Source organism: Streptomyces sp. NPDC048643, from assembly GCF_040650615.1.
Taxonomy (GTDB): Bacteria; Actinomycetota; Actinomycetes; order Streptomycetales; family Streptomycetaceae; genus Streptomyces.
Map to the genome: position 1 here is coordinate 57,672 of NZ_JBEZHO010000012.1, position 115,343 is coordinate 173,014.

At 72.1% G+C, this 115,343-nt stretch carries 94 protein-coding genes and 3 tRNA genes (2 of these 97 cut by a window edge); 41 read left to right on the plus strand and 56 right to left on the minus strand.

The genetic code is table 11. The features are described 5' to 3' along the window. The 4 genes from fxsB to fxsT form a co-directional block, all read left to right on the plus strand. Window positions 1–1,693: the 3' portion of a radical SAM/SPASM protein FxsB, inactivated metallohydrolase extension form gene (gene fxsB, locus AB0C62_RS14655; RefSeq protein ID WP_362972984.1), read on the plus strand. The gene continues 500 nt to the left of window position 1, outside the view; only the last 1,693 of its 2,193 coding nucleotides appear in the window; its start codon lies off the left edge, out of view; its stop codon occupies window positions 1,691–1,693. After that, window positions 1,686–2,459: an AAC(3) family N-acetyltransferase gene (locus AB0C62_RS14660; protein WP_362972986.1), complete on the plus strand. Its 774-nt coding sequence runs from the start codon at window positions 1,686–1,688 to the stop codon at window positions 2,457–2,459. The genes fxsB and AB0C62_RS14660 overlap by 8 nt, the downstream gene beginning before the upstream one ends. 94 nt (window positions 2,460–2,553) lie before the next feature. Further along, entirely contained in the window at window positions 2,554–3,867 is a 1,314-nt protein-coding gene (locus AB0C62_RS14665) for a TIR-like protein FxsC (protein ID WP_362972988.1), read from the plus strand. Then, on the plus strand, window positions 3,864–7,811 hold the full coding sequence (gene fxsT, locus AB0C62_RS14670; RefSeq protein WP_362972990.1) for an FxSxx-COOH system tetratricopeptide repeat protein: 3,948 nt from the start codon (window positions 3,864–3,866) through the stop codon (window positions 7,809–7,811). The genes AB0C62_RS14665 and fxsT overlap by 4 nt, the downstream gene beginning before the upstream one ends. Before the next feature lie 227 nt (window positions 7,812–8,038). On the opposite strand, the gene AB0C62_RS14675 is transcribed toward fxsT, so the two are convergent. From AB0C62_RS14675 to AB0C62_RS14690, 4 genes are all read right to left on the minus strand, one after another. Continuing rightward, window positions 8,039–9,010, minus strand: a complete 972-nt coding sequence (locus AB0C62_RS14675) for an alpha/beta hydrolase (RefSeq protein WP_362972992.1) — start codon at window positions 9,008–9,010, stop codon at window positions 8,039–8,041. An 846-nt stretch (window positions 9,011–9,856) separates the two neighbouring features. Then, a tRNA-Ile gene (locus AB0C62_RS14680) sits at window positions 9,857–9,933 on the minus strand. Between the two features lie 166 nt (window positions 9,934–10,099). Next, window positions 10,100–10,172 (minus strand) — tRNA-Asn (locus tag AB0C62_RS14685). Between the two features lie 5 nt (window positions 10,173–10,177). After that, window positions 10,178–10,250, minus strand: a tRNA-Asn gene (locus AB0C62_RS14690). A 145-nt stretch (window positions 10,251–10,395) separates the two neighbouring features. Between AB0C62_RS14690 and AB0C62_RS14695 the strand changes: the two genes are divergently transcribed. The 4 genes from AB0C62_RS14695 to AB0C62_RS14710 all read left to right on the plus strand — a co-directional run bounded on the left by AB0C62_RS14695 (window position 10,396) and on the right by AB0C62_RS14710 (window position 16,100). Then, the gene (locus tag AB0C62_RS14695) at window positions 10,396–10,701 is read left to right on the plus strand and encodes a YtxH domain-containing protein (protein ID WP_164370735.1); all 306 of its coding nucleotides are present in this window, start codon (window positions 10,396–10,398) and stop codon (window positions 10,699–10,701) included. A gap of 97 nt (window positions 10,702–10,798) precedes the next feature. Next, window positions 10,799–12,253, plus strand: a complete 1,455-nt coding sequence (locus AB0C62_RS14700) for an FGGY family carbohydrate kinase (protein WP_362972994.1) — start codon at window positions 10,799–10,801, stop codon at window positions 12,251–12,253. Between the two features lie 185 nt (window positions 12,254–12,438). Beyond that, window positions 12,439–14,172, plus strand: coding sequence for an ABC transporter ATP-binding protein (locus AB0C62_RS14705; protein WP_362972996.1), 1,734 nt, complete (start codon window positions 12,439–12,441; stop codon window positions 14,170–14,172). Next, window positions 14,172–16,100, plus strand: coding sequence for an ABC transporter ATP-binding protein (locus AB0C62_RS14710; protein WP_362972998.1), 1,929 nt, complete (start codon window positions 14,172–14,174; stop codon window positions 16,098–16,100). Before AB0C62_RS14705 ends, AB0C62_RS14710 begins: the two co-directional genes overlap by 1 nt. Window positions 16,101–16,212: 112 nt before the next feature. Here AB0C62_RS14710 and AB0C62_RS14715 read toward each other — a convergent pair whose 3' ends face one another. The 5 genes from AB0C62_RS14715 to AB0C62_RS14735 all read right to left on the minus strand — a co-directional run bounded on the left by AB0C62_RS14715 (window position 16,213) and on the right by AB0C62_RS14735 (window position 23,459). Next, on the minus strand, window positions 16,213–17,499 hold the full coding sequence (locus AB0C62_RS14715) for an RNA polymerase sigma factor (RefSeq protein ID WP_362973000.1): 1,287 nt from the start codon (window positions 17,497–17,499) through the stop codon (window positions 16,213–16,215). A gap of 248 nt (window positions 17,500–17,747) precedes the next feature. Continuing rightward, window positions 17,748–19,652: a DNA primase gene (gene dnaG, locus AB0C62_RS14720; RefSeq protein WP_362973002.1), complete on the minus strand. Its 1,905-nt coding sequence runs from the start codon at window positions 19,650–19,652 to the stop codon at window positions 17,748–17,750. Window positions 19,653–19,775: 123 nt separating this feature from the next. After that, the gene (locus AB0C62_RS14725; RefSeq protein ID WP_362973004.1) at window positions 19,776–21,041 is read right to left on the minus strand and encodes an FAD-dependent oxidoreductase; all 1,266 of its coding nucleotides are present in this window, start codon (window positions 21,039–21,041) and stop codon (window positions 19,776–19,778) included. Between the two features lie 93 nt (window positions 21,042–21,134). Then, window positions 21,135–22,553: a deoxyguanosinetriphosphate triphosphohydrolase gene (locus AB0C62_RS14730; RefSeq protein ID WP_362973006.1), complete on the minus strand. Its 1,419-nt coding sequence runs from the start codon at window positions 22,551–22,553 to the stop codon at window positions 21,135–21,137. Window positions 22,554–22,637: 84 nt separating this feature from the next. Then, window positions 22,638–23,459: a sirohydrochlorin chelatase gene (locus AB0C62_RS14735; protein ID WP_362973191.1), complete on the minus strand. Its 822-nt coding sequence runs from the start codon at window positions 23,457–23,459 to the stop codon at window positions 22,638–22,640. A gap of 418 nt (window positions 23,460–23,877) precedes the next feature. Here AB0C62_RS14735 and AB0C62_RS14740 point away from each other — a divergent pair, with 418 nt between their 5' ends. Then, entirely contained in the window at window positions 23,878–24,588 is a 711-nt protein-coding gene (locus AB0C62_RS14740) for an ElyC/SanA/YdcF family protein (RefSeq protein ID WP_362973193.1), read from the plus strand. 73 nt (window positions 24,589–24,661) lie between these two features. On the opposite strand, the gene AB0C62_RS14745 is transcribed toward AB0C62_RS14740, so the two are convergent. The 3 genes from AB0C62_RS14745 to cutA form a co-directional block, all read right to left on the minus strand. After that, a complete protein-coding gene (locus AB0C62_RS14745) occupies window positions 24,662–24,862 on the minus strand; it encodes a twin-arginine translocation signal domain-containing protein (RefSeq protein WP_362973008.1) in 201 nt (66 codons plus the stop codon). Between the two features lie 91 nt (window positions 24,863–24,953). Then, entirely contained in the window at window positions 24,954–25,400 is a 447-nt protein-coding gene (locus AB0C62_RS14750) for a gamma-glutamylcyclotransferase family protein (RefSeq protein ID WP_362973010.1), read from the minus strand. Next, a complete protein-coding gene (gene cutA, locus AB0C62_RS14755) occupies window positions 25,397–25,723 on the minus strand; it encodes a divalent-cation tolerance protein CutA (RefSeq protein WP_362973012.1) in 327 nt (108 codons plus the stop codon). The genes AB0C62_RS14750 and cutA overlap by 4 nt, the downstream gene beginning before the upstream one ends. 182 nt (window positions 25,724–25,905) lie before the next feature. On the opposite strand from cutA, the gene AB0C62_RS14760 reads away from it, so the two are divergent. Further along, window positions 25,906–27,549 carry a M4 family metallopeptidase gene (locus AB0C62_RS14760; protein WP_362973014.1) on the plus strand — a complete coding sequence of 548 codons (1,644 nt, stop codon included), beginning with the start codon at window positions 25,906–25,908 and terminating at the stop codon, window positions 27,547–27,549. Between the two features lie 252 nt (window positions 27,550–27,801). On the opposite strand, the gene AB0C62_RS14765 is transcribed toward AB0C62_RS14760, so the two are convergent. Continuing rightward, window positions 27,802–28,476 (minus strand): NAD(P)H-dependent oxidoreductase, encoded by a 675-nt coding sequence (locus AB0C62_RS14765; RefSeq protein ID WP_362973016.1) that lies wholly within the window; start codon window positions 28,474–28,476, stop codon window positions 27,802–27,804. A 386-nt stretch (window positions 28,477–28,862) separates the two neighbouring features. On the opposite strand from AB0C62_RS14765, the gene AB0C62_RS14770 reads away from it, so the two are divergent. Both AB0C62_RS14770 and AB0C62_RS14775 read left to right on the plus strand, forming a co-directional pair. Then, a complete protein-coding gene (locus AB0C62_RS14770) occupies window positions 28,863–29,381 on the plus strand; it encodes a hypothetical protein (RefSeq protein ID WP_362973018.1) in 519 nt (172 codons plus the stop codon). A gap of 162 nt (window positions 29,382–29,543) precedes the next feature. Continuing rightward, window positions 29,544–30,164 carry a class F sortase gene (locus AB0C62_RS14775; protein ID WP_362973020.1) on the plus strand — a complete coding sequence of 207 codons (621 nt, stop codon included), beginning with the start codon at window positions 29,544–29,546 and terminating at the stop codon, window positions 30,162–30,164. Window positions 30,165–30,196: 32 nt separating this feature from the next. Here AB0C62_RS14775 and AB0C62_RS14780 read toward each other — a convergent pair whose 3' ends face one another. The 4 genes from AB0C62_RS14780 to AB0C62_RS14795 form a co-directional block, all read right to left on the minus strand. Further along, on the minus strand, window positions 30,197–30,979 hold the full coding sequence (locus AB0C62_RS14780; RefSeq protein ID WP_362973022.1) for a TSUP family transporter: 783 nt from the start codon (window positions 30,977–30,979) through the stop codon (window positions 30,197–30,199). A gap of 109 nt (window positions 30,980–31,088) precedes the next feature. Next, on the minus strand, window positions 31,089–32,024 hold the full coding sequence (locus AB0C62_RS14785; protein WP_362973024.1) for an oxidoreductase: 936 nt from the start codon (window positions 32,022–32,024) through the stop codon (window positions 31,089–31,091). A gap of 168 nt (window positions 32,025–32,192) precedes the next feature. Beyond that, window positions 32,193–34,943, minus strand: coding sequence for a pyruvate, phosphate dikinase (ppdK, locus tag AB0C62_RS14790; protein WP_362973026.1), 2,751 nt, complete (start codon window positions 34,941–34,943; stop codon window positions 32,193–32,195). A gap of 406 nt (window positions 34,944–35,349) precedes the next feature. Continuing rightward, entirely contained in the window at window positions 35,350–36,570 is a 1,221-nt protein-coding gene (locus AB0C62_RS14795; RefSeq protein WP_362973028.1) for an ROK family protein, read from the minus strand. Between the two features lie 233 nt (window positions 36,571–36,803). On the opposite strand from AB0C62_RS14795, the gene AB0C62_RS14800 reads away from it, so the two are divergent. Then, window positions 36,804–38,276: a hypothetical protein gene (locus tag AB0C62_RS14800; RefSeq protein ID WP_362973195.1), complete on the plus strand. Its 1,473-nt coding sequence runs from the start codon at window positions 36,804–36,806 to the stop codon at window positions 38,274–38,276. After that, window positions 38,273–40,210: a glycogen debranching N-terminal domain-containing protein gene (locus tag AB0C62_RS14805; RefSeq protein ID WP_362973030.1), complete on the plus strand. Its 1,938-nt coding sequence runs from the start codon at window positions 38,273–38,275 to the stop codon at window positions 40,208–40,210. Before AB0C62_RS14800 ends, AB0C62_RS14805 begins: the two co-directional genes overlap by 4 nt. Before the next feature lie 213 nt (window positions 40,211–40,423). Here the strand turns inward: AB0C62_RS14805 and dusB are convergent, their stop codons facing one another. Then, a complete protein-coding gene (dusB, locus tag AB0C62_RS14810) occupies window positions 40,424–41,575 on the minus strand; it encodes a tRNA dihydrouridine synthase DusB (protein WP_362973032.1) in 1,152 nt (383 codons plus the stop codon). A gap of 95 nt (window positions 41,576–41,670) precedes the next feature. Between dusB and AB0C62_RS14815 the strand changes: the two genes are divergently transcribed. Further along, on the plus strand, window positions 41,671–43,134 hold the full coding sequence (locus AB0C62_RS14815; RefSeq protein ID WP_362973034.1) for an MFS transporter: 1,464 nt from the start codon (window positions 41,671–41,673) through the stop codon (window positions 43,132–43,134). Window positions 43,135–43,214: 80 nt separating this feature from the next. Here the strand turns inward: AB0C62_RS14815 and AB0C62_RS14820 are convergent, their stop codons facing one another. After that, complete coding sequence (locus AB0C62_RS14820) at window positions 43,215–44,279, minus strand: helix-turn-helix transcriptional regulator (protein WP_362973036.1); 1,065 nt, start codon at window positions 44,277–44,279, stop codon at window positions 43,215–43,217. Between the two features lie 101 nt (window positions 44,280–44,380). Between AB0C62_RS14820 and AB0C62_RS14825 the strand changes: the two genes are divergently transcribed. The 3 genes from AB0C62_RS14825 (at window position 44,381) to AB0C62_RS14835 (ending at window position 47,691) form a co-directional block, all read left to right on the plus strand. Beyond that, window positions 44,381–45,811 carry an MFS transporter gene (locus tag AB0C62_RS14825; protein WP_362973038.1) on the plus strand — a complete coding sequence of 477 codons (1,431 nt, stop codon included), beginning with the start codon at window positions 44,381–44,383 and terminating at the stop codon, window positions 45,809–45,811. A gap of 298 nt (window positions 45,812–46,109) precedes the next feature. Next, the gene (locus AB0C62_RS14830) at window positions 46,110–47,384 is read left to right on the plus strand and encodes a M14 family zinc carboxypeptidase (RefSeq protein ID WP_362973197.1); all 1,275 of its coding nucleotides are present in this window, start codon (window positions 46,110–46,112) and stop codon (window positions 47,382–47,384) included. A gap of 100 nt (window positions 47,385–47,484) precedes the next feature. After that, window positions 47,485–47,691 carry a hypothetical protein gene (locus tag AB0C62_RS14835; RefSeq protein WP_362973040.1) on the plus strand — a complete coding sequence of 69 codons (207 nt, stop codon included), beginning with the start codon at window positions 47,485–47,487 and terminating at the stop codon, window positions 47,689–47,691. A 66-nt stretch (window positions 47,692–47,757) separates the two neighbouring features. Here AB0C62_RS14835 and AB0C62_RS14840 read toward each other — a convergent pair whose 3' ends face one another. Continuing rightward, complete coding sequence (locus tag AB0C62_RS14840; RefSeq protein ID WP_362973042.1) at window positions 47,758–48,363, minus strand: TetR family transcriptional regulator; 606 nt, start codon at window positions 48,361–48,363, stop codon at window positions 47,758–47,760. A 26-nt stretch (window positions 48,364–48,389) separates the two neighbouring features. After that, on the minus strand, window positions 48,390–49,394 hold the full coding sequence (locus AB0C62_RS14845) for an aldo/keto reductase (RefSeq protein WP_362973044.1): 1,005 nt from the start codon (window positions 49,392–49,394) through the stop codon (window positions 48,390–48,392). Between the two features lie 216 nt (window positions 49,395–49,610). Here AB0C62_RS14845 and AB0C62_RS14850 point away from each other — a divergent pair, with 216 nt between their 5' ends. Then, complete coding sequence (locus AB0C62_RS14850) at window positions 49,611–50,663, plus strand: chitinase (protein ID WP_362973046.1); 1,053 nt, start codon at window positions 49,611–49,613, stop codon at window positions 50,661–50,663. Between the two features lie 110 nt (window positions 50,664–50,773). Here AB0C62_RS14850 and AB0C62_RS14855 read toward each other — a convergent pair whose 3' ends face one another. After that, complete coding sequence (locus tag AB0C62_RS14855; RefSeq protein ID WP_362973048.1) at window positions 50,774–52,156, minus strand: glycine--tRNA ligase; 1,383 nt, start codon at window positions 52,154–52,156, stop codon at window positions 50,774–50,776. Window positions 52,157–52,375: 219 nt separating this feature from the next. Here AB0C62_RS14855 and AB0C62_RS14860 point away from each other — a divergent pair, with 219 nt between their 5' ends. From AB0C62_RS14860 to AB0C62_RS14875, 4 genes are read left to right on the plus strand one after another with little or no spacing between them, the layout of a single operon-like run. Further along, window positions 52,376–53,338 carry a metal ABC transporter substrate-binding protein gene (locus AB0C62_RS14860; protein ID WP_362973050.1) on the plus strand — a complete coding sequence of 321 codons (963 nt, stop codon included), beginning with the start codon at window positions 52,376–52,378 and terminating at the stop codon, window positions 53,336–53,338. A gap of 44 nt (window positions 53,339–53,382) precedes the next feature. Then, window positions 53,383–54,150: a metal ABC transporter ATP-binding protein gene (locus AB0C62_RS14865; protein ID WP_362973052.1), complete on the plus strand. Its 768-nt coding sequence runs from the start codon at window positions 53,383–53,385 to the stop codon at window positions 54,148–54,150. Continuing rightward, entirely contained in the window at window positions 54,150–55,052 is a 903-nt protein-coding gene (locus tag AB0C62_RS14870; protein ID WP_362973054.1) for a metal ABC transporter permease, read from the plus strand. The genes AB0C62_RS14865 and AB0C62_RS14870 overlap by 1 nt, the downstream gene beginning before the upstream one ends. Window positions 55,053–55,110: 58 nt before the next feature. Then, entirely contained in the window at window positions 55,111–55,527 is a 417-nt protein-coding gene (locus AB0C62_RS14875) for a transcriptional repressor (protein WP_362973056.1), read from the plus strand. 91 nt (window positions 55,528–55,618) lie between these two features. Here AB0C62_RS14875 and AB0C62_RS14880 read toward each other — a convergent pair whose 3' ends face one another. The 3 genes from AB0C62_RS14880 to AB0C62_RS14890 form a co-directional block, all read right to left on the minus strand. Beyond that, window positions 55,619–56,464, minus strand: a complete 846-nt coding sequence (locus AB0C62_RS14880) for an isoprenyl transferase (RefSeq protein WP_362973058.1) — start codon at window positions 56,462–56,464, stop codon at window positions 55,619–55,621. 101 nt (window positions 56,465–56,565) lie between these two features. Further along, window positions 56,566–57,312, minus strand: coding sequence for a DNA repair protein RecO (gene recO, locus AB0C62_RS14885; RefSeq protein WP_362973060.1), 747 nt, complete (start codon window positions 57,310–57,312; stop codon window positions 56,566–56,568). A 200-nt stretch (window positions 57,313–57,512) separates the two neighbouring features. Next, the gene (locus AB0C62_RS14890) at window positions 57,513–57,743 is read right to left on the minus strand and encodes a hypothetical protein (protein ID WP_362973062.1); all 231 of its coding nucleotides are present in this window, start codon (window positions 57,741–57,743) and stop codon (window positions 57,513–57,515) included. Between the two features lie 591 nt (window positions 57,744–58,334). Here AB0C62_RS14890 and AB0C62_RS14895 point away from each other — a divergent pair. After that, complete coding sequence (locus AB0C62_RS14895) at window positions 58,335–59,096, plus strand: PIG-L deacetylase family protein (RefSeq protein ID WP_362973064.1); 762 nt, start codon at window positions 58,335–58,337, stop codon at window positions 59,094–59,096. Between the two features lie 44 nt (window positions 59,097–59,140). Here the strand turns inward: AB0C62_RS14895 and AB0C62_RS14900 are convergent, their stop codons facing one another. Both AB0C62_RS14900 and AB0C62_RS14905 read right to left on the minus strand, forming a co-directional pair. Beyond that, window positions 59,141–59,638, minus strand: coding sequence for a protein phosphatase (locus tag AB0C62_RS14900; protein WP_362973066.1), 498 nt, complete (start codon window positions 59,636–59,638; stop codon window positions 59,141–59,143). Window positions 59,639–59,846: 208 nt separating this feature from the next. Then, on the minus strand, window positions 59,847–60,587 hold the full coding sequence (locus tag AB0C62_RS14905; protein ID WP_362973199.1) for a FadR/GntR family transcriptional regulator: 741 nt from the start codon (window positions 60,585–60,587) through the stop codon (window positions 59,847–59,849). Window positions 60,588–60,892: 305 nt separating this feature from the next. Between AB0C62_RS14905 and AB0C62_RS14910 the strand changes: the two genes are divergently transcribed. The 5 genes from AB0C62_RS14910 to AB0C62_RS14930 are packed head-to-tail and all read left to right on the plus strand — an operon-like array spanning window position 60,893 to window position 67,543. Then, the gene (locus AB0C62_RS14910) at window positions 60,893–62,521 is read left to right on the plus strand and encodes an ABC transporter substrate-binding protein (RefSeq protein WP_362973068.1); all 1,629 of its coding nucleotides are present in this window, start codon (window positions 60,893–60,895) and stop codon (window positions 62,519–62,521) included. Window positions 62,522–62,540: 19 nt separating this feature from the next. Then, window positions 62,541–63,500, plus strand: coding sequence for an ABC transporter permease (locus AB0C62_RS14915; protein WP_362973070.1), 960 nt, complete (start codon window positions 62,541–62,543; stop codon window positions 63,498–63,500). After that, window positions 63,500–65,476: a dipeptide/oligopeptide/nickel ABC transporter permease/ATP-binding protein gene (locus tag AB0C62_RS14920; protein WP_362973072.1), complete on the plus strand. Its 1,977-nt coding sequence runs from the start codon at window positions 63,500–63,502 to the stop codon at window positions 65,474–65,476. The genes AB0C62_RS14915 and AB0C62_RS14920 overlap by 1 nt, the downstream gene beginning before the upstream one ends. Window positions 65,477–65,507: 31 nt before the next feature. Continuing rightward, entirely contained in the window at window positions 65,508–66,611 is a 1,104-nt protein-coding gene (locus AB0C62_RS14925; protein ID WP_362973074.1) for an ABC transporter ATP-binding protein, read from the plus strand. Continuing rightward, entirely contained in the window at window positions 66,608–67,543 is a 936-nt protein-coding gene (locus AB0C62_RS14930; RefSeq protein ID WP_362973076.1) for a dihydrodipicolinate synthase family protein, read from the plus strand. The genes AB0C62_RS14925 and AB0C62_RS14930 overlap by 4 nt, the downstream gene beginning before the upstream one ends. Window positions 67,544–67,657: 114 nt before the next feature. Here the strand turns inward: AB0C62_RS14930 and AB0C62_RS14935 are convergent, their stop codons facing one another. From AB0C62_RS14935 to leuA, 3 genes are all read right to left on the minus strand, one after another. Continuing rightward, a complete protein-coding gene (locus AB0C62_RS14935; RefSeq protein WP_362973078.1) occupies window positions 67,658–68,872 on the minus strand; it encodes a sialidase family protein in 1,215 nt (404 codons plus the stop codon). Between the two features lie 215 nt (window positions 68,873–69,087). After that, complete coding sequence (locus AB0C62_RS14940) at window positions 69,088–69,783, minus strand: TerB family tellurite resistance protein (protein WP_362973080.1); 696 nt, start codon at window positions 69,781–69,783, stop codon at window positions 69,088–69,090. Between the two features lie 186 nt (window positions 69,784–69,969). Beyond that, window positions 69,970–71,721 carry a 2-isopropylmalate synthase gene (leuA, locus tag AB0C62_RS14945; RefSeq protein WP_362973082.1) on the minus strand — a complete coding sequence of 584 codons (1,752 nt, stop codon included), beginning with the start codon at window positions 71,719–71,721 and terminating at the stop codon, window positions 69,970–69,972. 320 nt (window positions 71,722–72,041) lie between these two features. Between leuA and AB0C62_RS14950 the strand changes: the two genes are divergently transcribed. The 4 genes from AB0C62_RS14950 (at window position 72,042) to AB0C62_RS14965 (ending at window position 76,101) form a co-directional block, all read left to right on the plus strand. After that, window positions 72,042–73,112, plus strand: coding sequence for a M4 family metallopeptidase (locus AB0C62_RS14950; RefSeq protein WP_362973084.1), 1,071 nt, complete (start codon window positions 72,042–72,044; stop codon window positions 73,110–73,112). Between the two features lie 59 nt (window positions 73,113–73,171). Continuing rightward, window positions 73,172–73,438, plus strand: coding sequence for a protealysin inhibitor emfourin (locus tag AB0C62_RS14955; protein ID WP_362973086.1), 267 nt, complete (start codon window positions 73,172–73,174; stop codon window positions 73,436–73,438). Window positions 73,439–73,537: 99 nt separating this feature from the next. Further along, window positions 73,538–74,842, plus strand: a complete 1,305-nt coding sequence (locus AB0C62_RS14960) for a GH1 family beta-glucosidase (RefSeq protein WP_362973088.1) — start codon at window positions 73,538–73,540, stop codon at window positions 74,840–74,842. Further along, window positions 74,839–76,101, plus strand: coding sequence for an MFS transporter (locus tag AB0C62_RS14965; RefSeq protein ID WP_362973090.1), 1,263 nt, complete (start codon window positions 74,839–74,841; stop codon window positions 76,099–76,101). The genes AB0C62_RS14960 and AB0C62_RS14965 overlap by 4 nt, the downstream gene beginning before the upstream one ends. Before the next feature lie 40 nt (window positions 76,102–76,141). Here AB0C62_RS14965 and AB0C62_RS14970 read toward each other — a convergent pair whose 3' ends face one another. Continuing rightward, the gene (locus tag AB0C62_RS14970; RefSeq protein WP_362973092.1) at window positions 76,142–76,384 is read right to left on the minus strand and encodes a hypothetical protein; all 243 of its coding nucleotides are present in this window, start codon (window positions 76,382–76,384) and stop codon (window positions 76,142–76,144) included. A 125-nt stretch (window positions 76,385–76,509) separates the two neighbouring features. Beyond that, the gene (locus tag AB0C62_RS14975) at window positions 76,510–76,848 is read right to left on the minus strand and encodes a P-II family nitrogen regulator (protein ID WP_362973094.1); all 339 of its coding nucleotides are present in this window, start codon (window positions 76,846–76,848) and stop codon (window positions 76,510–76,512) included. A gap of 206 nt (window positions 76,849–77,054) precedes the next feature. Here AB0C62_RS14975 and era point away from each other — a divergent pair, with 206 nt between their 5' ends. Next, a complete protein-coding gene (era, locus tag AB0C62_RS14980; protein ID WP_362973096.1) occupies window positions 77,055–78,047 on the plus strand; it encodes a GTPase Era in 993 nt (330 codons plus the stop codon). Between the two features lie 63 nt (window positions 78,048–78,110). On the opposite strand, the gene AB0C62_RS14985 is transcribed toward era, so the two are convergent. After that, the gene (locus AB0C62_RS14985; protein ID WP_362973098.1) at window positions 78,111–78,464 is read right to left on the minus strand and encodes a cytidine deaminase; all 354 of its coding nucleotides are present in this window, start codon (window positions 78,462–78,464) and stop codon (window positions 78,111–78,113) included. A gap of 77 nt (window positions 78,465–78,541) precedes the next feature. After that, the gene (locus AB0C62_RS14990; RefSeq protein ID WP_362973201.1) at window positions 78,542–79,363 is read right to left on the minus strand and encodes a helix-turn-helix transcriptional regulator; all 822 of its coding nucleotides are present in this window, start codon (window positions 79,361–79,363) and stop codon (window positions 78,542–78,544) included. Between the two features lie 171 nt (window positions 79,364–79,534). On the opposite strand from AB0C62_RS14990, the gene AB0C62_RS14995 reads away from it, so the two are divergent. Continuing rightward, window positions 79,535–81,040 carry an MFS transporter gene (locus AB0C62_RS14995; RefSeq protein ID WP_362973100.1) on the plus strand — a complete coding sequence of 502 codons (1,506 nt, stop codon included), beginning with the start codon at window positions 79,535–79,537 and terminating at the stop codon, window positions 81,038–81,040. A 34-nt stretch (window positions 81,041–81,074) separates the two neighbouring features. Here the strand turns inward: AB0C62_RS14995 and AB0C62_RS15000 are convergent, their stop codons facing one another. The 5 genes from AB0C62_RS15000 to AB0C62_RS15020 all read right to left on the minus strand — a co-directional run bounded on the left by AB0C62_RS15000 (window position 81,075) and on the right by AB0C62_RS15020 (window position 85,551). Then, window positions 81,075–81,434 carry an MmcQ/YjbR family DNA-binding protein gene (locus AB0C62_RS15000; RefSeq protein WP_362973102.1) on the minus strand — a complete coding sequence of 120 codons (360 nt, stop codon included), beginning with the start codon at window positions 81,432–81,434 and terminating at the stop codon, window positions 81,075–81,077. After that, window positions 81,431–82,735, minus strand: coding sequence for a hemolysin family protein (locus tag AB0C62_RS15005; RefSeq protein ID WP_362973103.1), 1,305 nt, complete (start codon window positions 82,733–82,735; stop codon window positions 81,431–81,433). The genes AB0C62_RS15000 and AB0C62_RS15005 overlap by 4 nt, the downstream gene beginning before the upstream one ends. Further along, window positions 82,732–83,229, minus strand: coding sequence for an rRNA maturation RNase YbeY (gene ybeY, locus AB0C62_RS15010; protein WP_356001697.1), 498 nt, complete (start codon window positions 83,227–83,229; stop codon window positions 82,732–82,734). The genes AB0C62_RS15005 and ybeY overlap by 4 nt, the downstream gene beginning before the upstream one ends. A 12-nt stretch (window positions 83,230–83,241) precedes the next feature. After that, complete coding sequence (locus tag AB0C62_RS15015) at window positions 83,242–84,309, minus strand: PhoH family protein (RefSeq protein ID WP_362973105.1); 1,068 nt, start codon at window positions 84,307–84,309, stop codon at window positions 83,242–83,244. 132 nt (window positions 84,310–84,441) lie between these two features. Next, window positions 84,442–85,551, minus strand: a complete 1,110-nt coding sequence (locus tag AB0C62_RS15020; protein ID WP_362973107.1) for a PfkB family carbohydrate kinase — start codon at window positions 85,549–85,551, stop codon at window positions 84,442–84,444. Window positions 85,552–86,099: 548 nt separating this feature from the next. Here AB0C62_RS15020 and AB0C62_RS15025 point away from each other — a divergent pair. Beyond that, complete coding sequence (locus tag AB0C62_RS15025; RefSeq protein ID WP_362973109.1) at window positions 86,100–87,545, plus strand: MFS transporter; 1,446 nt, start codon at window positions 86,100–86,102, stop codon at window positions 87,543–87,545. Between the two features lie 40 nt (window positions 87,546–87,585). Here the strand turns inward: AB0C62_RS15025 and AB0C62_RS15030 are convergent, their stop codons facing one another. From AB0C62_RS15030 to hrcA, 10 genes are all read right to left on the minus strand, one after another. Continuing rightward, window positions 87,586–88,578: an adenosine deaminase gene (locus AB0C62_RS15030; protein WP_362973111.1), complete on the minus strand. Its 993-nt coding sequence runs from the start codon at window positions 88,576–88,578 to the stop codon at window positions 87,586–87,588. Between the two features lie 108 nt (window positions 88,579–88,686). Further along, the gene (locus AB0C62_RS15035; protein WP_362973113.1) at window positions 88,687–89,592 is read right to left on the minus strand and encodes a ribonuclease Z; all 906 of its coding nucleotides are present in this window, start codon (window positions 89,590–89,592) and stop codon (window positions 88,687–88,689) included. A 6-nt stretch (window positions 89,593–89,598) separates the two neighbouring features. Beyond that, the gene (locus AB0C62_RS15040) at window positions 89,599–89,952 is read right to left on the minus strand and encodes a histidine triad nucleotide-binding protein (RefSeq protein WP_362973115.1); all 354 of its coding nucleotides are present in this window, start codon (window positions 89,950–89,952) and stop codon (window positions 89,599–89,601) included. 88 nt (window positions 89,953–90,040) lie between these two features. Then, window positions 90,041–93,253 (minus strand): S41 family peptidase, encoded by a 3,213-nt coding sequence (locus AB0C62_RS15045; protein WP_362973117.1) that lies wholly within the window; start codon window positions 93,251–93,253, stop codon window positions 90,041–90,043. 73 nt (window positions 93,254–93,326) lie between these two features. Then, entirely contained in the window at window positions 93,327–93,842 is a 516-nt protein-coding gene (locus AB0C62_RS15050; protein WP_362973203.1) for a hypothetical protein, read from the minus strand. Between the two features lie 150 nt (window positions 93,843–93,992). Beyond that, the gene (locus AB0C62_RS15055; RefSeq protein ID WP_362973119.1) at window positions 93,993–94,385 is read right to left on the minus strand and encodes a VOC family protein; all 393 of its coding nucleotides are present in this window, start codon (window positions 94,383–94,385) and stop codon (window positions 93,993–93,995) included. 32 nt (window positions 94,386–94,417) lie between these two features. Further along, window positions 94,418–95,167, minus strand: coding sequence for a 16S rRNA (uracil(1498)-N(3))-methyltransferase (locus AB0C62_RS15060; protein ID WP_362973121.1), 750 nt, complete (start codon window positions 95,165–95,167; stop codon window positions 94,418–94,420). Continuing rightward, a complete protein-coding gene (locus AB0C62_RS15065; protein WP_362973123.1) occupies window positions 95,164–96,258 on the minus strand; it encodes a nitronate monooxygenase in 1,095 nt (364 codons plus the stop codon). Before AB0C62_RS15065 ends, AB0C62_RS15060 begins: the two co-directional genes overlap by 4 nt. Before the next feature lie 112 nt (window positions 96,259–96,370). Further along, a complete protein-coding gene (dnaJ, locus tag AB0C62_RS15070; RefSeq protein WP_362973125.1) occupies window positions 96,371–97,504 on the minus strand; it encodes a molecular chaperone DnaJ in 1,134 nt (377 codons plus the stop codon). Beyond that, window positions 97,505–98,521: a heat-inducible transcriptional repressor HrcA gene (hrcA, locus tag AB0C62_RS15075; protein WP_362973126.1), complete on the minus strand. Its 1,017-nt coding sequence runs from the start codon at window positions 98,519–98,521 to the stop codon at window positions 97,505–97,507. Between the two features lie 179 nt (window positions 98,522–98,700). Between hrcA and AB0C62_RS15080 the strand changes: the two genes are divergently transcribed. After that, window positions 98,701–99,432: an MBL fold metallo-hydrolase gene (locus tag AB0C62_RS15080; protein WP_362973128.1), complete on the plus strand. Its 732-nt coding sequence runs from the start codon at window positions 98,701–98,703 to the stop codon at window positions 99,430–99,432. 31 nt (window positions 99,433–99,463) lie between these two features. After that, on the plus strand, window positions 99,464–100,270 hold the full coding sequence (locus tag AB0C62_RS15085) for a DUF3097 domain-containing protein (protein ID WP_362973130.1): 807 nt from the start codon (window positions 99,464–99,466) through the stop codon (window positions 100,268–100,270). An 80-nt stretch (window positions 100,271–100,350) separates the two neighbouring features. Here the strand turns inward: AB0C62_RS15085 and hemW are convergent, their stop codons facing one another. Together hemW and AB0C62_RS15095 are read right to left on the minus strand one after the other, a co-directional pair. Continuing rightward, complete coding sequence (gene hemW / locus AB0C62_RS15090; RefSeq protein WP_362973132.1) at window positions 100,351–101,583, minus strand: radical SAM family heme chaperone HemW; 1,233 nt, start codon at window positions 101,581–101,583, stop codon at window positions 100,351–100,353. Between the two features lie 99 nt (window positions 101,584–101,682). Then, window positions 101,683–103,842 (minus strand): SpoIIE family protein phosphatase, encoded by a 2,160-nt coding sequence (locus AB0C62_RS15095; protein WP_362973134.1) that lies wholly within the window; start codon window positions 103,840–103,842, stop codon window positions 101,683–101,685. A 103-nt stretch (window positions 103,843–103,945) separates the two neighbouring features. Between AB0C62_RS15095 and AB0C62_RS15100 the strand changes: the two genes are divergently transcribed. Together AB0C62_RS15100 and AB0C62_RS15105 are read left to right on the plus strand one after the other, a co-directional pair. Beyond that, entirely contained in the window at window positions 103,946–108,136 is a 4,191-nt protein-coding gene (locus tag AB0C62_RS15100) for a HAMP domain-containing protein (protein ID WP_362973136.1), read from the plus strand. A gap of 9 nt (window positions 108,137–108,145) precedes the next feature. Further along, window positions 108,146–108,727 carry a response regulator gene (locus AB0C62_RS15105; protein WP_362973205.1) on the plus strand — a complete coding sequence of 194 codons (582 nt, stop codon included), beginning with the start codon at window positions 108,146–108,148 and terminating at the stop codon, window positions 108,725–108,727. 89 nt (window positions 108,728–108,816) lie between these two features. Here the strand turns inward: AB0C62_RS15105 and AB0C62_RS15110 are convergent, their stop codons facing one another. After that, window positions 108,817–110,688 carry an AMP-dependent synthetase/ligase gene (locus tag AB0C62_RS15110; RefSeq protein WP_362973137.1) on the minus strand — a complete coding sequence of 624 codons (1,872 nt, stop codon included), beginning with the start codon at window positions 110,686–110,688 and terminating at the stop codon, window positions 108,817–108,819. A gap of 213 nt (window positions 110,689–110,901) precedes the next feature. Beyond that, window positions 110,902–112,770: a translation elongation factor 4 gene (gene lepA / locus AB0C62_RS15115; RefSeq protein WP_164370777.1), complete on the minus strand. Its 1,869-nt coding sequence runs from the start codon at window positions 112,768–112,770 to the stop codon at window positions 110,902–110,904. 323 nt (window positions 112,771–113,093) lie between these two features. On the opposite strand from lepA, the gene rpsT reads away from it, so the two are divergent. Further along, a complete protein-coding gene (rpsT, locus tag AB0C62_RS15120) occupies window positions 113,094–113,360 on the plus strand; it encodes a 30S ribosomal protein S20 (protein ID WP_362973138.1) in 267 nt (88 codons plus the stop codon). 242 nt (window positions 113,361–113,602) lie between these two features. Here the strand turns inward: rpsT and holA are convergent, their stop codons facing one another. From holA to AB0C62_RS15135, 3 genes are all read right to left on the minus strand, one after another. Beyond that, on the minus strand, window positions 113,603–114,589 hold the full coding sequence (gene holA / locus AB0C62_RS15125; protein ID WP_362973139.1) for a DNA polymerase III subunit delta: 987 nt from the start codon (window positions 114,587–114,589) through the stop codon (window positions 113,603–113,605). 183 nt (window positions 114,590–114,772) lie between these two features. Then, the gene (locus AB0C62_RS15130; protein WP_362973141.1) at window positions 114,773–115,018 is read right to left on the minus strand and encodes a hypothetical protein; all 246 of its coding nucleotides are present in this window, start codon (window positions 115,016–115,018) and stop codon (window positions 114,773–114,775) included. 112 nt (window positions 115,019–115,130) lie between these two features. Beyond that, window positions 115,131–115,343, minus strand: the end of a protein-coding gene (locus AB0C62_RS15135) for an arylamine N-acetyltransferase (protein WP_362973142.1). Its footprint extends 618 nt past the window's final position; the window shows 213 of its 831 coding nt (coding positions 619–831); its start codon lies beyond the right edge, outside the window; the stop codon is at window positions 115,131–115,133.

Below are 115,343 nucleotides of genomic sequence, written 5' to 3' on the forward strand. Positions count from 1 at the left end.
TCTGCTGTGCACGGTGGACGTGGCCAACGATCCCGTCGCGGTGCACGACGCGCTGGTCGCGCTGCGCCCGCCACGCGTCGACTACCTGCTGCCGCACTCCACCTGGGACAGCCCGCCGCCCCGGCCGGACGGCTCCCCCACCGCCTACGCCGACTGGCTGCTGAGGATCTTCGACCGCTGGGAGGCGCAGGGCCGCACCGTCGGGGTGCGGACCTTCGAGTCGGTCCTCAGCACGCTGCGGGGCGGCCCGCCGCTGACGGAGGCGATGGGGCTCGCGCCGAGCGATCTCGCGGTGGTGGAGACCGACGGCAGCTTCGAGCAGGCCGACTCCCTGAAGACCGCGTACGACGGCGCCCCGTCCACCGGCTACGACGTCGACCGGCACACCTTCGCCGAGTTCGCCCGGCACCCCGGGGTGCGCGCCCGGCAACTGGGCCTCGCGGGCGTCGGCGCGACCTGCCGGCGCTGCCCGGTGATCGAGTCGTGCGGCGGAGGCCTCTACGCGCACCGGTACAGCACCGGGCACGGCTTCGCGAACCCGAGCGTCTTCTGCGCCGACCTGAAGGCCTTCGTGGACGGGGTCGCCGAGCGCATCACCGACCACTCCCTGAGCCCCGCCGTGCACGACCGTCACGAACTCGGGTACGCGCAGGGCGAGCTGGTCCGCACCCTGGTCCCCGTGGTGGCCGCCCGGCACGCCGGCGAGCCCGGCTGGGACGCGGTGTGGCGGGCGTTCCTGGCCCTCGACGGCACCCCGTCGACCGCGCCGTACGTCGACGAGATCCTCGCGCACCCCTATCTGCACACCGCGCTGAACAACTGCCTGCACGGCCGGCTCACCGAACCGGCGCCGCTCGCCCGCGCGATCACCGCCGCGGCCGTCCGCGCCGGCGCCGACCTCGCGCTCTCCTGGGACGAGCCGACCGCGGAACTGCACCTGCCCACCCTGGGCACCCTCGGTCTCCCCGGGCCGGGCCGCGTCGACGTCTCCGTGACCGCCGGAGAGCCACGGGTCCGCGCCGGGGCCGGCACCGTGCACTCCCCCGGCGACGGCCGCACCCCCTGGCGGCCCCTGCGCACGGTCCCCGTCGCGGACGGCACCCTGCTGCTCCTGGACGACGCGGACCCGCTCCGCGACTGCTACCCCGTGCCGGTCGCCGAGCCGCTGGGCTCCAGCGACCTCGCCATGTTCGCCAAACGGCTGCGCGGCGCCTACGAGTCGCTGGCGGAGCGGCGCCCCCGGGAGCGCGACGGTGCCCACGAGGCGGCACTGACCACCGTCACCCCGCTCGCCGCCGGAACGGGCGTGCGGCTCGGCGCGCACGGGCTCGGCGCGATCGGTCTGGCGGTGGACTTCGAACCCGAGGACCTGGTCCGGGAACTGCCGCGCGCCGCACGGCTGGCCCGCCTCAGGGCGCTGCGCGAGACGGCCGACCTGAACGTGCCGGGCAACCGGGCCGGCCGGCTGCTCGACGAGGCGAGCGGAGAGCTGGGCAACGCCGCCTACTGGGCCGGTGAGACGTCCGAGCACGCCGCCGCCCTGGAGCGGGCGGGCCGCGCCCTCGACCTGCTGGCGGCCCGCCCCGCCCACGAACTCACGGCCACCGGTGCGGTGTTGGCGGACGAACTGCGCGCCGAACTGAAGCAGGCGGCGAGCACGGCGCCGGCCGGACGGTCCGGCCGGCATGACTGACATCCGCCGACTGAGCGATGCGTTGCGGGAGTTGGGCCTCCCCCGAGGTGGCGTCCTCATGGTGCACGCCTCCCTCGGCGGCAGTGGTCTGCGGGCCGCCGAGGTCCGGGACGCGCTGCTGGACGCCCTCGGACCGGACGGCACCCTCGTCGTGCCCACGTTCTCGCCGGAGAACTCCTTCACCTCGCGGGCCTACAAGGAGCTCACCGCGGGGATGTCCGAGGAGGAGGAGCGGGCGTTCCGCGCGTCGCGGCCGCCGTTCGACGCCGCGGCCACGCCCTGCCCGACCATGGGCGTGCTCGCCGAGTGCGTACGCACCACACCGGGCGCCGCGCGCAGCACCCATCCGCACACCTCGCTCGCCGGACTCGGTCCACGGGCGGCCGAGTTGCTCGGCGTCCACGACCCCGACTGTCACCTCGGTGAACGCTCCCCGATCGGGGCGCTGTACGCCGCGGGCGCCCATGTCCTGCTGTTCCGGGTGGGGTTCGAGGTGTGCAGCGCGTTCCACCTCGCCGAGTACCGGCTGCGGCCCACGCCGCCGCCCCGCTCGTACTTCTACGTGGCCGGCGAGCCCGGCCGCTGGGTCTCGTACGAGGACATCACCCTGTACGACGGGGACTTCGGGGCGATCGGGGCGCGGCTGCCGCGTGATCTCCCGGCGGAACGGGAAATGGCGGGGAGAGCGGTGCGGCTCTTCGGGATGCGGGAGGCCGTCGACCTGGCCGGGGTCCAGATGTCTGGATATCGCCAGGGATTGACGTGAAAGAGGCGACCCGCACGGGGCCTCGGTCGGGAAGATTGTGGGTTCCGGCCAGGTGAACATCCCGTAGGGGTCTCATCCACAGGCAGGGGGGCGCGTGGACATACCTGAACGGGCATCGGACAACCGGCCGTACTTCTTCCTGAGTTACGCCCACACACCGGCCTGGGGGCCCGGTGGCGGGGACCCGGACCACTGGGTGCAGGTCCTCTTCACGGATCTGTGCGACCACATCATGGCCCTGACCGACCTGCCCGCGGGCGTGCCCGCCGGGTTCATGGACCGGGAGATGCGTTCGGGGGACGGCTGGCCGGAGAAACTCAGCGAGAACCTCGCCAACTGCCGTGTGTTCGTGCCGTTGTTCTCGCCGCGCTACTTCACCAGTGAGAGTTGCGGCCGGGAATGGTTCGCCTTCAACGAACGCATTCTGCGGGCCCGGGCCACCAGCAACGGCGCCGTGCAGGCGATCGTCCCGGCCCTGTGGACGCATATCGACTACGCCCAACTCCCGGATTCCGTACGGCACATCCATGTGGACCACGCCCAGTTCGGGGACCGCTACGCCGCCAACGGCATCTACGGTCTGATCAAGCTGAACCGGCTGCGCGACGAGTACGAGGAGACGGTGCTCGGCCTCGCCCAGCGGATCGTGCAGATCGCGCAGGAGTCCCCGCTGCCGTCCAGCAGACCGCGCCCCTACGAGAGCACGCCGAGCGCGTTCAAGCCGCGCGGCGAGGGGCCCCGGCGGATCCACCTGACGGTGGCGGCGCCCACCCGGCACAGCATCCCCGAGCACCGGGACACCCGCCCGTACGGCGAGGACGCCCAGGACTGGAACCCGTACCACTCGGAGTCGACCCGTTCGCTGCCCGCGCTCGCCGAGGAGCTCATCCGCTCCCTCGACTACCGGATCACGGTGTCCTCGTTCGACGACGAGACCACCGACGACGACCTGGGCGCGGACGACGCGGAGAAGGCGGGACCGAGCCACCCGGGCATCCTGCTCGTCGACCGCTGGGCGCTCACCGACGAGGAACGGGCCCGCAGGCTCAAGGCGTTCGACGCCAGCGCCCGGCCCTGGATCAGCGCGGTCGTCCCGTGGAACCGGACCGACATCCAGTGCCACGGCGAGGAGGGCAGGCGACTGGCGGCGGAACTCGAACGGACGCTGCCGCTGATCCTGGACCGGGGGCGCCGCGCGGACTGCCGGGTCGCCGTCAACGGCGTACCGACGCTGAAGGCCTTCACCGACGTACTCCCTGTCGTCGTCGCGCACGCGACCCGGCAGTACCTCAAGCACGCCGAGGCGCATCCGCCCGCGGGCCCGGCCGTCCGCCGGCCCCGCCTGATGGGCCCCACCCACCCGCCGCTGCCCGAAGGCGGATCCGACCACGGAGGAGAAGAAGCATGACGGCCGTGCAGGACGGACGGATCATCACCTTCTACTCGTACAAGGGAGGCACGGGCCGCACCATGGCCCTCGCCAACACCGCCTGGATCCTCGCCGCGAACGGCCGGCGCGTCCTCGCCGTCGACTGGGACCTGGAGGCCCCCGGCCTGCACCGCTTCTTCCACCCCTTCCTCGACCCCAACGCGCTCGCCGCCACCACCGGCGTCATCGACATCATCAACGAGTACGCGTGGGCCGCGACCACCGGAACCCAGCGCTCCGGCGAGTGGCACCGGGACTACGCGCGCGTCGAGCAGCACGCCATCTCCCTGACGCCCGAGCGCCTCGGGCTGCGCTTCCAGGAGGGAGGGTCGCTCGACTTCCTCTCCGCCGGGCGCCAGGACCGCTCGTACTCGGCGAGCGTCTCCTCCTTCGAGTGGGACAACTTCTACGAACGGCTCGGCGGCGGCCTCTTCCTCGACGCCCTGCGCGACGACATGCGGTCCTCCTACGACTACGTGCTGATCGACAGCCGCACCGGGCTCTCCGACAACGCCGACATCTGCACCATCCAGATGCCCGACGTGCTGGTGGACTGCTTCACGCTCAGCGACCAGTCCCTCGACGGCGCGGCGGCCGTCGCCCGCAGCGTCGAGGACGGCTACCGCAAGCGGCCGATCCGGGTCCTGCCGGTGCCGATGCGCATCGACGAGGGCGAGAAGGAGAAGGTGGACGCCGGCCGGGCGCTGGCCCGGCTGAAGTTCGACGGACTGCCCAAGGGGCTCGGCGGCGAGGAGATGGCAGGCGAGGAGCTGACCGCCTACTGGGGCGCCGTCGAGATCCCGTACCGCCCGTACTACGCCTACGAGGAGACCCTCGCGACCGTCGGCGACGAGAGCGGCATCGCCAACTCGCTGCTGTCCGCGTTCGAGCGGCTCACCGCGGTCATCACGGACGGCACGGTGACCGCCCTGCCGCCGGTGCCGGAGCCCGTGCGGCTGCGCTGCCGGGACGCGTTCCTCAGGAGGCGGCCGATCTCCACCGCGGCGGACGTGGTGATCGCGTACACGGCGGAGAACCGCGTCTGGGCCGACTGGATCGAGTCGCTCCTCAAGCGGGCCGGTTGCCGGGTCACCCCGCACGACATCGCGTCCGGCCCCGTCGACCGCCCGGACCCGGCGACCCGCACCCTCGTCCTGCTGTCCAAGGCGTTCCGCAAGTCCCGGCACGCCGACCCCCTGTGGCGAGCCCTGACGGACGCCGAGGACGAGGCCCCGCACGACACCGCGCACGGCAGCGTCGTCCCCGTCCGGGTGGACGAGGTGCATCTGCCGCAGTCCTACCTCGACCGCAATCCGGTGGACCTGCACCGGCTCGACGAGGCCCAGTGCGTCGGCGCGCTCCTCGGCGCCCTGGAACTGCCGGGCCGGCCCGTCGAACCGGGCGCGGCGGGACCCCGGTTCCCGGGCAGCACCCCGGCCATCTGGAGCGCCCCGCAGCGCAACAACACCTTCACCGGCCGCGACGTGATCCTCGACCGGGTCCGCGACCAGCTCGGCGGCGGCATCTCCGTCGTCCTGCCGCAGCCGCAGGCCCTGTACGGGCTCGGCGGCGTCGGCAAGACCCAGGTGGCGCTGGAGTACGTGCACCGGTTCATGGCCGACTACGACCTGGTGTGGTGGATCTCCGCCGAGGACCCCGGCAACGTCGTCTCCTCGCTCGCCGAACTCGCCGCCCGCATCGGCGCGCCCAGCGGCGAGGACATCAACCTGGCCAGCCAGGAAGCCGTGCAGATGCTGGCCCGCGGGGCGCCGACCAAGCGGTGGATCCTGATCTTCGACAACGCCGACGACCCGGCCCGCCTCACCCGCTTCTTCCCGGCCGGGGGCGGCGGCCACATCCTCGTCACCTCCCGCAACCAGGCGTGGGCGCAGCAGGGCGCCTCCCTGCCCATCGACGTGTTCCTGCGCGAGGAGAGCGTCGAGCACCTCACCCGGCGCGCCTCCGGGCTGACCGTGGAGGAGGCCGACCGGGTCGCGACCGCGGTCGGCGACCTGCCGCTGGCCGTCGAGCAGGCTGCGGCCTGGCTCGCGGAGACGGCCACCCCGATCGAGGAGTACCTGCGCCAGCTCGCCGAGCAGACCACCGAGGTCCTGGACCTCAACCAGCCCGCCGACTACCCGCAGACCGTCGCCGCGACCTGGAACATCTCCATCGCCCGGCTGCGCGAACGCTCCCCGGCCTCCGTACGGCTGCTCCAGTTGTGCGCGTTCCTGGCCGCCGAGCCGATCTCCTCGCACCTGCTGTACAGCAAGGAGATGATCGACGCGCTGAGGCCGTACGACCCGGCGCTGCAGGAGAGTCTGCTGCTCGGCCGGGTGATCCGGGAGATCGGCCGGTTCGCGCTGGCCAAGGTCGACCAGGTCAGCAACAGCATCCAGGTCCACCGGCTGGTGCAGGCGGTGATCCGTTCGCAGCTCACCGAGGAGGAGCAGCGGCAGGCCCGGCACGTGGTGCACACGGTCCTCGCGGGCTGCCGGCCCGACGGCGACGAACCGATCGACGACCCGGAGACCTGGCCGCGCTTCGGGGTCATCTGGCCGCACCTGGCGGCCTCGGACGCCCGCAACTGCACCGACTCGGCGACCCGCAGGCTCCTCATCGACCGCGTCCGCTACCTGTGGAAGCGCGGTGAGTTCCCCGGTGCGCAGGCACTCGCCGAGGAACTCCTCGCCCACTGGGAGCCGATCCTCGGCGAGGACGACGTCCAGTTCCTGTACCTGCGCTGCCAGCTCGGCAACGTCCTGCGCTCCCAGGGGCGTTACGTGGAGGCCCGGGACATCAACACGGCGCTCCTGGAACGCCAGCAGCGGGTGCTCGGACCCACGCACCCGCACACGTACGTCACCATGTCCGGCCTCGCCAGCGACCTCGCGGCGCTCGGGGTGTACGAGTCGGCGGTGGAGTTCGCCCGCGAGGCGCACGACGGGTTCCGGCAGATCTTCCACGAGTCGCACCGCCGCACCCTGAGCGCCGCCAACAACCTGGCGCTGGCGCTGCGCATGGTCGGCCGGTACGGCGAGGCCCGCGTCCTCGACCAGGAGACCTTCGACCGCCGCACGGAGGTCCTCGGCCCCGACCACCCGTACACGCTCGCCTCCGCCGCCCGCCTCGGCCGCGACCTGCGCGAGGTCGGCCGCTACGGCGAGTCGGTGTCCCTCCTCTCCCGCGCCTACGACGCCCACAAGCGCATCCTCGGCAAGGATTTCCCGGGCACGCTGAGCTGCGCCAAGTCCCTCGCCGTGTCGCTGCGGCGGGCGGGCGAGTTCGAGGACGCCCGCCGGCTGACGACGGCGACGCGCGCGCAGTACCGGCAGCAGTACGAGGCGCCGACGCCGGACTCGCTGGCCTGCGACCTCAACATGGCGGCGGACCTGTTCGCGGCGGACGAGCGGGAGGCGGCGCGCGAGGTCGCCCGGGAGGCGCTCACGGAGTACATGAAGGTGCCGGGCGAGGCCCACCCGTACACCCAGGCCGCGCTGAACAACCTGGGGATCTTCCACTGGGGCTGCGGCGACGCGGAGGAGGCGGAGAGGGTGTTCCGCAAGGTGCTGCGGCGGATGGGCGAGGTCCTCGGCGAGAAGCACCCGCACACCCTGTTCACGGGCATCAACTACGCCAACGTCCTCGCCGACCAGGGCCGGCTGGCCGAGGCGCGCGAACTGGAGGAGAAGGCCGTCGTGACCCTCCGTACGGTGCTCGGCCCGCACCACCCGGAGACGCTCGCCATAGTCGCGAACGCCGGCCTGACCCTCGCCGCGCTCGGCCGCAGGGACGAGGCCCGCCGGATGCGCGACGAGGCCCTCACGGAACTGCGCGCGCTGCTCGGCGAGGAGAACGGCATGACCCGCGTCGCCGCGGACGACCGCCGCATCTACCGGGACCTGGAACCGCTGGCGGTGTGAGACCCGGGCGTGGGCTGCCCGGAGCGGCCGGTGATCGGCCGCTCCGGGTGCCCACGCCCGTAGAGCCGGGCGGGAGCTCGGACGGCGGGCCGGAACCTCGGCACCACTGCGGGCACCCGGTGTGAGCGACGGCCCGTCTCGTTCGGTGGGCCGGGCGCCCCCAGGCCTTGCCGGGGGCCCGGTGACCGGGTGCGGCGGCCCTGCTGCGGCCGCCGGTCGGACCGGTCTCAGGAGGGGGCGGAGGTCGCCGCGCGCGGGCGGCCCGGGGCGGGGCCGGATGCGGGCGCGCCCGGGGTCGCCGCTCGGGCCCGCCTGCTGCCGGGCCACACCGGGGTGTCGGCGAGCAGCCAGGCCAGCACCTTGGGCAGGGCCCGCAGCGCGGCGAAGTGGGCGGCGGTGGGTTCGAGGACGGCGGTGGCCCGGGGGATCCGGGCGGCCATCCACGAGGAGTGCGACGCCGGGGAGAACACGTCCTTCACCCCGTGCCACAGCAGCACCGGCACCCGGATGTCCGCCGGCTCGAAGCCCCAGTTCCCGGTGAGGGCCAGTGCGTCGTCGATCCAGCCGTACGGGGAGGTCCGCAGCGCCTCGCGGTAGTTGCGCAGCAGCATCGAGCGGATGGTGTTGTCGGAGACGATCTGCCGGTCGTCGGCGGTCAGCTCGGGGCGCAGGTCCTCCAGCAGGCGGACCGGGTCCCGGCGGATGGCGGCGGACCGCGGGATCAGCCGGGCGGTGAAGCGGTCCGGGTCGGTGAACGCGGTCCGGAACTCGTTGACGTTCGACGGTGCCATCCCGGCGAACCAGTCGAGCCCCTCGGCGCCGCGCGGGGCGAGCCCCACGAGCGCGGCGGCCCGGGTCACCCGCTGCGGCATCAGCGCGGCGCAGGCGAGCGCGTGCGGGGCGCCCCCGGACCGGCCGGCCACGGCGAACCGCTCGATGCCGAGAGCGTCCGCGATGGACGTGACGTCCTGCACGACGTCGACGACGCGTCGTCCCGGGAACCGGTCCGATCCCCCGTAACCGGGGCGGTCGTAGCTGATCAGGCGGGTGCCGCGCTGGTACAGGACCATGGACCGGGGCCGCGGTCCGACGCGGCTGCCGGGCATGCCGTGCAGCAGGAACACGGGGCGGCCCCGTGGATCCCCCGAGATCTCGACGCGCAGCAACCGCCCGTCCGCCGAACGCACATGGTCACGCACAGCGCTCCCCCTCCCTCGGTCCGGACGGACCGGGACAAACGCTGCCGAGTGACTGCCCGCCCGGATGTACGACGAAACGAGTTCGCGAGTCAACCTGACCACCAGATCAGGCCACTCGCGGCTCGGCGGGCTCCGGACGGGAGCGGGAGCGGGAGAAGGAGAGCGAAGGAGGGTGAAGGAGGGTGAAGGAGGGTGAAGGAGGGTGAAGGAGGAGGGAGAACAGGGCGGGAGACGGCGGAACCGGCTGGGAGTGACGGCCGGTTCAGTACGGCAGGATGCGCCCCGACGGGGTCCTGCGGTCGATCGGCATCTCGCGCGGCGCGGCGGGCCGGCGGCTGACGCGAATCCGGATCTGACGGTTCATGACCCCTCCTCATGACTGACGATCCCTCGCGTCGTCGCCGACGCGCTTAGACGCATGGTGCCCACGCAGAACCGCTCCTACCCTCCGAGCAGGATGTTCCGTAAAGCGCTCTCGCCTCCCGGGGTGGAGACGGACCCCGCGGACCGCGCGGCCCCGGGGCGGGACCGGTGGGGCACGCGCCCGGGAGGGTGCCGGAGGCTCGGTGGGGGATCCGGTTGCCGCCGGCCGTCCGGAGGGGCCTTCCGGCGTCCCGGCGATCAGTGCCGCGGGCCCCTCGGGGAGGGCCTCGGGGCGGTGTGCGTGTACTCCGTCCGAGGCCCGGTCAGGCCGTTCGGGTGAGGGGCGAGTTGGGCGGAACGGGGGCCTCCGCGAAGGCCCTGCGACCGGGGTTCCACGGTCGGGCGGGGCGCCCTCGCGGGCTCTCAACTCGCCTGATCCGCCAGCGAAGTTGCTGGTCGCATCGATTCTTCACGCGTAGCGTGTGGTGGGGCGGGTGGGACTCGAACCCACGGCCGACGGATTATGAGTCCGCTGCTCTAACCGGCTGAGCTACCGCCCCGTTACGGCGCGCCGCGCACATTTGTGCGCGCCGTCTGCCGCAGCATAGCCGCTCATACGATCTCCTGCTTCGGATGGTCGGCATCGCACGACCATGAGGACTTCGGCGTGCCCCGAGCGGTTCCCCCGGACATGAAAAAGGACCCCTGAGGGGTCCTCTTCCGTTGCTCTCCCGACTGGACTCGAACCAGTAACCTGCCGGTTAACAGCCGGCTGCTCTGCCAATTGAGCTACAGGAGACCGAGCTCCCCCGACTGGACTCGAACCAGTAACCTGCCGGTTAACAGCCGGCTGCTCTGCCAATTGAGCTACAGGGGAATGTCTCGTTGCATCGAACGCACCTACCTGGGTATTCGCCAGGGGGCGTGCGCTTGCTGCGACACATACATTAGCGCAAGCAGGGGGGTGCTCCGCCAATCGGTTCCCTCCGTACCGATGCCGACGCAAGGGAAGGGTGGCTGTCATGCGCTACAAGCTCACATTCGTCGCCGGACTGGCCCTGGGGTACGTGCTCGGCACGCGCGCCGGGCGAGAGCGTTACGAGCAGCTGAGGAAGTCAGCTCGCCAGGTCTCGCAGAACCCGGCGGTGCGCAACACCGCCGAGACCGCGGCCCAGCAGGGCCGCGCGATCGCGGGCAAGGCCTTCCACACGGTGAGCGAGAAGGTGGGCGACCGCGTCCCCGACTCGGTCACCGACCGCGTCCGCTCGCTGCGGCAGCGGAACACGGGCGGGGCCGGACAGGACGACTGGGGCACCAGCAACACCTGACCGGCACACCCGTGACACCAGGGGATTCAAGGGCCGCGCCGGATCTCGTGCACCCACCCGGCGCCGCCACCCCCTCCCGTACGGCAGAATTTCCGCCATGGGGATAGTCGCCGGGTTGGACAGTTCGCCCGATTTCACTCGAATCGTCGTCTGCGACGCGGACACGGGCACCGTGCTGCGGCAGGGCTACGCGCCGCATCCGCTCGACGGTGCCGAGGGCGGCGGACGTCCATCCGACGTGGATCCACAGGCCTGGCTGCTGTCCCTGGGCGAGGCCGCCGGCGGCGGCCTGCTCGAAGGCGTGCAGGCGATCGGCGTGTCCGCGCAGCAGAACGGCCTCGTGCCGCTGGACGTGCAGGGCAACACCGTGCGGCCCGCGCTGGTCGGCGGTGACAAGCGAGCGCAGGTCGCGGCGGCCGATCTGATCGACGCGCTCGGCGGGCGCGAGGCATGGGCGCAGGCCGTGGGCAGCGTCCCGCAGGCCGCACAGCCGGTGACCAAGCTCCGCTGGCTGAACAAGACCGAACCCGACGCGGCGCGGCGGACCGCCATGCTGCTGCAGGCCCACGACTGGCTGGTGTGGCAGCTGCTCGGGCGGCCGGTGCGCAGGACCACGGACCGGGGTGGCGCCTCCGGGACCGGCTACTGGTCCGCGGCGACCGGCGGGTACCGCCCCGACCTCATCGAACTCGCCCTCGGTCACCAGGCCGCGCTCCCCGAGGTGCTCGGCCCGGCCGACGCGGCGGGGACCACGCCCGAAGGGCTGCTGATATCCGCCGGCACCGGCGAGACCATGGCGGCGGCGTTCGGACTCGGCATCGGGCTCGGTGACGCGGTGGTGTCGCTCGGCGCCTCCGGTTCCGTGATGGCCGTGCACACCGAGGCGCTGGTGGACTCCACCGGCATGATCACCTCCCTCGCGGACGCGACCGGCATGCACCTCCCGGTCGTCAGCACCCTCAACGCCGTACGGGCCCTGCGCGGCGCCGCCGAGATGCTCGGCGTGCCGGACCTGGAGGGTCTGTCCGACCTGGCGATGAAGTCGACGCCCGGCTCGCACGGGCTGGTCCTGCTGCCGTACCTGGAGGGCGAGCGCACGCCGAACCTGCCGCACACGGCGGGGACGCTGGCGGGGCTGCGCCGGGAGTCGATGCGGCCCGAGCACCTGGCCCGGGCGGCCTTCGAGGGCATGCTGTGCGGTCTCGCGGACGCGCTCGACGTCCTGCGCGGGCGCGGCGTCGACGTCCGCCGGGTCTTCCTGCTCGGCCAGGCCGCCGAGCTGCCCGCCGTGCAGGCCGTGGCGCCCGCGCTGTTCGGCGCGCCGGTCGTGGTGCCGCAGCCCGCGGACTACGCGGCGCTCGGCGCGGCCCGCCAGGCCGCCTGGGCCCTCGGCGCCTCCCAGGGCACCCTCGACCCGCGGAACCCGCCCGCCTGGCAGGGTCCGGTCGCCCAGGTGCTGGAGCCCGGCGACGAACTCGCCGTGGGCCAGGCCGTACGACAGCAGTACGTGTCCGTACGGGAACAGACGCATCCCGGGGCGTTCCGGGCGTAACGGAATCGGACCGGCTCACGGTGTCCGACCAGGCGTACGTCTCCGGACGGAGCCATGGCCGGTTCTTGGTCCGGGCTTGGGTCAATCGGTTGAGGTAACACCGGTGGAGTGTCCGACGATAGGGGGTGGTGCACCATCCAGCGCCCGCCGAACACCCCGCCGTCGACGATTCCGAGAGACCCCGCGTGCTCATACGACTCCTGCGGACCCACCTCAGTCCGTACAAGAAACCCATCGCCCTGCTGGTCCTGCTGCAGCTCCTGCAGACCTGCGCCACGCTCTACCTGCCCACGCTGAACGCGCACATCATCGACAACGGTGTCGTGAAGGGGGACACGGACTACATCCTGTCCTTCGGTGCCCTGATGATCGGCATCTCGCTGGTGCAGGTCGTCTGCAACATCGGGGCCGTCTACTACGGCGCCCGGACGGCGTCCGCGGTCGGCCGGGACGTCCGGGCCGCCGTCTTCGACCGCGTCCAGTCCTTCTCCGCACGTGAGATGGGTCACTTCGGAGCGCCCTCGCTGATCACCCGCACCACCAATGACGTCCAGCAGGTGCAGATGCTCACCCTGATGACGTTCACCCTCCTGGTGTCGGCCCCGATCATGTGTGTGGGCGGCATCATCCTGGCCCTCGGCCTCGACGTGCCGCTGTCCGCGGTGCTCATCGCCGTGGTGCCCACCCTCGGCATCTGCGTCACGCTCATCGTGCGCCGACTGCGCCCCCTCTTCCGCACCATGCAGGTGCGCCTGGACACCGTGAACCGCGTGCTGCGCGAGCAGATCACCGGCAACCGGGTGATCCGCGCGTTCGTGCGCGACGGCTACGAGAAGGAGCGCTTCAAGGGCGCCAACACCGACCTCACCGAGACCTCGCTGGCCACCGGCCGGATGCTCGCCCTGATGTTCCCGATCGTCATGACGGTGGTGAACCTGTCGTCGATCGCGGTCGTCTGGTTCGGCGCCCACCGCATCGACAGCGGCGGCATGCAGATCGGTGACCTCACCGCGTTCCTCGCCTATCTGATGCAGATCGTCATGTCCGTGATGATGGCCACCTTCATGTTCATGATGGTGCCGCGCGCGGAGGTCTGCGCCGAGCGCATCCAGGAGGTCCTGGGCACGGACAGCAGCGTGGTCCCGCCCCTCGCGCCCGTCCTGGAGCTGCGCCGCCACGGCCACCTGGAGCTCCGCGGGGCGGGCTTCCGCTACCCGGGCGCCGAGGAGCCGGTCCTGAAGTCCGTCGACCTCGTGGCGCGCCCCGGCGAGATCACCGCGGTCATCGGCTCGACGGGCAGCGGCAAGTCGACGCTGCTCGGCCTGGTCCCCCGGCTGTTCGACGCCACCGACGGCGAGGTCCTCGTCGACGGCGTCGACGTGGCGACGATCGGCCCGAAGCTGCTGGCCAGGACGGTCGGACTGGTCCCGCAGAAGCCGTACCTGTTCGCCGGGACGGTCGCCACCAACCTGCGCTACGGCAACCCCGACGCGACCGACGAGGAGCTGTGGCACGCCCTGGAGGTCGCGCAGGCCAAGGGCTTCGTCGAGGCCCTCGAAGGCGGCCTGGACGCGCCGATCGCCCAGGGCGGCACCAACGTGTCGGGCGGCCAGCGCCAGCGCCTGGCCATCGCCCGCACCCTGGTGCAGCGCCCCGAGATCTACCTCTTCGACGACTCCTTCTCGGCCCTCGACTACGCGACCGACGCGGCCCTGCGCGCGGCACTCGCCGAGGAGACCGCCGAGGCCACCGTGGTGATCGTCGCCCAGCGGGTGTCGACCATCCGGGACGCCGACCGGATCGTGGTCCTCGACGAGGGCCGGGTCGTCGGCACGGGACGGCATCACGAACTGATGGCCGACAACGAGACCTACCGGGAGATCGTCCTCTCCCAGCTGACGGAAGCGGAGGCCGCCTGATGGCCGGGCCGATGGGGCGCATGATGGCCGGGAGCGGCCCGGACCAGCGCTCGATGGAATTCAAGGTGTCGGGCCGCAGGCTGCTCACCCAGTTCAAGCCCGAACGCGCCACGCTGTACGTGATGCTGGTCGCCGTCGTCCTCAGCGTCGGCCTGTCGGTGGTCGGCCCGAAGATCCTCGGCCGGGCGACCGACCTGGTCTTCGCGGGCATCGTCGGCCGCCGGATGCCGGCCGGCGCCACCAAGGCCGAGTCCCTGGACTCGCTGCGCGCGCACGGCCAGGGTGCCGTCGCCGACATGCTCAAGAGCACGGACTTCACCCCCGGCGAGGGCATCGACTTCCACGCCGTCGGCAACGTCCTGCTGCTCGCGATCTGTACGTTCCTGCTGGCCGGCCTGCTGATGGCGGTCGCGACGCGACTGGTCAACCGGTCCGTCAACAGGACGGTCTACCGGATGCGCGAGGACCTCCAGGCGAAGCTGTCGCGGCTGCCGCTGTCGTACTTCGACAAGCGCCAGCGCGGTGAGGTCCTCAGCCGGGCCACGAACGACATGGACAACATCCAGCAGACCCTCCAGCAGTCGATGGGCCAGCTCGTCAACTCGCTGCTGACCATCGTGGGTGTGCTCGCGATGATGTTCTGGGTGTCGCCGCTGCTCGCGCTCGTCGCGCTGGTCACGGTGCCGCTGTCGTTCGTCGTCGCCACCCGGATCGGCAAGCGCTCGCAGCCGCACTTCGTGCAGCAGTGGCGCACCACGGGCAAGCTCAACGCCCACATCGAGGAGATGTACACCGGCCACAACCTGGTGAAGGTGTTCGGGCGGGCCGACGAGTCGGCCGCGCAGTTCGCCGAGCAGAACGAGAAGCTCTACCAGGCCGGGTTCAAGGCCCAGTTCAACAGCGGGATCATGCAGCCGCTGATGATGTTCGTCTCGAACCTGAACTACGTGCTGGTCGCGGTGGTCGGCGGACTGCGCGTCGCCTCCGGCACGCTGTCGATCGGTGACGTGCAGGCCTTCATCCAGTACTCCCGCCAGTTCTCGATGCCGCTGACGCAGGTCGCGTCGATGGCGAACCTGGTGCAGTCGGGTGTGGCGTCGGCGGAGCGGGTCTTCGAGATCCTCGACGCGGACGAGCAGGAGGCTGACCCGGCGGTCTCGGCCGGTCCCGCCGAACTGCGCGGGCGCGTGGCGCTGGAGCACGTGTCGTTCCGCTACGACCCGGAGAAGCCGCTCATCGAGGACCTCTCGCTGACGGTGGAGCCGGGCCAGACGGTCGCCATCGTCGGCCCGACCGGGGCCGGCAAGACCACCCTGGTGAACCTGCTGATGCGGTTCTACGACGTCACGGGCGGCCGCATCACCCTCGACGGGGTCGACGTGGCGTCCATCTCCCGTGACGAACTGCGGGCCGCCATCGGCATGGTGCTCCAGGACACCTGGCTGTTCGGGGGCACGATCGCCGACAACATCGCGTACGGCGCCACGCGGGAGGTCACCCGCGGGGAGATCGAGGAGGCGGCGCGCGCCGCGCACGCCGACCGGTTCGTCCGTACGCTGCCCGACGGCTACGACACCGTGATCGACGACGAGGGATCGGGCGTCAGCGCGGGTGAGAAGCAGCTGATCACCATCGCCCGGGCGTTCCTGTCGGACCCGGTCATCCTGGTGCTCGACGAGGCGACCAGCTCCGTGGACACCCGGACCGAGGTGCTGATCCAGAAGGCGATGGCGAAGCTGGCGCACGGCCGGACGTCGTTCGTGATCGCCCACCGCCTGTCGACGATCCGGGACGCCGACACGATCCTCGTGATGGAGGACGGCGCGATCGTCGAGCAGGGCGCGCACGCGGAGCTGCTGGAGTCCGGCGGCGCCTACGCCCGCCTCTACCAGGCCCAGTTCGCCCAGGCGGTCGCCGAGGTCGACTAGGGCACAGCCGCCCCTGGACCCCCTCCCGCCGGTTCACCCTTCCGGCGGGAGATCCAGCTCCTCCGGCGTTCGAGGAGCGGGGGTCCGGGGGCGGCTCCCGTGCCGGGACGGGTCAGTCCAGATACCCCCGCAGCTGGTCCGCGAAGGCGTGGTCCCGCAGCTTGTTGAGGGTCTTGGACTCGATCTGCCGGATGCGCTCGCGCGTGACACCGAAGATGCGGCCTATCTCCTCCAGGGTCCGCGGACGCCCGTCCGCCAGCCCGTACCGCAGCTGCACGACCTTCCGCTCCCGCTCCCCCAGCGTCGACAGCACCGCCTCCAGATGCTGCCTGAGCAGCAGGAACGCGGCGGACTCGACCGGCGAGGCCGCGTCACCGTCCTCGATGAGGTCCCCGAGGGCTACGTCGTCCTCCTCGCCCACGGGCGCGTGCAGGGACACCGGCTCCTGGGCCAGCCGCAGCACTTCGCTGACCCGCTCGCCGGTCAGGTCGAGATGGGCGGCGACCTCTTCGGGACTGGGTTCGTAGCCGCGCTCCTGGAGCATCCGCCGCTGCACGCGGACCACCCGGTTGATCAGCTCGACCACGTGCACGGGGACGCGGATGGTGCGCGCCTGGTCGGCGAGGGCACGGGACATGGCCTGCCGGATCCACCAGGTGGCGTACGTGGAGAACTTGTAGCCGCGGGCGTAGTCGAACTTCTCGACCGCCCGGATGAGCCCGAGATTGCCCTCCTGGACCAGGTCGAGCATGGTCAGCCCGCGCCCCACGTACCGTTTGGCCACGGAGACCACGAGCCGCAGGTTCGCCTCGATGAGCCGGCGCTTGGCCATCCGGCCCATGACGACGATCTTGTCCAGGTCGAGGGCGAGCTGGCTGTCCAGGTCCGGAGCGAGACGGAGCTTCTCCTCCGCGAAGAGCCCGGCCTCGACGCGGCGGGCGAGGTCGACCTCCTCGGCCGCGGTGAGCAGCGGGATCCGCCCGATCTCGCGCAGATACTGGCGGAACAGGTCCGACGAGGGGCCGCCGGTGTCGGCGGCGCGGCCTCGCGGCACTTCGGCGGGCTCCTCGGCCTCGGTCTCCACTTCCGCCTCTGCCCCCGGGGTCTGCGGCGGGCCGTCCGGGTCGGCCTCGGGGTGGTGCGCGGCACGGCTCTGCGCGGGTACCGCAGCGACGACGTCGGCGTCCGTGTCCGTGACGGTGGTGTTGTCGGTCTCGGCGAGGGTCTGGGTCTGCACGGGGGCGACCTCCAGGAATGTCGCTGCTGAGTCGTGCGGCAGCGGTACGTCCGGGATGGGCTCGACGGCCTCGCCGCTGTCCATCCCGTAGTCGTTTGGCGGAACCGCGGGAAAAGGGAACCCGTCGCGTGCGGGTCGGCCGCGCTCCGAGGACTCAGGCACCGGAACCCAGTGTGGAGTACGACACATCGCCGCCACGAGGGGCGTGCGGTGACTTTTTGCGTCCGGTCCGTGACCGGCTGGTTACCGTTTGGGACGAGTGCGCAGTTCAGCGGAGCCGTAAGCGGTGGGAGCGGGTCCGGGATTGGCATGTGCCGGGCCCCCGCGGACGCGTCCCACGGCCCGCGCGCCCCGCCGCGACCCCGCGCGCGGCCGCGCACCACCCCGGCACACCCGGTGCCGGGCCGGGCTCAGAGGGCTTCGACGCCCTTCTCGCGCAGCGCCTGCCCGTACTGCTGGAGGACCCACAACTCGTTCTGCACGGCGGCCAGCTGGGCCGGGTCGCCGCCCGCGCTGAGCCGGGACAGGGAGCCCTGGACGTCTCGGATGCGGCGGTCGACGGCGCGGCGGCGGACCGCGACGAGCTGGTCGCCCGCGTACGTCTCGTCGACGGTCTTGCGCAGGATCGCCTCGACGGCCAGCTCGGTGACCATCGCGCGCACCGCGTCGTCCGGAGCGGCGTCACGCACCCGGATCAGGTACTCCTGGGGGTCCTGGGCGCCGTACTCGGTGCCGCCCGCCTCCATGACGGCCAGGCGCACCGCGGCGTACGGGGATGCGGTGAACTCGTCGATGCCGTACGCGTCGAACGCCGGGGCGACCAGCTCGGGGCGCTGGAGGGCGAGTTTGAGCAGCTCGCGCTCGGTGGCGAAGACGGGGTTGCGCAGGGTGAGGGCGGGCCCGCCGTTCGTGGGGGCCTGGGCGGCGGTGTACGTCTGCTGGGAGCGGTTCCCGGCGGGCGCGGGTCCCCTGCCGCCGCGGTCGCGTGCCCAACGGGCCAGCTGCGCCACCCGCTTGACGACGAACTGGGTGTCGAGGATGCCGAGCATGCCGGCGAGCTGCACGGCCACCTCGTGCTGGGCGCCGCTGTTCTTGATGCGGGCGACGATCGGGGCGGCCTCGTCGAGGGCGGCGGCGCGCCCGGCCGGGGTCTCCAGGTCGTAGCGCAGGACGATCTGACGGAGCGCGAACTCGAAGAGCGGTGTGCGCGGTTCGACGAGGTCGGCGACGGCCTCGTCGCCCTTGGCGAGGCGCAGCTCGCAGGGGTCCATGCCGTCGGGGGCGATGGCGATGTACGTCTCGGCGGCGAACTTCTGGTCGTCCTCGAAGGCGCGCAGGGCCGCCTTCTGGCCGGCCGCGTCGCCGTCGAAGGTGAAGATCACCCGGGCCGAGCCGTTGTCCATGAGGAGGCGGCGGAGGATCTTGATGTGGTCGGTGCCGAACGCGGTGCCGCAGGTCGCGATGGCGGTGGTGATGCCCGCCATGTGGCAGGCCATGACGTCGGTGTAGCCCTCGACGACGACCGCCCGGCTGCTTTTGGCGATGTCCTTCTTGGCGAGGTCGATGCCGTACAGCACCTGGGACTTCCTGTAGATCGCCGTGTCGGGCGTGTTCAGGTACTTCGGGCCGTTGTCGGACTCGTAGAGCTTGCGGGCGCCGAAGCCGACGACCTCGCCGCCGATGTCGCGGATGGGCCACATGAGGCGGCCGCGGAAGCGGTCGATGGGGCCGCGGCGGCCCTCCTGGGAGAGCCCGGAGAGGACCAGCTCCTTGTCGGTGAAGCCCTTGCCGCGCAGATGGCGGGTGAGGTGGTCCCAGCCCTGGGGGCTGTAGCCGACGCCGAAGTGGGCGGCGGCGGCTTGGTCGAAGCCGCGCTCGGCGAGGAACGTGCGGCCGGTGTCGGCCTCGGGGCTGGTGCCGAGCTGCTCGATGTAGAACTGGGCGGCGGCCTTGTGCGCCTCGACCAGGCGGATCCGCTCGCCGCGCTGGTGGGAGGGGTTGTACCCGCCCTCCTCGTAGCGCAGGGTGATGCCGGCCTGGCCTGCGAGGCGCTCCACCGACTCGGAGAAGGTGAGGTGGTCGACCTTCATCACGAACGTGATGGTGTCGCCGCCCTCCTGGCAGCCGAAGCAGTGGAAGAGGCCCTTGCTGGGGCTGACCTGGAACGACGGTGACTTCTCGTCGTGGAAGGGGCACAGGCCCTTCAGGTTCCCGCCGCCCGCGTTGCGCAGCTGGAGGTACTCGGACACCACGGCGTCGATCGGGACCGCGTCCCGAACCGCCTTCACGTCCTCGTCGTTGATCCTGCCGGCCACGTGGTGATTCTACGGGGCCGGACCGACACTCCTGGGGCGAGGTGAGCGACGCCGTGCCGGGGTCCGGGGGAACTGCTCCGGACCCCGGCACGGGAGGGGTGGGGCGGCGGGTGCCGCCGTGCGTCACGGGACCAGGCTGTCCAGGGGGACGTGCGGGTCGGCGAGCGCGTCGGCGTCCACCTGGATCCGGGACCGGACGAGCTGCTGGATCGGGTCCGTGACATCCCACACGTTCACGTTCATCCCGGCGAGCACCCTGCCCTCCTTCAGCCAGAAGGCGATGAACTCCCGCTTGCCGGCGTCACCCCGGATCACCACCTGGTCGTACGTCCCCGGGGGCGCCCAGCCCGAGTACTCCAGGCCGACGTCGTACTGGTCGGAGAAGAAGTACGGCACCCGGTCGTACGGGGTGCCGCGGCCCAGCATGGAGCGGGCGGCGGCCGGTCCGCCGTTCAGGGCGTTGGCCCAGTGCTCGACGCGCAGCCGGGTGCCGAAGAGGGGGTGGTGGAAGGAGGCGACGTCACCGGCGGCGTACACGTCGGGGTCGGAGGTGCGCAGCGTCTCGTCGACCGCGATGCCCCCGCCGTGCTCGCGGCCCGCGAGTTCCAGGCCCGCGGCCTCGGCGAGTCCGGTGCGCGGGGCGGCGCCGATGGCGGCGAGGACGTCGTGCGCGGGGTGCTCCTCGCCGTCGTCGGTGCGGGCGGCCAGCACCATGCCGTCCTGGCCGACGATCTCGGTGAGCCGGGCGCCGAAGTGGAACCGCACGCCGTGTTCGCGGTGCAGCTCGGCGAAGACCTGGCCCAGTTCGGGTCCGAGCACGCTGTGCAGCGGGGTCGCCTCGGGCTCGACGACGGTGACCTCGGCGCCGTACTCGCGGGCCGCCGCGGCGATCTCCAGGCCGATCCAGCCGGCTCCGGCGATGACGATGTGGCCGTTGTCCCGGCCGAGGGCGGCGAGGACGCCCTTCAGCCGCTCGGCGTGGGCGAGGCGGCGCAGGTGGTGCACGCCGGCGAGGTCGGTGCCCGGGATGTCGAGGCGGCGCGGCTCGGAGCCCGTGACGACGAGGAGCTTGTCGTAGTGGACGAGGGTGCCGTCGTCCCCGAAGCGGACGGTCCTGGCCGCACGGTCGATCGCGTCGACGGTCTGGCCGAGGTGCAGCTCGATGTCGTGGCGCGCGTACCAGGCGGGTTCGTGGACGAAGACGCTGTCGCGTTCCTCCTTGCCGAGGAGGTAGCCCTTGGACAGCGGCGGACGTTCGTAGGGGTGGTCGCGCTCGTCGCAGATCAGTATCACGCGTCCGGTGAAGCCCTCCGCTCGGAGCGTCTCGGCCGCCTTGGCGCCTGCCAGGCCTCCTCCGACGATGACGAATGTCTGATCCGCGTCGACCACTTGATGCCTCCTCGTAAGGATGTCGCCATATGCGAGAGTCCCGCACGGAGCGTGATGCGGGAAGGGGGAGTGGCCCGATCAGGCCACGCAGGGTCACACTCCGGCGCCTCCATGGGAACGCGTGGTGAGCCTGAGGTGCAGGGAACGCGCCGAGGCATCCGTGAGGGATGCGATCTGGTCGACGATCACCCGCTTGCGGGCGCGGTCGTCGGCCGCGTGCTCGAACAGGGCGCGGAACTGAGGATCGAGGACCTCGGGCGCGCGGGCGGTGAGGGCCTCGGCGAGTTCGGCGACGACGACCCTCTGGTCGGCGCGGAGCCGCTCCTGCTCGGCGCGCTGCATGACGTACCGGTCGGCGACCGCCTTGAGGACGGCGCACTCGTGCCGGGCGGCGCGGGGGACGACCAGTTCCGCCGCGTACCGGGTGAGGCGGCCGGTGCCGTGGCGGGCGCGGGTGGCGCCCTCCGCCGCCAGGCAGAACCGGCCGATGAGCTGGCTCGTGGCGTCCTTCAGGCGTGCCTGGGCGACGGCCGATCCGTCGTAGCGGTGCGGCCACCACTCCTGGCCCAGGAGCCGGTCGAGGGCTTCGGCCAGCTCGGCCGGGTCGGTGTCCGCGGGCACGTACCGCCCGATGGCGACGGCGAAGATCTCCTCGCGCTCCGGCCCGGACAGGAGGCTGGCGGGGTCGATGTGGCCGGCGTGCAGGCCGTCCTCGACGTCGTGCACCGAGTAGGCCACGTCGTCGGACCAGTCCATCACCTGGGCCTCGAAGCAGGTCCGGGTGCCGGGGGCGCCCTTGCGGATCCAGTCGAAGACCGGCCGGTCGTCCTCGTAGACCCCGAACTTCGGCGACCGGGGGTCCGTGGGGCAGGCGCCTCGGGGCCAGGGGTACTTGGTGGCGGCGTCGAGGGCGGCGCGCGTGAGGTTGAGGCCGACGCTGACGAGGTCCTCGTCGGCGTCGGCGGGCGCGGAGGCCACCATGTCGCTGCGCACGAAGCGCTTGGGTTCGATCCGGGTGAGCAGGCGCAGCGACTGGGCGTTGCCCTCGAACCCGCCGCAGTCCTCGGCGAATTCGTTCAGTGCCTGTTCGCCGTTGTGTCCGAAGGGCGGGTGGCCGAGGTCGTGCGAGAGGCAGGCGGCCTCGACCAGGTCGGGGTCGCAGCCGAGGGCGGCGCCGAGGTCGCGGCCGACCTGCGCGCACTCCAGGGAGTGCGTCAGCCGGGTGCGGGGGCTGGCGTCCCACACCTGGATGGGGATCTCCCCGGTGCGGGCGGAGCCGAGGACCTGGGGGAGGGTGCCGGGGGTGACGACCTGGGTCTTGCCGGCGAGGCGGCGCAGGGCGGCGGAGTGCAGTACACGGGCGCGGTCGCGCTGGAAGGCGGTGCGGCCGGGGTGTTTGTCGGGCTCGACGGCCCGGCGCTCGACGGCGGACACGTCGTACTCGTCGTGTGCTGCGGGGTTCTCGGGGGCCTTCGGTGCGGGTGCTGCTGCGTGCGGTTCCATGCCTTCCATGCACCGACAGTAAACGCAGCCGGTGACAACCGGGATGCCCGGCACCGGCGGCGGCGGGCCCGGGCGGGCGGGGAACCGCCGGGGTCAGGCGGGGGTGAGGGCGCGTTCCGGGGCGGGTTCGGGGGCCGCGAGCGCCTGGTCGTAGCGGTGCAGGACGAGGCGGACCATCGCCGGGTGGTCGCCGAGGGGTTCGGCCCGGATCCACGGGCCGGCCTCCGCGCACCGGGAGGCGAGCCGGCCCGGGGCGGTGAAGTGGGAGGCGACGGCGATCCGGTGGCGGCCCCGGGCGGCGAGGGCGCGCAGGGCGGCCGGGACGGTGGGGGCGGCGCCGGAGGCGTACGCGGGGACGACGGGCACGCCGAGCCGTTCGGCGAGCAGCTGCGCGGTGCGGCGGGTGTCGGCGGCGGACTCCACGAGCCGGGAGCCGGCGGAGGCGAGGACGACGGCGCTGGCGCGGCGGGCCGTGTCGCTCATCCCGGCCGGCCAGCCGGCCTCGACGAGCCGGTCGTGGAGCGTCTCGACGAGCAGCGGGTGCGGACCGAGCGGGGCGGCGACGCGGACGGGCGGGCCGGGGGCGGCGGCCGCCGCCTCGGGCAGGTCGCGCCGGACGTGGTGGCCGCGGCCGAGCAGCAGCGGGACGAGAACGGCGCCGGCGCCCTGCCCGCCGCCGAGCGAGGCGAGCGTGCCGGAGAGCGGGGGGTCGCTCACGTCGATGTGTCCGAGGCGCACGGTCAGGTGCGGGCGCAGCTCGCGGACGCGTTCGGCCAGGGCGCGGACGGTGCTCAGCGCGCGCGGGTCGCGGCTGCCGTGCGCGGCCAGCACGAGCGTGGGCGGCGCGGGACGGCGGGTGCCGTTGAGCGAGACCAGGCTGAGCTGGCTGCCGAGCTGACTGGTGATCCGGTTCATCAGCTGTGCCGTGGTGTCGAGTTGCCCGTCGAACCGGTCGGCGCGCGGCGGCGGTCCCGCGGAGCGGGCGGAGGGCTCGTCTCGGGCTGGGTGCGACGCCGTCATGGGGGCGATCCTCGCGGTAGGAGGTTGCCGGGCCGTTGCACGGGCATGTCGGGCGTTTTCCGGCGGTTCACCGTACGGTACGCCTGCCGGACGAGCGGCTCCCACCTGCGGTTCCCTCGCCACGGGTGACAGCACTCACGACACCCCGGCGAACCGAACGTGCTTGCGCCGCGTCCTCCTGTGTCGAACACGTACGTGAGAATCGGCGTCCGTCGGACCCGACCGCGGGACCCGGCCCGCACCCACGCGTGACGTCACCTGGGGGACATCGACCATGCCGCGTCTGCTGCGTATGCCGCGCCCGAAGCGTCCGATGCGTCCGGTCCCGCGCCGGCCGCGTCCGCTCCGACTGCTGCGCGGAGTGCGCGTGCCGCGGACCCGCCCGGGCCAACGACGGGCGGTGCAGGCGCTGATGGTGCTGTGTGTGCTGGCGCTCCTGCCGATGACGTGGATGTACGTGACGACGGGCGACCGGCTGCGGACGACGGCGGACGCCCCGCGCACCGAGGTGGCGGTCGTCTTCGGCGCGGGTCTGTGGGACGGCGAGCCGTCCCCGTATCTCGCGCACCGGCTGGACGCGGCCGCGAAGCTGTACCGGGCGGGCCGGATCGAAGTCGTCCTCGTCACCGGCGACAACAGCCGCGAGGACTACGACGAGCCGGACGCGATGCGCGCCTACCTCACCGCGCACGGGGTGCCGGACCGCCGGATCGTCAGCGACTACGCGGGCTTCGACACCTGGGACTCGTGCGTCCGGGCACGCAGGATCTTCGGCGTGCACGAGGCGGTCCTGATCAGTCAGGGCTTCCACATCCGCCGGGCCGTCGCCCTGTGCCGGGCCGCGGGCGTCCGCTCGTACGGCATCGGTGTCGACGCCAAGCACGACGCGACCTGGTACTACGGCGGCACCCGGGAGATCTTCGCGGCGGGCAAGGCCGCCCTGGACGCGGTGTTCCGGCCGGACCCGCGGTTCCTCGGCCACAAGGAGCACGGGGTGGCCCGGGCGCTGGCGGCCGGCCGGTAGACGGCGGCACGCGCGGGCGCCGGGACGGGCGGGCGACCCGGGTGCGGTACGCGGACGTGAGCGGCGCGGGACGTCAGTCGCCGCTCACGGTGTCCGCGGCGGGCCCTTCCGGCTGTGCGTCGGGCCGCCCCGGCGTCGTGTTCTTCCTCGGATCCGGGGAGGCGTCCGGCTTCGGGTCGGCGGAGCAGGAGTTGAGGCCGATGCCCAGGGCGGCACCGACGGCCGCGCCGCCGAGCGCGAGGACACGTCGCCTGGTCAGGTCGCGGTCGGTCATGGCCGGACCCTAGGGGGTGCCGGCGCCCGCGCGGGTGGGGCGCACGGACCGGCCACCCGCACGGGTGCACCCCGGCACCGGTGACGGCGGCTCAGCCGGGGCCGTGTGCGGGCGTGTCCGCCGGCCTGCCGTGCCACTCACCGCTCGCGATCGGACGGCCGCCGGCCCGCAGGCGCGCGGCGACGGAGGGCGCCGCGACGTACACCCAGGCGCGGACGACCGTGCCGTCGGCGAGGACGGCGTCGCGTGCGATCCGCTCGTACAGGTTGTGCGGATCGCCCGGCGCGTACTCCTCCAACGCGTCCAGTTCCGCCAGGAGTTCCTCGTACGCCCCGGGCAGCGCGGTCACGAGGTCGCCGGTCACCGTGCCGCCGGGTTCCTCGACGGCGTACGGGTATCCGGGGCCCGGGTAGAGCACGAGCCCCGGCATCCGTCCGGGTTCCTCGGAGCGGGTCCGGCCGCGCAGGAACAGGTCGTGGTTGTGCTCGCCGGGGCGCAGGGTGCCGTAGACGAAGAAGGGCGGTCCCGTTCCGCTCACGGGGTCGTCTCCTCCCCCACCCACCGCAGGTAGTCCGCGCCGCCCGCGACGACCGGGGTCGCGATGATCTCGGGCGTCTCGTAGGTGTGGGCCGCGCGGAGGTACGCCTCCAGGGCGGGGTAGCGGACCACGGTCGTCTTGAAGTGGATCTGCCACTCGGTGGCCGTCTCGACCGCGCCCTGCCACCGGTAGACGGACGTGACCGGCCCCGAGATCTGCGCGCAGGCCGCGACCCGCTCGGCGACCGCGCCACGGGCCAACTCCGCGGCCTTCCGCGCCGAGTCGGTGGTGGTCAGAACGGCCAGGCAGGCCGGCGTCTCCATGATCGTCTCCATTCGTGGGGGTACGGAAACGATTCTCGCCGCATCCCGCGTCCACCGCGGAGGCGCTATGGACATGACATGTCATGAACCTTTAAATCTGAGGCAGCCGTGCAGTGCCTCCGAGGCCGCTGTGCGGCGCCTCCCCCACGCGCCCTCCCCAAGGGGCCTTCCCAAGGAGACCGATGAGTCGGACACGGCACATCCGAGGTTCCTCTCTCGCCACCGCGGGCGCCGCGGCGGCCGCGGCCGCCCTGCTGGCCGCCGCGCTCGCGCCCACCGCGCACGCCGACACCCGGCCCGGCCGGGCCGCCGCCGTCACGAACGCGGCCGCCGCCCTGGTGGACCACGCCACGGGCCTGGGCCTCACCTCCGCGCAGGACACCTCCGTACGGGACGTCGTCGTGGACCAGGACGGCACCCAGCACGTCCGCTACGACCGGACGTACCGTCATCTCCCCGTCCTCGGCGGCGACTTCGTGGTCCACCTCGCGCCGGGTGGCGCGTACCGCGGCGCCGACCGGGCCACCACGAAGGCCGTCTCTCCGAGCAGCGTCACCCCGGCGCTGTCCGCCCCGAAGGCCGCCGACCTCGCGGCGGCCGCGCTGCGCGCCGCCAACCCGGGCGAGTCCCTGCGCAAGGTGACGGCCAAGCCGCAGCTCGTGGTCGACGCGCTGCACGGGGCACCGAAACTCGCCTGGCGGACCACCGTGGTCGCCCAGGACACCCTCGGCAATCCGGTCGCCCGCCTGGTCCTCACCGATGCCCGCACCGGCGCCCGGATCGACGCCTGGGACACCATCGAGACGGCCACCGGCGACGGCAAGTCGCTGTACAGCGGCACGGTTTCGCTGGAGACGACGCCGTCCGGATCGACGAACCAGCTGAAGGACCCGACGCGCGGGAACACGTACACGGGCGACGCGGCGAACAAGACGGACCTGTGCATCTTCGGGATCTGCATCAGCCGGGCGCCCGCGACGCTGTTCACCGACGCGGACAACCACTGGGGCACCGGCGCGGCGGCGGACCGCGCGTCCGCGGCGGTGGACGCGCAGTACGGCACCGACGAGACGTGGGACTACTACAAGAACGTGCACGGCAGGAACGGCATAGCCGGCGACGGCAAGGGCTCCTACAACCGGGTGCACTACGGCAACAACTACAACAACGCCTTCTGGGAAGACAGTTGCTTCTGCATGACGTACGGGGACGGTGACGGCACGACGTTCGGGCCGCTGGTCGCGCTCGACGTCGCGGGGCACGAGATGTCGCACGGCGTCACCTCGAAGACCGCCGCGCTGACCTACTCGGGCGAGTCCGGCGGCCTGAACGAGGCGACCTCCGACATCTTCGGCACCATGGTCGAGTGGTACGCGAACAACGCCACGGACCCCGGTGACTACCTGATCGGCGAGAAGATCGTCCGTTCCGGCTTCGGCAAGCCCGCCCTGCGCTTCATGGACAAGCCCTCCAAGGACGGCAACTCCGCCGACTGCTGGAGCAGTTCGGTCGGCAACCTCGACGTCCACTACTCCTCCGGCGTCGCCAACCACTTCGCGTACCTCCTCGCGGAGGGCAGCGGGGCCAAGTCGGTGGGCGGCGTCAGCTACGACTCCCCCACCTGCAACGGCTCGACGGTGTCCGGCATCGGGCACGACAAGGTGGGCAAGATCTGGTACCGCGCGCTGACGGTCTACATGACGTCGTCGACGAAGTACGCGGGTGCCCGCACCGCCACGCTGAACGCGGCCAAGGACCTCTACGGCGCGGGCAGTACGGAGTACAACGCCGTGGCGGCGGCCTGGTCGGCGGTCTCGGTCGTCTGACCCCCTCCGCCGCTGGGGAACCCGCCCACCGTGGGCAGGCGACGCCGACGCCCGCCTGTCCACGGCCCGTTCCCCAACGGCCGTCCTCACCGGCCGTCGTCACCGGTCCGGTCACGTTCCGGCCCGTTTCCCACCGGTCCGGTCAGGTTCCGGCTGGCGGTCCGCCCGACTCCGGACGCAAGGGCCCCTCCCGGCGCCCCGCGCCTTTCCCACCCTTCGGCGCACATCTCGTCCCGCGCTTCGGCGCACCTTTCATCCCGCGTACGGCCGTCGAACCCGCGCGTCCCTCAACGCCCGCGCCCACCAGCCGAGTTGGTCCAGCATCGCGTTCGCCGCGGCGGCGGGGCCCGCGGCGTCGCGCGGGTGGCCGGCCTCGTCGAAGGCGGCGCCCGCGCCGTGGAAGGACACGGTGTCCCGCACGGTGACGGCGTGCAGCTCCGCGAAGACCTGCCGCAGGTGCTCGACGGCCCGCAGCCCGCCGGAGACGCCCCCGTAGGACACGAGGGCGACGGGCTTGGCCCGCCACTCCCCGTAGTGCCAGTCGACGAGGTTCTTCAGGCCCGCGGGGAAGGAGTGGTTGTACTCGGGGGTGAGGACGACGAAGGCGTCCGCGTCGGCGAGTGCGGGCGTCACCTTCGCCAGTTCGGCGGCCACCTCGGGAGACGGGGAGGAGGACAGGGCCGTGGGGAGGTCGACGGCGGCGACGTCGAGGACCTCGGGGACGAAGTCGTCCCGTTCCGCGATCCGGTCGAGCAGCCAGCCGGCGACGACGGGACCGAACCGGCCCTCGCGGTTGCTGCCGATGACCACGGCGACCCGTACGGGCGGCTCGGTCACCGGTCCCGGGGCGGCGGCCTCGGTCCGGGGTACGGCCGACGACACCGCGTCTGACGAGGGAACGGCTGAGGGTGCTGTGGCTGTCTTCATGCCGCACAGCCTCTTACCTCAACCATTCTTGAGGTCAAGTGGGGACGCCGGCCCGTCGACGGAGACGGGACCGCGCCACGCCGTCACCCCGACCTCGCGCCGGGACGGGCCGACGCCCCGCACCCCCGGTCACCCGTTCACACCCCCGGCGCTCCGCCCTTCGGGTACGCGTCCGCGACACGCCAGGCGGACGCCGGTGACCTGCTGGAACACCGGCGCTTCCGCCCGTGCGGCGGGGCCGCCTGACACCCGTTCACCTCATTTCTGACGATCCATCAGGGAGCGGACCGGTGCCGGTGCCACTTACCTCGGTAGAGCAGGGGCACGACCGACGCAGCGGCACTTGGGGGTGTCGCGGGCCGGGCCCCCTCGGAGGAGCTAGCACGATGCGACGTACCGCCCGGATGCTGACCGGTACCGCGCTCGCCGTTGCCGCCGCGGGTCTGGCCGCCGCGCCCGTGTACGGAGAGGACGGCGGGAGCCTGGAGGTGTTCCCCTCCACCGTCGTCCCGGGCGCCGAGGTCACCGTCGACACGTCGGCCTGCCCCGGGGACGGCACCGCGACGGGAGACGCCGGCGCGGTGGGCGCCGGCACCTTCACGCTCGCGGCGAGCGCGCACGAGGAGGACGCGATCGGTCAGTTCCGGGTGCCGCCGAGCGCGCAGCCGGGAACGTACGAGATCGTCGCGAAATGCGCGGACGGCCGGCGGATCACCGGCGACCTGATCGTGACCCTGACCTCGACGCGCGAGCAGGTCCAGCCGCGCGGCCATGTGAACACCGGTGTCGGCGGCGCGCTGGGCCCCGACCCCGTCCAGACCGCGGCGGGAGTGGCGGCACTGGCCGTCGCCGCCGCGGGCGGTACCTGGCTCCTGCATCGCCGGGCGAGAGGCGACGGGATCTGACGGACACCCTCCGCCGTCCGTCCGCCGGTACCGCCGTCCCCTCCCCCTCCGTGGCCCGACGCCCCTCGCGGCGCGGAGGGGGAAGGGGACCGATCGCGTCCCGTCCCACCCGTCGGGCCCGGCCGGCCCGGCCCCCGGAAAGGACCCTGTGAGGAGGCTCGTGTGCGCCGGGTCAGCAACATCGCCATAGCGTCGGTCACCGTGTTCGCCCTGTGCTCGGGCGCCTGGCTGCTGCGCAGCGGCTCCGAGCCCCATCCGCCGCCCCAGCCGTCGGCGGCCGAGGCGGGGACCGGCGGAGACCGCGCACCGTCCGCCGCGCGGGCGCTGCCGCACTCCCCGCCGGACCGCATCCGGATCCGGGCGATCGGGGTGGACGCCCCGCTCATGGGCCTCGGTCTCACCCCGCAGGGCAGCCTGGACGTGCCGCCCGCCGAGAAGAAGAACCTGGCCGGCTGGTACGAGTCGGGCACCTCTCCCGGCGAGCGCGGCACGGCGATCGTCGCCGGGCACGTCGACAACGCCGAGGGTCCCGCCGTCTTCTACGACCTGGGCGCCGTCCGCAAGGGCAGCACGGTCGAGGTGGACCGGCTCGACGGCAGCACGGCCGTGTTCACGGTCGACGCGGTCGAGGTGTACGACGCGCGGGCCTTCCCCGACGCCAAGGTGTACGGCGCGGCCCGCCGGCCGGAGCTGCGGGTCATCACCTGCGGCGGCGGCTACTCCAGGTCGACGGGCTACCAGGGCAACGTGGTCGTCTTCGCCCATCTCACGGGCAGCCGCTGAGGGGTGGGCCGGACACCGGGCCCCGCCGAGGATCAGGCCAGCCACTGCTCGTACGCGAGGTTCGCGACCAGCGCGAAGACGACGGTCAGGAGCACGACACGGACGAAGCCGCTGCCCTTCTTGAGCGCGGTCCGCGCCCCGACCATGCCGCCGACGAGGTTGAACACGGCCATCAGGGCGGCGAGTTCCCAGAAGACGGTGCCCTTCCACGCGAAGGTGGCGAGGGCGCCCGCGTTGGTGCAGCAGTTGACGATCTTGGCGGTGGCGGAGGCGGTCACCAGGTCGAGGTGGAGCAGCGCGGTCAGGGCGAGTACGAGGAACGTGCCGGTGCCGGGGCCGATGAGACCGTCGTAGAAGCCGATGCCGAGGCCCGCGAGGCCGATCGCGGCGAGGACGCGGCGCGCGGAGGCCGGAGTGGTCGCCGGCGCGGTGCCGAACGCGGGCCGAAGGATCACGAAGGTGCCGACGGCGAGCAGGACGACCATGACGACCGGCTTGAGCACCTCGGTGCTCAGTCCCGCCGCGACGAACGCGCCCGCCGTGGACCCGGCGAGCGCGGCCAGCCCGATGCGGACCGCGAGCCGTACGTCGACGGGTGCCTTGCGCGCGTATGTCACCGCGGCACCCGTCGTACCGACGATCGCGACCGCCTTGTTGGTGCCGAGCGCGTACGCGGCGGAGGTGCCCGCGGGCAGGCCCAGCAGCATGGCGGGGAGCAGGAGCAGGCCCCCGCCGCCGACCACGGCGTCGATCCAGCCGGCCGCCAGGGCGGCGGCGCAGAGTACGAGGACCGTGGTCAGCGATATGTCGGGCATGATCGCGACCCTATGGACGTGGTGCGTGTGCCGTCCATGGATCTCGGCAGGCTTGAGCGAGTTCTGAGGTTCGGACCAGCGGCTTTCGCGGACGGCGCCGGAGAGGGGGTCAGTCCTTGAGGCCCTCGAAGGTGACGCCGGTCAGCTCCTCGGAGGCGGCCCAGAGCAGTTCCCCCGCGCGGTCGTCGCGGGTCCAGGGGGCCCGCCGGGACGGCGCGGGCGAGCCGCGCCACATCGCGAAGGACGGCCCGACGAAGGTGTCGGGTGCCACGTCCGGCGCGGTGGCCGCGTACAGGCTGGGCAGCGCGCCGGCCTCGGCGCTCTGCGCGAAGACGCGGTTGCCGAGCTCCATGAGCCGCTCGGCGCTCCGACGGCCCTCCATGCGGGGCCCGGCGGTCTGCAGGTTGGTGGAGGCGTAGCCGGGGTGCGCGGCGGCCGCGACGACGTCGGACCCGGCGCGCGACAGGCGTCGTGCCAGCTCGTGGGTGAAGAGGAGGTTGGCGGTCTTGGACCGGGCGTAGGCGATCCACTTGCGGTAGGGCTGCCGGTCGTTGTTCAGGTCGTCGAGGTCGATGTTGGAGAGCGCGTGGACCATGCTGGAGACGGTGACGATGCGGGCGCCGGGGGTGTCGGCGACCAGCGGGTGCAGCAGCCCGGTGAGCGCGAAGTGCCCGAGGTGGTTGACGCCGAACTGGGTCTCGAACCCGTCGGCGGTGCGGCCGAGGGGCAGCGCCATCACCCCGGCGTTGTTGACGAGCAGGTCGAGCCGGTCGTAGGTCCGCGAGACCGTGGCGGCGAACTCCCGCACGGAGTCCAGCTCCCCGAGGTCCAGCCGCAGGAACGCGACATCGGCGCCCGGCAGTTCGGCCGCGATCCGGTCCCCCGCCTCGGCCCCCCGCTCCGCGTTCCGGCAGGCCAGCACGACCCGGGCCCCCCGACGGGCCAACTCCCGCGCGGTCACGTACCCGAGCCCACTGTTGGCCCCGGTGACGACGGCGACGCGCCCCCTCTGCTCGGGGACGTCCTGAGCGGTCCAGCGGGGCATGGGGGCTCCTTCGGGGGCGACGAGGGTTCCCACCCTAGGGGGGTCGGGCCGGGGCGCGGTAGGAGCCGAAGGGGCGGCACCCCCGCACAGGGTTGCCGCCCCTTCGTCCTGGACGCCGGGGTCCTCGCCGGCCGGTGAGGGTGAGTGGCCGGCGGGGATCCCGGGGTTCTAGCGGTGGTCGCTGCCCTTCGAGCTGGAGGCCGCTCGGCCCGCTTCCAGGCGGGCGACGGGGATGCGGAAGGGGGAGCAGGAGACGTAGTCGAGTCCGACCTCGTGGAAGAAGTGGACCGACTCGGGGTCGCCGCCGTGTTCGCCGCAGACGCCGAGCTTCAGGTCGGGGCGGGTCGCGCGGCCGGCCTCCACCGCGGACTTCACCAGGGCGCCGACGCCGTCCTTGTCGATGGTCTCGAAGGGGCTGACGCCGAAGATGCCCTTCTCCAGGTACGCCGTGAAGAAGGATGCCTCCACGTCGTCGCGGCTGAAGCCCCACACCGTCTGGGTGAGGTCGTTGGTGCCGAAGGAGAAGAACTCGGCGGCCTCGGCGATCTGGCCGGCCGTCAGCGCGGCCCGCGGCAGTTCGATCATCGTGCCGATCGCCAGCTTCAGCCGGACGCCGGTGGCGGCCTCGACCTCGGCGATGACCTGGTCGGCCTCCTCGCGGACGATCTCCAGTTCCTGGACGGTGCCGACGAGCGGGATCATGATCTCCGCGCGCGGGTCGCCCTTGGCGTTCTTGCGCTCGGCGGCGGCCTCCGCGATCGCCCGTACCTGCATGGTGAACAGGCCGGGGATGACCAGGCCGAGGCGCACACCGCGCAGGCCCAGCATCGGGTTCGCCTCGTGCAGGCGGTGCACCGCCTGGAGCAGGCGCAGGTCGTTCTCGTTGGCGTCCTTGCGGGACTCGGCGAGCGCGACCCGCACCGACAGCTCGGTGATGTCCGGCAGGAACTCGTGCAGCGGCGGGTCCAGGAGACGGACCGTGACCGGGAGGCCGTCCATCGCGGAGAACAGCTCCACGAAGTCCTTCTTCTGGAGCGGCAGGAGCGCCTTCAGCGACTCCTCGCGCTCGGCGTCGGTGTCCGCGAGGATCAGCCGCTCGACGAGCCCGCGGCGGTCGCCGAGGAACATGTGCTCCGTGCGGCACAGACCGATGCCCTGGGCGCCGAAGCGGCGGGCGCGCAGCGCGTCCTCGGCGTTGTCGGCGTTGGCGCGCACGCGCAGGCTGCGCTTGCGGTCGGCGAAGGCCATGATCCGGTGGACGGCCTCGACCAGCTCGTCGGCGTCGTCGGCGCCGGCGTGCATCCGGCCCTCGAAGTACTCGACGACCGGGGACGGGACGACGGGGACCTCGCCCAGGTAGACCTTGCCGCTCGACCCGTCGATCGAGATGAGGTCGCCCTCCTCGACGACGTGCCCGCCGGGCACGGTCATCCGGCGCCGCTTGGTGTCGACCTCCAGCTCCTCGGCGCCGCAGACACAGGTCTTACCCATGCCGCGCGCGACGACGGCCGCGTGGGACGTCTTGCCGCCGCGCGAGGTCAGGATGCCCTCGGCCGCGATCATGCCGTCCAGGTCGTCGGGGTTCGTCTCGCGGCGGACCAGGATGACCTTCTCGCCGGAACGGGACCACTTCACCGCGGTGTACGAGTCGAAGACCGCCTTGCCGACCGCGGCGCCCGGCGACGCGGCGATGCCCCGGCCGACCTGCTGGACCTTCGCGTCCTCGTCGAAGCGGGGGAACATCAGCTGGGCGAGCTGGGCGCCCGTCACCCGCTGGAGGGCCTCGGCCTCGTCGATGAGTCCCTGGTCCACGAGCTGGGTGGCGATGCGGAAGGCCGCGCCCGCGGTGCGCTTGCCGACGCGGGTCTGGAGCATCCACAGCTGGCCGCGCTCGATGGTGAACTCGATGTCGCAGAGATCCTTGTAGTGGTTCTCCAGGGTCTCCATGATCTGCATGAGCTGGTCGTACGACTTCTTGTCGATCGACTCCAGCTCGGCGAGCGCGACCGTGTTGCGGATACCGGCGACGACGTCCTCGCCCTGGGCGTTCTGGAGGTAGTCGCCGTAGACGCCCTGGTGCCCGGAGGCGGGGTCGCGGGTGAAGGCGACGCCGGTGCCGGAGTCGGGGCCGAGGTTGCCGAAGACCATCGAGCAGACGTTCACGGCGGTGCCGAGGTCGTGCGGGATGCGCTCCTGGCGGCGGTAGAGCTTGGCGCGCTCGGTGTTCCAGGAGTCGAAGACCGCGTGGATGGCGAGGTCCATCTGTTCGCGCGGGTCCTGCGGGAAGTCCCGGCCGGCCTCGGTCTTGACGATCCTCTTGAACTTGGTGACGAGCTTCTTCAGGTCGGCCGCTTCGAGGTCCGTGTCGACGGCGACCTTCTTGAGGTGCTTCGCCGCCTCCAGCGCCTCCTCGAAGAGGTCGCCGTCCACGCCGAGGACCGTCTTGCCGAACATCTGGATGAGGCGGCGGTAGGAGTCCCACGCGAAGCGCTCGTCGCCGGCCTGCTTGGCGAGGCCCTGGACCGACTTGTCGGAGAGGCCGATGTTCAGGACGGTGTCCATCATGCCGGGCATGGAGAACTTCGCCCCGGAGCGCACCGACACCAGCAGGGGGTCGTCGGCCTGGCCGAGCTTCTTGGCCATCTTCGCCTCGAGGGCGTCGAGGTGCGCACTCACCTCGTCACGCAGTGCCGCCGGCTCCTCGCCACTGTCGAGGTACGTCTTGCACGCCTCGGTGGTGATGGTGAAGCCGGGCGGGACGGGAAGACCCAGGTTGGTCATCTCGGCGAGGTTGGCACCCTTGCCTCCGAGAAGGTCCTTGAGTTCCTTGTTGCCCTCGGTGAAGTCGTAAACGAACTTCGCTCCGCCGACGCCGCTGTCGCCGCTCTCAGCTACGTGGGGATCTTTGTTTTCCGACACGAGTCTCGACTCCTCGACGTCGCGGTGGCTGCCCTGACGAGGGGGAACATACCCAGATCGAAGGCGCGTGGGTACGTCCACTTGCGCGTCATGCGCCTGTAACCACCCGTCCGCCACCAGATCGAAAGTCAAGGCTTGGCAAGCCATCCGGCGCCGGTGTTTTCACTTCTTGAACGCGTCAACGCCCGTCGATCACCCAAAGCGCTCAGTTGAGCGCCCCTTGACACGTCTGAGTTTAATCGATGAACGATCAGAGGGTGGCACTGAGTGCCACCCCTTAGGGAAGTGCAGTCGCCCGCAATCCGCTCATCTGAGCAATACCCCCCTCAAGGGTGGCGAGAATCACGCCCTGCGGAGCGGCCCGGTTTCATCATCCGGACCACGATGCGGACACGACACACGACCGTCACACGCCGAGCGCCGCGAGCCGCTCCTCGGCGCGCTCCGGGGCATAGAGGTACTCGACGACCAGCGCCCCGGCACCCACCAGGGCGGCCCGCTCGCCGAGCCGCGAGGTCACCACGTCCAGATGAGCGGTGGAGCGGGGCAGCGCCCGCTGGTAGAGCAGCTCGCGCACGCCCGTGAGGAAGGGGGTTCCGGCCAGGTCTCCGGCGATCATCAGGACGCCCGGGTTGAGCAGCGTGACCACGGTGGCCAGGACGTCCCCGACCTGTCGGCCGGCCTCCCGGGCCAGGGCCGTCGCCTCGGGGTGACCGGCCGTCAGCAGGTCCCGCACGTCGGAGCCGGAGGCCGCCCGCACCCCCGCCTCCGCGAGCCGCCGCGCCACCGCGCCACCGCTCGCGACGGCCGCGAGACAGCCGTACGAGCCGCACCGGCAGGGCGCGTCCGCGCCCACCCGGATGTGCCCTATGTCGCCGGCCCCGCCGTCCACGCCCCGGTAGATGGTGCCGCCGACGACCATGCCGGCGCCGATACCGGTGGAGACCTTGACCAGCGCGAACGCGGAGCAGTCGGGGTAACCGGTGCGCTGTTCCCCGTACGCCATCAGGTTGGCGTCGTTGTCGACGAGCACGGGGACGCGGGCGCAGCGGTCGGTGCCCGCGTGCTCGGCGAAGGCGCGGGCCAGCCGGCCCCGGATGTCGTAACCGTCCCAGCCCGGCATGATCGGCGGCTGCACCACGCGCCCGGTGTCGATGTCGACCGGTCCCGGCACCGCGAGCCCTATGCCGCAGACGGCGTCCGCGCCCCGGCCGGACTTCTCCAGCAGTTCGGCGAACCAGCGCCCCAGTTCACCGAGCACCGCCTCGGGCCCCTCGTCGATCACCACGGGGCCCGCGTGCTCGGCGAGGATCTCGCCGGTCAGGGTCACCACGGCGGCCCGGCCGTGCCGGGTGTCGAGGTCGGCGGTCAGGACGACCGCGTGCTCGTCGTCGAACTCCAGCGTGATGGAGGGGCGGCCGCCCAGCGGTGAGTCGACCGGGCCACCGGCGCCCTCGCGGAGCCAGCCGGCGCGGAACAGCCGGTCCAGACGCTGGCCGACCGTGGCCCGGGACAGGCCGGTGGCCTGCTGGAGCGCGCCACGGGTGGTCGCCCGGCCACTGCGCACCAGTTCGAGCAGCTGTCCGGCGCTTGCCTGGTTCACGGTCCTCGCCGCCCTTCCCGTCATGCGCACCCCCTTGCGTTCCTCAACTCTGCATTACATATTGAGTTTTGCGTGTTAAATAGACGTAACCCTACGGTAGCTAGTGCCGAACTGGTCGGACGGACGTCTGCGGGGAGACCTGAGTGGACAGCACAACCCAGCTCACCGCCCTGCGCAGGGGACTCACCGCCCCCTTGCGCCCCTCCGGCACTCCCGTGCACGCCTCCGGCCCGCCCACTCCGCCCGGTCCGGGCGGAATCGCCCGTACCGGACCACTTGTATACGATCCCGCGGGGGCGTCGGGTTCCCTGCACCTCAGGGCGTCCCGGGTGCTGAACGGCAACTGGACGGGAACGTCCACGGTGCCCTCGCGCGGCCTGTACCCGCACCAGTGGTCGTGGGACTCCGCGTTCATCGCGATCGGGCTGCGCCATCTGTCCCCGCTGCGGGCGCAGACGGAGCTGGAGACCCTGCTCGGCGCGCAGTGGGCCGACGGGCGTGTCCCGCACATCGTGTTCAACCCCTCCGTCCCGCTGGACGCGTACTTCCCGAGCCCGGACTTCTGGCGCTCCTCGACCGCTGGCCGAGCGGCGGGCGCCCCGCGCACCGTACAGACGTCTGGCATCGTGCAGCCACCGGTGCACGCGCTCGCCGTGTGGCTGGTGCACCGCGCGGACCCGGGCCTGTCACGGGCCCGGTCGTTCCTCTCCCGGATGTACCCGCGGCTGGCGGCCTGGCACCGCTATCTCCTGCACCGCCGGGACCTGGGCGGCGGCGGTCTCGCCAGCGTGGTCCACCCCTGGGAGCAGGGCATGGACAACAGCCCGTGCTGGGACGCGCCGCTCAGCCGCGTGACCCCGGCGCCGGCCCGGTCCTTCCGGCGCGCGGACCTCGACCACGGCGCCCCCGAGGACCGGCCCACCGACCTCGACTACGGGCGGTACGTGCGGCTGGCCGCCGACTACCGCGACCGCGGATACGCCGACGGGGGCGGCGAGTTCGCCGTCGAGGACCCGGCGTTCAACGCCCTGCTGATCGCCTCCGAGCACGCGCTGGCCGAGATCGCCCAGGAGCTCGGCGCTGCGGGCACCGCACGCCACGCGCGCGCCGAGCGGCTGACGGCGGCCCTGGTGGACCGGCTGTGGGATCCGGCGGAGGGCCTGTTCTTCTGCCGGGACGAGCGCGGCGGCCCGGACGGCCGCGGCAGCGGACTGATCCCCGAGCGCAGCGTCGCCGGACTGCTGCCCCTCATCCTGCCCGCGCTGCCGCGCGAGATCGCCGCCACACTCGTACGGACCGCGGGCGGCCCGCACTTCGCGCTCGGCGGCGCCGCACGCCTCGCGCCCAGCTACGACCTGACCGGCGACGCCTTCGACCCGCACCGGTACTGGCGGGGGCCCGCCTGGTTCAACACCAACTGGCTGCTGGAGCGCGGGCTGCGGCTGCACGGGGAGCACGGCCGGGCGGACGCCCTGCGGACCGCCCTGCTCGACACGGCCGGGGAATCGGCGTTCGCCGAGTACGTGGACCCGTACACCGGCGAGGCCTGCGGAGCACTCGGGTTCAGCTGGACGGCGGCACTGACGCTCGACCTGCTGCACACCACCGCGGGGCCGGAACCGGTCGTGTCCGACGCCGGGCACGAAACGTTGGTGAACACGGCACACAACACTGCGTTACAGAGCGCGTACGACGCCGGGACGGGCGCCAAGGGAGGGGACCGGGGATGACGGAACGGCATCATCTGCTCGTGCACGGTGGGACGTTCGCCGCCGTGAGCGACGGCGGGGACATCAGCGGTGTGCGGGGCGGCAGTTCCCCGGACGGGTTGTTCGTGCGGGACGCACGGCACCTCAGCCGGTGGCAGCTGACGGTGGACGGGGCGGTGCCCGAGGCGCTCACCCCGGTCGCGGACGGCGACACCGCACGCTGCGTGCTGGTGCCGCGAGGCGGTCGCAACGAACCGCCCGCGTACACCCTCTTCCGTGAACAGGCCGTCGCCGAGGGCGCGTTCGTGGAGGCGCTGCGCGTCACCAGCAATCGTCCGACGCCCACCACGGTCCGTATCGCGGTCACCGCGGACGCCGACTTCACGGACCAGTTCGAACTGCGCTCCGACTACCGGACGTACGCCAAGACCGGTGTCGTCCGGCAGCGCCAGGTCCTCGACGACGGCGTTGAGTTCAGCTACCGGCGCGGGGAGTGGCGGTCCTGTACGACGGTCACCTCCGAACCCGCCCCCGACGGCGTCGAGGAGACCGGCACGGGCGCCCGCCGCCTGGTGTGGGCGCTGGATCTCGAACCCCACGGCTCCGCGGAGCTGGCGCTGCGCGTCGCGGCCCGTCCGCACGGCGCCGCGCACGCGCCGAGCGTCCCCGCCTCCCCCGCCGCCGCGAACGAGCGACTCCTCGCCCTGGAGGGCGAGTTCGCGGAAGGGGTGCCCTTCCCCACCGGCTGGCCGGAGCTGGCCGCGGCCTGCGCGCGGGGCCTGTCCGACCTCGCCGTGCTCCAGGTCCCGGCCCGCGGCCCGGACGGCGAGGAGCTGCGGGTACCGGCCGCCGGAGTCCCCTGGTTCCTCACCCTGTTGGGCCGGGACGCCCTGCTCACCTCGCTCTTCGCCCTGCCCTACCGGCCGCAGCTCGCCGCCGCCACCCTGCCCGCGCTCGCCGCGACCCAGGCCGTCGAGGTGGGGGCGGACACGGTCGCGCAGCCCGGCAAGATCGTGCACGAGGTGCGGCACGGCGAGCTCGCCCACTTCGGGCAGGTGCCGTACGGCCGCTACTACGGTTCGGTGGACGCGACTCCGCTGTTCCTGGTGCTGCTCGGCGCGTACACCGAGCAGACCGGCGACGCGGCCCTCGCCCGCCGGCTGGAGCCCAACGCCCGCGCGGCGATCGGCTGGATGCTGGACCACGGCGGGCTGACCTCCCGCGGCTATCTCGTCTACCGCGCGGACGGCGGCGGCCTCGCCAACCAGAACTGGAAGGACTCCCCCGGCGCGATCTGTTCGGCCGACGGCAGCCGTCCGAGCGGTCCGGTGATGGCGGCGGGCGCGCAGGGGTACGCGTACGACGCGCTGCGCCGCACCGCGCATCTCGCCCGGACCGTCTGGGACGACGAGGTGTACGCGGCACTCCTGGAACAGGCCGCCGCCGACCTGCGCGACCGTTTCCAGCGGGACTTCTGGATGAGCGAACACGCCTTCCCCGCGCTGGCGTTGGACGGTGACGGCCGGCACGTCGACGCGCTCGCCTCGGACGCGGGCCATCTGCTGTGGTCGGGGCTGCTCGACAAGGAGTACGGCGAACTGGTGGGCCGCAGGCTGCTGGAGCCGGACTTCTTCTCCGGCTGGGGCGTCCGCACGCTCGCCTCGGGCCAGTCGGCGTACCACCCGTTGTCGTACCACCGCGGTTCGGTCTGGCCGCACGACAACGCGCTCATCACGCTGGGGCTCGCGCGGTACGGCCTGCACGACGAGGCCCGGACGGTGGCCCACGGGCTGGTGGACGCGGCGACGGCCGCCGGCCACCGTCTGCCCGAGGTACTCGCGGGCTACGACCGGGAGACCCACGCCGAGCCGGTGCCCTACCCGCACGCCTGCGTCCGGGAGTCCCGCTCGGCGGCGGCTCCCCTGGCGCTGCTCACGGCGGTCGGCGGCGCCTGAGGTCCAGCGCGGGGGCGAACGCGCGGGCCGGTGGGGGCCGGCCCGCGCACCGCGCCGTCCGCTCGGGGCGGCCGGCTGACGGTCGGCCCGTGGGCGGGGGACGTCGGGGGCGAGGCTCGGCGGGCGGCTCGGCGGGCGGGGAGCCGTGGCTCGGTGAGCGCGGGCCGGGCACCCTGCTGGGACGGTGGACGCCCGTGGCCCGGTGGCCGGGGCTCAGCCGCCGGAGGTGTCGAGTTCCGCGTCCTCGCTGATGCCCGCGCAGTCGTAGGGGTCCTTCAGCCAGCCGTCCGGCAGGACGACACGGTTGTTGCCGGAGGTGCGGCCGCGGGGACCGTCGGCGCCGGCGGGCCACTCCTGGTCGAGGTCCAGTTCGGCCAGCCCGTCGGAGAGTTCGGCGAGGGAGGAGGTGACGGCGAGCCGCCTGCGCATCTCGGAGCCGACGGAGAAGCCCTTCAGGTACCAGGCGACGTGCTTGCGGAAGTCGATGACGCCGCGCGCTTCGTCGCCGATCCACTCGCCGAGCAGGGTGGCGTGCCGGACCATGACGGCCGCGACCTCGCGCAGCGTCGGGCGGGCGTACTCCTCGCGGCCCTCGAACGCGGCGACCAGGTCGCCGAACAGCCAGGGCCGGCCGAGGCAGCCGCGGCCGACGACCACGCCGTCGCAGCCGGTCTCGCGGACCATCCGCAGCGCGTCGTCCGCCGACCAGATGTCGCCGTTGCCGAGCACGGGGATCTCCGGCACGTGCTCCTTCAGCCGGGCGATGGCGTCCCAGTCGGCGGTGCCGCCGTAGTGCTGGGCGGCGGTCCGGCCGTGCAGGGCGATCGCGGTCACGCCCTCCTCGACCGCGATGCGTCCGGCGTCGAGGAAGGTGATGTGGTCGTCGTCGATGCCCTTGCGCATCTTCATGGTGACGGGCAGGTCGCCGGCGCCGCTGACGGCCTCGCGGAGGATCGCGCGCAGCAGGTGGCGCTTGTACGGCAGCGCGGAGCCGCCGCCCTTGCGGGTCACCTTGGGGACCGGGCAGCCGAAGTTGAGGTCGATGTGGTCGGCCAGGTCCTCCTCCGCGATCATGCGGACGGCCTTGCCGACGGTCGCGGGGTCGACGCCGTACAGCTGGATCGAGCGCGGCGTCTCGCTCGCGTCGAAGTGGATCAGCTGCATGGTCTTCTCGTTGCGCTCGACCAGCGCCCGCGTGGTGATCATCTCGCTGACGAAGAGCCCCTTGCCACCGCTGAACTCGCGGCACAGGGTGCGGAACGGCGCGTTCGTGATGCCCGCCATGGGGGCGAGGACGACGGGCGGCTGCACCTGGTGGGGACCGATCGACAGCACGGAGTTCACAGTGGACGTGGGCGTGGACATTCCCCCATTGTGGCGTACGGCGCCGGGTGCCCGCGCAGAGATCGTGTAGAGGTCATTAGTTAGACACACTATCGACGTCGGCGTACCCTGACTTAATGCCTGAGCTCAGCCACCGCCACCGCATGCTGGTGCTCGCGATCTGCTGCATGAGTCTGCTGATCGTGAGCCTCGACGTCACCATCCTGAACGTCGCCCTCCCCTCGATGCAGAGGGAACTGCACGCGAGCGTCGCGGGCATGCAATGGACGATCGACGCGTACACCCTGGTGCTGGCCTCGCTGCTGATGCTCGCGGGCTCCACCGCCGACCGCATCGGCCGCCGCAAGGTCTTCATGGCCGGCCTCGTCCTGTTCACCATCGGCTCGGTGCTCTGCTCACTCGCCCCGAGCCTCGACACCCTCATCGTCTTCCGGATGATCCAGGCCGTCGGCGGCTCGATGCTCAACCCGGTCGCGATGTCGATCATCACGAACACCTTCACCGACCCCCGCGAACGCGCCCGCGCGATCGGCGTGTGGGGTGCCGTCGTCGGCATCTCCATGGCCGCCGGGCCCCTCGTCGGCGGACTGCTCGTCGACACCGTCGGCTGGCGCTCGATCTTCTGGATCAACCTGCCCGTCGGCCTCGCCGCCCTCCTGCTGACCCTGCGCTTCGTCCCCGAGTCCCGCGCCCCCAAGGCCCGCCGCCCCGACCCGGTCGGCCAACTCCTCGTCATCGCGCTCCTCGGCTCCCTCACCTACGCGATCATCGAGGCGCCCACCTCCGGCCTCGCCCACACCCTCGCCTTCGGCGCGATCGCCCTCGCCTCCCTGCTCGGCCTCCTGTGGTACGAGCCCCGCCGCGACGAACCCCTCATCGACCTGCGCTTCTTCCGCTCCGCGCCGTTCAGCGGCGCGACCGTCATCGCGGTCAGCGCGTTCGCCGCCCTCAGCGGTTTCCTGTTCCTGTCGACGCTCTACCTGCAGAACGTCCGCGGCCTCGACGCCCTGCACGCGGGCCTGTGGATGCTCCCGATGGCCGCCCTCTGCTTCGTCTGCGCGCCCATCTCCGGACGTCTCGTCGGCAGCCGCGGCCCCCGCCTGTCCCTGCTGATCGCCGGCGTCGCCATGACCATCAGCGGCGTGCTGTTCGCCGCCTTCGAGGCCGAGACGTCGAACGTCACCCTCGTCATCGGCTACGTCTTCTTCGGCCTCGGCTTCGGCTTCGTCAACGCCCCCATCACCAACACCGCCGTCTCCGGCATGCCCCGCACCCAGGCCGGCGTCGCCGCGGCCGTCGCCTCCACCAGCCGTCAGATCGGCGGCACCCTCGGCGTCGCCGTCATCGGCGCGGCCCTCGCCTCGGGCATCCAGGCCTCCGCCTACCGCGACACCTTCGTCTCCGCCGCTCGCCCCGGCTGGTGGATCATCGCCGCCTGCGGGCTCGCCGTCCTCGTCCTCGGCGCGCTCACCAGCGGACGCTGGGCCCGCGGCACCGCCGACCGCACCGCCCGCCTGCTGGAGGCACCGGAGGTCGCGGAACCGGTGACCGCACGGGCCCAGGACACCACGGCCGCCTGACCCCGGACGGTGGACGGCCCGGGCCGTCCACCGCCCGGAACGGGACCAGGGGCGGCGGCGGTCGGGCCACCCCCGGAGTGTCAGACCGCTCCGGCCTCCTCGGCCTTGGTCTCCGACTCCTTCTCCGCCTCCGCCTCCGCCTCCAGGGCGATCGCGTGCAGCCGCTCCAGCCGCTCACGGCTCTGCTCGTCGGCCGGCGGATACGTCACCATGCGGGCGCCCTGCGCGGGCGCGAGCCACAGATCGGTGTGATCGACCGTGACGAGACCGACGTACGGGCTGACGAACTGCTTCGTCTTGCCGCGCGCGCTCACCACCTCGTAGCGCTCCCAGATCTCACGGAACTCCGCCGACTCCGCGCGCAGCCGCTTCACCAGCATCTTCCAGGCCGGCTCCCCGAGATGCCCGGCCATCGACACCCGCAGCCGCGCCGCCATCAACCGCATCGCCTCGTCCAGGAAGACGATCGACTCACGCCACTCCGCGTTCGTGTACGCGAGCACCAGACAGTTGCGGTCCGCGGGCGGCACCGTGTCGAGGTCACGCATCATCAGCCGGGCGTACGTGCGGTTGTACGCCAAAATGTCGTAGCGGCTGTTCTGGACACAGGCCGGCACGGGCTCCAGCTGGCGCAGCATCAGACGCAGCGCCGGGGTGATCCCCGAGCACTGCGCGGCCGGCGACGGATCCACCGCACCGGCCAGCTGGAAGAGATGCGCGCGCTCACCGGCGTCCAGCAGCAGCGTCCGCGCCAGCGCGTCGAGGACCTGCTCGGAGACCTGGATGTCCCGCGCCTGCTCCAGCCACGTGTACCAGGTCACCCCCACCGCCGAGAGCTGCGCGACCTCCTCGCGGCGCAGCCCCGGAGTACGCCGCCGACGCCCCCGGGGCAGCCCCACCTGCTCGGGCGTGATGCGCTCACGGCGGCTGCGCAGGAACGTCGCCAGCTCGTGCCGCCGGATCTCGCTGCCCCGCCCCGCCGCGGCACCCGACGACACCGCCGGCCCGGGGACGGCCTCGGCACCCCCGGCCGCACCCGCCGCAGCGGAGGCGGGCCCCGGCGGCACCCGGGCCGGTCCCGTCGGCGTCCCGGCGGACCGTGCCCCCGCCGAAGCCGTGGTCGCATCGCGTGCCATCGTCGTCATGCCTCCAGCCTGCCGCTCACCGCAGCCTGTTGCCAGGTACTCCTACTACCAGGATAAGAAGACTCTGGTACCAGCCTGAGACCGGGAGAACCCTGGAGGACGTGACCGAAACCGGAACTCTCACGACCACCGGCCGCGCCCCCGCCGCCCCACCCGCCCTCGGCGGCCTCGGACTCTTCACCGTGCTGCTCGGCGCGGCCCTGCCCCTGATCGACTTCTTCATCGTCAACGTGGCCCTGCCCACCATCGGACACGACCTGCACGCGAGCGAGTCCGTCCTCGAACTCGTCGTCGCCGGCTACGGAGTCGCCTACGCCGTCCTCCTCGTCCTCGGCGGACGCCTCGGCGACCTCTTCGGCCGCCGCCGGTTCTTCCTCGGCGGCATGGCCGCCTTCGGCCTGACCTCCCTCGCCTGCGGGCTCGCCCCCACCGCCTGGACCCTCGTCGCCGCCCGCGTCGCCCAGGGCGCCGCCGCCGCGGCGATGCTGCCCCAGGTCCTCGCCACCATCCAGGCCGCCACCGCCGGACCCCGCCGCGCCAAGGCCATGGGCCTCTACGGCGCCACCGCGGGCCTCTCCATGGTCGCCGGACAGATCCTCGGCGGCGTCCTGGTCGCCGCCGACATCGCCGGCAGCGGCTGGCGCTCCGTCTTCCTCGTGAACGTGCCCGTCGTCGTCCTCGGCCTGTTCCTCGCCGCCCGCGCCGTCCCCGAGACCCGCTCCCCACGCCCCGAACCCGTCGACGCCCCCGGCACCGTCCTGCTCGCCGTGGCCCTGCTGGCCCTGCTCGCCCCCCTCACCGAGGGCCGCGCCGCCGGCTGGCCCCTGTGGACCTGGCTCTCCCTCGCCCTGTTCCCCCTCGCGGCCGCCGCCTTCTACCTCGTCGAACGCCACGCCGACCGCACCGGCCGCACCCCGCTCGTCCCGCCCAGCCTGTTCCGACTGACCTCGCTGCGCCGCGGCCTGATCATGATCGTGCCGTTCTCCATCGGATTCAGCGGCTTCATGTTCGTCATCGCGGTCGCCCTGCAGCAGGGCGAAGGCCTCGGCCCCGTCCCCGCCGGACTCGCCCTCGCCCCGCTCGCCGTGGTCTTCTTCGTCACCTCCCTGTGCGGCCCACGGCTGATCGCCCGCCACGGCACCCGCGTCGTCACCGCCGGCGGCATCCTCCAGGGCATCGGCATCGCCCTCATCGCGCTCGCCGCATGGCGGTCCTGGCCCGACCTCGGCGTCTGGCAGCTCCTCCCCGGAGCAGCCGTCGCCGGCGCCGGACAGGCACTCCAGCTCCCCGTCCTCATCCGGATCGTCCTCTCCGAAGTACCCGCCGCCCGCGCCGGCGTCGGCAGCGGCGTGATGGCCACCACCCAGCAGGCCTCCCTCGCCGTCGGCGTCGCCACCCTCGGCACCCTGTTCCTGTCCCTCGCCCCCACCCACGGCACCCGGGACGCCCTCGTCACCACCCTCCTCGTCCAACTCGCCGGCATCGCCCTCACCACCGCGCTCAGCCTGCGACTCCCCCGCACCATCGCCTGACCACCGACCCCGCCCGACCACCCCGGGCGACACCACCCGCACGCCCCCACCCACCCACCGCGCGGCCACCGGCACATGCACCCGTCATGCCATCAACTACCCATTCCTCAGGGGCTGTTGACACTCCCCGCACACCATGTCGTACTGAGTCGCACTGAAGTCGAACGGACCCGCGCCCGGCGACCGCCCAGCCGCACGCCCCCGTCGACCGCGCCGCGATCCGAGGAGGCCCCGTGGCCCACACCAAGATCCACACACCGGACCAGAGGCCCACCCCGGGCACCGGCGGAACCGGACACTGAACTACCCCACACCCGCCGACGTCACCCGCACCGCCAGGGCCCTCACCACCCGGCACCCCGACAAGTGCCGGCTCACCACGATCGGCCACTCCCGCCGCGGCACCCCCCTCCGGATGCTCAGCGTCGGAAGAGGCCCACGGCACGCCCTCGTGGTCGCAGGCGCCCACCCCAACGAATACGTCGGCGGCGGCACCCTCCTCGCGCTGGCCCACCGGGCACTGGCCGGCGAACACCCCGGAACCGTATGGCACCTCGTGCTGTGCCTCGACCCCGACGGAGCCCGCCTCAACGAAGGCGGCCATCACGCCGACACCCTCCTCGACCAGTACCGCCACTTCTTCCGCCCCGCCCCCGACGAACAACCCGAATGGGCACCCGCACTCCCCCGCCCCCGCTTCCTCCCCGAAAGCCGCGCCCTCCTCGACGTCATCCGCCGCATCCGCCCCTACGTCCAGATCTCCCTCCACAGCACCGACATCGGCGGCACCTTCGCCCAACTCACCCGCGACGTCCCCGGCCTCGACCGCACCCTCGCCACCTCCGCCGAACGCCTCGGCATCCCCGTCGAGAACGCCCCCCTCGACGCCCTCCACTGGCCCGCCACCGCCCCCGGCGTCTTCGTCCTCCCACCCCCCGGAGCCCCCGAACGCCCCACCGCCTTCCCCGAGAACGCCCACCGCTCCACCTGGCTCGCCCCCCACGCCTACGGAGGCGTCACCGCCGTCATCGAAGTCCCCGTCTGGGCCGCCCCCCGATTCGCCGACCTCACCCCCGACCCCGCCCCCGACCAACGCCTGCGCCACTGGGCCGAACGCCTGCGCGCCCACACCCACACCACCCGCGCCCACTACGAACGCGCCCGCCCCCACCTCCCGCCGCCCGGCCCGGACCCCGCCTTCAGCATCCGCCGCGCCGTCGCCGAGACCCTCCGCGTCTGCGGCCCCCTCGCCGACAGCTGGGACCCCGCCCACCCCACCTACACCCCACTGCCCGACCTCACCCGCGCCCGCACCGCCAGCATCGAGGGCTTCGCCCGCCGCACCCCGCTCCGCGCCGCCGCCATGCTCCTGCGCCTCCTCGACGAACACGCCCCCACCCCCGCCACCGCACCCCAACGCGCCGAACTGGAAGCCCTCATCACCCGCTGGTGCGCCGCCTACTCCGCGAGTTTCACCGCGACCCCGGTCCCCGTGGACCGGCAGATAGAACACCAGGTCAACGTCACCACCGCCGCCGTCGAAGCCGCCGAGGGACACCTCGCCCCGTCCTGACCGAGGCCCCCGTCACCGAACTCACCGCCCGACGGCCCCCGTTGATCTTCCCGATGCTGCACACTCCTACCGCAGACGAAACGGTGAACCAGGAGGTGTCATGCTGCAGATCAACCAGAGCAAAGTGAGCCGCTGGGACCAGCACGGCCGCGAACACAGCGTCCGCGTCCAACGCGCCGGCGGCCGACGCACCATCCGCTGCGACACCTGCGGCTGGCGCAAGAACGCCCAGTTCCTCCCCTGGCTCAAAGCCGAGGAACACCTCGCCGAAGCCCACCAGGCGACCGTCGACCCCAAGGAAAACTGAGACCCCGGCGAGTCCACCCCGCCGGGATCCACCACAACAGCACCGGGCCACCCCGGGCGACGAACCTCAGTCGATACGACGACGCAGACCACGCAACAGCAGACGGACCACCGCCACGAACTCCGCCTCGATCCCCGCCTGCTCCCACTCACCCGCGTACGCCGGATCATGGAAACGGCCCGTCGCGTCGAACACCGCACGCGCCGTCGCCGCCGAATCACCGTCCACCGACGAGAAATCGCCCTCCTGAACACCCCGGAACACGATCTGCGTCACCTGCTCCACCAGCTCCGCGATGTGCTCCTCCACCACCGCACTCGCCTCACCGAGCAGCACCGTGTACGTCGCGAACAGCTCCGGATCGTCCCCCGCCTTGTGCCGCTTCGCCGTGAACAGCGCGCCCAGCCAGTGCTCCAGAGCCACCGGAGCCGGCTGCGCGGCCGACCCGGCGATCTCCCCCAGCGTCGCCGACGTCCGGTCCAGCCACCGCTTCGTGACCGCCTCCCGCAGCGCCGCCTTCGTACGGAAATGGCGGTAGACACTGCCATGACTGACGCCCAGCGCACGCGCCACGTCCACCACGGTCGCCTTGGCCGGGCCATGGCGGCGCAGCACCTCCTCGGTCGCCACGAGGATGCGCTCGGCCGTCAGTGCTTCACCGGTCTGTGCCATGACGAAGACCGTACCTGCCGGTACTGTCAGCGCTCGCTGTCGAGATGTGCCATCTGCGCCGCCGGGTAACGGTCACCCGCCGCCGCGCCCACCGGCACCGCCCGCTCGATCGCCGCCAGGTCCGCCTCGTCCAGCGTCACGTCCAGAGCACCCAGCGCCTCCGCCAGCCGCTCCCGGGTCCGCGCACCCACCAGCGGCACGATGTCCTCACCCCGCGACAGCACCCACGCGATCGCGATCTGCGCGACGCTCACACCCTTCTGCTCGGCGATCTTCCGCAGCGCGTCCACCAGCGAGAGGTTGTGCCGCAGGTTGTCCCCCTGGAATCGGGGGCTCATGGCCCGGAAGTCGTTCGCGCCCAACTGCCGGTCGGCCGTGAAGTGCCCCGAGATCAGACCGCGCGACAGCACCCCGTACGCCGTGATCCCGATACCCAGCTCACGGGTCGCCGCCAGGATCTCCCCCTCGACACCCCGCGAGATCAGCGAGTACTCGATCTGCAGATCCGAGATCGGCGCCGTCGCCGCCGCACGCCGGATCGAGTCCGCGCCGGCCTCGCTCAGACCGATGTGCCGCACATGCCCGGCCTCCACCAGCTCGGCGATCGCGCCGACGGTCTCCTCGATGGGAATTCCGGGATCGACCCGGGCGATCCGGTACACATCGATATGATCGACGCCGAGGCGCTGCAAGGAATAGGCGGCGAAGTTCTTCACCGCCGCGGGCCGCCCGTCATACCCCGACCAACCCCCGTCCGGATCCCGCAACGCCCCGAACTTCACACTCGTCAACGCCCGCTCACGCGACGCCGCCGACGCCGAACGCAGCGCCTCCCCGATCAGCATCTCGTTGTGGCCCATGGCGTAGAAGTCACCCGTGTCGAGCAGGGTCACGCCCGCATCGAGCGCAGCATGGATCGTCGCGACGGACTCGGCCCGGTCCGCGTCCCCGTAGAGCGCGGACATGCCCATGCAGCCCAGGCCGAGGGCGGAGACCTGGGGGCCGGTGGTTCCGAGGGGGCGGGTTTGCATGAGAGCTCCTTGGTGGACCGTGGAGGGGTGGTACCCCTCCACCCTCGCATGACAGCTGACAGTTTTCAATATCTGTCATCTGTTATCTGTCAGCTGACATCTGTCACGCACTCCCGAAACCCTGGTCCAGACCTATTGACGAATGGTCTGGACCGCGCGAATGTCATGCCTACGACAGCTCGACACCTCACCGCACCCCCCACCGGGAGGCCTCGCATGATTCGTCGCAAGCTCCGCCTGCTCGCCGTCGCCCTGGCGGCGGCGGTCCTGACCCCGTTGTCGGTGGCCGGTGCGCCCAGTGCCGCCGCGGCCGACACCTGTGCCGTGAAGTCTCGTCCCGCAGGCAAGGTTCTTCAGGGCTACTGGGAGAACTGGGACGGCTCGTCCAACGGCGTGCATCCGCCGTTCGGTTGGACGCCGATCACCGATTCGCGTATCGCCCAGCACGGCTACAACGTGCTCAACGCGGCGTTCCCCGTGATCCGTTCGGACGGGACGGCGTTGTGGGAGGACGGGATGGACGCGGGCGTGAAGGTCGCGACGCCCGCCGAGATGTGCGCGGCCAAGGCGTCGGGGCAGACGATCCTGATGTCGATCGGTGGCGCGGCCGCGGGGATCGATCTGAGTTCGTCGACGGTCGCGGACCGTTTCGTGGCGACGATCGTGCCGATCCTGAAGAAGTACAACTTCGACGGGATCGACATCGACATCGAGACGGGTCTGACCGGCAGCGGGAACATCGGTCAGTTGTCCGCGTCGCAGGCGAACCTGATCCGGATCATCGACGGGGTGCTGGCGAAGATGCCGTCGAACTTCGGGCTGACGATGGCGCCGGAGACGGCGTATGTGACGGGTGGCAGCATCACGTACGGGTCGATCTGGGGCGCGTATCTGCCGATCGTGAAGAAGTACGCGGACAACGGCCGGCTGTGGTGGCTGAACATGCAGTACTACAACGGGAGCATGTACGGGTGCTCGGGTGACTCGTACGCGGCGGGCACGGTGCAGGGGTTCACGGCGCAGACGGACTGTCTGAACAAGGGTCTCGTGGTACAGGGGACGACGATCAAGGTGCCGTACGACAAGCAGGTGCCGGGGTTGCCCGCGCAGTCGGGTGCTGGTGGCGGTTACATGGCGCCGAGTCTGGTGTCGCAGGCGTGGAAGCACTACGGGACCGGCCTGAAGGGGCTGATGACCTGGTCGGTGAACTGGGACGGTTCGAAGAACTGGACGTTCGGCGACAACGTGAAGGCGTTGCAGGGCCGTTGAGGCCGGTGACGGCTGGTTTGCGGGGCCGTTGAGGACGGGTCTTGTCCGGATACCGCGAAGCCCCCGGTTCCCTGTGGGAGCCGGGGGCTTCGTGGTGTGTGGTGCGTGGGTCAGCAGCCGAGGAGGCGGCTGGCGAGGTAGCCCTCGATCTGGTCGAGGGAGACGCGCTCCTGCTTCATGGAGTCGCGCTCGCGCACGGTGACGGCGTTGTCGTCGAGGGTGTCGAAGTCGACGGTGACGCAGAAGGGGGTGCCGATCTCGTCCTGGCGGCGGTAGCGGCGGCCGATGGCGCCGGCGTCGTCGAACTCGATGTTCCAGTGCTGGCGCAGCGCGGTGGCGAGGCCCTTGGCCTTGGGCGACAGTTCCGGGTTGCGGGAGAGCGGGAGGACGGCGACCTTGACGGGTGAGAGGCGGGGGTCGAGGCGCAGGACGGTGCGCTTCTCCATTTTGCCCTTGGCGTTGGGTGCTTCGTCCTCGATGTAGGCGTCGAGGAGGAAGGCGAGCATGGCGCGGCCGACGCCGGCGGCGGGTTCGATGACGTACGGGGTCCAGCGCTCTCCGGCTTCCTGGTCGAAGTAGGAGAGGTCCTGGCCGGAGGCCTTGGAGTGGGCGCCGAGGTCGTAGTCGGTGCGGTTGGCGACGCCTTCGAGTTCGCCCCATTCGTTGCCGCCGAACTGGAAGCGGTACTCGATGTCGGCGGTGCGCTTGGAGTAGTGGGAGAGCTTCTCCTGGGCGTGCTCGTACCAGCGCATGTTCTCTTCGCGGAGGCCGAGGCCGGTGTACCAGTTCCAGCGTTCCTGCATCCAGTACTCCTGCCACTTCTCGTCCTCGCCCGGCTTGACGAAGAACTCCATCTCCATCTGTTCGAACTCGCGGGTGCGGAAGATGAAGTTGCCGGGGGTGATCTCGTTGCGGAAGGACTTGCCCATCTGCGCGATGCCGAAGGGGGGCTTGCGGCGCGAGGTGGTCTGTACCTGGGCGAAGTTGGTGAAGATGCCCTGGGCGGTCTCGGGGCGGAGGTAGGCGATGGAGCCGCTGTCCTGGGTGGGGCCGAGGTGGGTGCTCAGGAGGCCGGAGAACTGCTTGGGCTCGGTGAACATGCCCTTGTTGCCGCAGTTGGGGCAGTTGATGTCGGCGAGGCCGTTCTCGGGGAGGCGGCCGTGCTTGGCTTCGTAGCCCTCTTCGAGGTGGTCGGCGCGGTAGCGCTTGTGACAGGAGGTGCACTCGGTGAGGGGGTCGGAGAAGGTGGCGACGTGTCCGGAGGCGACCCAGGTCTCGGTGGCCAGGATCACCGATGAGTCGATACCGACGACGTCCTCACGCGAGGTGACCATGTAGCGCCACCACTGGCGCTTGATGTTCTCCTTGAGTTCGACGCCGAGCGGGCCGTAGTCCCAGGCGGCACGCTGTCCGCCGTAGATCTCACTACTGGGGAAAACGAAGCCACGGCGCTTGCTCAGGCTGACGATGGTGTCGATCTTGTCGGCGGCCACGGTGCTCTCTTCATTACGAACGGACGGCAGCGAATGCTTCAGGTTACCGGCGTGGCCCACCTCTGTATCAAATCGGTTCGCTGAGTGGGCGGCTCGCTGGAGGTTACATCCGGTTGGTGGGTGTTTTCGAGGGGTGTGCGGGTGGGGGGTCGGGGCTGGGGAGTGTCGGCGCTTCAGGCGTATTGACAATCGTTTCCACTTTTGTTGAAAATGACTGTCATGAACGTACGACGACGCCTCATATCCGGGTCCGCCGCCCTGGTGGCCACCGCCCTCGGTCTCGGGGCCCTCTCGGCCTGTTCGGGTCCGGGCGCGGCCGACGGCAAGGGCGCGGGGAAGCTCGACGTGGTGGCGTCGTTCTACCCGCTCCAGTACCTGGCCGAGGAGATCGGCGGGTCGCATGTGAGCGTGACGAACCTGACGCAGCCCGGTCAGGAGCCGCACGACCTGGAGATCAGCGCGCGGCAGACCGCGCAGCTGCAGGAGGCGGACGCCGTCCTCTATCTGAAGAACCTGCAGCCGGCCGTCGACGACGCGGTGGCCCAGTCCGAGGTGGGCACGAAGATCGACGCGGCGTCGCTGACGACGCTGGAGAAGCACGGGAACGAGGTCGGCGGGCACGCGGCCGAGCACGATCACGGTGCGGGCGAGGAGTCGGGGGCGGCCGATCCGCACGTCTGGCTGGACCCGGTGCGGTTCGGCGAGGTGGCGGAGGGTGTCGCGAAGGGGCTGGAGAAGGCCGATCCGAAGCATGCCGGGGACTACGAGAAGAACATGGCGGCGCTGCGGAAGAAGTTCGTCGCGCTGGACCAGGACTTCCGTGACGGGCTGGCGCACACGGACACGAGGACGTTCATCACGACGCATGCGGCGTTCGGCTATCTCGCGGAGCGGTACGGGCTGACGGAGGAGGCCATCAACGGTCTGGACCCGGAGTCGGAGCCGAGCGCGAAGCGGGTGCGGGGGCTGGAGTCGCTGGCGAAGGCCGACGGGGTGACGACGGTGTTCTACGAGACGCTCGTGAGTGACAGGACGGCGCGGACGATCGCGCGGGACGCGGGGTTGCGGGCGGATGTCCTCGATCCGATCGAGGGGATCACCGGCAGGTCGAAGGGTGACGACTACATGGAGGTCATGCGGTCGAACCTGAAGGCGCTGCGGACGGCTCTGGGGGCGAGGTGACGGTGGTGGAGGACGTGCAGTCCGTGGAACGGGAGGGAGCCGGCGTGGGCGAGGTGGTGGTGTCGTTGCGCGGGGTGCGGGCCGAGCTGGGTTCGCGTCCGGTGCTGCGGGGCGTGGATCTGACGGTGCGCCGCGGTGAGGTGGTCGCGCTGCTGGGGGCGAACGGTTCGGGGAAGTCGACGGCGGTGCGCAGCGTCATCGGGCAGGTTCCGGTGACTGCCGGGGAGATCGAGGTCTTCGGTGTGCCGCGGCGTCGTTTCCGTGACTGGCGGCGGGTGGGGTATGTGCCGCAGCGGACGACGGCGGCGGGTGGGGTGCCGGCGACGGTGACGGAGATCGTGGCGTCGGGGCGGTTGTCGCGGGCTCGTTTCGGTGTGCTGCGCAAAGCCGATCATGCGGCGGTGCGGCGGGCGCTGGAGCTGGTGGGGATGGCGGACCGGGCGAGGGACTCGGTGAACGCGCTGTCCGGGGGTCAGCATCAGCGGGTGCTGATCGCGCGGGCGCTGGCGAGCGAGCCCGAGTTGCTGATCATGGACGAGCCGATGGCGGGAGTGGACCTTGCGAGCCAGGAGGTCTTGGCGGCGACACTGCGTGGCCAGGTGGCACAGGGCGCGTCGGTGCTGCTGGTGCTGCACGAGCTGGGACCGCTGGAGCCGTTGATCGACCGTGCGGTGGTGCTGCGGGACGGGTGTGTGCTGCACGACGGTCCGCCGCCGAGGGCGGTGGGTCAGCATGCGCTGCCCGGTCATGACCATGTACATCCGCACGCGGCGCACGACGCCGGGCCGATCCGGACGGGGCTGCTGAGCTGATGGAGATCCTTGATTACGCGTTCATGCAGCGGGCGCTGCTCGCGGCGGTGCTGGTGGGGATCACGGCGCCTGCCGTCGGTATCTATCTGGTGCAGCGGCGTCAGGCGTTGATGGGTGACGGCATCGGTCATGTGGCGATGACGGGTGTGGGTCTCGGTTTTCTGCTGTCGTGGTCGCCGGTGTGGATGGCGACGGCGGTGTCGGTGCTGGGTGCGGTGCTGATGGAGCTGATCCGCTGGTACGGCAGGACGCGGGGTGACATCGCGCTGGCGATGCTGTTCTACGGGGGTATGGCGGGTGGCGTCATGTTCATCAATCTCGCGCCGGGTGGTTCGAACGCGAACCTGACGTCGTATCTGTTCGGTTCGCTGTCGACGGTGAGCCAGTCGGACGTGACGGCGATCTGTGTGCTGGCGGCGTTCGTGGTGCTGGTGACGGTGGGGTTGCGGCGGCAGTTGTTCGCGGTGAGTCAGGACGAGGAGTTCGCGCGGGTGACGGGTCTGCCGGTGCGGGCGCTGAACCTGCTGATCGCGGTGACGGCGGCGGTGACGGTGACGGTCGCGATGCGGGTGGTGGGTCTGCTGCTGGTGAGCGCGCTGATGGTGGTGCCGGTGGCGGCGGCGCAGCAGCTGAGCCGGAGTTTCGCGGCGACGTTCGCGATCGCGGTGGCGATCGGGGTGAGTGTGACGATCGGGGGGACGGTGACGTCGTACTACCAGGATGTTCCGCCGGGGGCGACGATCGTGCTGTTGACGATCGGGGCGTTTGTCGCGTTGACGGCTCTGGCGGCTCCGGTGGCACGGCGGCGGGCCCGGGCGGCGGCGGCTGTCCGGGAGGCCGGGGATCCGGTGGAGTGCGCGATTCCGGCGTCGCGGGGTCCGGAGAGCTCGGTCGGCGTCTGACCGGGTGGAGTGCGGGCTGGCACAATGGCCGGGCAAGGGCAGACGTGAGGAGGCAACGGTGACAACCGCTGGATCGCCCGTTCGGGGCCGTTCCACCCGGCAGCGTGCCGCCGTGGCGGCCGCGCTGGACGAGGTCGACGAGTTCCGCAGCGCGCAGGATCTTCACGACATGCTCAAGCACAAGGGCGACTCGGTGGGGCTCACCACGGTCTACCGCACGTTGCAGTCGCTGGCGGATGCCGGTGAGGTGGATGTGCTGCGGACGTCGGAGGGTGAGTCGGTGTACCGGCGCTGTTCCTCCGGGGAGCATCACCACCATCTGGTGTGCCGTGTGTGCGGCAAGGCGGTGGAGGTGGAGGGTCCGGCCGTGGAGAAGTGGGCGGAGGCCATCGCCGCGGAGCACGGGTATGTGAACGTGGCGCACACGGTGGAGATCTTCGGTACGTGTGCGGAGTGCGCGGCGGCGAAGGGCTGAGTCGCGCGATCGGTCACGGCCCCTCCCCCGTCGGGGGTGAGGGGCCGTTTTCGTGGTGTGCGGGTTCCGGCAGGGCGGCGGGCGGCGGGTGTTAGGAGCCGTCGCCCCTTATGCCCTGTTCCATGGCGAGGAGGTCCTCGTTGGGGACGGCGCCGCCGAAGCGGCGGTCGCGCTGGGCGTATTCGACGCAGGCGCGCCACAGGTCGCGGCGGTCGAAGTCGGGCCACAGGACGTCCTGGAACACCATTTCGGCGTAACTGGACTGCCAGATGAGGTAGTTGGAGGTGCGCTGCTCGCCGCTGGGGCGCAGGAACAGGTCGACGTCCGGCATGTCCGGGTAGTACAGGTACTTCTGGATGGTCTTCTCGGAGACCTTGTCGGGGTCGAGGCGGCCGGCGGCGACGTCGGCGGCCATCGCCTTGGCGGCGTCGGCGAGTTCGGCGCGGCCTCCGTAGTTGACGCAGAAGTAGAGGGTCATGGCGTCGTTGTCCTTGGTCTGCTCCTGGGCGATCTGGAGTTCCTGGACGACGGACTTCCACAGTTTGGGCATGCGGCCGACCCAGCGGATCCGGATGCCGAGTTCGTCCATCTCGTCGCGGCGGCGGCGGATGACGTCGCGGTTGAAGTTCATGAGGAAGCGGACCTCGTCGGGGGACCGCTTCCAGTTCTCGGTGGAGAAGGCGTAGAGGGAGAGGTTCTTCACGCCCAGGTCGATGCAGCCCTTGAGGACGTCCATGACGACGCCTTCGCCGACGCGGTGGCCCTCGGTGCGGGGCAGTCCGCGTTCCTTGGCCCAGCGGCCGTTGCCGTCCATGACGACGGCGACATGGCCGGGGATGAGTTCGCCGGGGAGTTTGGGCGCGCGGGCACCGGAGGGGTGCGGTTCCGGCGTCTTGTACTCGCGGCGCTGGCGTCCCAGGATCCCGCGTACGACCATGTGCTTCTCGTCTCCCTCTTGCTCTTGCTCTCGTGCGGTGGTGCCGGTGTTCGGTGCTGTGGTGCCGGTGGCCGGTGGTGTCCGTGCCGGTGCGGTGGCGGTTACTTCTCCACGTAACGCAGGGAGCGCAGTCCGCGTTCCAGATGCCAGTGGAGGTAGGCCGACACGAGTCCGCTGCCCTCCCGGACGTGGCGCGGTTCGGCCGCGTCCGCGGTCTCCCAGTCTCCCGTGAGGAGGGCGCCGAGGAGTTCGAGGGCCTGGGGCGAGGGTACGACGCTGCCGGGGACGCGGCAGTCGACGCAGACGGAACCTCCCGCGGCGACCGAGAAGAACCGGTTCGGTCCGGGCATGCCGCATTTGGCACAGTTGCCGAAGCTGGGGGCGTAGCCGTTGACGGCGAGGGAGCGCAGCAGGAAGGCGTCGAGAACGAGGTGGGACTCGTGTTCGCCGCGGGCGAGGGTGCGCAGTCCGCCGACGAGCAGCAGGTACTGCTGGACGGCGGGTTCTCCCTCGTGGTCGGTGAAGCGTTCGGCGGTCTCCAGCATGGCGGTGCCGGCGGTGTAGCGGGCGTAGTCGGTGACGATGCCGCCGCCGTAGGGGGCGATGGTCTCGCTCTGGGTGCACAGCGGGAGGCCGCGTCCGATGAGTTCGCTGCCGCGGGCGAAGAACTGGACGTCGACGTGGGAGAAGGGTTCGAGGCGGGCGCCGAACTTGGATTTGGTGCGTCGGACGCCGCGTGCCACCGCGCGTACGCGGCCGTGACCGCGGGTGAGCAGGGTGATGATCCGGTCCGCCTCGCCCAGCTTCTGGGTGCGCAGCACGATGCCGTCGTCGCGGAACAGACTCATGGGGCCCATTCTCGCCTACGGCACCGACGCCCCGGTCCCGATGGGCTCGATTGCGTGCGGAGGGCCGTTTCGGGGTGTCCGGCCGGGGGCCGGGGCGGACTCCGGGTGTGCGGCGGGGGCGGCTTCGCGGGGCGGGCGGTCTAGGCGTCTCACGGGCGGTGGGGGCTGGTTCGGTCGGGGTTGCTTCGGTCGGGGCTGGTTCAGGGGACCTCGCCGCGGCTGCGGGCGTTGGCGTAGGCGGTGGCGGCGCTGATCCGTTCCGCGGCGGTGGCGCGGCGGACGGTGTCGGGCGGGCACTCCCATTCCCGGCCGCCGCCTAGCGGCCTGAGCCGGACGCGGTGCCCCTCGACCGCTGTGACCATGCCCACCTTCCCGGTGTGCGTGTCGACGGCGTACGAGCCGACCGGTGGCGTCGGCGTCGGGGGGTTCATCGCGGGGCCGCCGGTCGCCGGGCGGCGGCTCTGGCGGACCGGCCGCCGCGGACGACCGCGGGGCGGGGTGCCGGGGGCGGCGCGGCCGGCGGGGCGGTCCGCGGGACCGGCGGTGTGGTGTCGGCGTGGGCGAGCGCCGTCCGCGATTGCTTCACGGTTTCCTCCGCCTCTTCGGCGCGGTGCGCCGAGTGTCGTCCTCCGGGTGGTGCGTGTTCCCGTGCGTGATCGTGTGGGTGTTCTCGTACCTGTTTCCTGTCGGAGTGGCCGCGGGTGCCGGTGCGGTGCCCGTGTCCGAGGGTGGGCCCGTGCGGGTGGCCGCGGGTTGTTCTTCTTTCACCCTGCTCCCCTGTGGCACCCGATTTCACGCTTCGCATCCTGGTGGTGACGCTCCGCATCTACACTCGGCAGGATCGGCCCGCGGCAAGTGCCGTGCGGGGCGCGGAGGTTGGCGGTGGCCGCGGGCGGGGGCGGTGGGTCCGTCAGGTGGTCGGGGGTACCGGCGGACGGGTGACGCCGACCGGCCGGACGGCGGGGAAGGGTAGCCTGCGCTGGCCTGTGAACGAGCCCTCCGCGGGGGAGGACGATCCGGCGATGACCCTTCCGAGCCTTCTGGCGGTGTTCGCGCACCCGGACGACGAGTCCCTGTCGGCGGGCGGCGTGCTCGCCCGGCACGCGGCGTCGGGCGCCCGTACGGCGGTCGTGACGGCGACCTGGGCGCGGGACACCCGGCGGGCTGCGGAACTCGCCGACGCGCTGCGCGTCCTCGGCGCGGGCGCGCCCCGCCTGCTCGGCTACGCCGACGCCCGTTTCCCGGGGTCGGCGCCGGGGGCGGTCCGGTTCTGCGACGCGCCGCTGGACGAGGCGGTACGGCGGCTGGTGGCGCACATCCGGGAGGTCCGGCCGGACCTCGTGGTGACGCACGACGCGTACGGCGGGCTGACGGGTCACCCGGATCATGTGCACACCCACCGGGTGACGGTGCTCGCGGTGGAGGCGGCCGGGCTGGACCAGTTCTACCCGGACGCGGGCCCGGCGTGGCGGCCGGGCGCCGTCTGTCTGGCCACGCATCCCGACTCCGCCGCCCGGGAGCTGGGCCCGCTGCTGGTCCGGGAGGGCAGGCCGATGTTCAGTGTCCCGGACGCGTGGGTGACGGCGACGGTCGAGGCGGGTCCCTGGCTGGACCGGAAGATCGAGGCGGTGTTCGCCCACCGTGCCGAGGTGGCGCGCGGCGCGCTGCCGGGCCGGCTCGCCGAACTCCCCCCGGAGGAGCGGCGGAGGCTGATGGCCACGGAGTGGTTCATCCGTCACGACAGCGCTGCCACGCACCCGCAGCAGACGGAGCTGACGGCCTGAGCGGCCGGGTGCCCGTCGCCAGGGCCTGCTGTGTGGATCAGGCCTTAGTCCTGCGGGGCGAAGTGGCGTACGTAGGCGCGTTGCCAGGGGGTCTCCACCGCGTGGCGGTCGTAGTGGCGACGGACGTGGGTGACCGCGTCGGCGGGCGGGACGCCGTCGAGGACGGCGAGGCAGGCCAGGGCGGTGCCGGTGCGGCCCCGGCCGCCGGCGCAGGCGATCTCGACGCGTTCGCCGGCCGTCCGCCGCCAGGCCTCGGTCAGGACGGCGCGGGCCTCGGCGCGGTCGGCGGGGAGCCGGAAGTCGGGCCACCGCAGCCAGCGGGCCTCCCAGGGCACCGGGGGCGGCTCCTTGCCGAGGAGGTACACGGCGTACGTGGGCGCCGGGGTGCCGTCGTCCGGGAGGGGCCGCCGCAGCGCCCGTCCGCGGACCGGTCGCCCGGAGGGCAGCCACAGGACACCCGCATCACCCGGCTCCCAAGTACCGCTCCCGGCAACGGAGTCGGGGCGGGCGCCGGGCTGGGGTTCGGGTCCGGTTTCGGCCATGGGGTCAGGGTAGGGGGCGGCGGCCCGGCTACGGCTGATCACCTGTCGCTCCACACCCGTCGGGGGCGCGGCGACCGGCATCAACACGCCTGCCTGATAGGGGTGTTGAACGCCGGGCGCGCCGGTGCCGCACCAGGCGCCGCACGCGCGCCCGCCCGTACGGACGGTCCCGCACGGGCGCCCGATGACGGGCGGGCCCGGGTCGGGGTCAGCTCACGCCGCGGGCGCCCTGGGCGGCTCGCGCCTCGATGCCGCGGAAGTGGTCGGACATCGCGCGCCGGGCGCCGTCGACGTCGCGGGCGCGGAGGGCGGTGAGGATGTCGCGGTGGCGGCGGGCGGTGACCTCGGGGGTGATGTCGTCGGTCCAGCCGCGGACGGCGGCGACGCGGCGGAAGACGGTCCAGAAGGCGTTGAGGAGTTGGGGGACGAGGGGGTTGCCGAGGGAGGCGTAGAGGAGTTCGTGGAACTCGCTGTCGAGTTCGGGGAAGGAGCGTCCGTCGCGGGCGGCCGTCTCCATCCGGGTGACGACGGTTTCGAGCCGGTCGAGTTCGTCCTCGGTGAGGAGTTCGGCGACGCGGCTCATGAGGCCTTCCTCCAGCACCTCGCGGACCTGGAGGATCTCGGCGAGGGCCCCGGTGGGGTCGTCCGGGCGGGCGAGGGTGCGGAAGGTGAGGCCGTCGACGAGGGGGGTCATGGACGCCTCGCCGACGTAGGTGCCGTAGCCGTGCCGGATCTCCACTATGTCGAGCGCCTGGAGGGCCTTGAGGGCCTCGCGGACGGAGTTGCGGCTCACCCCGAGGTCGTTCATCAGCTCGGTCTCGGTGGGCAGCGGGGAGCCGGCGGGGAGCCCCCGGTCGAGGATCAGCTGCATGACCTCGCGCTGGATCTGGCTGGTCACCCGGCGCTCGGCTCGGCCCCGGTTCCCGGTCTCCTCAGGCATGCGCCGCATCGTACGCTCGCTGGACATCGGACGTCCCACCTCCGGGCTGATTAAAGTCCTGGTTCGGCCAACTGCCCCTGTTTCAAGCCGTCATTGGTCGCACCCGTGGAAGATACGCCATTCGTGTGCGATCCCTTGACCCCCTCGACGGCCCCTTTTAGGGTCGCGCTGCCGCCTATGACGTAGGACGTCGTATCTCCTGCCGCACGGCCCCGGGCCGACGTGCCGACCGGTCCGGGTCCGCGGCTCCGAGGACCGGCCGCTCCACCGCTTCACCGGACCGCTCAACTGGACCACTCCTTGCTGGAGGAACCGTGCGCGACGTGACCACCGCTCCGGCGCTGCACCGCCGGTCGTTCCTGAAGTACACCGGCGCCCTGGGCGCCGCCGCAGCGCTGTCCTCGTCGCTGGCGGCCTGTTCGTCCGGGCCGGAGTCCACCAACGACACGGGGAACTCGGGCAGCGGCAGGAACGCCACCCTGACGGCCGTGATCGGCTACGGGAACGACGGCAGCTGGGATCCGACGCAGACCGCGTCCGCGTTCTGCATGGCCGCCAACAACCACATCTACGAGGGTCTGCTCGACACGGACCCGATCTCCCGCGAGCCGTACGCGGCGCTCGCCACGCGGGTGCCCGCCGATCCGACGGGCACGTCGTGGAGGTTCACGCTGCGGGCGGGCGCCACGTTCCACGACGGGAGGCCGGTCACCGCCGACGACGTGGTGTTCGTCTTCGACCGGATCCTCGACCCGAGGACCCAGACGCTGGCCAAGGGCTTCTTCGCGAGCTGGCTGAAGGAGGTCCGCAGGATCGACGCGCGGACCGTGGAACTGGTCCTCAAGTTCCCCTTCCCGGAGGGGATCTCCCGGCTCACGCTCGCGAAGATCATGCCCAGGCACGTGTTCTCGCTGCCGGGTGCCTGGGACGACGCGATCAGGGGGAAGGCGATCGGCTCGGGACCGTACCGGCAGACCGCGCACCACCCGAAGTCGAACACCACGTTCGAGGCGTTCGCCGCGTACAACGGGCCGCGCAGGGCCGCCTTCCAGAAGATGAACTGGCTGACCATAGTGGACGCCGCGCCCCGCGTCGCGAAGATCTCCGGGGCGAGCGCCGGCGCGCAGATCGCCGACAACGTCCCGTACGCGAACATCGGGCAGCTCACCAAGGGCGGCATGACGGTGCGGGGCGGCGCCGGTATGAACAACCTGTTCCTCATGTTCAACACGCAGCACAAGCCGTTCGACGACGTCCGCGTCCGGCAGGCGCTGCACTACGCCATCGACACGCAGAAGATGGTCGAGGTCGCCCTCAAGGGGCACGGAAGGCCCTCGACGTCGTTCCTGAACGAGGCCAACCCCGCCTACCGGCCCGCCAGGACCGTCTACTCCTACGACCCGGAGAAGGCGAAGAGGCTTCTGAAGGAGGCCGGGGTCAAGGGGCTGACGATCGAGATCCTGGCCGTGAACGTCAGCTGGATCGTCGACTGCCTGCCGACCGTCAAGGCGTCCTGGGACGCGATCGGTGTGAAGACGACGCTGGCCCCGCAGGAGACCACGGCCGTCTTCACCAAGATGGACCAGAAGCAGGACTACCAGGTGGTCGCCGCCGCCTCGAACCCCAACCAGTTCGGCCTCGACGCCGACCTGATCATGCGCTACAACCACGGCCCGCAGAACCTGTGGATGGGCTACGCCCGCTGGGCCGGCGACCCCGTCGCCAGGAAGCTGTTCCAGGACATGGATCGGGCGACCCGGGAGCCGGACGCCGGCCGGAAGAAGACGATGATCCAGGACTACATCGACGTCGTCGCCGAACAGGCCGTGCTCTACCCGGTCGTGCACAACGAGCTGATGACCGCGTGGAACCCGCACCGGCTCACCGGGATAAGGCCACAGCCCTACCCGGGCATCAACCTGCTGCAAGCCAAGTGGGTCTAGGCGACAGGAGAGTCCGTACGTGGTCGTCATCGTCAGGATCCTGCTGCGCCGTGTCGCGCTGCTCGTACCGCTGATGCTCGGGATCGTCCTGTTCGTGTTCCTGGTGATGCGGTTCTCGGACGTCGACCCGGCGTCCGCGTTCTTCCAGGGCGCCAACCCCACCCCCGGTCAGCTGCACGACTTCCGGGAACAGAACGGCCTGCTCGACCCGCTGCCCGTGCGCTACGTCCACTTCGTCGGGGACCTCCTCCACGGCGACCTGGGCACCAGCGCGCTGACCCGGGCGCCGGTCGTCGAGCAGGTCACCACCGCGCTGCCGCTCACCCTCCAGCTGACGTTCCTGGGCCTCGGCATCGCGGTGGTGCTGGCGCTGCTCGGCGGGGTCACGGCAGCGATCCACCGGGACCGGCTGCCGGACCAGATCATCCGGGTCGTGTCGCTGACCGGGGTCGCCGCGCCGGGCTTCTGGCTGGCCCTGCTGATGATCCAGTACCTCGCCGTCGACCGGGGCTGGTTCCCGACCGGCGGCTACATCAACCCGGCCGACTCGCTCACCGGCTGGCTGAGGACGATGGCGCTGCCCGCGCTCGCGCTGTCCCTGCCGGTCGCCGCGCAGCTCACCCGGATCGTGCGGACGTCCGTGGTGGAGGAGCTCGACAAGGACTACGTGCGCACCGCGATCGGCAGCGGACTGCCGCCCCGGGTGGTCGTCGGCCGGAACGTGCTGCGCAACGCGCTGATGAACCCGCTGACCGTACTGGGCCTGCGCGTGGGCTATCTGCTGGGCGGCGCGGTCGTCATCGAGACGATCTTCTCGCTGCCCGGCATGGGCAAGCTGATGATCGACGCCGTGCAGAACGGCGACCCGGCGGTCGTGCAGGGCGTCGTCCTGACCACGGCCACCGGCTTCGTGGTGGTGAACCTCGTCATCGACCTCCTGTATCTGCTGGTCAACCCACGACTGAGGGAAGCGTCCTGATGTTCACGCGGAAGGAACTGGCGGGGGTCCTCGCCCGGCCCGGTGTCCGGCTGCGCGGCTGGCGCCGGCTGCCGGCGCTGTCGCGGATCGCGGTGTGTTTCCTGGCCGTGGTCGTGCTGGTGGCGCTGTTCGCGCCGCTGATCGCCCCGCACGATCCGCTCGACCAGCTGCCGCCGGTGGGCGGCACGGGGCATCCGTCCGCGGGCCACTGGATGGGGCAGGACAGTCTCGGCCGGGACATCCTGAGCCGGCTGATGTACGGGGCGCGCTGGTCGCTGGCGATCGGCCTCGGCGCCACCGCGCTCGCCCTCGTGGTGGGCTCGCTCCTCGGGGCGTTCGCCGCGACGTCCCGCAAGGGTGTCGACGAGACGCTGATGCGCTGCCTGGACGTGGTGATGGCGTTCCCCGGCATCGCGCTGGCCGCCGTGCTGGTGGCCGTGTTCGGCGGTGGTATCACCGTGCTGATCTGCGCGATCGCGTTCCTGTTCACGCCGCCGGTCGCGCGGGTGGTGCGGGCGAACGTCCTCGACCAGTACGGGGAGGACTACGTTACGGCGGAGCAGGTGATCGGCGCCCGTACCCCGCACATCGTGCTGCGGCACGTGGCGGTGAACTGTGCGGCGCCGGTGCTGGTGTTCTGCACCGTGCAGGTCGCCGAGGCGATCGTGTTCGAGGCGTCGCTGTCGTTCATCGGCGCGGGCGTGCGGCCCCCGGATCCGTCCTGGGGCAGTGTCATCGCCGACGGGAAGAACATGGTGCTGACCGGCGGCTGGTGGGCGACGGTCTTCCCCGGGCTGCTGATGCTGCTGACCGTGCTGTGTCTGAACGTCCTCTCCGAGGGGGTCTCCGACGCGTGGGCGGCGCCCGCGGCCCGGGAGGTGTCGGTGCCGCCCGCCGAGGACCGGCTGGAGGCCCCCGGGCCGGGCGGCGGCACGGTCCTCGAACTGCCCGGCCTCGCCGAGGCCGCGGCCCGGCTGCGTTCCCGGGCCCGCCCTCGGCCCACCGCCCCGCACCCGGTCCTCGCCGTCGAGGACCTGGCGATCGGGTTCGACGACCGGCACGGCGGGGTGGACATCGTCGACGGCATCGGCTTCGAGGTGTATCCCGGTGAGGTGGTGGGCCTGGTCGGCGAGTCGGGGTGCGGGAAGTCGCTGACCGCGCTGACGGTGATGGGTCTGGAGCCGAAGGGAGCCCGGGTCCGCGGCCAGGTGCGGTTCGACGGGCGGCAGTTGGTGGGCGAGCCGATGCGGGTGCGGCGCCGGCTGCTGGGCCACGAGATGGCGATGGTCTACCAGGACGCGCTGTCGTCGCTGAACCCGGCGATGACGATCAGGGCACAGCTGAAGCAGGTGATACGGCGTGGTGGGCGGCGCGGCGCGGCCGAGCTGCTGGAGCTGGTCGGTCTGGACGCCGGGCGGACGTTGCGCAGCTATCCGCACGAGTTGTCGGGCGGGCAGCGGCAGCGGGTGCTGATCGCGATGGCGCTGTCCCGTGAGCCCCGGCTGATCGTCGCGGACGAGCCGACGACGGCGCTGGACGTGACGGTGCAGGCGCAGGTGATGGAGTTGCTGCTGCGGCTGCGGGCGGAGCTGGACTTCGCGCTGGTCCTCGTGTCGCACGATCTGGCGCTGGTGTCCGCGGTCACCGACCGGGTGGTGGTGATGTACGGCGGGCAGATCGTCGAGACGGGGGTGACGGCCGACCTGGTGGAGTGGCCGGCGCACCACTACACGCGCGGGCTGCTGGGCAGTGTCCTGTCGCTGGAGTCGGCGGCCGAGCGGATGACGCAGATCAAGGGGGTCGTGCCCTCCCCCGCCGACTTCCCGGCGGGCTGCCGGTTCGCCGACCGGTGTCCGTCGGCGAGCGAGGTGTGCCGGACGACCGCGCCGGACCTGGTGGGGCCGCCCACGCACACGGCGGCCTGTCACCATCCGGCCGTCGACCTGGTGACCGCCGAGAGCGAGGCCGTGAAGTGAACGCCGTGCAGCAGATGCCGGGGGTCCTCGGATGACCGGGCCGGTGACGGAGGGGGTGAGCTTCGGCGCGGAGCCGCTGGTGCGGCTCACGGACGTGCACGTGGTGCACCGGGCGCGCAGCGGCGGGGTGTTCGCCCGGGACCGGGTGTACGCGCTGACGGGCGTGGACCTGGCGATCGCGCCCGGGGAGACGGTCGGGGTGGTCGGCGAGTCGGGGTGCGGGAAGTCGACGCTGGCGAAGGTGCTGGTGGGGGTGCAGCGGCCGACGTCGGGGACGGTGACGTTCCACGGCGGTGATCTGTGGTCGCTGAAGGCGGACGCGCGGCGTACGGCGGTCGGGGCGAGCACGGGCATGATCTTCCAGGACCCGTCGACGGCGCTGAACCGGCGCATGCCGGTGGGACGGATCCTGCGGGACCCGCTCGATGTGCACCGACGCGGCACCTCGGCCGAACGGGCTGACCGTGTGCGGGAGTTGATGTCGCTCGTCGGTCTGCCTCGGGCGCTGGCGGACGCGCTGCCGGGTCAGTTGTCGGGCGGGCAGCGCCAACGGGTGGCGATCGCGCGCGCTTTGGCGCTGGACCCGGGTCTGGTGGTGGCGGACGAGCCGACGAGCGCGCTGGACGTGTCGGTGCGGGCGCAGATCCTCAACCTGCTGCTCGATCTGAAGGAACGCCTCGGTCTGGCGCTGGTGTTCGTGTCGCACGACATCCAGACGGTGCGGCGGATGAGCGACCGGGTGATCACGATGTATCTGGGGCGGGTGGTGGAGGAGTCGCCGGCCGGTGAGGTCACCGACTCCGCCCGGCATCCGTACACGCGGGCGCTGTTCTCGGCGACGCCGGGTCTGCTGGATCCGATCGACCCGATTCCGCTGACCGGGCCCGTCCCGTCGGCGACGCGGCCGCCGAGCGGCTGCCCGTTCCGCACGCGGTGCTGGAAGGCGGACGAGGCGTGTGCGGAGCGGATGCCGGAGTTCACGGCCGCGTCGGCGCCGGGGCACCGTTTCCGGTGTCACCATCCTGTGGAGGAGGGCCGGTCGACGCGCGCCCTGGTCGCGCAGGCCGAGTCCGCCGCCGCGGCCACCGCCCTGGCCGAGGACCCGTTCCAGCAGCACATCAGGGAGCCTTCATGACCTTCCCCGCCCCGCTGACCGGTGTCGTACCGCCCGTCTGCACTCCTCTGACACCGGATGGCGAGGTGGACGTCCCGTCGCTCGTCCGGCTGATCGACCATCTGACGGACGCCGGGGTGCACGGCCTGTTCGTGCTCGGTTCGACGTCCGAGGTGGCCTATCTGACGGACGCGCAGCGCAGGCTGGTGGTGGAGACGGCGGCCGGGCACGTGGCGGGCCGGTTGCCCGTGCTGGCCGGGGCGATCGACATGACGACGCCGCGGGTCCTGGACCACGCGCGGGCCGCGCGGGCCGCGGGCGCGGACGCGGTCGTGGTGACGGCCCCGTTCTACACGCGCACCCACCCCGCCGAGATCGCCCGGCACTTCCGGCTCGTCGCGGCCGGGGCGGGACTTCCCGTCTTCGCGTACGACATGCCCGCCTCCGTGCACACCAAGCTGCACCCGGAGCTGGTCCTCGGTCTCGCCGCGGAGGGTGTCCTCGCCGGCCTCAAGGACTCCAGCGGCGACCTCGGTTCCTTCCGCTCGGTCGTCACCGGGGCCCGTGACCTGCCCGGTGCCGGCGGGTTCACCGCGCTCACCGGTTCCGAGGTCGTCGTCGACGCGGCGCTCGCCCTCGGCGCGCACGGCGTGGTGCCGGGGCTGGCCAACGTCGACCCGGCGGGCTACGTGCGGCTGTACGACCTGTGCGCGGCCGGCGACACGGAGGGGGCGCGGGCGGAGCAGGAGCGGCTGTGCGAGCTGTTCGGGATGGTGGACGTCGGCGATCCGGCCCGGATGGGCGGGAGTTCGTCGGCGCTCGGCGCGTTCAAGGCCGCGCTGTTCCTGCGGGGCGTCATCGCCTGTCCGGCGACGGCGGAGCCCCAGGTGCCGTTGTCGGAGGCGGAGGTCGAGCGGGTGGCCAAGTACCTCGCGGGGGCGGGGTTGTTGTAGGGCGGGGCCCGCGCAGTCCGGACAGTTGCGCCCGGTCCGTGCTGCCCCGGCCCGTGCTGTCCGCGGGTGCGCCATCCGGGGCGCGCCATCGGGGCTCGCGCCATCCGGGTCGCGCTATCCGGGCAGGCCGTTCAGGGGCAGGCGTCGGAAGGTGATGGTCTCGTAGGGGCCGGTGACGCCCGTCTCGTAGAGGATCCCGACGCGGGACGGGCCGAGCTGGACGAGGTCGGAGTAGGCGGCCGGGTCCGCGGACAGGGTGGCCGCCCGGGTGAAGTCGGCGCCCGCGGTCGTGCTGTGCCACAGGGCCATGGAGCGACGGGCGGTGGGGACGGACGGGCCGGCGAACAGGAGCGGCGCGGTGGGGCCGCCGGTGAGCTGGAGGACGCTGCCCTGGACGACGGGGACGTCGTTCAGGGCGGGCTGGACGGCGTAGGGGCGGTCGAGGGTCTCGCCGCCGTCATCGGAGTAGGTGTCGAGACGGTTTCCGGGGCTCGTGCCGTTCTGGTCGCGGGCACTGAAGTAGAGCCGCCCGTCGGGGAGTTCGGCGACCTGGCTCTCGTTGGCGTTGACCCTCCCGTCGTAGGAGTCGTCGACGAAGCCGAGTCGCCAGGTGAGGCCGCCGTCGTCGCTGTAGAGGGCGTGGGCTCCGTAGTACCTGGCCTCCTGGCCGGTGTCGGTGGAGCCGGCGGGCGGGGCGGCCGAGTGGTTGGCGGGTACGACGAGGCGTCCGGCGTGCGGGCCGTGACGCAGGGCGATCGCGTGGCCGGGACCGGTGGCGTACCAGCGCCAGCCGGGCGGCTTGGCGTCGGTGGTGATGTCGCGCGGTGCGGTGAAGTGACGGCCGTCGTCGCGGCTGGTCTGGACGAAGACGCGGCGGCTCTGTTCCGCGGTGACCTCGCCGCGCATGATCTGCGCCTCGCTCACGGCGCCGCTGTTGTAGGAGGTGAGGAGGACGACGCGGCCGCTGCGGGGGTCGAGGACGGGGGCGGGGTTGCCGCGGGTGTCGCCGTCGCCGGAGGCGACGACCCGGAGCGGGCCCCAGGTGCAGCCTCCGTCGGAGGAGCGTCTGAGGACGACGTCGATGTCGCCGGTGTCGCCGGCACCGCCGTGCCGCCCCTCGGCGAAGGCCAGCAGGGTGCCGGCGCGGGTCGTGACGGTCGCGGGGATCCGATACGTGTCGTAGCCGCCGCGGCCCGCGGTGTACGGCACGGAGGAGGTGCACTCCCGGGCGTGCAGGGGCGCGGCGGAGGCGGTGCCGCCGGTGGCGGCGAGGGCGGTGAGGAGTCCCGCGGCACTGGCGAACGCGGCCATGCGGGTCGTGACGGTCATGGCACTCCCTGGACTGCGCGGACTACGCGGATCACGTCGGACATGGGACGTGGGATGTCCGGGGAGAAGTTAGTGGGCCTGATGCGGCGCAGCAATGCCTGCGGGGCGAGGACACCCTGACGGGGCGTCGGTTCACTCCGATGTCGCGTCGGATGCGCGCGGACGCCGCGCCGGGGCGCGGGGCGAGCGGCGGGGCGGCGGCGTCCCGGAGGGGGTCAGGACGGGGTGCGGGCCGTCGCCAGGAGGCGGGTGACGTCGTCCGAGCAGATCGTGAGGGCCGCGCCGACGGTGGCGAGGGCGTCCCGCTCGGCGGGCGTGTAGGGGCCGTCGGCCAGGGCGATACGGGCGCCCTGGAGGAGGATCGCCTCGCGGCCGGTGGCAGCGAGGTGCGGGGCCAGCGGGTCCAGTGCCTCGTGGAGCTCTATGGCCAGGCTCGCTCCGCAGGGCTCGCCGAAGAGGCGGCCGGTGTCGGCGGCGAGTGCCTCGACGAGGGCGCCGAGCTGGTCCTCGGTGCAGTCGTCGAAGCCGGCCGAGCGCACGGCGGACGCCGCGGTCTCCAGCGACGTACGGGCGCAGTTGCCGCCCGCGGCGAGGACGGCGAGGGCGACGGTGTGGACGGCGTCGCGGAGCATCGCGGAGAAGCGGGTGGTGGTGGGGTGGTCGAGGACGTCCGCGCCGTAGTGGTGGTGGCAGGCGGCGCACTCGACGACCGGCCCGGTCTCGCCGCGTGGCAGCACGGGGACGCCGAGGAGGGTGAAGCGGCGGCGTCCGGTGAGCCGCTGGTAGTTGCGGTCGCCCCCGCAGCCGGGGCAGAAGAACTCGCCGTCGCCGACGGTGCTCCACGCCGTACGGGTGCCCAGGATGCGGGGAACCTGAACCGAGCGACCGTTTCGTCCCCATCCTGGCAGCACGTCGCACACCTCCGTAATGCCACGGCAACATCGCCGCGCTGGCGTGATGTTAGCCACATTGTCGAGGCGGCGTCAGTACCCCGGACGAGACCCGTCCGTGACCCCGGGCCGGTTTGGCCGGTACACGACCGCGGCCCCGCCCACCTCGGAAGGCGGACGGGGCCGGAAAGACGCAGGTGGAACGGGTCAGCGGGCGGCGCGGTTGACGGCGGAGACGACGGCCTTCAGCGAGGCACGTGTCGTATTCGCGTCGATGCCGATTCCCCACAGAACCTTGTCGCCGATCGCGCATTCGATGTAGGAGGCGGCCTGCGCGGAGGCGCCCTCGCTCATCGTGTGCTCCTGGTAGTCCAGCAGGCGTACGTCGATGCCGATGGACTGCAGGGCGTCGAAGAACGCGGAGATCGGGCCGTTGCCGGTGCCGCTCAGGACGGTGTCCGCGCCGTCGACGGTGGCCTCGACGGTGAGGGCGTCCACGCCGTCCTTGTCCGTGGTGGACTGGCCGGTCCTGACCTGGACGCGGCCCCACGGGTTCGCGGGGTTGGGCAGGTACTCGTCCTGGAAGGTCGCCCAGATGTCCTTCGGGGTGACCTCGCCGCCCTCGGCGTCCGTCTTCTGCTGGATGAGCTTCGAGAACTCGATCTGCATCCGGCGCGGCAGGTCCAGCTTGTGGTCGTTCTTCAGGACGTACGCGATACCGCCCTTGCCGGACTGCGAGTTGACGCGGATGACGGCCTCGTAGGAGCGGCCGACGTCCTTGGGGTCGATGGGCAGGTAGGGGACGGCCCACTCGATGTCGTCGACGGTGACGCCCTTGGCGGCCGCGTCGGCCTCCATGGCGTCGAAGCCCTTCTTGATGGCGTCCTGGTGGGAGCCGGAGAAGGACGTGTAGACCAGGTCGCCCACGTACGGGTGGCGCGCGTGGACCTCCATCTGGTTGCAGTACTCCCACGTACGGCGGATCTCGTCGATGTCGGAGAAGTCGATCTGCGGGTCGACGCCCTGCGAGAACAGGTTCATGCCCAGGGTGACCAGGTCGACGTTGCCGGTGCGCTCGCCCTGGCCGAACAGGCAGCCCTCGACGCGGTCGGCGCCGGCCATCAGCGCCAGTTCGGCGGCGGCGACGGCGGTGCCGCGGTCGTTGTGGGGGTGGATCGACAGGCAGACGTGCTCGCGGCGGGACAGGTTGCGGCCCATCCACTCGAAGCGGTCCGCGTGCGTGGAGGGCGTGGAACGCTCCACGGTGGCGGGCAGGTTGAGGATGATCTCGCGGCCCGGGCCGGGCTGCCAGACGTCCATGACCGCCTCGCAGACCTCCAGGGCGAAGTCCAGCTCGGTGTCGGTGAAGATCTCGGGGCTGTACTGGTAGCCGAACTCGGTCTCGGGGCCCAGCAGCTTCTCCGCGTACTCGACGACCAGGCGGGTGCCGTCGACGGCGATCTGCTTGATGTCGTCCCTGGAGCCGCGGAAGACGACGCGGCGGAAGACCGGGGCGGTCGCGTTGTACAGGTGGACGTTGGCGCGCCGGGCGCCCTTCAGCGACTCGACGGTCCGCTCGATCAGGTCCTCGCGGGCCTGGGTCAGTACGGAGATCGTCACGTCGTCGGGGATCGCGGTCCCGTCCTCGATGATCGAGCGGACGAAGTCGAAGTCCGTCTGGCCCGACGCCGGGAAGCCGACCTCGATCTCCTTGTAGCCCATCTTCACCAGCAGGTCGAACATCTCGCGCTTGCGCGCGGGCGACATGGGGTCGATCAGGGCCTGGTTGCCGTCACGCAGGTCGGTGGAGAGCCAGCGGGGGGCGACGGTGATCCGGTTGTTCGGCCAGTCGCGGTCCGGGATGTCGACCTGGTCGTACTGGCCGTACTTGTGGACCGGCATCGACGTGGGGCGCTGGCGGTTGGCACGGGTCTGCTCGCTGCTGTGGCTGTTCGCCATGATGCGTGGGCTCCTCAGGATGTCCGAAAGGACGGCCGACGGCGCAACGCCAGACTCCGCGGGGAGGGGGTCGGCCTCGACTACAGGCCCTCGCCGCGGCAGCTAAGGAGAAGCAGCCCGATACGCATGATGCTCCGCAGCCTAGCCGAGTCCCGCTCGCCTCGGGGGGCTGTATCAGTATGCGGGATCACGGGTGGCGAAGGGGACAAAGCGTGCGTCATACCACTCGCGGGCGGACGATCCGGCTCCCTTTCGCCGCATTTCACCAATCATGGTTGCAGGTAGTGACACTGGCATAACTCAGTGCAAGGGTGCCGGGCATGACCACCAACGGGGGCTTCGAGCCCGTCTTCTGCACCATCGTGCCGCCCCACGTCCTCGACCGGCTCGCGAGCAGCGAGGACCCCGCGCTCGCCGGTCCCGCCCGCCAGACCCTGGAGCGGGACGCGTACGAGCGCACCCACCGGCGGCTGACCACCGTCCTCGGCGCGCCCTCCGTCGCCGCCCCGCCGGGCGCGGCGGGCGGTCAGCCGCACCGCACGATCTACGACGCCCGCCACGGGCAGGACCTCCCGGGCACCCGGGTCCGCGGCGAGGGCGAGGAGCCCGGCCAGGACGCCACCGTCAACCGTGCGTACGCCGGCCTCGGCGCCACCTTCGACCTCTACCTGAACGCCTACCAGCGCTCCTCGATCAACGGCGACGGCCTGCCGCTCGACGCCACCGTGCACTTCGACAACGACTACAACAACGCCTTCTGGAACGGTGAGCAGATGGTGTTCGGGGACGGGGACGGGGAGATCTTCCTCGACTTCACCCTCCCGATCGACGTCATCGGGCACGAGCTGACCCACGGCGTCACCCAGTACACGGCGAACCTCACGTACTTCGGTCAGCCGGGGGCGCTGAACGAGTCGATGTCGGACGTCTTCGGGTCGCTGATCAAGCAGTACACGCTCGGCCAGAGCGCCGCCGAGGCCGACTGGCTGATCGGCGCCGGGCTCCTCGCCCCGCGGGTCACCGGCTCCGCCCTGCGCTCCATGAAGGAGCCGGGCAGCGCGTACGACGACGACGTGCTCGGCAAGGACCCGCAGCCCGGGACGATGGACGGCTATGTGCGCACCGGCCGTGACAACGGCGGCGTCCACATCAACTCCGGCATCCCCAACCACGCCTTCTACCTCGTCGCCGAGGCGCTCGGCGGGCACGCGTGGGAGCGCGCCGGGCAGATCTGGTACGACGTGCTGACCGGCGGGGAGCTGCCGCAGCAGGCCCTGTTCTCGGACTTCGCACGGCTCACGCTGGCCGCGGCGCGCTCCCGGTACAGCGACGGGGAGGAACTCCAGGCGGTCGGCAAGGCCTGGGAACAGGTGGGAGTTCCGGCCACGTAGGGGTGCCGTTCCGCGTCGGGGCCGTGGCCGCGGGCGGCCGACTCGGCTAGACAGGACCCATGCGTATTTCGGTGAGGCGCACGGGCGGGTTCGCGGGCATCGAGCGCCGTGCGGAGGTGGACACCTCGGGACGGCCCGACGCGGCCGACTGGCACGCGCTGGCCGAGCGGACGCTCGCCGCCGGCCGGGGCACTCCCCCGGCCGGCGTCCCGGACGGCTTCAGCTACCGGATCACGGTGGACGGCACGACGGTCCACGCGGCCGACCCGAGCCTCACGGAGGACCAGCGCGAGTTGATCTCCCGGGTGCTCAAGGAGGGTGCCTAGCGACGGTGCGCGACCGGCGGGGTGCGCGCCGGGTGTGTCAACTTCCTGTGGTCGCCGCACCGTTGACTTCCGTTACCCGGGGTACGGATGATCGCGCGCATGGCGACGAACCCCCTCCCGCAGTTCCCGCCCGGCTTCCTCTGGGGCGTGTCCACCTCGGCCCACCAGATCGAGGGGGCCGTCGGCGAACGCGCCCCGTCGGTGTGGGACGCCTTCACCGCCGAGCCCGGCCACGTCAAGGACGGCTCCACGGCGGCGGTGGCCTGCGACCACTACCACCGCTACCCCGAGGACGTGGAGCTCCTCGCCGGTCTCGGCGTGGACGCGTACCGCTTCTCGATCTCCTGGCCCCGGGTGAACTCCCCGGGCGGTCTCGACTTCTACGACCGTCTCGTCGACGCCCTGTGCGCGGCGGGTGTCCGGCCCGTCCCCACCCTCTTCCACTGGGACCTGCCGGTGGAACTCGACTGGCTGGACCGGGACACCGCCGAGCGGTTCGCCGTGTACGCGGGAACGGTCGCCGAACGCCTCGGTGACCGCGTCACGAAGTGGATCACCCTCAACGAGCCCGCCGAACACACCCTGCTGGGCCACGCGCTCGGCGCGCACGCCCCCGGCGGGCAGCTCCTGTTCGACGCGCTGCCGGTGGCCCACCACCAGCTCCTCGCCCACGGTCTCGCCGTCCGGGCGCTGCGCGCGGCCGGCGCGGGCGACATCGGCATCGCCAACTCGCACGGCCCGACCTGGGCCGCCTCCTCCGGTGCCGAGGACGTGGCGGCGGCCGACTTCTACGACCTGCTGCTCAACCGCCTGTTCGCCGATCCGGTCCTGCTCGGCCGCTATCCCGAGGGCATCGAGGCGCTGATGCCCGGCGACGTCGAGGCGGACCTGAAGATCATCGGGGAGCCCCTCGACTGGTACGGGATCAACTACTACCAGCCGACCCGGGTGGGCGCCCCCCAGGGAACGGAGATCGAGTTCGGCGGACTCCGTCTGCCCGCCGACCTTCCCTTCACCGTGCACGAGCTGGAGGGGTATCCGGTGACCGACTTCGGCTGGCCGGTGGTGCCCGAGGCGCTCACCGAACTGCTCACGGGCTTCCGCGAGCGCTACGGACCGAGGCTGCCGCCCGTCGTCATCACGGAGAACGGCTGCTCCTACGACGGGATCGACGACCAGGAACGGATCGCCTTCCTGGACGGGCACATCCGGGCGCTGCACCGGGCGTCGGAGCAGGGCGTGGACGTCCGCGGCTACTTCGTGTGGTCGCTGCTGGACAACTTCGAGTGGGCGGAGGGGTACGCGCGCCGCTTCGGTCTCGTCCACGTCGACTTCGCCACCCTGGAGCGGACGCCCAAGGCCTCCTACCACTGGCTGCGGGACGTGCTGCGGGCGCGGAGATGAGCGCGACCGGACCGGCCGTGCCCGCCGGGGCGCTCGCCGAGCCCGTCGAACGGGTGGGCCGGGGCTGGACGTCGGCGCTCTCGCTCGCCAACGGGGCGATCTGGGTGGGCTGGTACGGGCCCCTGCAGATCCTTCTCGCCGCGCAGGCGGAGGACTTCGCGCCCGGCACCGGCATGTCGAAGGAGACGCTGCTGGCCTGGATCACGGGGGCCGGCGCGGTCGTGTCGCTGATCGCGAACCCGCTGTTCGGCGCGCTCTCCGACCGGACGACCGCCCGCCGGGGCCGCCGTACGCCGTGGATCGTGGCCGGAGCGGCGGGCGGCGCGCTGTCCCTGCTGCTCCTGGGGCGGGCGGACGGTCCGTGGACGGCGGTGGCGGGCTGGTGCCTGGTCCAGCTCACGCTGAACGCCGCGTTCGCGGCGGTCACGGCCGCCGTGCCCGACCGGGTGCCCCGGTTCCAGCGGGGCTCGGTGGGCGGCTGGCTGGGCGCCGCGCAGATCCTCGGCGTGGTCGGCGGCACGGCGCTGGCGACGGCGGCGGGGGGCACCGGGGGCGGCTACGCGGCCTGTGCGGTGTTCACGCTGGTGGGTGTCCTGCCGTACGTGCTGCGGTACGAGGATCTGCGGCTTCCGGTGGCGGCCCGGCCCGTCTGGTCCTGGCGGGCCTTCCTCGGCTCCTTCCGGCTGAGTCCGCGCCGCCATCCCGACCTGGCGTGGGCGTGGCTGACCCGCTTCCTGATCAACCTCAGCAACGCCCTCGTGCTGCTGTATCTCCTCTACTACCTGCGCGACCGGCTGCATCACGACGACCCTGAGCAGGGCGTCCTGATCCTGACCGCGGTGAACGGCGTCACGCTGCTCGCCACCGTGGTGGTCGGCGGGGTGTGGTCGGACCGGGTGGGCCGCCGCAAGCCGTTCGTGGTCTGGTCCGGCGTCCTGATGGCGGTGGCCACCGCGGCGCTGGCGGGGTGGCAGACCTGGCCCGGCGCGATCGTCGCGGCGGCCGTCCTCGGTGTCGGCTTCGGCGTGTTCACCTCCGTCGACTTCGCCCTGATGACGGACGTCCTGCCGACGGCCCTCGACCGCGGCAAGGACCTCGGCGTGATCAACATCGCCAACGCCCTCCCCCAGGTCGCCGCGCCCGTCCTGGCGGCGCCGGTCGTGACGTATCTGGGCGGCTACCGGGTGCTCTACGCGGTCGCGGCGGTGATCGGTCTCGCTGGGGCGGTGCTGGTGGGGCGGATCAAGGGGGTGGACTGAGCGGACCGAGGGGTGGGGGTGGGACTCCGCGCCCGCCCGGTCACGGGGCCCCGGCGTCACGGGCGCTCCACAGGGTGGGGTGGATCGGGCGGAAGTCCAGGTCGTGGCGGATGCGGTCGGTGGAGACGACACCGTTCCAGGGGTCGGGGTCGGTGCGCTCGTACGGGGCGGGCGGCACCTCGACGCCGTTGATCCTGTGCAGGTCGACGGCGGTGACGGGGGCGTCGTCGACGATGTTGTGGATCCGGGCCGCCGCGCCGGGGGCGTACCGTCCACACGGCACGGCACGGCAGCGAGTCCCACGAGCGTCTGCGACTGCTGCGCGTGGTGGGCCTGCAGGACATGGCGGCGGCCGCCGGACCGGCGTGACCGGCCCGGCCGGGGCTGCGGGCGCGGTGCCTTCGGTGCTCAGAGGGCGTCGGGTCCGCGTTCGTCGGTCCGGACCCGCACCACCGTCTCCACCGGGACGGTCCACACCTTGCCGTCGCCGATCTTGCCGGTCCGCGCGGCCTTGACCACCGCGTCGACGACGGCGTCGGCTTCGGCGTCCTCGACGACGACCTCGATCCGCACCTTGGGAACGAGGTCGACCTGGTACTCGGCGCCGCGGTACACCTCGGTGTGGCCGCGCTGGCGTCCGTATCCGCTGGCCTCGGTGACGGTCAGGCCGTGCACGCCGATCTCCTGGAGTGCGGTCTTGACCTCGTCGAGCCGGTAGGGCTTGACGATCGCGGTGATGAGCTTCATGCCCGGGCTCGACCTTCTGCGGGGTGGGTGGGACAGGCGGCGGGGAGGGGCTGCGGAACCGGGGCGCCGTCGCCCGGGACCCCGGTGATCGTAGGCGTTCCCGTCCCGCTCCGTAAGATCCCGGCGGGTCTTCACCCCGGTGGCCGGGGACCCGGTTCCGGCGACTCGAACAGCTTGGTACGGCGGGCCCCCGACGATCAGGGACAATGGGCGCCATGAGCGTTCGCAACCAGTCATCCGAGCCGTCCGAGGACGCGGGCACCTCGCGCGCCCCCGAGGCCGTGGGACCCCACCGCGCCGGCTTCGCCTGCTTCGTGGGCCGCCCCAACGCGGGCAAGTCCACCCTCACGAACGCTCTGGTCGGCCAGAAGGTGGCGATCACCGCGGACCAGCCGCAGACCACCCGGCACACGGTGCGCGGCATCGTGCACCGGCCCGACGCGCAGTTGATCCTCGTCGACACCCCTGGCCTGCACAAACCCCGCACCCTGCTGGGCGAGCGGCTCAACGACATCGTCCGCACGACCTGGGCCGAGGTCGACGTGATCGGCTTCTGCCTGCCCGCGAACGAGAAGCTCGGCCCGGGCGACCGTTTCATCGCGAAGGAACTGGCGTCGATCAAGAAGACGCCGAAGATCGCGATCGTCACGAAGACGGACCTCGTCGACAGCAAGACGCTCGCGGAGCAGCTCATCGCGATCGACCAGCTCGGGCGCGAGCTGGGATTCGAATGGGCGGAGATCGTGCCGGTGTCGGCGGTCGCCGACCAGCAGGTGGGTCTGCTCGCCGACCTGATCGTCCCGCTGCTGCCGGAGGGGCCCGCGCTCTACCCCGAGGGCGACCTGACGGACGAGCCCGAGCAGGTCATGATCGCGGAGCTGATCCGTGAGGCCGCCCTGGAGGGCGTGCGCGACGAACTTCCGCACTCCATCGCGGTCGTGGTCGAGGAGATGCTGCCGCGCGAGGACCGGCCCGCCGACCGGCCGCTCCTGGACATCCACGCCTTCGTCTACATCGAGCGGCCCAGCCAGAAGGGCATCGTCATCGGCCCGAAGGGCAAGCGGCTGAAGGACGTCGGCATCAAGTCCCGCAAGCAGATCGAGGCGCTCCTCGGCACGCCGGTCTTCCTCGACCTGCACGTGAAGGTCGCCAAGGACTGGCAGCGGGATCCCCGCCAGCTCCGCAAGCTCGGCTTCTGAGCGGTCGGCGACACCCCCTCCGGGACCCCCGGGTCCGGCGCGACCGCCGGCCGGGGCCCGGGCTCAGCCCGCGGTGACCGTCAGGCGGACGGCGCCGTCGGGCCCGGCCAGCAGCACCGGCGTGCCGGGGCCGCCGAGGTCGGACACGGCCGCGCGGTCCGTGTCCGCGAGAACGTCCGCCGCGGAGACCACGGCTGCGGCCTCCAGCGACTTCGCCCCGGAGGCCACGGCCATCGCGACGGCCGTCTGCAGGGCGCTCAGCCGCAGCGAGGGCAGGTCCACGGTCCCGGCGACGTACGTCCGGCCGGTCTCGTCACGTACGGCCGCCCCCTCGGGCACGCCGTTGCGGGCCCGCGCGGAGCGGGCCAGGGTGACGATCTTGCGGTCCTCGGGGTCGAGCGCGTTGCTGTCGGTCATGACCAGAGCATACGAAGTGCGGGGGCGGCCCCCCGCCGACGGGTCGGCGGACGCGGCGGGTCACCACGGACCGGCGGTCACCCGGCCACCGGGTACATCGACCCGCGCCGGCCCTCCGGCGACGCCAGCCACTCCAGCTTCGCCGCCGTGTTCGCCTCCGGCAGCGGGGTGTGCAGCACGATGGTGAGGTCGGGACGGACCGGCACCTTCATCGCGGTCGACTCGACGGCGAGCAAACCCACCAGCGGATGGTCGAGCTCCTTGCGGATCTGCCCGGCGTCCTCGATGTCCCGCTCCTCCCACAGCCGCGCGAACTCCTCGCTCACCTCGGTCAGTCGGGCCAGCACCTCGTGGAAACCCTCGTCGTCGGGCGCGGCGGCGCAGGAGGCGCGGAACTGGGCGACGACGGTTCGCGCGTTCCGCTCCCAGGTGCGTGAACGGCCCCGGTAGAGCGGGTCGGTGAAGAAGTCGACGATGCAGTTCTGGGTGTTCTCCGGCCGCATGCCGAGGACCACCGAGGCGGCGTCGTTGTACATCACGCAGTTGTAGTACGGGTCCATGATGTGCGCCGGATACGGCATCCACGTGTCGATCAGCCGGCGCAGCCCGTCGCACATGTCCCGGTCCCCGGGGGCGACTTCGGGCGCGGGCGGGTTCAGTCCGGCCAGCGTGTACAGATGGCGGCGCTCGGTGTTGCTGAGCCGCAACACCCGGGCGACCGCGTCGAGGACCTGCGGCGACACGGAGATGTCCCGCCCCTGCTCCAGCCACTGGTACCAGGAGGCGCCCACGCCCGCGAGGACGGCGACCTCCTCACGGCGCAGGCCCGGTGTGCGGCGGCGGGCGCCGCCGTCCGGGAGCCCGGCCTCGGCGGGTGAGACCCGCGCCCTGCGGCTCATCAGGAACTCGCGCAGTTCCCTGCGCCGTTGGGTCCCGGTCCCGAGGACGTCCTCCGTCACGTCTGCCTCCCCCTTCGGTGCACCTGCCGGTCCCCTTCGGTGGCTGGTGGTGCGACCACCAGCATAAGTTGCGGCTCCCCACGGGTGTTCCGGCCGCCGGATGCTCTTGCCATGCCCATCGAGACGACGACACAGACCACCGGCGACACCACCACCGACTCCCTCTCGGCCGCCCGGGTGCCGGACACCGGCGACGGCCGCGGGACCCCGGCCGGCCCGGGCCGGGTGCACCGACCACCCCGGGCCGACCGGCTGTCACGGCGCGACAGGCTCGTCCTGTTCGTGCTGTGTGCCGCGCAGTTCATGGTCGCGCTGGACTTCTCCGTCCTGAACGTGGCGCTGCCCGTGCTCGGCGGCGACCTCGGCATGAGCCGGGCCGCGCTGCAGTGGGCGGTCACCGCGTTCGCCCTGCCGTCCGGCGGCTTCCTGCTGCTCTTCGGCCGCATGGGCGACCTGTACGGCCGCCGCCGGCTCTTCCTCTCGGGTCTCGCCCTGTTCGGGGCGGCTTCGCTGCTCGCGACGTTCGCCTGGGACCCGGCGTCGTTCCTGGCCGGGCGGGCGCTCCAGGGGCTCGGCGCCGCGGCGATCGTGCCGACCGGCATGTCGCTGCTGACCACGACGTTCCCGGAGGGTCCGGCGCGTGACCGGGCGCTCGGTGTCTCGGGCACGGTCCTCTCGCTCGGCTTCACCGTGGGGATGGTGGCGGGCGGGGTCCTGACCGACGTCCTCGGCTGGCGTTCGACGATGGGGCTGCTGTCGCTGTTCGCGCTGATCGTGCTGCCGCTGGCGCCGGGTCTGCTGCCCGAGTCCCGGACCCCTGAGCGTCCCCGCCTGGACGTGCCGGGCGCGGTCGCGGTCACGGGCGGACTGCTGGCTCTGATCTACGCCCTGTCCACGGCCGCGGAGAACGGCTTCGGCGGCGCCGACGTGATCGTCACGCTCGTCGCCGGTGTGCTGCTGCTGGGCGCCTTCGTGCGGATCGAGTCCCGTGCCGCCGACCCGCTGGTCAGCCTGCCGATGCTGCGTCGCCGCACGGTGGCGTGGGGCAACCTGGGCGGTCTGGTGACCTTCTCGATGATGTCGACGGTCGTGTTCGTGCTGACCCTGTACCTCCAGGAGACGCTCGGTCTGTCGGCGTTCGAGACGGGCCTGGTGTTCGGCGCGCAGGGTGTGATGTCGGCCGTCGCCGGGATGTACGCGCCGAAGGTCATCGGCCGGGTCGGCGCCCGCCGCACGCTGGTCGGATCGCTGGCCGGGCAGGGCCTGTTCGTGGCGGCGCTGCTGCTGCTCGGCACGCACGGCTGGTCCGTGTGGATCGCGACGGCCGCGGTGTCGCTGGCGAGCATGTGCCACCTGGGCGCGATCATCTCGTACGGGCTGACCGTCACCTCGGGGGTTCCGGACGAGGAACAGGGGCTGGCGACCGGCCTGGTGACGTCCACCCAGCAGGTGGGCATCACGGTCGGCATCCCGCTCCTCGGTGTCCTCGCGACGACGTCGGACGACCTGCCGGCCGGCGTCCACACGGTCCTCGCGCTGGACGCGGCGATCGTCCTCGCGGCGGCGGTGCTGGTCGCGGTGGGCTTCGGGCGGCGCGGCGCGGGCCGGGTCCGCTGACCTCCCGCGGGGCGTGGCCCCGGGCCGGCGTCCGTCAGGGCCGGTCGAGCCGCAGCCGCTCGGCACGCGGCAGACCGGCGACGACGAGATCGTACGAATCCTCGACGAGCTCCCGGACCAGGCGGTCCGGGAGTTCGCCGTCCACCGTCACCGTGTTCCAGTGCCGCTTGTTCATGTGGTAGCCCGGGAGGATCAGTTCGGGGTGCTGCTCGCGCAGGCGCAGGGCGTCCTGCGGGTCGCACTTGAGGTTGACCGTGAGCGGGCGCGCGTCCAGGTTCGTCAGGGCGAAGAGCTTGCCCAGCACCTTGAAGACCGAGGTCTCCGGGTTGAAGGGGAAGTCCTCGACCGAGGCGTTGAAGGACAGGCAGAACGCGCGCAGTTGCCCCGGGGTCACTCCGGCTTCTCCTCCGGTGCGGGAGCGTCCGGGCCGACGGGTTCGACGAGCACCGTGACGATCTTGTTCCGGCGGCCGGCGGAGGCCTCCGCCGTGAGCCGCAGTTCGCGTCCGTCGGGGAGCGCGACGACCGAGGAGGCGCCGGCGATGGGCACCCGGCCGAGGGCCTTGGCGAGGAGGCCGCCGACGGTCTCCACGTCCTCGTCGTCGTACGCCTCGAAGCCGTACAGCTCGCCGAGGTCGCCGATGTCGAGGCGGGCGGTCACCCGGTAGCGGTCGTCGCCGAGGTCCTGGACGGGCGGCAGTTCGCGGTCGTACTCGTCGGTGATCTCGCCGACGATCTCCTCGAGGATGTCCTCGATGGTGACGATGCCCGCCGTGCCGCCGTACTCGTCGATGACGACGGCGACGTGGTTGCGTTCCTGCTGCATCTCGCGCAGCAGGTCGCCCGCGTTCTTCGTGTCGGGCACGAAGGTGGCGGGACGCATGGCCGTGGCGACCAGTTCGGACTCGGCGTCCCGGCTGATGTGCGTCTTGCGGGCGAGGTCCTTCAGGTAGACGATCCCGACGATGTCGTCCTCGCTCTCCCCGGTGACCGGGATCCGCGAGAAGCCGGAGCGCAGGGCCAGGGTGAGGGCCTGCCGGATCGTCTTGTAGCGCTCGATGACGACGAGGTCGGTGCGCGGCACCATGACCTCGCGGACGAGGGTGTCGCCCAGTTCGAAGACGGAGTGCACCATGCGGCGCTCCTCGTCCTCGATGAGGGACTCCTTCTCGGCGAGGTCGACGAGCGCCCGCAGTTCCGCCTCGGAGGCGAACGGGCCGCGCCGGAAGCCCTTGCCGGGGGTGAGCGCGTTGCCGATGAGGATCAGCAGCGGGGGGATCGGGCCCATCACGCGGGCCAGCGGCAGCAGGACGTACGCGGCGGCGGTCGCCGTGTTCAGCGGGTGCTGACGGCCGATGGTGCGCGGTGAGACGCCGACCGCGACGTACGACACGAGGACCATGACGGCGATCGCGACGGCGAGTGCCTGCCAGGTCTTGTCGAACTCGTTCAGGCAGGCGTAGACGACGAGCGCGGCGGCCGCCATCTCGCAGGTGATGCGGACGAGGAGCGCGACGTTCAGGTAGCGCGTCGGATCCGCCGCGATCTGGGCGAGTTTGGCGCTGCCGCGCCGGCCGCTGCGGACGGCCTCCTCCGCGCGGAAGCTGGAGACGCGGGCGAGCCCTGCCTCCGCGCAGGCGGCGAGCCAGGCGACGACGACGAGGGCGATGGCACCGATGACAAGCTGTGGGCTCATGACACGGTCGGGGCCGGTGAGGGACCCGTCATGCCCTTCTCCGCGCGCCAGCCGTCCACGATGGCGGCCTGCAGACCGAACATCTCGGCCTTCTCGTCGGGCTCCTCGTGGTCGTAGCCGAGGAGGTGCAGCACTCCGTGGACGGTGAGGAGTTGGAGCTCCTCGTCCATGGAGTGCTGCGTCGCGGCGTCCTTGCCCTGCTGCTCGGCGACCTCGGGACAGAGCACGATGTCGCCGAGCAGGCCCTGCGGCGGCTCGTCGTCGTCCTTCGACGGCGGACGCAGCTCGTCCATCGGGAAGGACATGACGTCCGTCGGGCCGGGCAGGTCCATCCACTGGATGTGGAGCTGCTCCATGGCGTCGGTGTCCACGACGATCACCGAGAGCTCGGAGAGCGGGTGGATGCGCATCCGCGCGAGCGCGTAGCGGGCGATGTCGAGGATCGCCTGCTCGTCGACCTCGGTTCCGGATTCGTTGTTGACGTCGATCGACATGGTCGTGCTGGTCTACTTCCCCTTGTGTCCGGCGCTGCCGCGGCCCTTGTGCGTGCCGTTCTCGGTGCCGTTCTCGCTGTCGTACTTCTCGTACGCGTCGACGATACGGCCGACCAGCTTGTGCCGGACGACATCCTGGGACGTGAGCCGTGAGAAGTGCACGTCGTCGAGGCCCTCCAGGATATCCTGGACCTGCCGCAGACCCGACTTGGTGCCGCTCGGCAGGTCGACCTGCGTCACGTCACCGGTGATCACGATCTTCGACTCGAAGCCGAGCCTCGTGAGGAACATCTTCATCTGCTCGGGGCTCGTGTTCTGGGCCTCGTCCAGGATGATGAAGGCGTCGTTCAGGGTGCGACCGCGCATGTACGCCAGCGGTGCCACCTCGATCGTGCCCGAGGCCATCAGCTTCGGGATCGAGTCGGGGTCGAGCATGTCGTGCAGCGCGTCGTACAGCGGGCGCAGGTACGGGTCGATCTTCTCGTAGAGCGTGCCCGGGAGGAAGCCGAGGCGCTCGCCGGCCTCGACCGCGGGGCGGGTCAGGATGATGCGGTTGACCTGCTTGGACTGCAGCGCCTGGACGGCCTTCGCCATCGCGAGGTAGGTCTTGCCCGTACCGGCGGGGCCGATGCCGAACACGATGGTGTGCTTGTCGATGGCGTCGACGTAGCGCTTCTGGTTGAGCGTCTTGGGGCGGATGGTGCGGCCTCGCGAGGACAGGATGTTCTGCGTGAGCACTTCGGCCGGTGTCTCCTGGCCGTCGCCCTCCCCGTTCTCGCTCGCCCTCAGCATGGCGATCGAGCGTTCCACTGCGTCCTCCGTCATGGGCTGCCCGGTGCGGAGCACCAGCATCATCTCGTCGAACAGGCGCTGGACGAGAGCGACTTCACCGGCGTCGCCGACCGCACTGATCTCATTGCCCCGGACATGGATGTCGGCCGCCGGGAAGGCCGTCTCGATCACGCGCAGCAGCGAGTCTCCGGACCCCAGAACGGTCACCATGGGGTGCTTGGCCGGGACGGTGAAGTGCGCGCGCGCCTGCCCCTGGGCGGGGCCGTGAGCTGTGGGTGTCTGAGTCATGGGCCGGCTCTGTAGGCCTGCGTATCCTCCTCGGTCGGCACGCTTGCCACACGGGCAGCGTTGCGTCTCCCAGCGTACGTCGCGGCGCTGACAGAGCCGTAGGGCTTTTCCTCACGTCACGCGGTCGTGACCTCACACCGAGCGGCCGAACCCGATCGTCGGGACCGCGCGACGCAGCGGCCAGGGGCGGGTCACGTCCGGGAGCAGGCCCTCCAGGAAGGCGTACCGGCGCAGCGCGGCGGGGTCCTGGTCGTCGACCGACTGGACGCGGCGCCACCAGGCGGCGATCTCCGACCAGCCGGGCGCGGAGAGGGATCCGCCGAAGTCCTGGACGGAGAGCGCGGCGGTGAGGCCGGCGAAGGCGAGGCGGTCGGCGAGCGGCCAGTCGGCGAGGGTGCCCATGACGAAGCCGGCCACGAAGACGTCTCCGGCGCCGGTGGGGTCGAGCGCCTCGACGGCGATGGCGGGGACCGCGGCGCTGTCGCCGGTGCGGCCGTCGACGGCGTAGGCGCCCTCGGAGCCGAGGGTGACGACCGCGAGCGGCACGTGTTCGGCGAGCGCGTGGGCCGCGGCGCGGGGGCAGTCGGCTCCGGTGTAGCGCATGGCCTCCTCGGCGTTCGGCAGGAACGCCTCGCAGTGCGCGAGGTCGGCGAGGCCGGCGAGGTCCCAGCGGCCGGTGTCGTCCCAGCCGACGTCGGCGAAGATCCGGGTGCCGCGGCTCGCCGCCTGGGCGATCCACGGGTCGCGGACGCCGGGGGTGAGGGAGGCGACGGCGGCCCGGGCGCGGGGCGGGCAGTCGGGGGCGGCTTCCTCGGGGGGCGGCTCGTGACCGTGGCTGACCATGGTCCGTTCGCCCTCGTAGGCCATGGACACGGTGACCGGGGAGTGCCAGTCGGGGACGGTCCGGGAGGTGGACAGGTCGATGCCCTCGCCCTGTTCCAGCGCGTCCCAGCAGTACTCGCCGTAGTGGTCGTCCCCGAACGCGGCGGCGAGGGAGGTCCGCAGGCCGAGGCGGGCCAGGGCGGTGGCCATGTTCGCGACGCCGCCGGGGCTCGAACCCATGCCCCGCGCCCAGGACTCGGTACCGCGCACGGGGGCCGAGTCGAGGCCGGTGAAAATGATGTCCAGGAAGACGGTGCCGGTGAGGTAGACGTCCCAGGGCGGGTCCTGCGGCGTGCGCAGCCCGGCGAGCGGGTCCACATGGGCCTGGCCGAACGGTCCTTCACCGTTGGACGCGATCACGGTGTGCTCCCTGGGGTGGTACGGATCTGGCCAGTGTGCACCACACGCGCCGTCCGGGCCGTGGGTCACGCCGGGGCGCCGCCGTGGTCGGGGCGGGCCGCCGTCCCGGTGGCCGACCTCGCCCCCGCGGGCCCGGCGGGTGTCGCACGCGAGGACCGCCCGCGGCGGGGCCGTCCCCGGCGCGTGGTTCTCGCCCGCTCCTGCCCGTGCGGCGGCGGAGCAGTCCGGCGGGCCCTCCCGGTGCGATCGGCCGGCTCCGCGGGGCCCGGCGCCGGTGTCCGACCGCGTCCCGGGCCGCACTCCCCCACCTGCGGGAACACCACCTTCACGCGCGCGTGAAGCGGCTCCACGTCCTCGGAGGCCCCGGGAAACGGCGTCGCATCTACCCCCGGCTCCCCACCCCAAACAGGAAGTGCTCCAGATCACACCCTCCCGCCTTTTTCGAGGTGCCACCGCCTTGATACAAATTGCCCCGCGCGTTCCTGTCCGTCGACAGCCGCCCAATCCCCCTTCTTGAGCCGCTCCTTTCGCATGCCCTGGGAACGCCCGTGTCCGCCCGCACCACCACGCCCTGGCCCCTCGTCGCCCTTTTCACGGCCGGGTACCTCGCCGCGTATCTCCTCCCCACCACCGTCGGCCGCCTCGACGCGGGACTCCCGCTGTCGGCGACCCGGGCCGGAGCCATCGGCAGTGTCCTGCTGCTGAGTTCGGCCTCGGCCGGCTTCCTCCTCGCCTCCCGCGTCGACCGGTTCGGCCCCCGCCGGCTCGCCCGCGCCGGGCTGCTCCTCGCGGTCGCCGGCTACGGCACCGCCGCGCTGTCGACCGCGCTCCCCCTCGTCGTGGCCGGCGCGGTCGTCGGCGGCTTCGGCTCCGGTACGGCCACCACGGTCGCCGCGACCGGGATCGCCGGTCGGCCCGACCCGCACCGCGTCACCACGCTGGGTCTGCTCGGCGTCTCCGCCCTCGCGGGCGCGCTGTATCTGACGATCCCGCACCTGGGCCCGGCGCACGGCGTCCCCCTCGCCGCCATCGCCGTCACGGCCCTGCTCGTCCTGCCGCTGACGGGCCGTCTGCCGGCCCGCGCCCCGGCGACGCGGACCGTGCGCTCCGCAGGCCCGCTGCCCCACCGCCGCTCCGGCCTGCTGCTCGCCGCGGCGATGCTCTTCTGGTCGCTCGCGCAGAACTCCCTGTGGGGCGTGAGCGGCCGGATCGGGCTCACGCAGGCGGGGCTCGGCGAGGTCACGGTCGGCGCGGTGTTCGCGGTGGCCCTGGGCGCCGGACTCCTCGGCGTCGTGTGCGCGGGCGTTCTCGGCCCGCGGCTCGGCCGGGCACTGCCGATCGGCCTGGGCACGGTACTGATCGCCGGCTGCATCGCCGTGAGCGCGGCGGCGTCCGATCTGACGTCGTTCGCGACGGGCGAGATCGCCTGGAACACGCTGTACCCGGTGGTCCTGTCGTACGTGATCGGTCTCGCCGCGTCGATGGACCAGCGTGGCCGGTGGGCGGTCCTCGTCGGCTCCGCCTCCTCGCTCGGCACGGCCTGCGGGCCGCTCACCGGCAGCCTGCTGTCGGCGCGCGCGGGCTATCCGGCGATGGGCCTGGTCCTGGCGGCCGGCCTGCTGCTGGTCACCGTCCCGATGACGCTGGTGGCCCGGCGCCCGCGCCGCAGCCAGATCGTCGAGATCCCGGTCGTGGAGATCCCCGTCGTGGAGATCCCGGTCGTGGAGATCCCGGTCGTGGACACCTCCGTGCCGGAGACGACGGCCACGGAGATCACGGCCGCGCGGGTCACGCGCGCGGACGTCGCGGGCCTGGCGGACCTTCTCGCCGAGAGCCCCTCGGCCGAGGACCCGTTCGCGCGGCTGCCGGCCGGCGAGACCCCGGTCGTCGGGATCCCGCTGGACGCCGTGCCCGCCCAACGGGAGGCCTACGGCACGGCCGGCCCCCGGCACGCCCGAGCGGCGACGGCGGCGTCCGCGGCACAAGGCGTGTGACGCCCGGCCGGGGACTCCCCAGGCCGGGCCCCCGCCCCCGTCACGTGAACTCGTACGCCTCCACCTCGGCGATGTAGCGGGCGCGCCGCTCCTCGTCGTGCTCCAGGAAGGACGCCTCGAACGAGTTGCGCGCCAGCTCCCGCAGCCGTTCGGGGCCGAGCCCCAGTGCCTCGCCCACCGCGCGGAAGTTGTCACCGGCGTAGCCGCCGAAGTAGGCGGGGTCGTCGGAGTTGACCGTGCAGAGCAGGCCGGCGTCCAGCATCGCGGGCAGCGGGTGCTCGGCCAGCACGTCCACGGCGCGCAGCCGCACGTTCGACAGCGGGCACAGCGTCAGCGGCACCCGGTCCCGGACGAGCCGCTCGACCAGCTCGGGGTCCTCCATGCAGCGCAGCCCGTGGTCGACGCGCTCGACGCCGAGGACGTCCAGTGCCTCGGTGATGTACGCGGGCGGGCCCTCCTCGCCCGCGTGCGCGACGCGCCGCAGACCGAGCGCGGCGGCGGCCTCGTACACCTCGCGGAACTTGACGGGCGGGTGACCGACCTCGGCGGAGTCGAGGCCGACGCCGACGATCCGGTCGAGGTGGGGCCGGGCGGCCTCCAGGGTGTCCATGGCGGACTCGGCGGACTCGTCGCGCAGGAAGCACATGATCAGCTGGGTGGAGACGCCGTGGGTCTCCTCGCTGCGCCCGAGCGCCCGCCACAGCCCCTCGACGACCGTCCCCATGGGCACACCCCGGGCGATGTGCGCCTGCGGGTCGAAGAAGATCTCGGCGTGCCGCACGCCCTGCGCGGCGGCCCGGGCGAGGTAGGCGTCGGCCAGGTCGGCGAAGTCCTGCTCGGTCCGCAGCACGGCCATGAGTTCGTAGTACAGGTTCAGGAACGACTGGAGGTCGTCGAAGAGATACGCCTTGCGCAGGTCCTCGGTGTCCGCGTACGGCAGGGTGACGCCGTTGCGGGCGGCGAGCGCGAAGGCCAGCTCGGGTTCGAGGGTGCCTTCGATGTGGAGGTGCAGTTCAGCCTTGGGGAGGGACATCGAAGCATCGTACGGTCGGATCCCGGGCAGTCCGAAACCGGCACCTTCCCGACACCGGGCACGAGGGCCGGCCGGCGCGGGGCCTGCCGTCGATCGTCGGCGCCGGCGTCACCGGCGCTTCGGGACCGGAACCCTCACCAGGTCGTGGGCCACCGTCAGTTCGCCGTCGAACCCCGCAGCGCGGGCCTCCTCCTCGAAGGCGGCGGGGTCGGAGTAGCGCTGGCTGAAGTGGGTGAGCACGAGGTGCCGGACGCCCGCCTCCTTGGCGACCCGGCCGGCCTGGCCGGCGGTCAGGTGCCCGTGGTCCGAGGCGAGCTTGTGGTCGCCGTCGAGGAACGTCGACTCGATGACGAGCAGGTCGCAGTCCTCGGCCAGCGCGTCCACGCCCTCGCACAGCCGGGTGTCCATGACGAACGCGAACCGCTGGCCGCGCCGCACCTCGCTGACGTCGTCGAGCGAGACGCCGCGCAGTGCGCCCTCCCGGTGCAGCACGCCGACGTCGGGCCCTTCGATGCCGTGCTCGGCGAGCCGCTCGGGCAGCATGCGCCGGCCGTCCGGTTCGACGAGGCGGTAGCCGAAGGACTCGACGGGGTGCGAGAGCCTGCGGGCCTCCAGTGTGTACGCGGGGGTCGTCGCGAGGACTCCGTCGTCCGCGACCGGCGCCTCGGTGATCCCGACGGTCTCGCGGTAGGCGGTGGAGTGCCGCAGCCGCTCGAAGAAGTGCTGTCCGGAGAGCGGGTAGTGCGCGGTCACCTCGTGCGGGACGCGGTCCAGGTTGACGCGCTGGATCACGCCGGGCAGGCCGAGGGCGTGGTCGCCGTGGAAGTGGGTGACGCAGATGCGGTTCAGGTCGTGCGCGGCGACGCCGGCCCGCAGCATCTGGCGCTGCGTGCCCTCGCCGGGATCGAAGAGGAGACCCTCGCCGTCCCAGCGGAGCAGGTAGCCGTTGTGGTTGCGGTGCCGGGTCGGGACCTGGCTGGCGGTCCCGAGGACGACCAGTTCACGTGCGGACAAGGCCGGTTATCCGGGGGGCCACTGCAGTCCGCGGCCGCCCAGGAGATGGGCGTGCGCGTGGAAGACGGTCTGTCCGGCGCCGCTGCCCGTGTTGAACACGATGCGGTAGCTGTCCAGTTTCTCCTCGGCCGCGACCTCGCCGGCGTCGCGCAGGACGTCCGCCGCGACGGTGGGTTCGGCGGTCGCGAGGGACGCCGCGTCCGGGTAGTGCACCTTGGGGATGACCAGGATGTGGGTCGGCGCCTGCGGGTTTATGTCGCGGAACGCCACGGTCGTGTCGGTCTCGCGCACCAGCGTCGCCGGGATCTGCCCCGCCACGATCTTGCAGAACAGGCAGTCGTCCTGCGGCTCGCCCATCATGCGTGTGCCTCCTCGCGCCGGCCGGTCATTACCTGCGCATGCTAGCGGCCCGGCGGGGCGGGCGACGCGTGGCCGCCCGCCCCGGCGGTCACAGCGGGGGCAGGACCGGCGCGGTCTTCGCCGGGTTCTCCTCCAGCGCGGCGAGCGCGATGCGGATCGCCGCGTCGAGCTGGGTGTCGCGGCCGGCCGCGTGGTCCTGCGGGGCCTGGACGACCTCGACGTCGGGGTCGACGCCGTGGTTCTCCACGTTCCACTCGTAACCCTCCAGCCAGAAGGCGTACTTGGGCTGGGTGACGAGGGTGCCGTCGACGAGGCGGTAGCGGCTGTCGATGCCGATGACGCCGCCCCAGGTGCGGGTGCCGACCACGGGGCCGATGCCGAGTGCCTTGATCGCCGCGTTGACGATGTCGCCGTCGGAGCCGGAGAACTCGTTGGCGACGGAGACGACGGGGCCGCGCGGCGCGTCCTCCGGGTAGCTGTAGGGGCGCAGGCCGCGGGGCAGGTCCCAGCCGACGATCCGCCGGGCGAGCTTCTCGACGACGAGTTGGGAGGTGTGGCCGCCGCGGTTCTCCCGGACGTCCACCACCAGACCCTCGCGGGCCACCTCGATCCGCAGGTCGCGGTGGAGCTGCGCCCACCCGGAGCCGACCATGTCGGGCACGTGCAGGTAGCCGAGGCGTCCGCCGGACTGCTCGTGGACGTAGGCCCGCCGGTCGGCGACCCAGGCGTGGTAGCGCAGCGGTTCCTCGTCGGCGAGCGGTACGACGACGGCGTGTCGCGGGTCGCCGCCGCCCGCCGGGGACACGGTCAGCTCGACCGGTTTGCCCGCCGTGCCGACGAGCAGGGGGCCGGGGCCCGCGACCGGGTCGACCGGCCGGCCGCCGATCGCGACGATCGCGTCCCCGGCGCGCACCGCGACGCCGGGCGCGGCGAGCGGGGCCCGCGCGTCCGGGTCGGAGGTCTCCGAGGGAAGGATCCGGTCGATGCGCCAACTGCCGTCCTCGTGACGGGAGATGTCCGCCCCGAGGAGTCCCTGGGCGAGATCGCCGCCGCGGTGTCCGCCGCGCGGGGTGACGTAGGCGTGGGAGGTGCCGAGTTCGCCCTGGACCTCCCAGAGCAGGTCGACGAGGTCGTCGTGGGTGGCGACCCGGTCGAGGACGGGCCGGTACCGGTCGAGGACGGCGTCCCAGTCGACGCCGCCGAGGTCGGGCCGCCAGAAGTTGTCCCGCATGAGGCGGCCGGTCTCGTCGTACATCTGGCGCCACTCGGCGGCCGGGTCGACGCTCTGGCGCACCCGCGAGAGGTCGACGGTGATGTTGGTGTCGCTCTCGTCGTCGTTCGACGCGCGCCGGTCGCTGGGCACGACCTTGAGCTTTCCGTCGGTCCACAGCAGGACGCGTTTGCCGTCGCCGGTGACGGTGAAGTGGTCGGCGTCGGCGGCGAGATGCTCGATGCGCTGCTGGGCGAGGTCGTACCGCTCCAGCTCGGTCCGCGGGTCCGGGTCGTCCGGGGTGGCGCGGGAGGCGCCGAGCACGCCCCGGACGGGGTGGCGCAGCCACAGCAGGCCGTCCTTGGCGGCGCGCAGGGTGGAGTAGCGGGCGGCCTCGACGGGGAACGGGACGATCCGGTCGGCGAGTCCGTCGAGGTCGATCCGGGTGTTGGGGGTGCCCTCGCTGTCGGGGGTCTCGTCCTTGTCCGGGGTATCGAGGGGGCGGCCGTGGCGCTGCGGTCCGAAGGGGGACGGCGTGGTCGCGGCGAGGGTGATCAGATACGGCCGGGAGCCGCCGACGAAGGCCAGGTCGAAGACGTGCTCGTCGTAGACGGGGTCGAAGGCGCGGGCCGACAGGAAGGCGAGGTGCTTGCCGTCGAGGGTGAACGCCGGTGCGTAGTCGCGGAAGCGCAGCGGGGTCGCCTCGGTCACCGACAGGTCGGTGGTGTTGGCGATGCGGAGCTGGCGCAGCGGGCGCGGGCCGGGGTGCGACCAGGCGAGCCAGGCCGAGTCGGGTGAGAAGACGAGGCCGCTGACCTCGCCGTCCTCGCTGCGGTCCACCTCGCGGACCTCGCCGCTCTCGCGCTCGACGAGCAGGACGCGCCCGTCGTGCGAGGCGACGGCGGCGCGGCTGCCGTCGGGTGCCACGGCGAGGCCGAGGACGCGTCCGAGGGCTCCGGCGGCGAGCCGGCGCGGGGTGGCTCCGGGGGCGACGCCGGTGGCGGGCGCGAACTCCAGGGCGTCGTCGCCCTCGGCGTCCGTCACCCATACGACGTGTTCCTCGCCCTCGGCGCGGAAGGCGCGGGGCAGCCGGGCGCGGACGCCGGGTTCGGCGGCGAGCGCGCGGGCCGGTCCCGAACGGTGGGTGATCCAGTGGACGGCGCCGCGCACGGAGACGGCGCTGCCGCGTCCGGTGTGGTCGGGGGCGGCGGCGGAGAACCAGCGGGCGGCGCTCACGGGGTGGGGCTGCTGGTCGGCGCGCTGCCCGCCGAGGAGGATGTCGAGGCGGCGGGGTTCGGCTCCGTCGAGGTCGTCGAGGAGCCAGAGTTCACCGGCGGAGGCGTACACCACGCGGGTGCCGTCGGTGGAGGCGTGCCGGGCGTAGAACGTGTCGAGCGGGGTGTGGCGGCGCAGGTCGGCGCCGTCGGCGAGGGAGGAGTACAGGGCGCCGACGCCCTCGTGGTCCGAGAGGAAGGCGATCCGGTCGCCGACCCAGAGGGGGTACTCGATGTTGCCGTCGAGGTCCTCGTGCAGGCGGGCGAACTCGCCCTCGCCGTCGCGGTCGATCCACAGTTTGCCCGCGGTGCCGCCGCGGTAGCGCTTCCACCAGGCGGCCTCGCGCCCCATCGGGGCGGACAGCAGGACGACTCCGGGTTCACCGTGGGCGACGTCGCCGACGGGTCCGTACGGCAGGAGGGTGGCGGGGCCGCCGTCGAGCGGGACGGCGCGGGCCCAGCTGCGCCGCAGGCTGGCCTGGCCCTGGGTGCTGAGGGCGAGGACGTGTCCGTCGGGGGTCCAGCCGCGGACCTGGGTTCTCGAACTGCCCCAGTACGTCAGGCGTCTGGTGGGTCCGCCGGCCAGGGAGGCGGCGTAGACCTCGGGGGCGCCGTCGCGCGTGGACGTCCAGGCGACGGTCGTGCCGTCAGGGGAGACGCGGGGGTGGTTCACCGGTGCGTTGTCGGCGCTGACGCGCCAGGCGCGGCCGCCGCCGTCGAGGGGGGCGGCCCAGATGTCGTCCTCGGCCGTGAAGACGGCCAACTCGCCGTGCAGATGCGGAAACCGGAGATACGCGGAGGCTGCGGACTCTGTCACCCGGTCACCCTATGCAGCCGGGACGCGGCCCGACAGGGGTTCGGATCACTTGATCCGTGGACGGCCGGGCAGGTCACTTGCCCTGTGCGGGCCAGCAGGTGGGGTCGCCCTTGCACCACATGGTCTTCGTGACGGTGACCGTGACGGTGGGGTCGGGCCCGTTCGGAGGACGGTAAGTGGCGGGAGGGGTGGGGTTGTTGGTGGCGTCGCAGTTGCCGAGGCCGCTCACGTGGAACCACTGCTTGCCGCCGACGGTGGCGGTCAGGTCGCCGCGCACGCAGGCGCCGTCGACGGCGCGGGTGACCTTGCCCTTGACGACGATGTCCCGTCCGTCGTCGGTCTGGCCCTGGCAGTCGACGCTCGCGACGGTGTTCTCGGTCGGCGCGGGCGACCTGCCGGGGGTGTAGACCTTGCCGGCGTTGCCGTAGTTGGCGGTGCAGGTGAGCCACCGCACGTCCACGTTCTGCCGTTCGAGCTGCTTGGTCGCCGTCTGGTCGGTGGTGTACGCCACGGTGGCGGCGCTGAGTCCGTCCCCGGGTTCGCACGCGGTCGCACCGAACACCCCGGCCGCGCCCAGCCCGAGGGCCATCAGCACGCGCCTGCGCCCGGTCCGGCTCCTGATCCGCCTCAAAGCCCCCATGGACGGCAGCGTGCCACCGCGGGGCGCGGTGCGGTAGACCGCATGCGGCCATGAGCGGCACAACCACCCGAAGGAGTTCCGGGCCGGGCCGGGGCCGGTTCAGCCGAGGAGGAGCAGCCACTCCTGGAGTTCCACCAGGTTGCCCTCGGGGTCCTTGAGGTGGGCGACGCGCATCCGGTCGGTCATGGGGGCGGGGCCGTGCAGCACGGTCGCTCCGCGCGAGACGAGCTGCTCGCAGTAGGTGTCGAGGTCGTCCACCCGCAGCACCACCAGGGAGCGGTGTCCGGTGACGTCCTCGCCGATCTCGCCCAGTACCTCGGCCATCATCGCCCGGTCCTGGAGGGCGATGCCCGCCGAGCCGGTGACGGGGCTGAACTTCTCGTAGGGTCCCTCGGTCGCGCCCGACTGGGGCTTGAGGCAGAGGACCTCGGAGTAGAAGCGGTAGCAGGCGGCGAAGTCGGAGACGAGCAGCCGTACCTGGGCGAGTTCCATACGGATCTCCCGTGGGTGGGCGGGCGGTTGGTTCAGGACCAGCGGCCGGTGCGGGCCAGCAGCAGTGCGGCGGCCACGGTCCCGGCCGTCGACGTACGCAGCACCGTACGCCCGAGGTGGAACGTCCTCGCGCCCGCCTCGGTGAAGAGCGCCACCTCCCCGGGGGAGATCCCGCCCTCGGGGCCGACGACCAGGACGATCTCCCCGGAGGCGGGCAGTGCGGCGGTGGCGAACGGTTCGGTGCCCAGCTCGGTGTCCTCGTGCAGGACGGCGGCGAGGTCGGCTTTGGCGAGAAGTGCGGCAACCTGTCGGGTCGACATGGCGTCCGCGACCTCGGGGAAGCGCACCCGGCGGGACTGCTTGCCGGACTCGCGTGCGGTGGCGCGCCACTTGGCGAGCGCCTTGAGGCCCCGGTCGCCCTTCCACTGCGTGATGCAGCGGGAGGCGGCCCAGGGGACGATGCCGTCGACGCCGGTCTCCGTCATCGTCTCGACGGCCAGTTCGCCCCGGTCTCCCTTGGGCAGCGCCTGGACGACGGTGATCCGCGGCTGCTCCGCCTGCTCCTCGCTCACCGAGTCCATCCGGACGACGAGGCGGTCCTTGCCCTCGGTGTCGAGGACGACGCAGTCCGCCCAGCGCCCGGCCCCGTCGGTGAGGACGACGTCCTCGCCGGCGCGCAGCCGCTTCACGGACACGGCGTGCCGTCCTTCGGGTCCGTCGAGGACGTAGCGTCCGTCGCCGCCCGTGTCGAAGTGCTCGACCAGGAACACCGGTGCCGTCATCGGGCCGTGCCCCCGTCCGGGGAGTCGCCGGGCGACGACAACGCTGTCCTGGCGGCGGCGAGTTCGGCGACCAGCGCCTCCACCAGCTGTCCGGCGGGCAGGTCGCGCGCCATGCGGTGGCCCTGGCCCGCCCACAGCGCCATGCCCTGCGCGTCGGCCGCCTTGGCGGCGGCCTTGCGCAGCGGCGAGGTGAGGTGGTGGACGTCCGGGTACGCGGCGGGGGCGTAGGGGCCGTGCTCGCGCAGGAACCGGTTGACCAGGCCGCGGGCCGGGCGTCCGGAGAAGGCGCGGGTCAGCTCGGTCCGCACGAAGAGCGGGTTGGTCAGCGCGTCCTTGTGGACGGCGTTCGCGCCGGACTCGGGGGTGGCGAGGAAGGCGGTGCCGAGCTGGGCCGCGTCGGCGCCGGCGGCGAGGACGGCGGCGATCTGGCTGCCGCGCATGATGCCCCCGGCGGCGACGACCGGGATGTCCACGGCCTCGCGGACCTGGGCGACCAGCGAGAGCAGTCCGATGCCCGCGCGGTCCGTCTCCGGGTTGTCGCGGTGGGTGCCCTGGTGTCCGCCGGCCTCGACGCCCTGGGCGATCACGGCGGCGGCGCCCGCGCGCTGCACGGCGAGGGCCTCCTCTGCCGTGGTCGCGGTGACCAGGGTGAGGGTGCCGGCGCGGTTCAGGGACTCCAGCACGTCCTGGGCCGGGATGCCGAAGTGGAAGGAGACCACCGGCACCGGGTTGTCGAGCAGGACGGCGAGCTTGGCGTCGTAGCCGTCGTCACGGCCGCTGTCCGGGTCGCCGAGTTCGGTCTCGTACCAGGCCGCCTCACCGGCGAGCTGGTGGGCGTAGACCTCGACCGCCGAGGAGTCCGCGTACTCCGGCTGCGGCATGAACAGGTTGACGCCGAAGGGACGGCCGGTCAGCCCGCGCAGCTGTTTGATCTCCTGGTACATGCCGTCGGCCGTCTTGTACCCGGCGGCGAGGCATCCGAGCCCGCCCGCCTCGGACACGGCGGCCGCGAGCTGGGGGACGGAGACGCCGCCCGCCATGGGGGCCTGCACGATCGGGTGAGGGAAGAGATCGGTCAGCGCGGAGGACATGACGGCATGTTGTCACGTCCTCCGTACAAGTCCGAATCCGGCCGTCCGCTCGGTTACGGGGCGCGCGGCGGGCGGACACGGGGCGGGAACACCGCCCCGTGCCGCCTTCGCGTCAGCGACCGTTGAAGGCGTCCTTCAGCCGGGAGAAGAGCCCCTGCTGCCCGGGCTGGAACTGGCCGGTGGGCCGCTCCTCGCCGCGCAGCTGGGCGAGCTCGCGCATGACCCGCTCCTGCTCCGGGTCGAGCTTGGTGGGCGTGGTGACCTCGACGTGCACGATGAGGTCACCTCGGCCGCCGCCGCGCAGGTGCGTGACGCCCCGGCCGTGCAGCGGGATCGACTGGCCGGACTGCGTGCCCGGACGGATGTCGACCTCCTCCATGCCGTCGAGGGTCTCCAGCGGCACCTTGGTGCCGAGGGCCGCGGCCGTCATCGGGATCGTGACCGTGCAGTGCAGGTCGTCGCCGCGACGCTGGAACATCGAGTGCGGCAGCTCGTGGATCTCGACGTACAGGTCGCCGGCGGGGCCGCCGCCGGGGCCGACCTCGCCCTCGCCCGCGAGCTGGATCCGGGTGCCGTTGTCCACACCGGCCGGGATCTTGACGGTGAGGGTGCGGCGGGAGCGGACCCGGCCGTCGCCCGCGCACTCGGGGCACGGGGTCGGGACCACGGTGCCGAAGCCCTGGCACTGCGGACACGGCCGCGAGGTCATGACCTGGCCGAGGAAGGACCGCGTCACCTGGGACACCTCGCCGCGGCCGCGGCACATGTCACAGGTCTGCGCGGAGGTCCCGGGTGCGGCACCCTCGCCGTTACAGGTCGCGCAGACGACGGCGGTGTCGACCTGGATGTCCTTCGTGGTGCCGAAGGCCGCCTCGTCCAGCTCGATCTCCAGCCGGATCATGGCGTCCTGGCCGCGGCGGGTGCGCGAGCGCGGTCCGCGCTGCGACGCCGTGCCGAAGAAGGCGTCCATGATGTCCGAGAAGTTCCCGAAGCCGCCCGCGCCGAAGCCGCCGGCGCCTCCGCCCTGCTGGGACAGGGGGTCACCGCCGAGGTCGTAGACCTGCTTCTTCTGCGGGTCCGACAACACCTCGTAGGCGGCGTTGATCTCCTTGAAGCGCTCCTGCGTCTTCGGATCGGGATTGACGTCCGGATGCAGCTCGCGCGCGAGCCTCCGGAACGCCTTCTTGATCTCGTCCTGGGACGCGTCGCGGCGCACGCCGAGTACGGCGTAGTAGTCCGTGGCCACTTACGACTCCGCCAGGATCTGTCCGACGTACCGTGCCACCGCTCGTACCGCTCCCATCGTTCCCGGGTAATCCATGCGGGTCGGGCCGACCACGCCGAGTTTGGCTACTGCCTCGCCGCCCGAACCGTAGCCGACCGAGACCACGGACGTGGAGTTGAGTCCCTCATACGCGTTCTCATGACCGATTCGCACGGTCATGCTCGAATCCCCGGCCTCTCCAAGCAACTTGAGGAGCACGACCTGCTCCTCCAGCGCTTCGAGCACCGGACGGATGGTGAGAGGGAAGTCATGTCCGAAACGGGTGAGATTGGCGGTCCCGCCGATCATCAGCCGCTCCTCGGTCTCCTCGACGAGTGTCTCCAGCAGGGTGGAGAGCACAGTCGAGACCGTACCCCGGTCCTCCGCCTCGAAGGCATCCGGGAGGTCCTGCACGAGCTGCGGGACGTCCGCGAACGGGCGGCCCGCGATCCGGCTGTTGAGCCGGGCCCGCAGATCGGCGAGAGAAGTCTCACCGAACGGCACGAGGCAGTTGATCATGCGTTGCTCGACCCGGCCGGTGTCCGTGATCAGCACGAGCATCACGCGCGCCGGGGCGAGCGAGAGCAGTTCCACGTGCCGCACGGTCGAGCGGGTCAGCGAGGGGTACTGCACGACGGCGACCTGCCGGGTGAGCTGCGCGAGCAGCCGCACCGTCCGGCCGACGACGTCGTCGAGGTCGACGGCACCGTCCAGGAAGTTCTGGATGGCGCGCCGCTCGGGCGCGGTCATCGGCTTGACGCCCGCGAGCTTGTCGACGAAGAGCCGGTATCCCTTGTCCGTGGGGATACGTCCGGCACTGGTGTGCGGCTGGGCGATGTAGCCCTCGTCCTCCAGGACCGCCATGTCGTTGCGGACGGTCGCCGGCGAGACGCCGAGCCGGTGCCGCTCCGTGAGCGCCTTGGAACCGACCGGCTCCTCGGTGCCCACATAGTCCTGGACGATGGCGCGGAGCACCTCGAGCCTGCGTTCACTGAGCATCGCGCACACCTCCAGAAGTCGACTCCGTGGTCTTCGTGGCCTTCGTGGCTTTTCGCCTGGCACTCAGCGCGCCCGAGTGCCAGCGTTCCCCGGGTCAGTGTACGGCGGTGAGGCACGGCCCCGGCAAGGGCGGGCCTGCGATGTCGTGCGCGACACCCGGTCACCGCTAGCGTCGCCGTATGAGGCTGACTTGGGAAGAGCTGGGGTGGGAACGGGTGGCGCCCCGGATCGGCCGGCGGCGGCTTCCGGACTGGGACTGCACCGTGGGGCTCGTCGTCGGCGAGGACGCGGCGCTGATGATCGACGCGGGGTCGGGTGTCGCGGAGGGCGCGGCGCTGCGCGCGGACGCGGAGCGGCTGCTCGGCCCGGGGCGGCACGTGACGCACCTCGCACTCACCCACCCGCATTTCGACCATGTCTTCGGCGCCGCGGCGTTCACGGGCACCGGGATCTTCGTCGCGGACGGCTCGTCCGGGGTGTACGAGCACGGTCGCGAGGAACTGCGCGCGGACGCCGTGCGCAACGGGCTGGACCCCCGGGCGGCACAGGAGGCGGCCGACGCCCTCGTACGCCCCCAGCACGCCGTCCGGGGCACCCGGGACCTGGAACTCGGCGGCGGCGTCGAGGCGCGGCTCGTGCGGACGGGTGAGGGACACACCGCCCACGACCTCGTGGTCGTCGTGCCGGGCGACCCGGCGGTGGTGTTCTGCGGCGACCTGGTCGAGGAGTCCGGCGAGCCGCAGGCGGGCCCCGACGCCGTCCCGTCCCGCTGGCCCGGGGCGCTCGACCGGCTGCTCGCGCTCGGCGGGCGGGACGCTGTGTACGTGCCCGGCCACGGAGCGCTGGTGGACGCCGCGTTCGTCCGCTCGCAGCGGGACGAGCTGGCCGCGCGTTTCGGCGTGTCGCGGTGAGCCCCGGCGCGCTTCTCCTATCGTCATGCGAATGCGCCAGTACTCTCCGGACCTGACCCCGCCGTGGAAGAAGCCCAAGCCCGTCCCCGAGGTCCCGGCGGACCCGGGTCTGGTGGTCGAGGAGCCCGGCACCGGTTTCTGCGGCGCGGTGATCGGCTGCGAGGCGGGCACGGTGACCCTGGAGGACCGCTTCGGCAAGCACCGGGTGTTCCCCATGGAGCCGCGCGGCTTCCTGCTGGAGGGCAGGGTGGTGACGCTGGTCCGCCCGACGTCCTCGGCACCCGTACGTCCCAGCCGTACCGCGTCCGGCTCCGTGGCCGTGCCCGGCGCCCGCGCCCGCGTCGCGCGGGCCGGCCGCATCTACGTGGAGGGCCGCCACGACGCCGAACTGGTCGAGCGGGTCTGGGGCGACGACCTGCGTGTCGAGGGCGTCGTCGTGGAGTACCTGGAGGGCGTCGACGACCTTCCCGCGATCGTCGAGGAGTTCGCGCCGGGCCCGGACGCCCGGCTCGGCGTGCTCGTCGACCACCTGGTGCCCGGCTCGAAGGAGTCCCGGATCGCCGCGGCGGTGACGAGCGAGCACGCCCTGGTACTCGGCCACCCCTACATCGACATCTGGGAGGCCGTGAAGCCGTCCTCCGTGGGCATCCCGGGCTGGCCCCGGGTGCCGCGCGGCGAGGACTGGAAGACGGGCGTGTGCCGGGCCCTGGGCTGGCCGGAGAACACCGGCGCGGCCTGGCAGCACATCCTGTCCCGGGTGCACTCCTACAAGGACCTCCAGCCCGAACTCCTGGGCCGGGTCGAGGAGCTGATCGACTTCGTCACGGCGCCGGAGTAGCCGGGAACGCGGCCGGGCCGGTCGGCCCGGCCGCTCGTCCGGTGGCGTCCGGGGCTGCGGTGGCTTGCGGCGTCGTCCGGTCAGTCGACCAGGTCCCGGACGACCGCGTCCGCGAGGAGGCGTCCGCGCAGGGTGAGGACGGCGCGGCCGTCGTCGTACGGGCCCGGTTCGAGGAGGCCCTCGGACAGGGCGCGACGGGAGGCCGTGAGGCCGTCGGGACGGAGCAGCGAGAGCGGGCAGCCCTCGCGCAGCCGCAGTTCGAGCAGGATGCGCTCGACGCGGCGGTCCTCGCCGGAGAGGAGTTCGCGCCCGGCGCCCGGGGAGCGGCCGGAGGCCAGCGCCGCCGCGTAGGCCCCGGGGTGCTTCACGTTCCACCAGCGGACGCCGCCGACGTGGCTGTGGGCGCCGGGGCCCGCGCCCCACCAGTCGGCGCCGCGCCAGTACAGCTCGTTGTGCAGACAGCGGGCCGCCTCGGAGGTGGCCCAGTTCGACACCTCGTACCAGTCGAAGCCCGCCTTGGCCATCACCTCGTCGGCGATGAGGTACCGGTCGGCGTGGACGTCGTCGTCGGTCATCGGGACCTCGCCGCGGCGGATGCGGCGGGCGAGCTGGGTGCCCTCCTCGACGATGAGCGCGTAGGCCGAGACGTGGTCGGGGCCGGCGCCGAGGGCCGCTTCGAGGGAGGCCCGCCAGTCGTCGTCCGACTCCCCCGGGGTGCCGTAGATCAGGTCGAGGTTCACATGCTCGAAGCCGGCCGCGCGGGCCTCCGCGACGCAGGCCTCGGGGCGGCCGGGGGTGTGGGTGCGGTCCAGCACCTTCAGCACGTGCTGCCGGGCGCTCTGCATACCGAAGGAGACACGGTTGAAGCCGCCGGCGCGGAGCGTCGCGAGGTACTCCGGGTCGACCGACTCCGGGTTCGCCTCCGTGGTGATCTCCGCGTCGTCCGCGAGACCGAACTCGTCACGGATCGCCCCCAGCATCCGGACGAGGTCGTCGGCGGCCAGCAGGGTGGGCGTGCCGCCCCCGACGAAGACGGTGCGGACGGGACGGGGGTCGTCGCCGAGGACCTTGCGGGCGAGGCGGACCTCGTCGGTCAGGGTGTCCGCGTAGTTGTCGCGGGAGGCGAGCACGCCTCCGGTGCCCCGCAGCTCGGTCGCCGTGTAGGTGTTGAAGTCGCAGTACCCGCAGCGGGTCGCGCAGTACGGAACGTGGAGGTAGAACCCGAGGGGCCGCTCGGCCGCCCCGGCCAGGGCGTGCGCGGGCAGCGCCCCGTCGTCGGGGACGGGCTCGCCGTCGGGGAGTGCGGAAGGCATGCGTTCCATTGTCCAGCACGGGCGGAGTGAACGGTCCCGGCCTGTGGACGGGCCGCGCGCTCCTGGTCGCGCGGCCGTCGACGGGGCGTGGACCGGGGACTACTCGGCCTGGAGCACCAGCAGGGCCATGTCGTCCTCCGGCGGGCGGCTCCCGAACTCGTGGACGAGTCCGCGGATGCGTTCCGCGATCAGCTCGGCGTTCAGGCCCGTACACCCCGTGAGGGCGTGCGCGAGCCCGTCGTCGTCGTCGAACTGCCGGGTCCCCTCACGCCGCTCCGTCACGCCGTCGGTCACGCACAGCAGGGTGTCGCCGGGGTGCAGGTCGAAGGACTCGGAGGTGTAGCCGGGGTCCTCGAAGACGCCGAGCAGGGTCTGCGGCCGGGCCACCTCCCGTACGTCGCCGTCGGGGGCCAGCAGCAGCGGCAGCGGGTGTCCGGCCGAGGCGAGGGTGCAGCGTACGCCGCCCTCGAAGGGGACCAGTTCGCCGTAGAGCATGGACAGGAAGCGGGTCTGCGGGCCGAGGTCGGTGCCGAGTCCGGGCCCGCCGGCCGCCACGAGCGCGCGGGCCGCCGCGTCGGCGGCCTCGGTGGCGTCGTCGAGGAGGAGCTGGTTGAGGCGGTCGAGGACGTCCGCCACGTCGTAGCGCTCGCGGGCCAGCAGCCGCAGCCAGGGCCGGGCGAGGCCGATCACGACGGCGGCCTCGGGGCCCTTGCCCTGGACGTCGCCGACGGCGAAGCACCAGCGGCCGTCCCCGGCCGGGAACACGTCGTAGAAGTCGCCGCTGGGGCCGCCCTTGTCGAGCGGCTCGTAGACGAGGGCGCTGCGCACGCCCGGGATCTCGGCGACCGCGCCGGGCAGCAGCCCGCGTTGCAGGACCCGGCTGATGGTGGCCTGGCGCGCGTACTGGCGGGCCGCGCCGATGGCGAGCGCGATCCGGCGGCTCAGGTCCTCGACGAGCCCGGTGACCTCGTCGGCGAAACCGGCGGGTCCGGCCCGTCCGATGACGAGCGTGCCCAGCGGACGGCCGCCCGCGATCAGCCGGTACGCCAGGGCCGCGCCGCTCGCTCCGCGCGGGCCCAGCGCCTCGCCGGGCCAGGGCACGGGGACGGCGCGGGACCGGACCGCGTCGGGCAGCCGCGGCGGGTCCTTCTCCAGGGCGTCGCGCAGGTCCTCGATGAGGTTCTCGCTGCCGTGCCAGACGCGGGCCAGCCGGGGTCCGAGGGCGAGCCCGAGTCCGCCCGCCCGGTCGGTGGCCTCGTCCTCCAGCCACACCGCGCACCAGTCGGCGAGCCGCGGGACGAGGAGCTGTCCGGCGAGCGCGGCGACGAGGTCCTCGTCGAGCTGCCCGGCCAGCAGGTCGGAGGCCTCGGCGAGGAAGGAGAGGGCCCCGCGGTCGAGCCAGTCCCGCCCCTCGGAGGGGTTCCGCGCGCCGCCGGTGGCGGATGCCCCGTGGGCGGTGCCGCCCGGGACGGACGCTCCGGGCGCCCCCGTGACGGGCGCCGCGAACACGGACGCGGTCGAGGTGGGGCCGGCCGGGCCCCGTCGACCGGGGCCGCGTGTGCCGGCGAGGGGGTTCCCGGAGGCGCCACCGGCCGGCGACGCCTCCGTGCCGGGTGTCCCTCCGGTACCCGCGACGCCGTCCGTCCCCGTGTGGCCGCTCCTCCCGGCGAGGCCGTTCCCCGCCGCGGACGCGTCCGCCGAGGACCGGGCGTCTGCCGCGAACGCGTCGGCGCCGGGCAGCGCGTCGGCGCCCCCGTCGAGCAGCAGGCGCGCCCACACCGTCTTGACGCCCGGGCGGTAGGTGATCCCCCAGGCCTCGGAGAGGGCGGAGACGAGTCGAAGGCCCCGCCCGTACTCCGGTGTCCCGTAGGGGCGTTCGGGGCTGTCGTCGCGTATCGCGCGGGCGGGGTGGTGATCGGTGACCTCGACGACCAGCGGGCCGGGCGGGCCGTCGGGCGCGTGCTCCAGGCGGCACAGCAGCTCGACGTCGGTGCCCGCGTGGACGACGGCGTTGGTGACGAGTTCGCTCACCACCACGGCGGCGTCGCCGGTGAGGCGGTCGTCGATGATCTCGGCGCCGGGCAGGGCCAGTTCGGCCCAGCCCACGAGCGTGTCGCGGAGGTAGCGACGGGCGGCTCCAGGGGCGAGCGGAGTGCCCGGCAGGGTCGTACGGGCCACGGTGTCCTGGCCGGCTCGGTGGTGCGCGGGCGCACCCGGAGCGCACGCCATGGACTCGCGTTGCGTCGGAATGGCCCCCACGGTGCGGCTCCCTGAGCAGTTCGGACGAATACACCTCAGCCGGTGCGGACAGGGTGACAGACTGACCGCGCCCATAAGCGTCGAGTCACCGAAGTGGGCCGTCATGAGTGAGAACAGTGGTATGCATGTGCTCGAAGACGGACAGATTCGAGCATCGGACCTGCGTCCCCTGCTCGCCGCGATGACCGCGGCGCGGGACGGCGACTTCAGCAAGGTGCCGGAGACGGCACACGGTCTGGTCGCCGAGCTGAACGCGACGTTCAACCAGATCATGGACCGCAGTTCGCACTTCAACTCCGAGGTGCAGCGCGTCCGCAGGGAGCTGATCCGCCACGGACGGCTCGACGAGCGGCTCGCGGCCAGCCCCGGCGGCGGCAAGTGGACGACGCGCGTGGACGACGTGAACCAGCTGCTCGACGCGCTGGTGGCGCCCGCGGCGAACGCGACCCGCGTGCTCGACGCGGTGGCCGGCGGCGATCTGACCCAACGCGTCGACCTGCACGACGGCAACCGTCAACTGCGCGGCGACCTGCGCCGGCTGGGGCGCGCCGTGAACAAGATGGTCGACCAGCTCTCCCTGTTCACCGGCGAGGTCACCCGGGTCGCCCGCGAGGTCGGCACCGAGGGGCGGCTCGGCGGCCGCGCCAAGGCGACCGGCCTGTCCGGGAGTTGGCGGGACGTGACCGAGGCGGTCAACACGATGGCGTCGCGGCTGACGGCCCAGGTGCGGGACATCGCCCTGGTGACCACGGCGGTGGCGCGCGGCGACCTGACCCGTACGGTGACGGTCGAGGCGACCGGTGAGCTGCTGGAACTGAAGCTCACCGTGAACACGATGGTCGACCAGCTCTCCGCCTTCGCCGACGAGGTCACCCGGGTGGCCCGCGAGGTCGGTACCGAGGGGCGGCTCGGCGGCCGGGCGCAGGTGCGGGGGGTGTCGGGGGTCTGGAAGGACCTCACCGACAACGTCAACTTCATGGCGTCCAACCTGACGTCACAGGTTCGAAATATCGCACAGGTCACCACGGCGGTCGCCAACGGTGACCTCAGTCAGAAGATCACGGTCGACGCGCAGGGCGAGATCCTCGAACTCAAGTCGACCATCAACACCATGGTCGACCAGCTCTCCGCCTTCGCCGACGAGGTCACCCGCGTCGCCCGCGAGGTCGGCACCGAGGGCAACCTCGGCGGCCGGGCCCAGGTGCGGGGCGTGTCGGGGGTCTGGAAGGACCTCACCGACAACGTCAACTTCATGGCGGACAACCTGACCTCGCAGGTCCGCAACATCGCCCTCGTCTCCACCGCCGTGGCGCAGGGCGACCTCGGCAAGAAGATCACCGTCGAGGCGAAGGGCGAGATCCTCGAACTCAAGTCGACCATCAACACCATGGTCGACCAGCTCTCCGCCTTCGCCGACGAGGTCACCCGCGTCGCCCGCGAGGTCGGCACCGAGGGCAACCTCGGCGGCCAGGCGCAGGTGCGGGGCGTGTCGGGCGTCTGGAAGGACCTCACCGACAACGTCAACTTCATGGCCCTGAACCTGACCTCCCAGGTCCGCAACATCGCGCAGGTCACCACCGCCGTCGCCAACGGCGACCTGTCCAAGAAGATCACCGTCGACGCCCGGGGCGAGATCCTGGAGCTGAAGGACACCGTCAACACGATGGTGGAACAACTGCGCGCGTTCGCCGACGAGGTGACCCGGGTGGCGCGCGAGGTCGGCACGGACGGACGGCTCGGCGGGCGCGCCCAGGTCCTCGGGGTCTCGGGCGTCTGGCGGGACCTGACCGACAACGTCAACTACATGGCCGACAACCTGACCTCCCAGGTCCGCAACATCGCGCAGGTGGCCACGGCGGTGGCGCAGGGCGACCTGTCGAAGAAGATCGACGTGGACGCCCGCGGCGAGATCCTCGAACTGAAGACGACGATCAACACGATGGTGGACACCCTGTCGTCGTTCTCCTCGGAGGTCACCCGGGTGGCCCGCGAGGTGGGTTCGGAGGGCCGGCTCGGCGGCCAGGCACGGGTCGAGGGCGTGTACGGCACCTGGAAGCGCCTGACGACGAACGTGAACGAACTCGCCTCCAACCTCACCACCCAGGTCCGCGCGATCGCCGAGGTGGCGTCCGCGGTGGCCCAGGGCGACATGTCCCGCTCCATCACCGTGGAGACACAGGGCGAGGTCGCCGAACTGAAGGACAACATCAACCTGATGGTGGCCAACCTGCGCGAGACGACCCGCGCGAAGGACTGGCTGGAGTCGAACCTCGCCCGCCTCGCCGCGCTGATGCAGGGCCACCGCGACCTGATGGAGGTCGCCGACCTGATCCTGCGCGAGCTGACCCCGCTGGTGAACGCGCAGTACGGCGCCTTCTTCCTCGCCGACCCCGAGGAGGACGAACCCGCGCTGCGCACGGCCGTGCCCGCCAAGGGACTCGCCTTCATCGCCGGGTACGGCGCGGCGCAGGGCGCGACCGTCGACACCGGGGGCATGCCGGTGCACGGCCTGGTCCGGCAGGCGGCCCGCGAGAAGAAGCGGATCCTCGTCGAGGAGGCCCCGCCCGACTACATCAAGATCAACAGCGGGCTCGGGGAAGCGGCTCCGGCCAGCGTCGTCATCATCCCGATCCTCTTCGAGGACAAGCTCCTCGGCGTCATCGAACTCGCCTCGTTCTCCCGCTTCTCCGACGTCCACCTCGCCTTCTTCGACCAGTTCGTGAACACCATCGGCGTCGCCATCAACACGATCATCGCCAACTCCCGTACGGAGTCCCTGCTCGGCGAGTCCCAGCGGCTCGCCGTCCAGCTCCAGGACCGCTCCGACGAACTCCAGTCACAACAGGCGGAGTTGCAGCGGTCCAACGCCGAACTGGAGGAGAAGGCGGCCCTCCTCGCGACCAGCTCGCAGTACAAGTCGGAGTTCCTGGCGAACATGTCGCACGAGCTGCGCACGCCGCTCAACTCCCTGCTGATCCTGGCCCGGTTGCTGTCCGACAACCCCGACGGCCGCCTCTCCGACCAGGAGGTGCAGTTCGCGACGACCATCCACCGCTCGGGCTCGGACCTCCTCCAGCTCATCAACGACATCCTCGACCTGTCGAAGATCGAGGCCGGCCGGATGGACGTACGCCCCAAGAGGCTGCCGCTCATCAAGCTCCTCGACTACGTCCACGCCACCTTCCGCCCGCTCACCCACGACCGGGGGCTCGCCTTCGAGGTGGCGGTCGGCGAGGACGTGCCGCGCGAGATGTGGTCCGACGAGCAGCGCCTCCAGCAGATCCTGCGCAACCTGCTCTCCAACGCCATCAAGTTCACCGCGAGCGGCCGCGTCGAACTGCGCGTCGACCGCGTCGCGGACCCCGACCGCGCCCGCGACAGCGGCGACACCGTGATCGCCTTCGCCGTCTCCGACACCGGCATCGGCATCGCGCCGGAGAAACTCCCGGTGATCTTCGAGGCGTTCCAGCAGGCCGACGGCACCACCAACCGCAAGTACGGCGGCACGGGCCTCGGGCTGTCCATCAGCCGGGAGATCGCCGGGCTGCTCGGCGGCCGTATCGTGGCCGAGAGCACGCCCGGCAAGGGCTCCGCCTTCACGCTGTACGTGCCGGTGCTGAGCCCCGGGAACGCGGCGACGGGACCGGCCCGAGAGGCCCATCTCGTCGCGTTCCCGGAGCAGTTGTCGACCGAGCCCTACACGGTCCACGACACCGACGACACCTGGCCGACCCCCACCAAACTGGAGGCCTGGCAGGCGGGCAGGGCGGGCAGGGTCCTGCCGGGCAGACGGGTGCTGATCGTGGACGACGACATCCGCAACGTGTTCGCGCTGACCCAGGTGCTCGGTCGGGTCGGCATGCCCGTGCTGTACGCGGAGAACGGCCGCGAGGGCGTCGAGACGCTGGAGCGCAATCCCGACGTCGAACTGGTGCTGATGGACATCATGATGCCGGAGATGGACGGCTACGAGACGATCTCCGCCATCCGCCGCACACCCCGCTGGGCGGGGCTGCCCATCGTCGCGCTGACCGCGAAGGCGATGCCCGGCGACCGCGAGAAGTCCATCGCGCGGGGCGCCAACGACTACGTTCCCAAGCCGGTGGACGTCGACCAACTCCTCACCGTCGTCTGCGCCCTCCTCGATCCCGAGGGCACGGACGACGACGGGGAGCGGGACGCCCCCGGTGCCGCGGAACCCGAGAGGCGCGCCACGGGCCCGGGCGCGGTCGCCGCCGAACCGGCGGTGGACGCGGCACGGGGGCGGGGCGCCGACAGAACGCGGACCGAGTGAGGCACCGTCATCATGAGTGAGGCAACGAACGGCGAGCGCGCGAGCATCCTCCTGGTCGACGACATGGAGGACAACCTGATCGCCCTGGAGGCGGTCCTCGGCTCCCTCAACGAGCCGCTGGTACGGGCGCGTTCGGGCGAGGAGGCGATGAAGGCACTGCTGCGGCAGCGGTTCGCCGTCGTGCTGCTCGACATCCGGATGCCGGGCATGGACGGCTTCGAGACGGCCGCGAACATCAAGCGGCTCGACCAGACGAAGGACGTCCCCATCATCTTCCTGACGGGCACGGACGCCGACGCGGGCTATGCCTTCCGCGGGTACGCGACCGGAGCCGCCGACTATCTGACGAAGCCGTTCGACCCGTGGGTGCTGCGCGCCAAGGTCACCGTCTTTCTCGATCTGCACCGGAAGAACCGGCAGTTGGAGCGTCTGCTCGCCCGCGAGGAGGAACGGTTCGACGAACTCGCCGACCGGCTGCGCGGGATCGAGACACAGCTCGCGGCCGGCACCCTCAAGGACGCCGCCGAAGTCCGAGAGCAGCTGCGGCAGCTGGAGGCGCTGCTGAGGGACATGCGCCGGAACCCGACCTAGCGCCGGCTGCCGCGCCCGTGCCCGCACACGACTCCGCCCCCGGCGGACCGGGGGCGGAGAGGACGGCCGACGCGAGACCGGGCCAGGGACTACGCCTCGCGGGTGCCCGCGTACATCTCGTCGATCAGGTGCTTGTACTCCCGCTCGACGACCGGGCGCTTGAGCTTGAGGCTCGGGGTGATCTCGCCGTGCTCGACGTCCAGGTCGCGGGGCAGGAGACGGAACTTCTTGATGGTCTGCCAGCGCTGGAGACCCTCGTTGAGCTCCTTCACGTAACCCTCGACCATGGCGACCGTCGTGGGCGCGGCGACGACCTCGGCGTACGACCTGCGCTCCAGGCCGTTGTCCTTCGCCCACTCCATGATCGACGGTTCGTCGAGCGCGATGAGGGCGGTGCAGAAGTTCCGGTCGGCGCCGTGCACGAGGATGTTGGAGACGTACGGGCAGACCGCCTTGAACTGGCCCTCGACCTCCGCGGGCGCGATGTACTTGCCGCCCGAGGTCTTGATCAGGTCCTTCTTGCGGTCGGTGATCCGCAGGTAACCGTCCGGGGACAGCTCGCCGATGTCGCCGGTGTGGAACCAGCCGTCGGCCTCCAGCACCTCGGCCGTCTTCTCGGGCAGCCCGTGGTAGCCCTCCATGATGCCGGGGCCGCGCAGCAGGATCTCGCCGTCGTCCGCGATGCGCACCTCGGTGCCGGGGAGCGGCTTGCCGACCGTGCCGGTGCGGTAGGCCTCGCCCGGGTTCACGAAGGAGGCGGCGGAGGACTCGGTGAGTCCGTACCCCTCCAGGATATGGATGCCGGCGCCGGCGAAGAAGTAGCCGATCTCGGGCGCGAGGGCCGCTGAGCCGGAGACGCAGGCGCGCAGGTTGCCGCCGAAGGCCTCGCGGATCTTGGCGAAGACGAGCGTGTCGGCGACCTTGTGCTTGGCGCCGAGCGCGAACGGCACCGAGGCGGAGCCGGTTCGGCGGAAGTTGTCCTGGCTGACCTTCGCGTACTCGCGGGACACCTCGGCGGCCCACTGGAAGATCTTGTACTTGGCGCCGCCGCCGGCCCGCGCCTTGGCCGCGACCCCGTTGTAGACCTTCTCGAAGATGCGCGGGACGGCCGCCATGTACGTCGGCTGCACCACCGGCAGGTTCTCGATGATCTTGTCGACGCGGCCGTCGACGGCGGTCACGTGCCCGGCCTCGATCTGGCCGGAGATGAGGACCTTGCCGAAGACGTGCGCGAGCGGCAGCCACAGGTACTGCACGTCGTCCTGGCCGACCAGACCGGTGGAGGCGATCGCCTTCGCCATGTACGACCAGTTGTCGTGCGGCAGCCGGACACCCTTGGGGCGGCCGGTGGTGCCGGACGTGTAGATGAGGGTGGCGAGCTGGTCGGCGGTGATCGCGCCGACGCGCTCCTTGATCAGCTCGGGGTGCTTCTCCAGGTAGGCGGCGCCGCGCTTCTCCAGGTCGGCGAGCGTGAGGACCCAGTCGTCGCTCTCCACACCCTCGCCGTCGATGACCACGACGTGGCCGAGCTCGGGAAGGTCCGCCCGCTTGTCCCGAGCCTTGGCGAGCTGGGCGGCGTCCTCCGCGAGGAGCACCCTGCTCGCGGAGTCGGAGAGGATGAACGCCGACTCCTCGGCGTTGGTCTGCGGGTACACGGTCGTGGTGGCCGCGCCGGCGCACAGGATGCCCAGGTCGGCGAGGATCCACTCGACCCGGGTGGAGGAGGCGAGCGCGACGCGCTGCTCGGGCTCCACACCGAGTTCGATGAGACCGGCGGCGATGGCGAAGACCCGCTCGGCGGCCTCGCCCCAGCTCAGTGACTTCCACTCGTCGGGGCCGTCACCCGCGGCCGGTACCGGGTAGCGGTAGGCCTCGGCGTCCGGTGTGGCCGCGACGCGCTCCAGGAAGAGGGCCGCGACGGACGGCGGACGGTTCTCGATCAGGGTCTGTGTGTCGCTCACGACATCCTCCGGGGCCCGCGGCGTTGCGGCTGGCTCAATTGCGGCTGTTGTTTAACTCGCGAGTAACTACCGAGCAGAGATCAGAGTAGAACGCGCCCGGCCGGTGCGTAAGAGGCGGCGGCCCGCCACTTCGACCAGGACACACTCCGCAGACAAGCACAGGGCCCGCCGCGCCGAAGCGCGACGGGCCCTGAAAGTCGGCATCCCGGGTGACTACTTCTTGCCCTTGGCGCCGCCGCCGCTGTCGTCGCTGGACAGCACGGCGATGAAGGCCTCTTGCGGAACCTCCACAGAGCCCACCATCTTCATGCGCTTCTTGCCTTCCTTCTGCTTCTCCAGCAGCTTCCGCTTACGCGAGATGTCACCGCCGTAGCACTTGGCGAGGACGTCCTTGCGGATGGCGCGGATGGTCTCGCGGGCGATGACCCGGGAGCCGATGGCCGCCTGGATCGGCACCTCGAAGGCCTGCCGCGGGATCAGCTCGCGCAGCTTGGCGACCAGCCGGACACCGTACGCGTACGCCTGGTCCTTGTGGGTGACCGCCGAGAAGGCGTCCACCTTGTCGCCGTGCAGCAGGATGTCGACCTTGACCAGGCTGGAGGTCTGCTCGCCCGTGGGTTCGTAGTCCAGCGAGGCGTAACCGCGGGTCTTGGACTTCAGCTGGTCGAAGAAGTCGAAGACGATCTCGGCGAGCGGCAGGGTGTAGCGGATCTCGACGCGGTCCTCGGAGAGGTAGTCCATGCCGAGCAGGGTGCCGCGCCGGGTCTGGCACAGCTCCATGATCGAGCCGATGAACTCCGAGGGCGCGAGGATGGTCGCGCGCACGACGGGCTCGAAGACCTTGTCGATCTTGCCCTCGGGGAACTCGCTCGGGTTGGTGACGATGTGCTCGCTGCGGTCCTCCATCTCGACGCGGTAGACCACGTTCGGAGCGGTCGCGATCAGGTCGAGCCCGAACTCGCGCTCCAGCCGCTCACGGATCACGTCGAGGTGCAGCAGACCGAGGAAGCCTACGCGGAAGCCGAAGCCCAGCGCCGCCGAGGTCTCCGGCTCGTACACCAGCGCCGCGTCGTTCAGCTGGAGCTTGTCCAGCGCGTCGCGCAGCTCGGGGTAGTCGGAGCCGTCCAGCGGATACAGGCCCGAGAAGACCATCGGCTTGGGGTCCTTGTACCCGCCGAGGGCCTCGGTCGCGCCCTTGTGCAGGGTGGTGATCGTGTCACCGACCTTGGACTGACGGACGTCCTTCACACCGGTGATGATGTAGCCGACCTCACCGACACCGAGCCCGTCGGCCGCCTTCATCTCGGGGGCCGAGACGCCGATCTCCAGCAGCTCGTGGGTCGCGCCGGTGGACATCATCCGGATGCGCTCACGCTTGTTGAGCTGACCGTCGATGACACGCACGTACGTCACGACGCCGCGGTACGAGTCGTACACCGAGTCGAAGATCATCGCGCGGGCCGGGGCGTCCTGGACGCCGACCGGGGCCGGGATCTCGGCGACGACCCGGTCGAGGAGCGCCTCGACACCGAGACCGGTCTTGGCCGAGACCTTGAGGACGTCCTCGGGGTCGCAGCCGATGAGGTTGGCGAGCTCCTCGGAGAACTTCTCCGGCTGGGCGGCCGGCAGGTCGATCTTGTTCAGTACGGGGATGATCTTGAGGTCGTTCTCCATCGCCAGGTAGAGGTTGGCGAGAGTCTGCGCCTCGATGCCCTGGGCCGCGTCGACCAGCAGGACCGTGCCCTCGCAGGCCGCGAGGGACCGGGACACCTCGTACGTGAAGTCGACGTGCCCGGGGGTGTCGATCATGTTGAGGATGTGGGTGCTGCCCGGATCCTCGGAGGGCGCCCAGGGCAGCCGGACCGCCTGGGACTTGATCGTGATCCCACGCTCGCGCTCGATGTCCATGCGGTCGAGGTACTGAGCGCGCATCTGCCGCTGATCAACCACCCCGGTCAGCTGGAGCATGCGGTCGGCGAGAGTGGACTTGCCGTGGTCGATGTGCGCGATGATGCAGAAATTGCGGAGCAGAGCCGGGTCGGTACGGCTCGGCTCGGGCGCATTGTTAGGGGTCGCGGGCACGCAGGGTCCTGTCTCTTGAGGCGCCTGTCGCCTCGGGTCGGATCGATACGTAGGCTCCATCGTCCCACGCGTGGGGAGCTGCGACCGGTTTGGGCCGTGTGAGCGGGGATCGCCCCGCACGTTCGAGGCGTCCGGCGCCGGTGTCCGCGTCCGGCCCGGGGTCCGTCCAGGGGGCGGCGGCAGACCGGTTTGGGCCGGTCGTACGGGGACTGGTAGCCTGGGTGGCTGTGTCTCGTGCCCTCTCTGCAGGAGACGCACCCAAGAAAATCAAACGGCGGGTGAGACGTGCTGTCTCGCCTGCCTGAACCTGTAAAGGCTCATTCGTGGCGAACATCAAGTCCCAGATCAAGCGGATCAAGACCAACGAGAAGGCCCGGCTGCGCAACAAGGCCGTCAAGTCTTCCCTGAAGACCGCGATCCGCAAGGCCCGCGAGGCTTCGGCCGCGGGTGACGTCGAGAAGGCCACCGAGTACACGCGCGCCGCGTCGCGCCAGCTCGACAAGGCCGTCGCGAAGGGCGTCATCCACAAGAACCAGGCCGCCAACAAGAAGTCGGCGCTTGCTTCGAAGGTCGCCGCCCTCAAGGGCTGAGTCGGCTGAGCCCCTCGGGCTCACCCTCTGACTTACTTGACGTGACCGTCGGCCGGACCCGAGCAGGCCCTCTCTCCCGCTCCCGACCGACACCCCGGATCCGCGCACGATCTGCGTTCGCCACGCGGGCGTGGATCCACCCATCTCGAACCGAAGGCCCCGCTTCCTCCCCTACGGGAGACGAGCGGGGCCTTCGGCGTACGGTGAGGAGGGTGGGACGGGGATCATGGCCTGTCCCGTCCCTAGCCCTGGCGGGAACGGGCCGCGCGGGCGATCGTCACGACCGCCTTCTCCAGCGCGTACTCCGGGTCGTCGCCGCCGCCCTTGACTCCGGCGTCCGCCTCCGCGACGGCTCGCAGGGCCACGGAGACCCCGTCCGGCGTCCATCCGCGCATCTGCTGCCGGACCCGGTCGATCTTCCAGGGCGGCATCCCCAGCTCACGGGCGAGATCGGCGGGCCTGCCGCCCCGCGCCGAGGAGAGCTTCCCGATCGCCCGCACCCCCTGCGCGAGCGCACTGGTGATCAGGACGGGAGCCACACCGGTCGACAGCGACCACCGCAACGCCTCCAGCGCCTCCGCGGCCCGCCCCTCGACGGCCCGGTCGGCCACCGTGAAGCTGGATGCCTCGGCGCGCCCCGTGTAGTAGCGCCCGACGACCGCTTCGTCGATCGTCCCCTCGACGTCCGCGGTCAGCTGGGTCACCGCCGACGCCAGCTCCCGCAGGTCGCTCCCGATGGAGTCGACCAGCGCCTGACAGGCCTCCGGCGTGGCCGAGCGGCCCAGCACCCGGAACTCGCTCCGCACGAACCCCAGCCGGTCCGCCGGCTTCGTCATCTTGGGGCACGCGACCTCCCGCGCCCCCGCCTTGCGCGCGGCGTCCAGCAGCCCCTTGCCCTTGGCACCGCCCGCGTGCAGCAGCACCAGGGTGATCTCCTCGGCGGGCGCCCCGAGATACGTCTTGACGTCCTTGATCGTGTCCGCCGACAGATCCTGCGCGTTGCGTACGACCACGACCTTGCGCTCGGCGAAGAGCGAGGGGCTCGTCAGCTCGTTGAGCGTGCCGGGCTGCAACTGGTCCGAGGTGAGGTCCCGTACGTCCGTGTCGGCGTCGGCGGCCCGGGCCGCGGCCACCACCTCCTGCACGGCACGGTCGAGCAGGAGGTCCTCCTGGCCCACGGCGAGCGTGACAGGGGCGAGGGGGTCGTCTTGTGCGGTCTTCTTGGCCATCCCCGAAAGCATCCCACGCGCCGCCGACAACCGACCCCACGCTCCCACCGCCCCACACGCCCCGGCCCCCTCCCCGCCCCCCGGGAGACCGATCCCGGAACGGCGAACAGCCACCCTGCCCCAGGTGCCGTGCACGACCGGCAGGACAGAGCCAGGGCGCCGAGGGCACCCGGCCGCCCGGGGCTACGGCTCCTCGCGCCAGCCGTCCCACTCCGCCGCGAACTCGTCCAGCTCCTTCGGGTCCAGCCGCCCGTCGGCGTCCGCCAGGACGACGAGCCACTGCGCGTCCTCGGCGTCGTCCTCGCCGGCCAGCGCGTCCCGGACGAGCTGCGGCTCCTCGTGCAGTCCGAACCTGTCCCCGACGGCCTCCGCCGCCTCTTCCGCGGCATCACGGTCGGGCAGCACCAGCACATGTCTCACTTCGCTCACACGGACATTTTCCGGTACGCCCGACGCCACCCGTCCCCGGGGCGGTTTTCGGAGGCGCGGGGGCCGAGAACGGGGCCCACGACGGGACCGGGAACGGGGCCGGGAACGGGAGTCACCCCGCCGACCTGACCTCCGGCACCCGGTCCAGCTCGATACCGAAGCGCTCCCGGTACACCGCCAGCACCTCCTCGTCCGTGGCGACCTCGGTCACCTCCTTCGTCCCGTCCGAGGACGTCACCGTGAACTTCCTGCCGCTGAGCGTGATCCGCCCCCCGTCCTTCGTGACCCGCGAGCAGACCAGCGAGCGGGCGAAGTGCGAGAGCGC

Bases quoted from the DNA above. Each gene is read 5' to 3' on its own strand.
- AB0C62_RS14660 (WP_362972986.1), top strand. From the start codon at position 1,686: ATGACTGACATCCGCCGACTGAGCGATGCGTTGCGGGAGTTGGGCCTC.
- fxsT (WP_362972990.1), top strand. From the start codon at position 3,864: ATGACGGCCGTGCAGGACGGACGGATCATCACCTTCTACTCGTACAAG.
- AB0C62_RS14695 (WP_164370735.1), top strand. From the start codon at position 10,396: ATGCGCTACAAGCTCACATTCGTCGCCGGACTGGCCCTGGGGTACGTG.
- AB0C62_RS14700 (WP_362972994.1), top strand. From the start codon at position 10,799: ATGGGGATAGTCGCCGGGTTGGACAGTTCGCCCGATTTCACTCGAATC.
- AB0C62_RS14710 (WP_362972998.1), top strand. From the start codon at position 14,172: ATGGCCGGGCCGATGGGGCGCATGATGGCCGGGAGCGGCCCGGACCAG.
- AB0C62_RS14730 (WP_362973006.1), bottom strand. From the start codon at position 22,553: ATGGAAGGCATGGAACCGCACGCAGCAGCACCCGCACCGAAGGCCCCC.
- AB0C62_RS14735 (WP_362973191.1), bottom strand. From the start codon at position 23,459: ATGAACCGGATCACCAGTCAGCTCGGCAGCCAGCTCAGCCTGGTCTCG.
- AB0C62_RS14740 (WP_362973193.1), top strand. From the start codon at position 23,878: ATGCGTCCGGTCCCGCGCCGGCCGCGTCCGCTCCGACTGCTGCGCGGA.
- AB0C62_RS14745 (WP_362973008.1), bottom strand. From the start codon at position 24,862: ATGACCGACCGCGACCTGACCAGGCGACGTGTCCTCGCGCTCGGCGGC.
- cutA (WP_362973012.1), bottom strand. From the start codon at position 25,723: ATGGAGACGCCGGCCTGCCTGGCCGTTCTGACCACCACCGACTCGGCG.
- AB0C62_RS14760 (WP_362973014.1), top strand. From the start codon at position 25,906: ATGAGTCGGACACGGCACATCCGAGGTTCCTCTCTCGCCACCGCGGGC.
- AB0C62_RS14765 (WP_362973016.1), bottom strand. From the start codon at position 28,476: ATGAAGACAGCCACAGCACCCTCAGCCGTTCCCTCGTCAGACGCGGTG.
- AB0C62_RS14770 (WP_362973018.1), top strand. From the start codon at position 28,863: ATGCGACGTACCGCCCGGATGCTGACCGGTACCGCGCTCGCCGTTGCC.
- AB0C62_RS14780 (WP_362973022.1), bottom strand. From the start codon at position 30,979: ATGCCCGACATATCGCTGACCACGGTCCTCGTACTCTGCGCCGCCGCC.
- AB0C62_RS14785 (WP_362973024.1), bottom strand. From the start codon at position 32,024: ATGCCCCGCTGGACCGCTCAGGACGTCCCCGAGCAGAGGGGGCGCGTC.
- AB0C62_RS14795 (WP_362973028.1), bottom strand. From the start codon at position 36,570: ATGACGGGAAGGGCGGCGAGGACCGTGAACCAGGCAAGCGCCGGACAG.
- AB0C62_RS14805 (WP_362973030.1), top strand. From the start codon at position 38,273: ATGACGGAACGGCATCATCTGCTCGTGCACGGTGGGACGTTCGCCGCC.
- dusB (WP_362973032.1), bottom strand. From the start codon at position 41,575: ATGTCCACGCCCACGTCCACTGTGAACTCCGTGCTGTCGATCGGTCCC.
- AB0C62_RS14815 (WP_362973034.1), top strand. From the start codon at position 41,671: ATGCCTGAGCTCAGCCACCGCCACCGCATGCTGGTGCTCGCGATCTGC.
- AB0C62_RS14820 (WP_362973036.1), bottom strand. From the start codon at position 44,279: ATGACGACGATGGCACGCGATGCGACCACGGCTTCGGCGGGGGCACGG.
- AB0C62_RS14835 (WP_362973040.1), top strand. From the start codon at position 47,485: ATGCTGCAGATCAACCAGAGCAAAGTGAGCCGCTGGGACCAGCACGGC.
- AB0C62_RS14840 (WP_362973042.1), bottom strand. From the start codon at position 48,363: ATGGCACAGACCGGTGAAGCACTGACGGCCGAGCGCATCCTCGTGGCG.
- AB0C62_RS14845 (WP_362973044.1), bottom strand. From the start codon at position 49,394: ATGCAAACCCGCCCCCTCGGAACCACCGGCCCCCAGGTCTCCGCCCTC.
- AB0C62_RS14850 (WP_362973046.1), top strand. From the start codon at position 49,611: ATGATTCGTCGCAAGCTCCGCCTGCTCGCCGTCGCCCTGGCGGCGGCG.
- AB0C62_RS14860 (WP_362973050.1), top strand. From the start codon at position 52,376: ATGAACGTACGACGACGCCTCATATCCGGGTCCGCCGCCCTGGTGGCC.
- AB0C62_RS14870 (WP_362973054.1), top strand. From the start codon at position 54,150: ATGGAGATCCTTGATTACGCGTTCATGCAGCGGGCGCTGCTCGCGGCG.
- AB0C62_RS14880 (WP_362973058.1), bottom strand. From the start codon at position 56,464: ATGGTCGTACGCGGGATCCTGGGACGCCAGCGCCGCGAGTACAAGACG.
- recO (WP_362973060.1), bottom strand. From the start codon at position 57,312: ATGAGTCTGTTCCGCGACGACGGCATCGTGCTGCGCACCCAGAAGCTG.
- AB0C62_RS14890 (WP_362973062.1), bottom strand. From the start codon at position 57,743: ATGAACCCCCCGACGCCGACGCCACCGGTCGGCTCGTACGCCGTCGAC.
- AB0C62_RS14895 (WP_362973064.1), top strand. From the start codon at position 58,335: ATGACCCTTCCGAGCCTTCTGGCGGTGTTCGCGCACCCGGACGACGAG.
- AB0C62_RS14900 (WP_362973066.1), bottom strand. From the start codon at position 59,638: ATGGCCGAAACCGGACCCGAACCCCAGCCCGGCGCCCGCCCCGACTCC.
- AB0C62_RS14905 (WP_362973199.1), bottom strand. From the start codon at position 60,587: ATGCGGCGCATGCCTGAGGAGACCGGGAACCGGGGCCGAGCCGAGCGC.
- AB0C62_RS14920 (WP_362973072.1), top strand. From the start codon at position 63,500: ATGTTCACGCGGAAGGAACTGGCGGGGGTCCTCGCCCGGCCCGGTGTC.
- AB0C62_RS14925 (WP_362973074.1), top strand. From the start codon at position 65,508: ATGACCGGGCCGGTGACGGAGGGGGTGAGCTTCGGCGCGGAGCCGCTG.
- AB0C62_RS14930 (WP_362973076.1), top strand. From the start codon at position 66,608: ATGACCTTCCCCGCCCCGCTGACCGGTGTCGTACCGCCCGTCTGCACT.
- AB0C62_RS14935 (WP_362973078.1), bottom strand. From the start codon at position 68,872: ATGACCGTCACGACCCGCATGGCCGCGTTCGCCAGTGCCGCGGGACTC.
- leuA (WP_362973082.1), bottom strand. From the start codon at position 71,721: ATGGCGAACAGCCACAGCAGCGAGCAGACCCGTGCCAACCGCCAGCGC.
- AB0C62_RS14950 (WP_362973084.1), top strand. From the start codon at position 72,042: ATGACCACCAACGGGGGCTTCGAGCCCGTCTTCTGCACCATCGTGCCG.
- AB0C62_RS14955 (WP_362973086.1), top strand. From the start codon at position 73,172: ATGCGTATTTCGGTGAGGCGCACGGGCGGGTTCGCGGGCATCGAGCGC.
- AB0C62_RS14960 (WP_362973088.1), top strand. From the start codon at position 73,538: ATGGCGACGAACCCCCTCCCGCAGTTCCCGCCCGGCTTCCTCTGGGGC.
- AB0C62_RS14965 (WP_362973090.1), top strand. From the start codon at position 74,839: ATGAGCGCGACCGGACCGGCCGTGCCCGCCGGGGCGCTCGCCGAGCCC.
- AB0C62_RS14975 (WP_362973094.1), bottom strand. From the start codon at position 76,848: ATGAAGCTCATCACCGCGATCGTCAAGCCCTACCGGCTCGACGAGGTC.
- era (WP_362973096.1), top strand. From the start codon at position 77,055: ATGGGCGCCATGAGCGTTCGCAACCAGTCATCCGAGCCGTCCGAGGAC.
- AB0C62_RS14985 (WP_362973098.1), bottom strand. From the start codon at position 78,464: ATGACCGACAGCAACGCGCTCGACCCCGAGGACCGCAAGATCGTCACC.
- AB0C62_RS14990 (WP_362973201.1), bottom strand. From the start codon at position 79,363: ATGAGCCGCAGGGCGCGGGTCTCACCCGCCGAGGCCGGGCTCCCGGAC.
- AB0C62_RS14995 (WP_362973100.1), top strand. From the start codon at position 79,535: ATGCCCATCGAGACGACGACACAGACCACCGGCGACACCACCACCGAC.
- AB0C62_RS15005 (WP_362973103.1), bottom strand. From the start codon at position 82,735: ATGAGCCCACAGCTTGTCATCGGTGCCATCGCCCTCGTCGTCGTCGCC.
- ybeY (WP_356001697.1), bottom strand. From the start codon at position 83,229: ATGTCGATCGACGTCAACAACGAATCCGGAACCGAGGTCGACGAGCAG.
- AB0C62_RS15015 (WP_362973105.1), bottom strand. From the start codon at position 84,309: ATGACTCAGACACCCACAGCTCACGGCCCCGCCCAGGGGCAGGCGCGC.
- AB0C62_RS15030 (WP_362973111.1), bottom strand. From the start codon at position 88,578: ATGTCCCTCCCCAAGGCTGAACTGCACCTCCACATCGAAGGCACCCTC.
- AB0C62_RS15040 (WP_362973115.1), bottom strand. From the start codon at position 89,952: ATGATGGGCGAGCCGCAGGACGACTGCCTGTTCTGCAAGATCGTGGCG.
- AB0C62_RS15050 (WP_362973203.1), bottom strand. From the start codon at position 93,842: ATGGCCCTCGGGCTGGGCGCGGCCGGGGTGTTCGGTGCGACCGCGTGC.
- AB0C62_RS15055 (WP_362973119.1), bottom strand. From the start codon at position 94,385: ATGGAACTCGCCCAGGTACGGCTGCTCGTCTCCGACTTCGCCGCCTGC.
- AB0C62_RS15060 (WP_362973121.1), bottom strand. From the start codon at position 95,167: ATGACGGCACCGGTGTTCCTGGTCGAGCACTTCGACACGGGCGGCGAC.
- AB0C62_RS15065 (WP_362973123.1), bottom strand. From the start codon at position 96,258: ATGTCCTCCGCGCTGACCGATCTCTTCCCTCACCCGATCGTGCAGGCC.
- hrcA (WP_362973126.1), bottom strand. From the start codon at position 98,521: ATGCTCAGTGAACGCAGGCTCGAGGTGCTCCGCGCCATCGTCCAGGAC.
- AB0C62_RS15080 (WP_362973128.1), top strand. From the start codon at position 98,701: ATGAGGCTGACTTGGGAAGAGCTGGGGTGGGAACGGGTGGCGCCCCGG.
- AB0C62_RS15085 (WP_362973130.1), top strand. From the start codon at position 99,464: ATGCGCCAGTACTCTCCGGACCTGACCCCGCCGTGGAAGAAGCCCAAG.
- hemW (WP_362973132.1), bottom strand. From the start codon at position 101,583: ATGCCTTCCGCACTCCCCGACGGCGAGCCCGTCCCCGACGACGGGGCG.
- AB0C62_RS15100 (WP_362973136.1), top strand. From the start codon at position 103,946: ATGAGTGAGAACAGTGGTATGCATGTGCTCGAAGACGGACAGATTCGA.
- holA (WP_362973139.1), bottom strand. From the start codon at position 114,589: ATGGCCAAGAAGACCGCACAAGACGACCCCCTCGCCCCTGTCACGCTC.